The sequence below is a fragment of the Phytopseudomonas daroniae genome, from assembly GCF_004327285.1.
Lineage (GTDB): Bacteria > Pseudomonadota > Gammaproteobacteria > Pseudomonadales > Pseudomonadaceae > Aquipseudomonas > Aquipseudomonas daroniae.
Genome location: NZ_QJUI01000016.1, coordinates 1 through 114,145, shown reverse-complemented (window position 1 = coordinate 114,145; position 114,145 = coordinate 1). Strand labels below are relative to the sequence as shown.

107 protein-coding genes and 1 pseudogene (1 of these 108 cut by a window edge) are annotated in these 114,145 nt (G+C 63.9%); 59 read left to right on the top strand and 49 right to left on the bottom strand.

The window, feature by feature from the left end:
• Both DNK06_RS18440 and DNK06_RS18435 read right to left on the bottom strand, forming a co-directional pair.
• On the bottom strand, window positions 1–473 hold the beginning of the coding sequence (locus DNK06_RS18440; RefSeq protein ID WP_131181458.1) for an ABC transporter permease subunit. Its footprint begins 1,813 nt before the window's first position; only the first 473 of its 2,286 coding nucleotides appear in the window; it begins with the start codon at window positions 471–473; its stop codon lies beyond the left edge, outside the window.
• 169 nt (window positions 474–642) lie between these two features.
• Window positions 643–1,611 (bottom strand): PstS family phosphate ABC transporter substrate-binding protein, encoded by a 969-nt coding sequence (locus DNK06_RS18435; RefSeq protein WP_131177661.1) that lies wholly within the window; start codon window positions 1,609–1,611, stop codon window positions 643–645.
• 304 nt (window positions 1,612–1,915) lie between these two features.
• On the opposite strand from DNK06_RS18435, the gene DNK06_RS18430 reads away from it, so the two are divergent.
• On the top strand, window positions 1,916–2,317 hold the full coding sequence (locus DNK06_RS18430; RefSeq protein WP_131181457.1) for an acyl-CoA thioesterase: 402 nt from the start codon (window positions 1,916–1,918) through the stop codon (window positions 2,315–2,317).
• A gap of 67 nt (window positions 2,318–2,384) precedes the next feature.
• On the opposite strand, the gene DNK06_RS18425 is transcribed toward DNK06_RS18430, so the two are convergent.
• A complete protein-coding gene (locus tag DNK06_RS18425; RefSeq protein ID WP_131181456.1) occupies window positions 2,385–2,978 on the bottom strand; it encodes a DUF4124 domain-containing protein in 594 nt (197 codons plus the stop codon).
• A gap of 27 nt (window positions 2,979–3,005) precedes the next feature.
• A complete protein-coding gene (pyrE, locus tag DNK06_RS18420) occupies window positions 3,006–3,647 on the bottom strand; it encodes an orotate phosphoribosyltransferase (RefSeq protein WP_131181455.1) in 642 nt (213 codons plus the stop codon).
• A gap of 93 nt (window positions 3,648–3,740) precedes the next feature.
• Here pyrE and DNK06_RS18415 point away from each other — a divergent pair, with 93 nt between their 5' ends.
• Both DNK06_RS18415 and DNK06_RS18410 read left to right on the top strand, forming a co-directional pair.
• A complete protein-coding gene (locus DNK06_RS18415; RefSeq protein WP_131181454.1) occupies window positions 3,741–4,520 on the top strand; it encodes an exodeoxyribonuclease III in 780 nt (259 codons plus the stop codon).
• A 154-nt stretch (window positions 4,521–4,674) separates the two neighbouring features.
• Window positions 4,675–5,559 carry an EamA family transporter gene (locus DNK06_RS18410; RefSeq protein ID WP_131181453.1) on the top strand — a complete coding sequence of 295 codons (885 nt, stop codon included), beginning with the start codon at window positions 4,675–4,677 and terminating at the stop codon, window positions 5,557–5,559.
• A gap of 43 nt (window positions 5,560–5,602) precedes the next feature.
• Here DNK06_RS18410 and trmB read toward each other — a convergent pair whose 3' ends face one another.
• The 4 genes from trmB to DNK06_RS18390 all read right to left on the bottom strand — a co-directional run bounded on the left by trmB (window position 5,603) and on the right by DNK06_RS18390 (window position 7,984).
• Complete coding sequence (gene trmB, locus DNK06_RS18405) at window positions 5,603–6,274, bottom strand: tRNA (guanosine(46)-N7)-methyltransferase TrmB (protein ID WP_242674718.1); 672 nt, start codon at window positions 6,272–6,274, stop codon at window positions 5,603–5,605.
• Window positions 6,275–6,407: 133 nt separating this feature from the next.
• Entirely contained in the window at window positions 6,408–7,202 is a 795-nt protein-coding gene (locus tag DNK06_RS18400) for a thiazole synthase (protein ID WP_131181451.1), read from the bottom strand.
• Between the two features lie 45 nt (window positions 7,203–7,247).
• Window positions 7,248–7,448: a sulfur carrier protein ThiS gene (gene thiS, locus DNK06_RS18395; protein ID WP_131181450.1), complete on the bottom strand. Its 201-nt coding sequence runs from the start codon at window positions 7,446–7,448 to the stop codon at window positions 7,248–7,250.
• A gap of 164 nt (window positions 7,449–7,612) precedes the next feature.
• On the bottom strand, window positions 7,613–7,984 hold the full coding sequence (locus DNK06_RS18390) for a DUF423 domain-containing protein (protein ID WP_131181449.1): 372 nt from the start codon (window positions 7,982–7,984) through the stop codon (window positions 7,613–7,615).
• Window positions 7,985–8,137: 153 nt separating this feature from the next.
• On the opposite strand from DNK06_RS18390, the gene mtgA reads away from it, so the two are divergent.
• Window positions 8,138–8,860 (top strand): monofunctional biosynthetic peptidoglycan transglycosylase, encoded by a 723-nt coding sequence (gene mtgA, locus DNK06_RS18385; protein WP_131181448.1) that lies wholly within the window; start codon window positions 8,138–8,140, stop codon window positions 8,858–8,860.
• A gap of 393 nt (window positions 8,861–9,253) precedes the next feature.
• On the opposite strand, the gene rpoH is transcribed toward mtgA, so the two are convergent.
• The 4 genes from rpoH to ftsY all read right to left on the bottom strand — a co-directional run bounded on the left by rpoH (window position 9,254) and on the right by ftsY (window position 13,305).
• On the bottom strand, window positions 9,254–10,108 hold the full coding sequence (gene rpoH / locus DNK06_RS18380; protein WP_131181447.1) for an RNA polymerase sigma factor RpoH: 855 nt from the start codon (window positions 10,106–10,108) through the stop codon (window positions 9,254–9,256).
• Window positions 10,109–10,241: 133 nt separating this feature from the next.
• Window positions 10,242–11,258, bottom strand: a complete 1,017-nt coding sequence (gene ftsX, locus DNK06_RS18375) for a permease-like cell division protein FtsX (RefSeq protein WP_131181446.1) — start codon at window positions 11,256–11,258, stop codon at window positions 10,242–10,244.
• Complete coding sequence (gene ftsE / locus DNK06_RS18370; RefSeq protein ID WP_131181445.1) at window positions 11,255–11,926, bottom strand: cell division ATP-binding protein FtsE; 672 nt, start codon at window positions 11,924–11,926, stop codon at window positions 11,255–11,257. The genes ftsX and ftsE overlap by 4 nt, the downstream gene beginning before the upstream one ends.
• Window positions 11,926–13,305, bottom strand: coding sequence for a signal recognition particle-docking protein FtsY (ftsY, locus tag DNK06_RS18365; protein WP_131181444.1), 1,380 nt, complete (start codon window positions 13,303–13,305; stop codon window positions 11,926–11,928). The genes ftsE and ftsY overlap by 1 nt, the downstream gene beginning before the upstream one ends.
• Before the next feature lie 266 nt (window positions 13,306–13,571).
• On the opposite strand from ftsY, the gene DNK06_RS18360 reads away from it, so the two are divergent.
• From DNK06_RS18360 to ggt, 7 genes are all read left to right on the top strand, one after another.
• Window positions 13,572–14,927 (top strand): M16 family metallopeptidase, encoded by a 1,356-nt coding sequence (locus DNK06_RS18360; RefSeq protein ID WP_131181443.1) that lies wholly within the window; start codon window positions 13,572–13,574, stop codon window positions 14,925–14,927.
• The gene (locus tag DNK06_RS18355) at window positions 14,920–16,410 is read left to right on the top strand and encodes a M16 family metallopeptidase (protein ID WP_131181442.1); all 1,491 of its coding nucleotides are present in this window, start codon (window positions 14,920–14,922) and stop codon (window positions 16,408–16,410) included. Before DNK06_RS18360 ends, DNK06_RS18355 begins: the two co-directional genes overlap by 8 nt.
• Window positions 16,410–17,012: a 16S rRNA (guanine(966)-N(2))-methyltransferase RsmD gene (gene rsmD, locus DNK06_RS18350; protein ID WP_131181441.1), complete on the top strand. Its 603-nt coding sequence runs from the start codon at window positions 16,410–16,412 to the stop codon at window positions 17,010–17,012. The genes DNK06_RS18355 and rsmD overlap by 1 nt, the downstream gene beginning before the upstream one ends.
• A 93-nt stretch (window positions 17,013–17,105) precedes the next feature.
• Complete coding sequence (locus DNK06_RS18345) at window positions 17,106–18,107, top strand: hydrolase (protein WP_131181440.1); 1,002 nt, start codon at window positions 17,106–17,108, stop codon at window positions 18,105–18,107.
• 198 nt (window positions 18,108–18,305) lie between these two features.
• Window positions 18,306–18,788, top strand: coding sequence for a pantetheine-phosphate adenylyltransferase (coaD, locus tag DNK06_RS18340; RefSeq protein ID WP_131181439.1), 483 nt, complete (start codon window positions 18,306–18,308; stop codon window positions 18,786–18,788).
• Between the two features lie 205 nt (window positions 18,789–18,993).
• Window positions 18,994–19,245: a YfhL family 4Fe-4S dicluster ferredoxin gene (locus DNK06_RS18335; RefSeq protein ID WP_131181438.1), complete on the top strand. Its 252-nt coding sequence runs from the start codon at window positions 18,994–18,996 to the stop codon at window positions 19,243–19,245.
• Window positions 19,246–19,247: 2 nt separating this feature from the next.
• Entirely contained in the window at window positions 19,248–20,939 is a 1,692-nt protein-coding gene (gene ggt, locus DNK06_RS18330) for a gamma-glutamyltransferase (RefSeq protein WP_131181437.1), read from the top strand.
• Between the two features lie 24 nt (window positions 20,940–20,963).
• Here ggt and DNK06_RS18325 read toward each other — a convergent pair whose 3' ends face one another.
• The 4 genes from DNK06_RS18325 to DNK06_RS18310 all read right to left on the bottom strand — a co-directional run bounded on the left by DNK06_RS18325 (window position 20,964) and on the right by DNK06_RS18310 (window position 25,092).
• Window positions 20,964–22,781: a Na/Pi cotransporter family protein gene (locus DNK06_RS18325; protein WP_242674717.1), complete on the bottom strand. Its 1,818-nt coding sequence runs from the start codon at window positions 22,779–22,781 to the stop codon at window positions 20,964–20,966.
• 94 nt (window positions 22,782–22,875) lie between these two features.
• Window positions 22,876–23,217 carry a multidrug transporter gene (locus DNK06_RS18320; protein ID WP_131181435.1) on the bottom strand — a complete coding sequence of 114 codons (342 nt, stop codon included), beginning with the start codon at window positions 23,215–23,217 and terminating at the stop codon, window positions 22,876–22,878.
• A gap of 115 nt (window positions 23,218–23,332) precedes the next feature.
• Entirely contained in the window at window positions 23,333–24,145 is an 813-nt protein-coding gene (mutM, locus tag DNK06_RS18315; protein WP_131181434.1) for a bifunctional DNA-formamidopyrimidine glycosylase/DNA-(apurinic or apyrimidinic site) lyase, read from the bottom strand.
• A gap of 80 nt (window positions 24,146–24,225) precedes the next feature.
• A complete protein-coding gene (locus tag DNK06_RS18310; RefSeq protein ID WP_131181433.1) occupies window positions 24,226–25,092 on the bottom strand; it encodes an HDOD domain-containing protein in 867 nt (288 codons plus the stop codon).
• 149 nt (window positions 25,093–25,241) lie between these two features.
• Between DNK06_RS18310 and DNK06_RS18305 the strand changes: the two genes are divergently transcribed.
• On the top strand, window positions 25,242–25,781 hold the full coding sequence (locus DNK06_RS18305; protein ID WP_131181432.1) for a type 1 glutamine amidotransferase domain-containing protein: 540 nt from the start codon (window positions 25,242–25,244) through the stop codon (window positions 25,779–25,781).
• 603 nt (window positions 25,782–26,384) lie between these two features.
• Window positions 26,385–27,581: a class I SAM-dependent rRNA methyltransferase gene (locus DNK06_RS18300; RefSeq protein ID WP_131181431.1), complete on the top strand. Its 1,197-nt coding sequence runs from the start codon at window positions 26,385–26,387 to the stop codon at window positions 27,579–27,581.
• Between the two features lie 9 nt (window positions 27,582–27,590).
• On the opposite strand, the gene DNK06_RS18295 is transcribed toward DNK06_RS18300, so the two are convergent.
• Window positions 27,591–28,490: a LysR family transcriptional regulator gene (locus DNK06_RS18295; protein ID WP_131181430.1), complete on the bottom strand. Its 900-nt coding sequence runs from the start codon at window positions 28,488–28,490 to the stop codon at window positions 27,591–27,593.
• 119 nt (window positions 28,491–28,609) lie between these two features.
• Between DNK06_RS18295 and DNK06_RS18290 the strand changes: the two genes are divergently transcribed.
• From DNK06_RS18290 to gloA, 7 genes are all read left to right on the top strand, one after another.
• A complete protein-coding gene (locus DNK06_RS18290; protein ID WP_131181429.1) occupies window positions 28,610–29,932 on the top strand; it encodes a D-amino acid dehydrogenase in 1,323 nt (440 codons plus the stop codon).
• A gap of 16 nt (window positions 29,933–29,948) precedes the next feature.
• Window positions 29,949–30,305, top strand: coding sequence for a RidA family protein (locus tag DNK06_RS18285; protein WP_131181428.1), 357 nt, complete (start codon window positions 29,949–29,951; stop codon window positions 30,303–30,305).
• A gap of 105 nt (window positions 30,306–30,410) precedes the next feature.
• On the top strand, window positions 30,411–31,391 hold the full coding sequence (locus DNK06_RS18280) for a TAXI family TRAP transporter solute-binding subunit (RefSeq protein WP_131181427.1): 981 nt from the start codon (window positions 30,411–30,413) through the stop codon (window positions 31,389–31,391).
• Between the two features lie 293 nt (window positions 31,392–31,684).
• Window positions 31,685–34,255 (top strand): TRAP transporter permease, encoded by a 2,571-nt coding sequence (locus DNK06_RS18275; RefSeq protein WP_242674714.1) that lies wholly within the window; start codon window positions 31,685–31,687, stop codon window positions 34,253–34,255.
• Window positions 34,256–34,537: 282 nt separating this feature from the next.
• Window positions 34,538–36,376 (top strand): dihydroxy-acid dehydratase, encoded by a 1,839-nt coding sequence (ilvD, locus tag DNK06_RS18270; RefSeq protein WP_131181426.1) that lies wholly within the window; start codon window positions 34,538–34,540, stop codon window positions 36,374–36,376.
• A 272-nt stretch (window positions 36,377–36,648) separates the two neighbouring features.
• The gene (locus DNK06_RS18265) at window positions 36,649–37,107 is read left to right on the top strand and encodes a metallophosphoesterase family protein (RefSeq protein WP_131181425.1); all 459 of its coding nucleotides are present in this window, start codon (window positions 36,649–36,651) and stop codon (window positions 37,105–37,107) included.
• Window positions 37,108–37,394: 287 nt separating this feature from the next.
• Window positions 37,395–37,922 (top strand): lactoylglutathione lyase, encoded by a 528-nt coding sequence (gene gloA, locus DNK06_RS18260; protein WP_131181424.1) that lies wholly within the window; start codon window positions 37,395–37,397, stop codon window positions 37,920–37,922.
• 115 nt (window positions 37,923–38,037) lie between these two features.
• On the opposite strand, the gene DNK06_RS18255 is transcribed toward gloA, so the two are convergent.
• From DNK06_RS18255 to DNK06_RS18215, 9 genes are all read right to left on the bottom strand, one after another.
• On the bottom strand, window positions 38,038–38,931 hold the full coding sequence (locus DNK06_RS18255; RefSeq protein WP_131181423.1) for a LysR family transcriptional regulator: 894 nt from the start codon (window positions 38,929–38,931) through the stop codon (window positions 38,038–38,040).
• A gap of 1 nt (window position 38,932) precedes the next feature.
• Window positions 38,933–39,601, bottom strand: coding sequence for a DUF3592 domain-containing protein (locus DNK06_RS18250; protein ID WP_131181422.1), 669 nt, complete (start codon window positions 39,599–39,601; stop codon window positions 38,933–38,935).
• Between the two features lie 98 nt (window positions 39,602–39,699).
• A complete protein-coding gene (locus DNK06_RS18245) occupies window positions 39,700–40,308 on the bottom strand; it encodes a cupin domain-containing protein (RefSeq protein WP_131181421.1) in 609 nt (202 codons plus the stop codon).
• A 141-nt stretch (window positions 40,309–40,449) separates the two neighbouring features.
• Complete coding sequence (locus DNK06_RS18240; RefSeq protein WP_165493667.1) at window positions 40,450–41,160, bottom strand: DUF1989 domain-containing protein; 711 nt, start codon at window positions 41,158–41,160, stop codon at window positions 40,450–40,452.
• A gap of 27 nt (window positions 41,161–41,187) precedes the next feature.
• Complete coding sequence (locus DNK06_RS18235; RefSeq protein ID WP_131181420.1) at window positions 41,188–42,420, bottom strand: M20 family metallo-hydrolase; 1,233 nt, start codon at window positions 42,418–42,420, stop codon at window positions 41,188–41,190.
• The gene (locus DNK06_RS18230; protein ID WP_131181419.1) at window positions 42,417–43,223 is read right to left on the bottom strand and encodes an amino acid ABC transporter ATP-binding protein; all 807 of its coding nucleotides are present in this window, start codon (window positions 43,221–43,223) and stop codon (window positions 42,417–42,419) included. Before DNK06_RS18230 ends, DNK06_RS18235 begins: the two co-directional genes overlap by 4 nt.
• A gap of 4 nt (window positions 43,224–43,227) precedes the next feature.
• Window positions 43,228–43,863, bottom strand: a complete 636-nt coding sequence (locus DNK06_RS18225) for an amino acid ABC transporter permease (RefSeq protein ID WP_242674713.1) — start codon at window positions 43,861–43,863, stop codon at window positions 43,228–43,230.
• 11 nt (window positions 43,864–43,874) lie between these two features.
• On the bottom strand, window positions 43,875–44,531 hold the full coding sequence (locus DNK06_RS18220; protein ID WP_131181417.1) for an amino acid ABC transporter permease: 657 nt from the start codon (window positions 44,529–44,531) through the stop codon (window positions 43,875–43,877).
• Window positions 44,532–44,541: 10 nt separating this feature from the next.
• Window positions 44,542–45,387, bottom strand: a complete 846-nt coding sequence (locus DNK06_RS18215; protein ID WP_131181416.1) for a transporter substrate-binding domain-containing protein — start codon at window positions 45,385–45,387, stop codon at window positions 44,542–44,544.
• Between the two features lie 363 nt (window positions 45,388–45,750).
• Between DNK06_RS18215 and trpB the strand changes: the two genes are divergently transcribed.
• Together trpB and trpA are read left to right on the top strand one after the other, a co-directional pair.
• A complete protein-coding gene (gene trpB, locus DNK06_RS18210; protein WP_131181415.1) occupies window positions 45,751–46,962 on the top strand; it encodes a tryptophan synthase subunit beta in 1,212 nt (403 codons plus the stop codon).
• Entirely contained in the window at window positions 46,959–47,768 is an 810-nt protein-coding gene (trpA, locus tag DNK06_RS18205; protein ID WP_131181414.1) for a tryptophan synthase subunit alpha, read from the top strand. Before trpB ends, trpA begins: the two co-directional genes overlap by 4 nt.
• A 64-nt stretch (window positions 47,769–47,832) precedes the next feature.
• Here the strand turns inward: trpA and DNK06_RS18200 are convergent, their stop codons facing one another.
• Window positions 47,833–48,444, bottom strand: a complete 612-nt coding sequence (locus tag DNK06_RS18200) for an NAD(P)-dependent oxidoreductase (RefSeq protein ID WP_131181478.1) — start codon at window positions 48,442–48,444, stop codon at window positions 47,833–47,835.
• 218 nt (window positions 48,445–48,662) lie between these two features.
• Between DNK06_RS18200 and DNK06_RS18195 the strand changes: the two genes are divergently transcribed.
• Window positions 48,663–49,565 carry a LysR family transcriptional regulator gene (locus DNK06_RS18195; protein WP_131181413.1) on the top strand — a complete coding sequence of 301 codons (903 nt, stop codon included), beginning with the start codon at window positions 48,663–48,665 and terminating at the stop codon, window positions 49,563–49,565.
• Window positions 49,566–49,660: 95 nt separating this feature from the next.
• Window positions 49,661–51,139 (top strand): DASS family sodium-coupled anion symporter, encoded by a 1,479-nt coding sequence (locus tag DNK06_RS18190; RefSeq protein WP_131181412.1) that lies wholly within the window; start codon window positions 49,661–49,663, stop codon window positions 51,137–51,139.
• A 27-nt stretch (window positions 51,140–51,166) separates the two neighbouring features.
• Here DNK06_RS18190 and DNK06_RS18185 read toward each other — a convergent pair whose 3' ends face one another.
• The gene (locus DNK06_RS18185) at window positions 51,167–52,063 is read right to left on the bottom strand and encodes a LysR family transcriptional regulator (RefSeq protein WP_131181411.1); all 897 of its coding nucleotides are present in this window, start codon (window positions 52,061–52,063) and stop codon (window positions 51,167–51,169) included.
• A 74-nt stretch (window positions 52,064–52,137) separates the two neighbouring features.
• Here DNK06_RS18185 and DNK06_RS18180 point away from each other — a divergent pair, with 74 nt between their 5' ends.
• The 4 genes from DNK06_RS18180 (at window position 52,138) to DNK06_RS18165 (ending at window position 58,771) form a co-directional block, all read left to right on the top strand.
• Window positions 52,138–55,551 carry a molybdopterin-dependent oxidoreductase gene (locus DNK06_RS18180; protein ID WP_131181410.1) on the top strand — a complete coding sequence of 1,138 codons (3,414 nt, stop codon included), beginning with the start codon at window positions 52,138–52,140 and terminating at the stop codon, window positions 55,549–55,551.
• A gap of 159 nt (window positions 55,552–55,710) precedes the next feature.
• A complete protein-coding gene (locus DNK06_RS18175) occupies window positions 55,711–57,159 on the top strand; it encodes a short-chain fatty acid transporter (RefSeq protein WP_131181409.1) in 1,449 nt (482 codons plus the stop codon).
• Between the two features lie 76 nt (window positions 57,160–57,235).
• On the top strand, window positions 57,236–58,141 hold the full coding sequence (gene lhpI, locus DNK06_RS18170) for a bifunctional Delta(1)-pyrroline-2-carboxylate/Delta(1)-piperideine-2-carboxylate reductase (RefSeq protein WP_131181408.1): 906 nt from the start codon (window positions 57,236–57,238) through the stop codon (window positions 58,139–58,141).
• A gap of 132 nt (window positions 58,142–58,273) precedes the next feature.
• Window positions 58,274–58,771, top strand: a complete 498-nt coding sequence (locus DNK06_RS18165; protein WP_131181407.1) for an anti-virulence regulator CigR family protein — start codon at window positions 58,274–58,276, stop codon at window positions 58,769–58,771.
• Window positions 58,772–58,910: 139 nt separating this feature from the next.
• Here the strand turns inward: DNK06_RS18165 and pbpG are convergent, their stop codons facing one another.
• The 4 genes from pbpG to DNK06_RS18145 form a co-directional block, all read right to left on the bottom strand.
• Entirely contained in the window at window positions 58,911–59,816 is a 906-nt protein-coding gene (pbpG, locus tag DNK06_RS18160) for a D-alanyl-D-alanine endopeptidase (protein WP_131181406.1), read from the bottom strand.
• A gap of 173 nt (window positions 59,817–59,989) precedes the next feature.
• Window positions 59,990–60,853: a carboxylate/amino acid/amine transporter gene (locus DNK06_RS18155; protein WP_131181405.1), complete on the bottom strand. Its 864-nt coding sequence runs from the start codon at window positions 60,851–60,853 to the stop codon at window positions 59,990–59,992.
• A 64-nt stretch (window positions 60,854–60,917) separates the two neighbouring features.
• Window positions 60,918–61,280 carry a DOPA 4,5-dioxygenase family protein gene (locus tag DNK06_RS18150; RefSeq protein WP_131181404.1) on the bottom strand — a complete coding sequence of 121 codons (363 nt, stop codon included), beginning with the start codon at window positions 61,278–61,280 and terminating at the stop codon, window positions 60,918–60,920.
• Window positions 61,277–62,230 (bottom strand): choline sulfate utilization transcriptional regulator, encoded by a 954-nt coding sequence (locus DNK06_RS18145; protein WP_131181403.1) that lies wholly within the window; start codon window positions 62,228–62,230, stop codon window positions 61,277–61,279. The genes DNK06_RS18150 and DNK06_RS18145 overlap by 4 nt, the downstream gene beginning before the upstream one ends.
• Window positions 62,231–62,343: 113 nt before the next feature.
• On the opposite strand from DNK06_RS18145, the gene betC reads away from it, so the two are divergent.
• From betC to DNK06_RS18130, 3 genes are all read left to right on the top strand, one after another.
• Window positions 62,344–63,852, top strand: a complete 1,509-nt coding sequence (gene betC / locus DNK06_RS18140; protein ID WP_131181402.1) for a choline-sulfatase — start codon at window positions 62,344–62,346, stop codon at window positions 63,850–63,852.
• A gap of 100 nt (window positions 63,853–63,952) precedes the next feature.
• On the top strand, window positions 63,953–64,882 hold the full coding sequence (gene choX, locus DNK06_RS18135) for a choline ABC transporter substrate-binding protein (protein WP_423228068.1): 930 nt from the start codon (window positions 63,953–63,955) through the stop codon (window positions 64,880–64,882).
• Between the two features lie 235 nt (window positions 64,883–65,117).
• Complete coding sequence (locus DNK06_RS18130) at window positions 65,118–66,686, top strand: SulP family inorganic anion transporter (RefSeq protein WP_131181401.1); 1,569 nt, start codon at window positions 65,118–65,120, stop codon at window positions 66,684–66,686.
• Window positions 66,687–66,744: 58 nt separating this feature from the next.
• Here the strand turns inward: DNK06_RS18130 and DNK06_RS18125 are convergent, their stop codons facing one another.
• The gene (locus DNK06_RS18125) at window positions 66,745–67,995 is read right to left on the bottom strand and encodes an MFS transporter (protein WP_131181400.1); all 1,251 of its coding nucleotides are present in this window, start codon (window positions 67,993–67,995) and stop codon (window positions 66,745–66,747) included.
• A 217-nt stretch (window positions 67,996–68,212) separates the two neighbouring features.
• Here DNK06_RS18125 and DNK06_RS18120 point away from each other — a divergent pair, with 217 nt between their 5' ends.
• A complete protein-coding gene (locus DNK06_RS18120) occupies window positions 68,213–69,115 on the top strand; it encodes an alpha/beta hydrolase (protein WP_131181399.1) in 903 nt (300 codons plus the stop codon).
• Between the two features lie 101 nt (window positions 69,116–69,216).
• Here the strand turns inward: DNK06_RS18120 and DNK06_RS18115 are convergent, their stop codons facing one another.
• Window positions 69,217–69,363 carry a hypothetical protein gene (locus DNK06_RS18115; protein WP_207390001.1) on the bottom strand — a complete coding sequence of 49 codons (147 nt, stop codon included), beginning with the start codon at window positions 69,361–69,363 and terminating at the stop codon, window positions 69,217–69,219.
• A gap of 123 nt (window positions 69,364–69,486) precedes the next feature.
• Between DNK06_RS18115 and phnD the strand changes: the two genes are divergently transcribed.
• The 5 genes and pseudogenes from phnD to DNK06_RS18090 form a co-directional block, all read left to right on the top strand.
• Window positions 69,487–70,446: a phosphate/phosphite/phosphonate ABC transporter substrate-binding protein gene (gene phnD / locus DNK06_RS18110; RefSeq protein WP_131181398.1), complete on the top strand. Its 960-nt coding sequence runs from the start codon at window positions 69,487–69,489 to the stop codon at window positions 70,444–70,446.
• 32 nt (window positions 70,447–70,478) lie between these two features.
• Window positions 70,479–71,324 (top strand): phosphonate ABC transporter ATP-binding protein, encoded by an 846-nt coding sequence (gene phnC / locus DNK06_RS18105; protein ID WP_131181397.1) that lies wholly within the window; start codon window positions 70,479–70,481, stop codon window positions 71,322–71,324.
• The gene (gene phnE / locus DNK06_RS18100; protein WP_131181396.1) at window positions 71,324–72,154 is read left to right on the top strand and encodes a phosphonate ABC transporter, permease protein PhnE; all 831 of its coding nucleotides are present in this window, start codon (window positions 71,324–71,326) and stop codon (window positions 72,152–72,154) included. The genes phnC and phnE (DNK06_RS18100) overlap by 1 nt, the downstream gene beginning before the upstream one ends.
• An 11-nt stretch (window positions 72,155–72,165) precedes the next feature.
• Window positions 72,166–72,981, top strand: coding sequence for a phosphonate ABC transporter, permease protein PhnE (gene phnE, locus DNK06_RS18095; RefSeq protein ID WP_131181395.1), 816 nt, complete (start codon window positions 72,166–72,168; stop codon window positions 72,979–72,981).
• A 177-nt stretch (window positions 72,982–73,158) separates the two neighbouring features.
• Window positions 73,159–73,257: pseudogene (locus DNK06_RS18090) on the top strand (alpha/beta hydrolase); the annotation flags it as partial.
• Between the two features lie 291 nt (window positions 73,258–73,548).
• Here DNK06_RS18090 and DNK06_RS18085 read toward each other — a convergent pair.
• Entirely contained in the window at window positions 73,549–74,472 is a 924-nt protein-coding gene (locus tag DNK06_RS18085) for a LysR family transcriptional regulator (RefSeq protein ID WP_131181394.1), read from the bottom strand.
• A 93-nt stretch (window positions 74,473–74,565) separates the two neighbouring features.
• On the opposite strand from DNK06_RS18085, the gene DNK06_RS18080 reads away from it, so the two are divergent.
• Window positions 74,566–75,435, top strand: coding sequence for an aldo/keto reductase family oxidoreductase (locus DNK06_RS18080; RefSeq protein WP_131181393.1), 870 nt, complete (start codon window positions 74,566–74,568; stop codon window positions 75,433–75,435).
• Between the two features lie 99 nt (window positions 75,436–75,534).
• Here the strand turns inward: DNK06_RS18080 and DNK06_RS18075 are convergent, their stop codons facing one another.
• From DNK06_RS18075 to DNK06_RS18015, 13 genes are all read right to left on the bottom strand, one after another.
• Entirely contained in the window at window positions 75,535–76,158 is a 624-nt protein-coding gene (locus tag DNK06_RS18075; RefSeq protein ID WP_131181392.1) for an NIPSNAP family protein, read from the bottom strand.
• Complete coding sequence (locus DNK06_RS18070; protein WP_131181391.1) at window positions 76,140–77,369, bottom strand: alpha-hydroxy acid oxidase; 1,230 nt, start codon at window positions 77,367–77,369, stop codon at window positions 76,140–76,142. The genes DNK06_RS18075 and DNK06_RS18070 overlap by 19 nt, the downstream gene beginning before the upstream one ends.
• 97 nt (window positions 77,370–77,466) lie before the next feature.
• The gene (locus tag DNK06_RS18065; protein WP_242674712.1) at window positions 77,467–78,777 is read right to left on the bottom strand and encodes an MFS transporter; all 1,311 of its coding nucleotides are present in this window, start codon (window positions 78,775–78,777) and stop codon (window positions 77,467–77,469) included.
• Between the two features lie 122 nt (window positions 78,778–78,899).
• Window positions 78,900–80,147 carry an OprD family porin gene (locus DNK06_RS18060; RefSeq protein ID WP_131181390.1) on the bottom strand — a complete coding sequence of 416 codons (1,248 nt, stop codon included), beginning with the start codon at window positions 80,145–80,147 and terminating at the stop codon, window positions 78,900–78,902.
• Between the two features lie 193 nt (window positions 80,148–80,340).
• A complete protein-coding gene (locus tag DNK06_RS18055; RefSeq protein ID WP_131181389.1) occupies window positions 80,341–80,841 on the bottom strand; it encodes a flavin reductase in 501 nt (166 codons plus the stop codon).
• Window positions 80,842–80,853: 12 nt separating this feature from the next.
• Window positions 80,854–81,813 (bottom strand): PDR/VanB family oxidoreductase, encoded by a 960-nt coding sequence (locus DNK06_RS18050; protein ID WP_131181388.1) that lies wholly within the window; start codon window positions 81,811–81,813, stop codon window positions 80,854–80,856.
• Between the two features lie 77 nt (window positions 81,814–81,890).
• On the bottom strand, window positions 81,891–82,631 hold the full coding sequence (locus tag DNK06_RS18045) for an SDR family NAD(P)-dependent oxidoreductase (RefSeq protein WP_131181387.1): 741 nt from the start codon (window positions 82,629–82,631) through the stop codon (window positions 81,891–81,893).
• Between the two features lie 10 nt (window positions 82,632–82,641).
• On the bottom strand, window positions 82,642–83,118 hold the full coding sequence (locus DNK06_RS18040) for an aromatic-ring-hydroxylating dioxygenase subunit beta (protein ID WP_131181386.1): 477 nt from the start codon (window positions 83,116–83,118) through the stop codon (window positions 82,642–82,644).
• 26 nt (window positions 83,119–83,144) lie between these two features.
• Window positions 83,145–84,434: an aromatic ring-hydroxylating oxygenase subunit alpha gene (locus DNK06_RS18035; protein ID WP_423228067.1), complete on the bottom strand. Its 1,290-nt coding sequence runs from the start codon at window positions 84,432–84,434 to the stop codon at window positions 83,145–83,147.
• Between the two features lie 46 nt (window positions 84,435–84,480).
• A complete protein-coding gene (locus DNK06_RS18030) occupies window positions 84,481–85,026 on the bottom strand; it encodes a nuclear transport factor 2 family protein (protein ID WP_131181385.1) in 546 nt (181 codons plus the stop codon).
• Between the two features lie 5 nt (window positions 85,027–85,031).
• The gene (locus DNK06_RS18025; protein WP_131181384.1) at window positions 85,032–85,394 is read right to left on the bottom strand and encodes an IacB protein; all 363 of its coding nucleotides are present in this window, start codon (window positions 85,392–85,394) and stop codon (window positions 85,032–85,034) included.
• A 19-nt stretch (window positions 85,395–85,413) separates the two neighbouring features.
• Complete coding sequence (iacA, locus tag DNK06_RS18020) at window positions 85,414–86,586, bottom strand: indole-3-acetate monooxygenase (RefSeq protein ID WP_131181383.1); 1,173 nt, start codon at window positions 86,584–86,586, stop codon at window positions 85,414–85,416.
• A 14-nt stretch (window positions 86,587–86,600) separates the two neighbouring features.
• A complete protein-coding gene (locus DNK06_RS18015) occupies window positions 86,601–87,722 on the bottom strand; it encodes an amidase (RefSeq protein ID WP_131181382.1) in 1,122 nt (373 codons plus the stop codon).
• 680 nt (window positions 87,723–88,402) lie between these two features.
• Here DNK06_RS18015 and DNK06_RS18010 point away from each other — a divergent pair.
• The 12 genes from DNK06_RS18010 to DNK06_RS17955 all read left to right on the top strand — a co-directional run bounded on the left by DNK06_RS18010 (window position 88,403) and on the right by DNK06_RS17955 (window position 103,002).
• On the top strand, window positions 88,403–89,551 hold the full coding sequence (locus tag DNK06_RS18010; protein WP_131181381.1) for an ABC transporter substrate-binding protein: 1,149 nt from the start codon (window positions 88,403–88,405) through the stop codon (window positions 89,549–89,551).
• Between the two features lie 126 nt (window positions 89,552–89,677).
• Entirely contained in the window at window positions 89,678–90,715 is a 1,038-nt protein-coding gene (locus tag DNK06_RS18005) for a branched-chain amino acid ABC transporter permease (protein ID WP_131181380.1), read from the top strand.
• Complete coding sequence (locus tag DNK06_RS18000; protein ID WP_131181379.1) at window positions 90,712–92,514, top strand: branched-chain amino acid ABC transporter ATP-binding protein/permease; 1,803 nt, start codon at window positions 90,712–90,714, stop codon at window positions 92,512–92,514. Before DNK06_RS18005 ends, DNK06_RS18000 begins: the two co-directional genes overlap by 4 nt.
• A 5-nt stretch (window positions 92,515–92,519) precedes the next feature.
• On the top strand, window positions 92,520–93,281 hold the full coding sequence (locus tag DNK06_RS17995) for an ABC transporter ATP-binding protein (protein WP_131181378.1): 762 nt from the start codon (window positions 92,520–92,522) through the stop codon (window positions 93,279–93,281).
• Between the two features lie 11 nt (window positions 93,282–93,292).
• On the top strand, window positions 93,293–94,285 hold the full coding sequence (locus DNK06_RS17990) for a ketopantoate reductase family protein (protein ID WP_131181377.1): 993 nt from the start codon (window positions 93,293–93,295) through the stop codon (window positions 94,283–94,285).
• Between the two features lie 13 nt (window positions 94,286–94,298).
• Complete coding sequence (locus tag DNK06_RS17985) at window positions 94,299–95,066, top strand: class II aldolase/adducin family protein (protein ID WP_131181376.1); 768 nt, start codon at window positions 94,299–94,301, stop codon at window positions 95,064–95,066.
• Window positions 95,067–95,083: 17 nt separating this feature from the next.
• Window positions 95,084–96,643, top strand: coding sequence for a methyl-accepting chemotaxis protein (locus DNK06_RS17980; protein ID WP_131181375.1), 1,560 nt, complete (start codon window positions 95,084–95,086; stop codon window positions 96,641–96,643).
• A gap of 161 nt (window positions 96,644–96,804) precedes the next feature.
• Entirely contained in the window at window positions 96,805–98,505 is a 1,701-nt protein-coding gene (locus tag DNK06_RS17975; protein ID WP_131181374.1) for a GMC family oxidoreductase, read from the top strand.
• A gap of 74 nt (window positions 98,506–98,579) precedes the next feature.
• Entirely contained in the window at window positions 98,580–99,473 is an 894-nt protein-coding gene (locus DNK06_RS17970; RefSeq protein ID WP_131181373.1) for a SphA family protein, read from the top strand.
• A 31-nt stretch (window positions 99,474–99,504) separates the two neighbouring features.
• Window positions 99,505–100,992 (top strand): aldehyde dehydrogenase family protein, encoded by a 1,488-nt coding sequence (locus DNK06_RS17965; RefSeq protein WP_131181372.1) that lies wholly within the window; start codon window positions 99,505–99,507, stop codon window positions 100,990–100,992.
• A gap of 159 nt (window positions 100,993–101,151) precedes the next feature.
• Window positions 101,152–102,087 (top strand): transcriptional regulator FeaR, encoded by a 936-nt coding sequence (gene feaR, locus DNK06_RS17960; protein ID WP_131181371.1) that lies wholly within the window; start codon window positions 101,152–101,154, stop codon window positions 102,085–102,087.
• Window positions 102,088–102,096: 9 nt separating this feature from the next.
• The gene (locus DNK06_RS17955; protein ID WP_131181370.1) at window positions 102,097–103,002 is read left to right on the top strand and encodes a ketopantoate reductase family protein; all 906 of its coding nucleotides are present in this window, start codon (window positions 102,097–102,099) and stop codon (window positions 103,000–103,002) included.
• 6 nt (window positions 103,003–103,008) lie between these two features.
• On the opposite strand, the gene DNK06_RS17950 is transcribed toward DNK06_RS17955, so the two are convergent.
• Window positions 103,009–103,983 carry an AraC-like ligand-binding domain-containing protein gene (locus DNK06_RS17950; protein ID WP_131181369.1) on the bottom strand — a complete coding sequence of 325 codons (975 nt, stop codon included), beginning with the start codon at window positions 103,981–103,983 and terminating at the stop codon, window positions 103,009–103,011.
• 423 nt (window positions 103,984–104,406) lie between these two features.
• Here DNK06_RS17950 and DNK06_RS17945 point away from each other — a divergent pair, with 423 nt between their 5' ends.
• From DNK06_RS17945 to DNK06_RS17905, 9 genes are all read left to right on the top strand, one after another.
• On the top strand, window positions 104,407–105,390 hold the full coding sequence (locus DNK06_RS17945; protein WP_131181368.1) for an ABC transporter substrate-binding protein: 984 nt from the start codon (window positions 104,407–104,409) through the stop codon (window positions 105,388–105,390).
• 15 nt (window positions 105,391–105,405) lie between these two features.
• Complete coding sequence (locus DNK06_RS17940) at window positions 105,406–106,197, top strand: ABC transporter ATP-binding protein (protein ID WP_131181367.1); 792 nt, start codon at window positions 105,406–105,408, stop codon at window positions 106,195–106,197.
• The gene (locus DNK06_RS17935) at window positions 106,194–106,985 is read left to right on the top strand and encodes an ABC transporter permease (RefSeq protein WP_131181366.1); all 792 of its coding nucleotides are present in this window, start codon (window positions 106,194–106,196) and stop codon (window positions 106,983–106,985) included. Before DNK06_RS17940 ends, DNK06_RS17935 begins: the two co-directional genes overlap by 4 nt.
• Window positions 106,982–107,728 (top strand): ABC transporter permease, encoded by a 747-nt coding sequence (locus DNK06_RS17930; RefSeq protein ID WP_131181365.1) that lies wholly within the window; start codon window positions 106,982–106,984, stop codon window positions 107,726–107,728. The genes DNK06_RS17935 and DNK06_RS17930 overlap by 4 nt, the downstream gene beginning before the upstream one ends.
• A 97-nt stretch (window positions 107,729–107,825) precedes the next feature.
• On the top strand, window positions 107,826–108,932 hold the full coding sequence (locus tag DNK06_RS17925) for an NAD/NADP-dependent octopine/nopaline dehydrogenase family protein (protein WP_131181364.1): 1,107 nt from the start codon (window positions 107,826–107,828) through the stop codon (window positions 108,930–108,932).
• Window positions 108,929–109,918, top strand: coding sequence for a 3-hydroxybutyryl-CoA dehydrogenase (locus tag DNK06_RS17920; protein WP_131181363.1), 990 nt, complete (start codon window positions 108,929–108,931; stop codon window positions 109,916–109,918). Before DNK06_RS17925 ends, DNK06_RS17920 begins: the two co-directional genes overlap by 4 nt.
• 129 nt (window positions 109,919–110,047) lie before the next feature.
• Window positions 110,048–110,524: a MarR family winged helix-turn-helix transcriptional regulator gene (locus tag DNK06_RS17915; RefSeq protein WP_131181362.1), complete on the top strand. Its 477-nt coding sequence runs from the start codon at window positions 110,048–110,050 to the stop codon at window positions 110,522–110,524.
• A gap of 56 nt (window positions 110,525–110,580) precedes the next feature.
• On the top strand, window positions 110,581–112,782 hold the full coding sequence (uvrD, locus tag DNK06_RS17910) for a DNA helicase II (protein WP_131181361.1): 2,202 nt from the start codon (window positions 110,581–110,583) through the stop codon (window positions 112,780–112,782).
• 114 nt (window positions 112,783–112,896) lie between these two features.
• Window positions 112,897–113,994, top strand: coding sequence for a TRAP transporter substrate-binding protein (locus DNK06_RS17905; protein ID WP_131181360.1), 1,098 nt, complete (start codon window positions 112,897–112,899; stop codon window positions 113,992–113,994).
• Window positions 113,995–114,145: the final 151 nt, after the last annotated feature.

Genomic DNA, 114,145 nt, shown 5'->3' with positions numbered 1-114,145 from the left:
GCCTGGCCATTGGACAGACCGAGCGCGACGCGGTGGCTGCCTGGCTGATCCTCACCGACGGAGACCACCTCGCTGCCCGCAGGCAGGGGTAGCTCGATACTGGTCAGCGCCGCCATGCTCTGAGCATCGAAGAACTGAACCTGGCCATCGCGAGCCAAGCGCATACCGACCTGGTTCTGTTCTTCCAGGGCCAGCAGCAGGGGTGCGCCGGCATCGGCCAACCACGCGGGTTCTACAGCGTCGCGCTTCTCGATGTCGGCGCCCTGGAACATCGGCAGCACGACATAGGCGAGGTAGAAGAAGATCAGGGTGATGGCGCCAAGCACGGCCAAGCCACCAACCGACACGCACCAGCGTGCCAGGCGATCCTTGAAGGCGCGTATGCGGCGCTTGCGTTGCAGGGCCGGAGTGTTGAAGTCCAGCCCGAGGGAATTGGGAGAGGCGGTCATGGGTTCACTTGCCAAGTCATTCATAGTGGAGAGCGTCTCTGCGCGGCCATGAGCGCGCCGTATTTTTCGTCCGTTTCACTAGCCAGGCCAAATCTAGCCTGTTCGTGTGACAAAAAAGTTACAGCACGGTGACGTAGCGAAGCCCACCTCCCGGGGGAGAGGCGGACTGCGGGAGTTGCTTACTACGTGCGGCTTACAGCCCCAGTTCCGTGCGGGTCTTCTCGACTACCTTGGCAGGCAGCGGGATGTAGCCATCCTTGACCACGACGTCCTGGCCCTGCTTGGACAGGATCAGCTTGAGGAACTCCGCATCCAGCGGGCTCAGCGGCTTGTTGGGCGCCTTGTTCACGTAGATGTAGAAGAAGCGAGCCAGTGGGTACTTGCCGGACAGCGCGTTGTCCTCGTTGGCTTCCTCGACTTCGCCTTGCTTGTTCACCAGGGGAACGGCACGGACGCTGGCGGTACGGTAGCCAATGCCCGAGTAGCCGATGGCGTTGACGGTGCTGGAGATCGACTGCACCACGGAGGCCGAACCCGGCTGCTCGTTGACGTTGGACTTGAAGTCACCTTTGCACAGGGCTTCTTCCTTGAAGTAGCCGTAGGTGCCGGATACCGAGTTACGACCGAACAGCTGAACCGGCTTGGTAGCCCACTCGCCGGTCAGGCCGATGTCGCCCCAGGTTTTCAGGTCTTTGGCTTCGCCGCACAGACGGGTACTGGAGAAGATGGCATCGACCTGCTGCATGGTCAGTTGCTTGATCGGGTTGTCCTTGTGCACGAATACGGCCAGGGCGTCGATGGCGACCGGAACGGCGGTCGGCTTGTAGCCGTACTTCTGTTCGAAAGCCTGGATCTCGCTGTCCTTCATGGCACGCGACATCGGGCCGAGGTTGGCGGTGCCTTCGGTCAGTGCAGGTGGCGCGGTGGAAGAACCAGCGGCCTGGATCTGGATGTTCACGTTCGGGTAGGACTGCTTGTAGTTTTCAGCCCACAAGGTCATCAGGTTGGCCAGGGAATCGGAACCGACGCTGGACAGGTTGCCAGATACGCCCGAAGTCTTCTCATAGGTCGGCAGAGCCGGATCGACAGCGGCAACCGCATTGGCAGTGGCGACGCCAGCTGCAACAAATGTCATGGCCGCCATCAAACGCTTCAGTTTCATGCCTTGCTCCTAGCAGAGTGGTAATCATTGGAAGGCCGGCGTGCCGTGGTCGTAGCGCCCGATCTACCGCCTTCTCACGATTGGGTCGTGTTGGTTGGAACGGGGCTCAGTATCGTCAGCCGATGTGACCACTCTATGTAATCAATGTGACAGTTGGATGACGATGCAAATTGAGCATCGGCGGAGACGAATCCGGGTGCATGGGCGCTCGCAACGCGTTAAGGTCGCGGGGCGACCACCCAGTCGGTATACTTTCCCGGCCCATCTCCACAGGGCCAACCACCGCGCCGCGAGCCGTGAACAGATGAAAGACTTCGAACAGGAAGACCCGATACCTCAGGGCGATCTGGCACTGCAGATCACCGCACTGCCGCGCGAAACCAATGGTTTCGGCGACATCTACGGCGGTTGGCTGGTCTCGCAGATGGATCTGGCTGGCACCGCCATGGCGAGCAAGGTCGCCGCTGGCCGCGTCGCTACCGTGGCCATCGATCGCATGGCCTTCCTGGTTCCGGTCGCCGTTGGCGCGCAGTTGTCCTTCTATACCCAGGCACTGGAGATCGGCCGCAGCTCGATCCAGATGTTGGTAGAAGTGTGGAGTGACGACCCGTTGTCCAGCGAATGGCGCAAGGTCACCGAGGCAGTCTTTGTGTTCGTCGCCATCGACGGCAGTGGCCGTACCCGCTCGGTACCAGCACGCCGCTGAGAAAGTGGACGGACGCACGTAGCTGCCGCCCTTTCTCCACCATCAGCGCCGCATGGGTTTCAGGCTTTTAGCGATCTTGTCCGAGCAGCTCGCCCACCCGTGAACGATCCGCTGCAAAATTGCTTTCCGCCTGTTTGCGCGCTGCCTGGTGACGTTCGATTTCCTTCTGCAGGCGAACCTGCTCATTACGCTGGCTGGTGATCTGGCCAAGCAGTTGCTCGGGCACCTGACGCCCCGCGCGCTCCAGATCCGCGGCCTGCTTCTGCAGGTTGGCCTGCTGCAGTCGCGCCGACTGCAAGTTACCGGTGGCAACACCGATCAGTCCGTCCAGCTCAGCCAGCTTGCGCGCCTGCGCACGGTCGACGTCCTCGGAGCTGCTGTACAGGCGCAGCAACTGAACATCGGACTTCGCCCGCTCCCGGTCAGCCAGCAGCTTCTTCATTTCCTCAGGCGTCGGAGCCGGCGGCACCACGCGCACGACGCGGCCCTGCTCGTTGAGCACGTCATAGCCCTTGCCGATGAACTCGCTGGGCACGCCCTGACGGTTGATCACCGTAATGCCCTGGGCATTGGTGTAGCGATACATCTCGCTGGCGCCCGCCCAAAGCGGCAGCAGCAGACCAAGCCAGAGGGTGCGACGCATGATGGGCGATTTGGACATGGAACGCGCTCTCTCGGCTTGCCAGGGTCAGATGCCGTACTCGGCCCGATAGGCTTCCACAGCAGGCAAATAGTGCTTCAGTTCAGCATCATCGGCCAGATATTCCAGCACTTGCTGCAGAGACACAATGCTCACTACTGGAATACCGAAGTCGCGCTCCACCTCCTGGATCGCCGACAGCTCGCCACGGCCGCGCTCCTGACGATCCAGAGCGATCAGTACACCGGCAGCCTGGGCGTTCTGCGCCTGAATGATCTGCATCACTTCGCGGATCGCGGTGCCGGCGGTGATCACGTCATCGATGATCAGCACACGGCCACTCAGCGGTGCGCCGACCAGAGTGCCGCCTTCGCCATGATCCTTGGCTTCCTTGCGGTTGAAGCACCAGGGCAGGTCGAGATCATGATGCTCGGCCAGCGCCACGCCGGTGCTGGCAGCCAGCGGAATACCCTTGTAGGCCGGGCCGAACAGCACGTCGAACTCGATACCGCTGTCCACCACCGCCGCCGCGTAGAAGCGCCCGAGGCGAGCCAACGCCAAACCGCTGGCGAACAGGCCAGCGTTGAAGAAGTAAGGGCTGACGCGCCCCGACTTGAGGGTGAACTGGCCGAAGCGCAGAACGCCTCGTTCGATGGCAAAACGAATGAAATCGCGCTGATACGTTTGCATGAATGACCCTGAGGCGGCACTGGATGTGGCTTGGAATTACTAAATGACGTCTAGCTCAGGTATCATACACGCACGTGTTTTTGGGGGCCATTTATGCGGATCATCAGTGTGAACGTGAATGGTATTCATGCTGCAGTCGAGCGCGGTTTGCTCAGTTGGCTGCAAGCACAGAATGCCGACGTGATCTGCCTGCAGGATACCCGTGCCTCCGCCTTTGAGCTGGACGACCAAGCCCTCCAACTGGATGGCTATTTCCTCTATGCCTGCGATGCAGAAGTGCCAAGCCAAGGTGGCGTGGCGCTCTACTCGCGGTTGCAACCCAAGGCGGTAATCAGCGGACTCGGTTTTGAAACGGCCGATCGCTACGGGCGCTACCTGCAGGCGGATTTCGACAAAGTGAGCATCGCCACGCTGCTGCTGCCATCGGGCATGGGCGGTGACGAGAACCTGAATCAGAAATTCAAGTTCATGGACGATTTCTCCAAGTACCTGGACAAGCAGCGCCGCAAGCGCCGCGACTACATCTATTGCGGCTCGCTCTATGTCGCCCACCAGAAACTGGATGTGAAGAACTGGCGTGACTGCCAGCAATCGCCCGGCTTCATGGCGCCTGAACGCGCCTGGATGGACGAGATCACTGGTGCCATGGGTTATGTGGATGCCGTGCGCGAGGTCAACCGCGAGGCTGACCAGTTCAGTTGGTGGCCGGACAACGAACAGGCCCAGATGCTCAACCTGGGCTATCGCTTCGACTATCAGTTGCTCACCCCTGGCATGCGCCGCAGCGTACGCACCGCGCGCCTGCCGCGTCAGCCGCGTTTCTCCCAGCATGCGCCGCTGATCGTCGACTACGACTGGACGCTGACTGTCTGATCGAGATGTCGCCTACATGAAAACGCCCCGACCTGTTCGGGGCGATTTTATTTGTACCGTGCTGTATGGGAAAAAATGCCGCTAACTGTGGCGTGTCAGCCCCGGCCATCCGCGCTAGCCTGCGCGTCCGCATACCACCACACAAGGCCGCGCCATGACACCCAAGGACATTCTGCTGGCCGCCGTGGTGATCGTTGCCTGGGGCGTGAACTTCGTGGTGATCAAGGTCGGGCTGGAAGGCGTACCGCCGATGCTGCTCGGCGCCTTGCGTTTCATGCTGGCGGCCTTTCCCGCCATTCTCTTCGTGCGTCGCCCGGATATGCCGCTGCGCTGGCTGCTCGCCTATGGTCTGACCATCTCCCTGGGCCAGTTCGCCTTTCTCTTCTCGGCCATGTACGCCGGCATGCCCGCAGGCCTGGCGTCGCTGGTGCTGCAGGCGCAAGCGTTCTTCACCCTGGGCTTCGCCGCGCTGTTCATCGGCGAAACGGTACGCCGCAGCAGCCTGATCGGGCTTCTCGTGGCGGCTGCGGGGCTCTTGCTGATCGGCAGCGAAAGCGGGCGCAGCTTCACCCTGGCCGGCTTCGTTCTGACCCTATGTGCGGCGGCGATGTGGGGGCTCGGCAATATCGTCACCAAGCGCATCGGCAAGGTGAACCTGGTCAGCCTGGTGGTGTGGGGCAGCCTGATTCCGCCACTGCCGTTCCTGGCACTGTCGCTGATGCTCGAAGGGCCTGCGCAGATCGAAACAGCGCTGCGTACCATCTCCCTCAACTCACTACTGGCCATCGCCTACCTGGCGTTCATCGCCACCCTGCTCGGCTACGGCCTGTGGAGTCGCCTGCTGTCACGCTATCCGGCCAGCCAGGTGGCACCCTTCTCGCTGCTGGTGCCGGTAATCGGCCTCAGCTCGGCCTGGTTGCTACTGGATGAAGGCCTGAGCCTTGCGCAGTGGATAGGTGCAGCAGTGGTGATGCTCGGCTTGCTCATCAACGTATTCGGTGCGCGCCTGCTGCAGCAGTTGCGCGGGGCTGCTGCCTGACAGAGGGGCACTGTTGGGGCAACGATCCGCCTCACCCGCTCGATCAATCGATGCGCTCGAATTTCAGATCCCACACACCGTGTCCCAGACGCTCGCCACGGCGCTCGAACTTGGTCACCGGGCGTTCGGCCGGGCGCTCCACACAGCGGCCATCGGCCGCCTGGTTGCGATAGCCAGGGGCGACATTCATCACCTCCAGCATGTACTCGGCATAGGGCTCCCAGTCGGTGGCCATATGCAGCACGCCGCCGACCTTGAGCTTCTGACGTACCAGCTCGGCAAACGCCGGCTGGACGATACGGCGCTTGTGGTGACGCGCCTTGTGCCAGGGATCCGGGAAGAACAGCAGCACGCGGTCGAGGCTGGCATCGGCCACGCATTGGCGTAGCACTTCCAGAGCATCGCAGCTGTACACGCGAACGTTGCCAAGGTTTTGGGTCATCACCCCATTGAGCAGGGCACCTACACCCGGCTTGTGCACTTCCACGCCGATGAAATCCTGCTCCGGCGCAGCCGCCGCCATCTCCAGAGTGGAGTGCCCCATGCCGAAACCGATTTCAAAGGTACGCGGCGCCTGACGGCCGAATACCGCGTCGAAATCCTGGGCGCCACTGTCCAGTTCCAGACCGAACTTCGGCCAACCCTGGTCGAGGCCACGCTGCTGGCCGAAGGTCATGCGGCCGGCGCGCATCACGAAACTCTTGATGGTGCGCAGATGCCGAGGGGTTTCATCGGCGGTGGTTTGTTCGATATCGCTCATGGGGCACTCGGGGCACGCAATTAGGGAAAGGGAAAACCGCGAACGGGGACTGTTCGTCCCCGTTCGGCACCTGCGCTGCAGGTGAACCTCAGCGAATCAGGCCGTCGAGCGGGGATGATGCGCTGGCATAGAGCTTCTTCGGCATACGCCCGGCCAGGTAGGCCAAACGACCGGCCTCGATGGCGTATTTCATGGCCTGGGCCATCAGCACCGGGTGCTGGGCATGGGCGATGGCGCTGTTCATCAGCACTGCCTCGCAACCGAGCTCCATGGCGATGGTGGCATCGGATGCGGTGCCCACGCCGGCATCCACCAGCACGGGAACGGTCGCTTCCTCGAGGATGATGCGCAAGTTGTAAGGGTTGCAGATACCCAGCCCGGTACCGATCAGACCGGCCAGCGGCATCACCGCGATGCAGCCCATTTCCGCCAGTTGCCGGGCGATGATCGGGTCATCGCTGGTGTACACCATCACGTCGAATCCTTCCTTGACCAGCACTTCGGCAGCCTTGAGGGTTTCGATCACGTTGGGAAACAGGGTTTTCTGATCGGCCAGCACTTCCAGCTTGACCAGCTTGTGGCCATCCAGCAGTTCACGGGCCAGGCGGCAGGTTCGCACGGCCTCGACGGCGTCGTAGCAACCGGCGGTGTTCGGCAGGATGGTGTAGCGATCCGGCGAAATCACGTCGAGCAGGTTGGGCTCGCCCGGGTTCTGGCCGATGTTGGTACGCCGCACCGCCACGGTAATGATCTCCGCGCCCGAGGCCTCGATGGCTGCACGGGTTTCGTCGAGATCCTTGTATTTACCGGTACCGACCAGCAGGCGCGATTGATAGGTACGGCCGGCCAGGGTAAAGGGCTTGTCGCTGACAGCGTGGCTCATGGGGATTCCTCTGCACGGAAGGGTTGAATGGGCGCGGCGCAGGGCTCAACCGCCGCCGATGGCATGTACCACTTCGAGGCGATCGCCCTCGGCCAACGCGGTGCTGGTGTACTGGCTGCGCGGGACGATATCGAGGTTGCGCTCGACCGCGACACGGCGCCCCGCCAGCTCCAGGCGCTCGATCAGGTCGGCGACACTGGCGCCCTCGGGCAATTCGAGGGGTTCACCGTTCAACTGGATATGCATGGCGACACGTCACAACAGGAGAAAGGGCCGGCATTCTAGCCCGATCACAGACGATGACCAAGGCGCAGGCCGGCCATTCGTCTCAGAAGCTGTTCGCGATCCAGCGAGTTAGAGCCTGCATTTGACGCCGCAGGGCCGAGACGCAGCAGCCCGTGGATGGGTTCTCAGGCCATGCGCCAGGCCAGCAGACCCAGACAGGCCCAACCGGCCAGAAAGGCGAGCCCGCCGAACGGAGTGATGATACCGAGTTTGCTGACGCCGCTGAGGGTCAGCAGATAGAGGCTGCCGGAAAACAGCACGATACCAATGGCGAAGAAGCCACCCGCCAGGTTCACCAGACGGCCAGGAGCCACCAGTGCGAGGATGGCCACGCCAAGCAATGCCAGGGCATGGATCAACTGGTAATGGGTGCCGGTCTGGAACACCGTCAAGTACTCGGGGCTCAGTTTATGCTTCAGCCCATGGGCGGCGAAGGCACCCAGGGCAACACCGGAAAAGCCGGCGAAGGCCGACAACAGCAACCACAGACGAACCATAGCTTCCTCACCGATCTCACGAATGATGAGGCAGAGTTTACGCCCTCAACTATCCCGACGCGTGCTCCCGATTGCCGCAGCGGCGGGCAGCATTGTCCGCAAGGGCGCAGGGAGCCGTATAATGTTCGGCCAACCAATCCTGGCTCCCCGCGCATGCTCCGATCCATTCGCCGCCTCCTGCTGAAGCTGCTGCTCTGGTTCATCGCCGGCTCCTTCCTGCTGGTGCTCGCCTTGCGCTGGGTTCCGCCACCGGGCACGGCGTTGATGGTCGAGCGCAAGATCGAGTCGTGGATCGACGGCAAACCTATCGACCTGCAACGCAGCTGGCGATCCTGGGACGAGCTGCCCGACGACCTGAAGATCGCGGTCATCGCCAGCGAGGATCAGAAGTTCGCCCAGCACTGGGGCTTCGATGTCGACGCGATCAAGGCCGCGGTGTCGCACAACCAGCAGGGCGGCTCGGTGCGTGGAGCCAGCACCCTGAGTCAGCAGGTGGCGAAAAATCTGTTCCTCTGGTCTGGCCGTAGCTGGCTGCGCAAGGGCATCGAGGTGTGGTTCACCGGGCTGATCGAGCTGCTCTGGCCGAAACAGCGCATCCTTGAGGTTTACCTCAACAGTGCGGAATGGGCTGACGGTGTATTCGGCGCAGAAGCGGCGGCGCGGCACCACTTCAATATCGGCGCCCCCTATCTCTCGGCGCGCCAGGCCAGCCTGCTGGCAGCCGTGCTGCCCAACCCGCGACAACTCGATGCCGGCCGTCCCAGCGGCTACGTCAATCAGCGTGCCGACTGGATCCGCCGGCAGATGCGCCAGCTCGGCGGCAGCCACTACCTGAACCAGCTGCAAGCGCCACGCCCAGGCTGGTGGACCAGGTAAACAATTGTTCCTGGATATTTGCGTTCATGAATGGGCTGCTTAAAGGCGGTAGTGGCCGTAGGATGGATCGGGGCGCGCAGGTGAAACCCATCGGCAATTGATGGGTTTCACCCATCCTACGATCTGCTCAAAGGCGGAAACGGACGCTCACCCCGTAGGGTGGATGACGCTCTTTTCATCCACCATTGCGATCGCAGAGCGGTGGACGGATCGGGCCGCGTAGGCAAGCGTCGTCCACCCCACGAAAGGCCGCCTCCGCCTTATCGTCGCCATTATCACCAGCAGGCTGCATAGCCTAAGCTGCGCGTAGCGATGCTCCAGAACCGATTGCGCCCCCCACAAACGAAAACGCCCCGAGCGGAGTCGGGGCGTTTCGGGTGCGGCTGACTGGAATCAGGCGGCGATGGAGCCCTTGAGCTTGTTCATCGCGTTCTTCTCCAACTGGCGGATACGCTCCGCCGAGACGTTGTACTTGGCCGCCAGCTCGTGCAGCGTGGCTTTCTCCTCGGCCAGCCAGCGCTGCTGAAGGATATCGCGGCTGCGCTCGTCGAGCGCCTCGAGAGCCTCGTGCAGGTTGGCGCTGGACGTGTCGCTCCAGTCCTCGTCTTCCATCTGCCTGGCAGGATCGTAACGATGGTCTTCCAGGTACTGGGCCGGAGACTGGAAGGCGCTGTCGTCGTCGGCATCGGCGGCCGGATCGAAGGCCATGTCATGGCCGGTCAGGCGGCTTTCCATTTCGCGCACTTCACGCGGCTCGACGCCCAGGCTCTCGGCAACGGCATGCACTTCGTCGTTGTTCAGCCAGGCCAGACGCTTCTTCTGGCTGCGCAGATTGAAGAACAGCTTGCGCTGTGCCTTGGTGGTCGCGACCTTGACGATGCGCCAGTTGCGCAGAATGAACTCGTGAATTTCGGCACGAATCCAGTGCACGGCGAAAGAAACCAGGCGCACACCCATTTCCGGGTTGAAGCGCTTGACCGCCTTCATCAGGCCAACGTTACCTTCCTGGATCAGGTCAGCCTGGGCCAGGCCGTAGCCGGAATAACTGCGCGCGATATGCACGACGAAACGCAGGTGGGCCAGCACCATCTGGCGGGCGGCCTCGAGATCCTGGCTGTAGAAAAGATTACCGGCCAGTTCGCGCTCCTGCTCGGGCGTCAGCAGCGGAATGCTGTTGACAGCATGCACGTATGCTTCCAGGTTTGCGCCTGGAACCAGAGCATGAACAGGTTGCAAAGAAGTGGACATTCGAATCCTCCGATTCACGAAACGTACGCAGTGTAACACTGCGCAATATGACCGGAAGCCACCATCCTGGTTCCCCGGTCAATAGTCAATATCAACCAAATCAATATGTTGGGCGAAGCGTCAAAGTCGCACTTCAGCGCGGAGCAAGCTCCCTCAAATGCCGCGCCACCGCCAGCCACGCACCGATATACCCCAACAGCACCGCTCCCAGCAATAGGGAGAAGCCGTCTCCCGACGGCACACCGGCCAGCGCGAAATCACTGCCGTACAAACCGGACAGGCGCACCACGGCATCGTTCAACCAGTTCAGCCCGAAGGCCAGCACCAGCCAGGACAGCACACCAGCGCCCAGGCCATACAGCGCGCCCATATAGAGGAAGGGGCGGCGCACATAGCTGTCGGTGCCGCCGACCAGCTTGATCACTTCGATCTCGGTGCGACGATTCTCGATATGCAGGCGGATGGTATTACCGATCACCAGCAGCAGGGCCATGATCAGCAGTACGGTCAGACCGAAGACGAAGCGGTCGCCCAGCTTGAGAATCGCGCTCAGGCGCTCGACCCAGAGCAGATCCAGCTGCGCCTGCTGCACGCTGGGCAGCTCTGCCAGGCGCAGGCGCAGAGCCTCGAGGGTAGCCTTGTCGACCTCCTTGGGCGTCACCAGCACAGCGCCGGGCAACGGATTGTCCGGCAACTCCTTGAGTGCTTCGCCCAGTCCGGACTGCTGCTGAAATTCTTCCAGTGCCTTTTCGCGGCTGATCCATTCGGCTTCGGCCACGTCGTCCATGCCGGCGATCTGCTCACGCAGGGCCTGGCCCTGGCTGTCGCTGGCGTCGATGGTCAGGAATACCGAGATCTGCGCGGCACGCTGCCAGGAGCCACCGAGGCGCTCGACGTTACCGAGCAGCAGCGACAATCCCATGGGCAGACTCAGCGCCACGGCCATCACCAGGCAGGTGAAGAAGCTGCCGATCGGCTGCTTGCCAAGGCGGCGCAGGCTGTCGACCAGGCTGGCGCGGTGGCTTTCCAGCCAGGCGTGGGTCAGGGTACGGAAATCCGGCTCGTTGTTCGGGCCCTGGGGCTCGGCGTTCTTTGGCGCCGCGCCGACGCGCTGGGCCGGCTGCGGTGGTGGTACGCGGGAGGCGCTCATTCTGCCGCCTCCCCGTCGCCGATCAGGCGGCCGCGCTGCAGGGTAAGCATGCGGTGGCGCATGCGCGCGATCAGTGCCAGGTCGTGACTGGCGATCAGCACGCTGGTGCCGAGTTGGTTGATGTCTTCGAATACACCCATGATTTCCGCCGCCAGACGCGGGTCGAGGTTACCGGTGGGTTCGTCGGCCAATAGCAGGGCCGGACGATGGACGATGGCGCGGGCGATGCCGACACGCTGCTGCTGCCCGGTCGACAGATCGCCAGGGAACAGCTCGGCCTTGTCGCTCAGGGAAACCCGCTCCAGAGCCGAGCCAACGCGGCGACCGATGTCGCTCTTGGACAACCCGAGAATCTGCAGTGGCAGGGCCACGTTGTCGAACACGCTGCGGTCGAACAGCAGCTGGTGATTCTGGAACACCACGCCGATCTGCCGGCGCAGGAAGGGAATCTGCGCGCTGGTGATCTGCGACAGATCCTGGCCAGCCAGCAGCAGCTTGCCCGACGTGGGCCGCTCCATGGCCAGCAGCAAGCGCAATAGCGTGCTCTTGCCGGCACCGGAATGGCCAGTGACGAAGAGGAACTCGCCGCGGCGCACGCGGAAACTCAACTCATGCAACCCGACATGACCGTTGGGATAACGCTTGCCGACCTGCTCGAATCGGATCATCACTGCTCCCGTTGCTGGAAAAGCGCCTGAACGAAGGGTTCGGCCTCGAAGGTACGCAGATCGTCGATACCTTCGCCGACGCCGATGTAGCGGATCGGCAGGCCGAACTGCTTGGCCAGGGCGAAGATCACCCCACCCTTGGCCGTGCCATCCAGCTTGGTCAGGGCCAGACCGGTCAAGTTCACTGTCTGGTTGAATTGTTTGGCCTGGTTGATCGCGTTCTGCCCGGTGCCGGCATCCAGCACCAGCAGCACTTCGTGGGGCGCGCTGTCGTCGAGCTTGCCGATCACCCGGCGCACCTTCTTCAGCTCTTCCATCAGGTTGTCTTTGGTGTGCAGACGCCCGGCGGTGTCGGCGATCAGCACATCCATGCCGCGGGCCTTTGCAGCCTGCACGGCGTCGAAGATCACCGAGGCGGAATCCGCGCCGGTGTGCTGGGCGATCACCGCGATCTTGTTGCGCTCACCCCATACCTGCAATTGCTCAACCGCGGCGGCGCGGAAGGTATCACCGGCGGCGAGCATGACTTTCTTGCCCTCGCCCTGCAGCTTCTTGGCCAGTTTGCCGATGGTGGTGGTCTTGCCGGCGCCGTTCACGCCAACCACCAGGATCACGAAGGGCTGCTTGCCGGCATCGATCTGCAGCGGCTGCTCGACCGGACGCAGCAGCGCGGTGAGTTCTTCCTGCAGGGATTTGTACAGCGCTTCGCTGTCGGTCAACTGCTTGCGCGCGACCTTCTGAGTCAGGCTCTGGATAATCGCCGTGGTGGCCTCGACGCCAACGTCGGCGGTGAGCAGGCGGGTCTCGATCTCGTCGAGCAGATCATCGTCGATGACCTTCTTGCCAAGGAACAGGCTGGCCATGCCCTCGCCCAGACTGGCGCTGGTCTTCGACAGGCCCTGGCGCAGGCGGGAAAACCAGCCGCCCTTGTTGTCCGACGGTTTGTTCTGCTCGACGACCGGCGCGGGCACTTCGACGGGCGCTGCCACCACGGCAGCCGGGGTCGCCGGCACGGCGTGGTGTACGTCACTGCCCGCGGCCAATTCGACAGGATGCTCGAGGGCGGCGGCAGGCTGCTCGGCGACCGGCTCGTCCAGCGCCTCGGGGCCATGGCGGGTCGGCAGCGGATCGGTCGCGACCGGCTCAGGCTCGGCGGTAGCGGTCTGCTCGAGAGGCGCCGGCACCTCGACCGCAGCCGGCTCAGGTTCCTCGAGCGCTTCAGGCTGCGGCTCTGCCTGGGACACTGCGGGAGCAGGCTCTACAGGCTTCTTGTTGCGCAGCCAGCCGAACAGGCCGCGCTTCTCGGTGGCTTTCTCTGTGCCCTGCTCGACGCTGGCGTCGGGGGCCGGGGTCTTGTTGTCGTCTTTTGAACCAAACATGGAGGACGGCTATCTCAGAGGGGCGAACGCCATGGCCCTTGCACGGTGGGGCTGAGGGCGGTGCTTGACGGCAGGCGTGCAGGGGATTCGCACACCATCGCTGCACAGACGTGGTCGCCAGTAAAACGGATGCGTATCCTAGCACCTCCGCACAGGTCACGGCTAAGCCAAGCAGGCCGCCTGGCGTTGCGCGAGCACACTGCATGACCGCGGCCCACCCTACGCCGCAATCGCCACGCCCGCCGTGGCTCAACGAGGAGAGAGGTTTGTCCAGTTCACTTGCCCGCCATCTCGCCGGCCTGCTGCTAGCCTGCGCCTTGCCCCTGGCGGCCCAGGCCGCGGCACCACAACCGACCCATGAATTCACTCTCGACAATGGCCTCAAGGTCGTCGTCCGCGAAGACCACCGCGCCCCGGTGGTGGTCTCCCAGCTCTGGTACAAGGTCGGCTCGAGCTACGAGACCGCCGGCCAGACCGGCCTGTCCCACGCGCTGGAACACATGATGTTCAAGGGCAGCCGCAAGCTTGGCCCTGGCGAAGCCTCGCGCGTGCTGCGCGACCTCGGTGCCGAAGAGAACGCCTTCACCAGCGACGACTACACCGCCTATTACCAGGTGCTGGCCAGTGATCGCCTGGGCGTCGCCTTCGAACTGGAAGCGGATCGACTGGCCAGCCTGCGCCTGCCGGCCGACGAGTTCGCACGCGAGATCGAGGTGATCAAGGAAGAGCGTCGTCTGCGCACCGACGACAAGCCGTCGGGCCTGGCCTTCGAACGCTTCAAGGCCATGGCTTACCCAGCCAGCGGCTACAGCATCCCGACCATCGGCTGGATGGCCGACCTCGATCGCATGACCGTGGACGAACTGCGCCACTGGTACGAGACCTGGTACGTGCCCAACAACGCCACCCTGGTGGTGGTCGGCGATGTGACCCCGGAAGCGGTCAAGGCCCTGGCGCAGCGTTACTTCGGCGCGATTCCCAAGCGCGACGTACCAGCCGCCAAGATCCCGCTGGAGCTGCCGACGCCCGGCGAGCGACGCATCACCCTGCACCTCAAGACCCAGCTGCCGAGCCTGATGATGGGCTTCAACGTGCCCGGTCTGGCCACCGCCAAGGCGCCGCGCGAGGTGCATGCGTTGCGCCTGATCGCCGCTCTGCTCGACGGTGGCTACAGCGCGCGCCTGGCTACCCGCCTGGAACGTGGCGAGGAGTTGGTTTCCGGCGCCGGTGCCTGGTACAACGGCTACACCCGCGGCGACAGCCTGTTCATGGTGTCCGCCACGCCCAACGTGCAAACCGGCAAGACCCTGGAGCAGACCGAAGCGGGCATCTGGCGCGAGTTGCTGGATCTGCAGAAGAACCCGCCATCGGCCGAAGAACTGGCTCGCGTGCGTGCCCAGCTGATCGCCGAACTGGTCTACGACCGCGACTCGATCACCAGCCAGGCCACCGCTATCGGCCAGCTGGAAACCGTTGGCCTTTCCTGGCAGTTGATCGACCAGGAACTGGCCGAACTGGAAGCCGTGACCCCGGCCGATATCCAGAATGCCGCCAAGACCTACTTCACCCGCGATCGCCTCAGCGTCGCCCATGTACTGCCCGAGGAGAAGCGCGATGAGTAAGCGTAACGGCCCGCGCTACGCCCTGCTGGGGCTGTTCCTGATCGCCCTGTTGGTGGCCCTGAGCTTCACCGTGCAGCGCACCCCTGACGCCGCACCGGCCGCCGCCGATGCGCCGAAAACTGACGACACGCAGCTGCAATCTCTGGCCGAACTGGATGGCAAGACGCCCGTGCGGCGCAAGCTCGACATCCAGAGCTGGCAAACCGCCGAAGGCGCCAAGGTGCTGTTCGTCGAAGCCCGCGAACTGCCAATGTTCGACCTGCGCCTGACCTACGCCGCCGGCAGCAGCCAGGACGGCGACGTGCAGGGCCTGGCCATGCTGACCAATGCCATGCTCAACGAAGGCGTACCCGGCAAGGACGTCGGTGCCATCGCAGCCGGTTTCGAAAGCCTGGGCGCCGAGTTCAGTAATGGCGCCTACCGCGACATGGCCGTGACCAGCCTGCGCAGCCTCAGCGATGCAACGCAACGCGAACCGGCCCTGAAGCTGTTCGAGCAGGTGATCGGCCAGCCGACCTTCCCCGCCGACTCACTGGCGCGAATCAAGAACCAGGTACTCGCCGGTTTCGAATTCCAGAAGCAGAACCCGGGCAAGCTGGCCAGCCTCGAACTGTTCGAGCGCCTTTACGGCGATCATCCGTACGGTCATCCCAGCGAAGGCACCCCAAGCTCGGTTCCCGGTATCAGCCGCGAACAGTTGCAGGCCTTCCACGCTAAGGCCTATGCCGCTGGCAACGCGGTGATCGCCCTGGTCGGCGACCTGTCCCGCGAAGAAGCCGAGGCCATGGCCGCCGAGGTCTCCGCTGCGCTGCCCAAGGGCCCGGCGCTGGCGAAAACCATCGCTCCCGAAGTGCCGAAAGCCGGTCTGACCCATATCGACTTTCCATCCAACCAGACCCACCTGTTGATCGCCCAGCTCGGCATCGACCGTCGTGATCCGGATTACGCGGCGCTGTATCTGGGCAATCAGGTGTTCGGCGGTGGCGGCTTCGGCACCCGGCTGATGACCGAGGTTCGCGAAAAGCGCGGCCTGACCTACGGCGTCTACTCCGGCTTCAGTGCCATGCAGGCCCGCGGCCCGTTCATGATCAACCTGCAGACCCGCGCCGAACTCAGCGACGGCACCCTGCAACTGGTCAAGGATCTGCTGGGCGATTTCCTCGCCAACGGCCCGACTCAGGAAGAGCTGGACGCCGCCAAGCGTGAGATGGCCGGCAGCTTCCCGCTGTCCACCGCGAGCAACGCCGCCATCGTCGGCCAGCTCGGCGCCATCGGCTTCTACGACCTGCCGATGACCTACCTGGAAGACTTCCTGGCCCAGGTACAGGCGCTCAGCGTCGAGCAGGTAAAAACCGCCATGGCCAAGCATCTCGACCCCGAAGCGCTGGTGATCGTCACCGCAGGGCCGAAGGTCGAACAGAAAGAACTGCCGCCACCCACCGACAAACCAGCCGAACTGCCGATTGGCGTCCCGGAGCACTGATGGCCAGACGACCCGTTCCCGCCAAGTCTCCCGTCGCCCATGGCGGCGACGGGCAACTGCGCATCATCGCCGGCCAGTGGCGCAGCCGGCAATTCAGCTTTCCCATGGCCCATGGCCTGCGACCAACGCCCAATCGCGTGCGGGAAACTCTGTTCAACTGGCTGGCGCCCCATGTCGAAGCGGCCAAGGTGCTCGACCTGTTCGCCGGCAGCGGTGCCCTGTTTCTCGAAGCGCTGTCGCGAGGTGCCGGCAGCGCCCTGGCGCTGGATCTCAATCCGGCAGCGGTGAACAGCCTGCGCGGTCACCTGGCGACCCTGCGCTGCGACAACGGCCAGGTGCTGCAGAGCGATGCCCTCGCCTACCTGCAGAGCCAGTCCGCCATGCCATATGACCTGGTATTCCTCGATCCGCCCTTCAGCCAGGATCTGCTCCTGCCAGCTTGCGAGCTGCTCGAGCAACGTGGCTGGCTGGCTGCCGATGCCTGGGTGTATACCGAGAGCGAGCAGGCACCGTCGAGCCTGGGCATGCCCGGCAACTGGCGTCTGCATCGCGAACAGAAAGCCGGCCAGGTTCATTACGCGCTCTGGCAGCGCAGCGTGTAGCCTGGATTAGCCGCAGGCGTAATCCGGATTTCGCGGCCTCCACCCTGCCCCGGATTACGCTTCGCTAATCCAGGCTACGAACCGTGGTGCGACATGAGCACGAGCTTCAAACCGGCCTGGTGGTTGCCCGGCCCTCATCTGCAAACCTTGTGGGGCTCGCTGGGTCGACGAGCCCCCATCCTGCGGCGACAGCGCGAGCGCCTGTGGCTGGAAGACGGCGATTTTCTCGACCTCGACTGGCACGGGCCTCATGAGGCACATGCCCCGGTGGTGCTGGTACTGCACGGCCTGACCGGCTCATCCAGCTCGCACTACGTGCTCGGCCTGCAGCAACAGCTCGCCGCCCAGGGCTGGGCCAGCGTGGCGCTCAACTGGCGCGGCTGCTCGGGCGAGCCCAACCTGCTACCGCGCGGCTACCACTCCGGTGCCAGCGAAGACCTCGCCGAAACCGTCCGCCACCTGCGCGCCAAACGGCCCATGGCGCCGCTCCATGCGGTGGGCTATTCGCTGGGCGGCAACGTGCTGCTCAAGTACCTCGGCGAAAGCGGCGCCGAAAGCGGGCTGCAGAACGCCGCCGCGGTATCGGTACCGTTTCGCCTGGATCAGTGCGCGGATCGTCTCGGCGTCGGCTTTTCGCGGGTCTACCAGGCCCACTTCATGCGTGCCATGGTCGCCTACGTGAAAGACAAGCAGCGCCTGTTCGCCCACCAGGGCCAGGCAGACCGCCTGTCGATCCTGGAAAAACTCGGCCCCTTGGACGGCATGCGCACCTTCTGGGATTTCGACGGCCGCATCACCGCACCGCTGCACGGTTTCAGCGACGCCGGGGATTACTACCGCCGCTCCTCGAGCCGCTATTACCTGGGCCGTATCCAGACGCCTACCCTGCTGATCCAGTCCAGCGACGACCCGTTCGTGTATCCCCACAGCCTGCCCGAAGCCGATGAACTGGCGCCCTGCATCACCTTCGAGCTGCATGCCAGGGGCGGTCACGTCGGTTTCGTTGACGGCACGGCGCGCCAGCCCGGCTATTACCTGGAGCGGCGCATTCCCGGTTGGCTACTGGCCACCGAGCGAGGCACAGAGATTCCATGATGCGAACGCTGCGGACTCTGAGCGCCCTACGGCAAGGCGCTGCAGAAGCCGACCTACACACATTGTTCATCCGCGGATGAGCCTGCCAGCAGCGCGATTAACGCCCACATCCGCGCCTACCGGCGGGTCACCGACTTGGCCCACCCCGGCGTGCTGCGCTACCATCCGAATCCCCAACGCTCCCGCCAGGACGTCACGATGAATCGAGTGTTATACCCAGGCACCTTCGACCCCATTACCAAGGGGCACGGCGATCTGGTCGAGCGCGCCTCGCGCCTGTTCGACAGCGTCGTCATCGCGGTCGCTGCCAGCCCGAAGAAGAACCCGCTGTTCTCCCTCGAACAACGCGTGGAGCTGGCCCGGGAAGTCACCAAGCACCTGCCCAATGTCGAAGTGATCGGTTTCTCCACGCTGCTCGCCTCCTTCGCCAAGGAGCAGGGTGCCAACGTGCTGCTGCGCGGTCTGCGTGCGGTATCGGACTTCGAGTACGAGTTCCAGCTGGCCAACATGAACCGTCAACTGGCGCCGGATGTGGAGAGTCTGTTTCTCACTCCATCGGAGAAGTACTCCTTCATCTCCTCCACCCTGGTGCGGGAAATCGCCAACCTCGATGGTGATATCACCAAGTTCGTCCACCCCGTCGTGGCCGAGGCCCTGACCGAGCGTTTCAAGGCTCGCTGATTCCTGGGGTCTGTTGACGTTTCACGCACGGCCGCGTTGCAACGTCAACAGACCCCTGGTCAGCACGCGCTGCAATTTCCACATGCCGCGCACGGGCGTCGCTCCGTACGGCGCCCAAGCGTGCGCTGACGGCGACAATCCGGCACAATCGCGCATTCCTGTTTGAATGTGTCGCGGCCAGTGGCCCGGCAGGAGCTTGCCTTTCATGTCCCTGATCATCACCGACGACTGCATCAACTGCGACGTCTGCGAACCTGAGTGCCCGAACGCGGCGATCTCCCAGGGTGAGGAGATCTACGTGATCGACCCCAACCTGTGTACCGAATGCGTGGGCCACTACGACGAGCCTCAGTGCCAGCAGGTCTGCCCGGTGGACTGCATTCCCCTCGACGAAAACAACGTCGAGAGCAAGGAGCAGTTGATGCACAAGTACCAGATACTTACCGGCAAAGCCTGAGGATGCGCCGCTCTCCTCGCGGCCAGAACGCTATCTCGGCGCTGTTCAGCGCGCTGCTCCTGCTGTGCAGCCTCAGCCTGCAGGCCAGCGAACAGCCCGGTCGCAGTGCCATCGCCACAGCACACCCCGCCGCCACCGTAGCCGGGCGGGAAACCCTGGCACTGGGCGGTAACGCCTTCGACGCCGCCGTCGCCATCAGCGCGGCCCTCGCGGTGGTCGAGCCTTATGGCTCAGGGCTCGGCGGCGGCGGTCTCTTCCTGCTGCGCAACGCCGACGCCACCTACGGCTTTATCGACGCCCGCGAACGCGCGCCCGGCGCTGCCCATGCCGATCTCTATCGGCGCGATGGCCAGGTGCAGGCGGCGCTGTCCCGCGACGGCGCGCTCGCGGCAGCCATTCCGGGCCTGCCTGCCGCGCTGGTCGAGCTGGCCGGACAGCACGGCCGTCTGCCCTTGCGCGACAGCCTAGCACCGGCCATCCGCCTGGCGCGGGAAGGCTTTCCCGTAGACCGCGTGTACCGCGAGCGCGCCGAGATGCGCCTGGCGGCCATGCGTGACGACGCGGAAACCGCGCGGCTGTTTCTGGACGACGGCGCGGTTCCCAGGGAAGGCACGCTGCTGCGCCAGCCGGAACTGGCCGAAACCCTGCTGATGCTGGCGCGCGGAGGCCGTGACGGGTTCTATACCGGGCCTCTGGCCGAGCGACTGGTCGCGGGCGTGCGAGCTGCCGGCGGCATCTGGACGCTGCAGGATCTGGCCGACTATCGCGCCGTACGACGCCAGCCTCTGCGTGTGCCGTTGGCCGACGGCCGCGAGCTGATCAGCGCACCGCCGCCCTCCGCCGGCGGCCTGGCGCTGGCCCAGAGTCTGCTCGTCCTGCAGCACCTGCCCTGGCGTGAAACCGAGCCGGTGCAGCGCAGCCATCTGGTGGTGGAGACCCTGCGCCGGGTTTATCGCGATCGCGGACTGTTGGGCGACCCGGATTTCATCGATAACCCGACTGCCGCCCTGCTCGCCCCGGCGTATCTGCAGCGTCTGAGCGACAGCATCGATCCGCGGCGCGCTACGCCAAGCAGCGAACTGTCACCAGCCGGCACCTGGAAAGAAGGCGATCACACCACCCATTTCACCGTACTGGACGCCGATGGCAATGCGGTGAGCGCCACCCTGTCGATCAATCTGCCGTTCGGCGCCGCCTTCACCGTGCCAGGTACCGGCGTGTTGCTCAACGATGAAATGGACGACTTCGCCGCCGACCTGACCGGTGCCAACGCTTACGGACTGACCGGCAGCCACGCCAATGCCATCGCCGCCGGCAAGCGGCCGCTGTCGAGCATGAGCCCTACCTTTCTGGAAAGCGCCAGCGAGTTCACCAGCTTCGGTACGCCAGGCGGCAGCCGTATTCCGAGCATGGTGCTGCTGTCGATCCTGGAGTACCTCGACGGCCAGCCCATCGCTCGATGGCCGGCAGTGCCGCGCTATCACCACCAATACCTGCCGGATGTCATCGAGCACGAACCGGAGACCTTCAGCGCCGCGCAGATCGCCGACCTGCAGGCACGCGGCCATAGCCTGAAGGCCCTGGAGCGGGTGTACGGCAATCAGCAGGTACTGCTCTGGAACAAGGCCAGCGGCCAGGTGGAAGCGGCCAGCGACCCACGTGGCATCGGCAGCAGCGATGTGCAGTCACACTGATCGCAGGCGCCCCAAAGCCCTGCCTCAGCCGGTAACTATCAGCGACTCCTGATCACTGCCCAGACGCCGCAGCTCGCGCAACAAAGGCTGCTCCGCGCCGATCATCAGGGCGTTGCGCAGGCTCTGAATGATGCGGCTGGCGTAACCCAGATCATTCATCAGCGAGCTGGTCTGCAGGCCATCCAGTCGACCGCTGCGCACCTGGGCGAAGAGGCGCAGCCGGAAGTCGCCATCGAAACGCGCCGCCTTGCTATCGAGTGCCTCCAGATGGGCGCGCCAGGGCTCCTCGTCCAGCGTGGAGCGGGCCAGTTCATGCACCTCGTGCAACACAGCCAGCAGATGCCCACGCAGCTCCACATAGGCATCGCGGGCGGGCGACGGTGCAGCCTCGAGGTAGTGGCCGAGGTTCTTCTGCAGGTGCTTGGCATCCTTGACCGCATCCACAAGTTGCAGCGCCGCTACCTGACAGGCGACCCAGAACTGCTGGTGCTGCTCGTCCAGCGGCTGCTCCAGGCGGCCCATGAAACTCAGCAGGTCGCCATAGACGCCCTTGATATGCCGCTGGTACAGCGCCTCGGCATCGAAGTGCAAGCGCTCCGGCGGTGCCTGCAACAACGCCGGCTCGACGCGAGCCCTGGCCAACTGATCCACCGGCAGGTAAAGAGCGTGGCAGATCACCTCCAGGCTCAGGCGCCCGAGATGGCCGAGTTCCTGAACCACGGCGCCGGCCGCCGCATCGGCGGAGTCCAGGGCGCGCTCGTTCAGATAACGCGCCGTGGTGCGCTCCGGCCGCTGGGCGGGATCCAATTCGGTGATCAGTACCTTCGGCTCCTGGCGATCCGGCAACCAATGGGTCAGCCGCTGCGCCAACTGGCTCTGCCAGGGCCAGAACAGCGACACGCCCATGGCATTGAACAGGGTGTGGAACATGGCCAGCTGGATCAGCGGGTTATCGCCCAGGCCGACGAACCCGGCGATGACATGCACCAGCCAAGCCAGCGGGCCGAGCAGCACGAATGCCAGCACCCCGGTCAGTACATTGAACAGCACATGGGCCAGTGCCAGGCGCTGACCACTGCGGTTACCGCCGAGCGAACCGACGAACGCGGTGGTGACGCTGCTGCCGATATTCGAGCCGATGGCGATGGCCAGGCTCTGGTCCAGCTCCAGTTGGCCGCCAGCGAGCGCTGCCAGCGTCAGCATCAGGGTCGCGTGGCTGGACTGCAGCACCACGGTCACCAACAGGCCGATGGCCGCGAACAGCAGGCTGCCGAGGATGCCCTGCACCTGATAACCGGTCATGTCCAGGCCGTCGCCGAAACTGGCGAAACCGTCCTTGATCTGGTCGATACCGAGAAAGATGAACGCGATACCCAACACGATACGCCCAGCCGCCTTGCTGCGCGGGCCCAGAAAGCTCGCCAGCACGCCGAATACCAGCAACGGCAGAGCCAGCGGCGACAGGCTCAGGTTCTGCCCGGCCATGGCCAGCAACCAGATGCCGCTGGTGGCACCCAGGTTGGCACCGAACAGGATGGCGATGCCACCGGCCAATTGAATGAGCCCGGTGCTGATGAACGCGATGGTCAACAGCGACACCAGGGTGCTGGACTGCAACAGGAAAGTACCGCCCACACCGAACAGCAGGCTCCTGACCGGCGTTGAAGTGCTACGCCCGAGCAACTGCTCCAGTTTGCTTCCTGCAAGCTGCCGCAGGCCTTCTTCCAGGCACTGCATGCCGAACAGGAACAACGCCAGGCCGGCGCAGAGCTGCGTCCAGGGCGCGCTGAACCAGAAGGAAAGGCCCAGCCCCAGTGCCACCAACGGCAGGATGAACAGCATCGATCTATTGCCCAACGGCATCTCCTTTTGCCTGCGTCCAAACGAAAACGGCCCCTGACTCTGCAGAGTCAGGGGCCGTCTGGCAACTCAGCGTTTATTGGCGCTTGTTGTAACCATCGCCGGTGCAACCCAGGCAACGGACGAAAGCCGCCTTGCCAGGCTCGACTACCAGCGCACGACCGCTGGCACCGATGCCGCCGCCCATGGCCGAGAACGGCAGCGCAACCACGAAGGCTACGGCACCGATGGCGGTAGCGCCGATCAGCAGCGGGCGGGCGATCAGCAGGTCGCCGAGCATGGAGAAACCATCTGGAGCCTGAACGGTGTAGAGCGGGTCTCCACTGGCATTCTGCTGCGCCTCTTGCGCGTTGGCAGTCAGTGCCAGCGAGGCAGCAGTCAGCGCCAGAACAGCAGCGCAAGAGCGAAACAGTTTCATGGGGCGATCCTTCGAAGTATACGGACGATGCCGGTAACTATAACAGCGCACTGGCGATTGTCAGCGTGACGGCCGTCAATCGCCGAGCAACTGGTCGTTCTATCTGACTAAATGGCTAACGCTGGCATTTCGGGCAATAGACGCTCGCCCGTTGACCCAGCTTCACCTCGCGCAGCGTGCTGCCACAGACCTTGCAGAACTGGCCGCCGCGGCCATAGGCGAACAATTCCTGCTGGAAGTAGCCGGGCTGGCCATCCCCACCAACGAAATCGCGCAGGGTGGTGCCGCCGCGCTCGATGGCGTGAGCGAGCACGCGCTTGATCTCGTGGGCGAGACGTACATACCTCGCCCGCGACACCGTCCCGGCGGCGCGCCGCGGATCGATACCAGCAGCGAACAGCGCTTCGGTCGCATAGATATTGCCCACACCGACCACCACGGCGTTATCCATGATGAACGGTTTGACCGCCACGGCCTTGCCGCGAGACAGCTGATACAGCCGCTCGCCATCGAACAGATCGGTCAGCGGCTCCGGCCCCAGGCGCAACAGCAGTTCATGCTCCAGCGGATCAAGGCTCCACAGCAGCGCGCCAAAGCGCCGCGGATCGGTGTAGCGCAGCGCCAGCCCTGACTCCAGTTCGATGTCCACATGTTCGTGCTTGGCCGCTGCCAAGCCGGCCTCGACCAGGCGCAGGCTACCGGACATGCCCAGATGGCTGATCAAACTGCCGACCTCGGCCTTGATCAGCAGGTACTTGGCGCGGCGCTCCACCTTCTCGATACGCTGGCCGGACAGGCGTACATCGAGATCCTCAGGGATCGGCCAGCGCAGGCGCCGCTCACGGACGATCACCCGACTGACGCGCTGACCTTCGAGATAGGGCGCGATACCACGGCGGGTGGTTTCGACTTCTGGCAATTCGGGCATGGCGGCTACTTCGGCAGAATGGCAAGGCAGCACCCTAGGCGCTGCCTGGTTGTGACGTCAACTGTCGACGACGGGGCGGATCAGGCGGTGCCGAGGTCGCGGATGCTCTCGCGCAGGTTCTCGAAATCGTACCCGGAGAGGCCCACATAATCGAGGATCAGCGGCTCGATACTCTGCCATTCGTGATCTTCGCTCTGGTTGCCCAGTACCTGATAACTGCGGCAGATATGCTCGGCCATCTTGAGGATCGCCAGCAGGTTCTTCAGTTGCGCATCACGGCCGTTTTCATCGGCAAAGATGGCCAGGGCGTTGTGATGATTGGCAATGGCCTCGCACAGGTGCAGCGGCAGGTTCCACGATTTGGCGGTGAAGTAGCCGACCACCGCGTGGTTGGTGTTGAGCAGGCGGTTCTCGGTATCGACGATGCGCCGCTCGGCACTGGCGCTGGCGTAGGACTCTTCGAGCATCGTCATGTAATCGGGGAAGCGCTTGAGCATCAGCGGAATCCCACAGTTGTGGAACAGCCCCAGCGTGTAGGCCTCGTCCACGGACTCGTAGCCGATGCGTTTGGCCAGGGTCAGGCAGGTCATGGCGACGTCCTGGGCGGTGTCCCAGAAGCGGTTGAGAGTGACGATGGTGTCGTCAGTCATCTCGCCGCGGATCGACAGGGCGTTGACCATGTTGATCACCGAGCGGCTGCCCAGCAGGTTGACCGCGCGCTGGATCGAGCCGATACGATTGGCCAGGCCGAAGTATGGCGAATTGACGATTTTCAGCAACGCCCCGGAAAGCCCCGGATCCTGGCTGATCAGCCGGGCGATGGCCTTCAGGTCGGGATTGGGCATGACCTGCTCGAACTGCAGGTCGACCATGATCTGCGGCTGCGGCGGCACGCTGATGCCCTGCAGAAACGTCTGGATCTGCTCGGCGGAAAGTTCTTTGTCCATGAGAGGCGGCGAGTAGAAAAAGAGAGGGCACACAGTCTACCCCGAGCCCGATGAATTTTGCCCAACATCTGCACGCCATCGATTTGCCTGAACTTCCATCAGCAACGTGACCCGAAACCCTAAGTCACTACAACTCTGAGGTATTTCCCATGAGCAAGTCCCTGAAAGGCAAGCGTGTTGCCCTGCTGGTCACCGATGGCTTCGAACAGGTCGAACTGACCGGGCCGAAAAAGGCCCTGGAAGAGGCTGGCGCCAGCGCCGAGATCCTTTCCGCCAAGGCGGGCAAGGTCACCGGCTGGCACCACACCACCCCAGGCGAGCAATTCAAGGTCGACAAGACCTTCGACAGTGCCCACATGGAAGACTACGACGCCATCGTCCTGCCCGGGGGCGTGGTCAATTCGGACACCATCCGGCTCGACGAGATGGCACTGGAGCTGGTCAAGGACGCAGCACGCGCCAATAAAACCATCGCCGTGATCTGCCATGGCGCCTGGATTCTCGCCTCGGCCGACCTGGTCAAGGGCAAGACCATGACCAGTTGGCCGTCGCTGACCGACGACCTGAAGAACGCCGGAGCCACCTGGGTGGACAAGGAAGTGGTGGTCGACGGCAAGCTGATCAGCAGCCGCAACCCGGACGATATCCCGGCCTTCAACAAGAAACTGATCGAAGCATTGGCAGCCTGACCCATTTGGAAGCTGTTCACGATCTGCTGCGTGTCGCCTGCAGACGTATCATGTTCGACCGCAAGAAGGCGGAAGCGAACGGTCGTAGGATGGGTCGGGCCGCGCAGGTGAACCCCATCGGCAATTGATGGGTTGCACCCATCCTACAGGCTGCCGATGTGTCGGAGCGGCAAAGTGGCGTAAGCAAACGTAGGGTGGATGACGCTCTTTTCATCCACCATTGCGATCACAAGGTTGGTGGACGGATCGGGCCGCGCAGGTGAAGCGTCATCCACCGTTATGAAGCACGAATGTAACCTGGATTAGCCGAAGGCCGTGTTCCATGGTTCAACGCGGGTCACCGACCGGCCGCTTTCGCCTTGTAGCGTCCTGCCGGGCAATCCTTGATTCTGGCTCGCGAGATCGTGAAAGCCACGCAAGCATAAGGAAACCGGGCCGAGCACCCACTCCCGGCAAATCCGCGACGATGACTGGCCTGCAAGCGAAGCTACCGCAAGACCTGGATCCGCAAACGGACAAACGGCAAAAGGCTTTTTCGCCCACCGCCGCGCGCGTGCCAGGCAGCTCGTTTAGAATGCGCGTCTTTTCTCGACGGAGCCCATCATGTCCCTGCCCAGCCTGCGCCTGAAAGCCAACGCCGACCGACGCCTGCGCGCCGGCCATTTGTGGGTCTACAGCAACGAGATCGACGTCGCCGCCACGCCCCTCAACGCCTTCCAGGCGGGCGACCAGGCCATACTCGAAGCTGCCGGCGGCAAGCCGCTGGGTATCGTCGCCCTGAGCCCGAACAACCTGATCTGCGCTCGTCTGCTGTCCCGTGACGTCAAGCACGTGCTGGACAAATCGCTGCTGGTGCACCGCATCAATGTCGCCCTGAGCCTGCGCGAGCGCCTGTTCGACAAACCCTGCTACCGCCTGGTGTATGGCGACTCCGACCTGCTGCCGGGCCTGGTGGTCGACCGCTTCTTCGACATTCTGGTGGTGCAACTGGCGTCCGCGACCATGGAGCGCCACAAGGACGACGTGCTCGCCGCGCTGATCCAGGTGCTCAAACCCAGCGGCATTCTGCTCAAGAACGATTCCGCCGCGCGCGATGCCGAAGGCCTCGAGCGCTACGTGGATACCGCGTTCGGCGTGGTGCCGGAATGGGTCGCTCTGGAAGAGAACGGCGTGAAGTTCGAAGCGCCGGTGATCGCCGGCCAGAAGACCGGCTGGTTCTATGACCACCGTATGAACCGTGCGCGCCTGGCGCCCTACGTGCAGGGCAAGCGCGTGCTCGACCTGTTCAGTTACATCGGTGGCTGGGGCGTGCAGGCGGCGGCATTCGGTGCCAGCGAAGTGTTCTGCGTGGACGCTTCCGCCTTCGCTCTCGACGGCGTCGAGCGCAACGCCACGCTCAACGGCTTCGCCGAGAAGGTGACCTGTGTGGAAGGTGACGTGTTCGCCGCCCTGCGCGAACTCAAATCAGCCGAAGAACGCTTCGACGTGGTGATCGCCGACCCACCCGCCTTCATCAAGCGCAAGAAAGACATCAAGAACGGCGAAGCCGCCTACCGCCGCCTCAACGAAACCGCCATGCGCCTGCTCAACAAGGACGGCATCCTGGTCAGCGCCAGCTGCTCCATGCACCTGGAAGAGGACAACCTGCAGAACATCCTGCTGACCAGCGCCCGCCACCTGGATCGCAACATCCAGTTGCTCGAGCGCGGCGCCCAGGGCCCGGATCACCCGGTGCACCCGGCCATCGCCGAGACCCGCTACATCAAGAGCCTGACGGTTCGCCTCCTGCCCAACAGCTGAGTCCGCGCCTCAACCAGGCAGCATGATCCGCTGCGCCTGTTCGCCGAGCATCTGCAGCAGGCGCTGCATGGCGTCGCTGCCGCCCTCGTCGAGACGGGTCATGGCGTACAGGTTGACCGGCAGCACCGGCCGCAACGGCCGTACCTGCACGCCGGCGCCGCTGCCATAACCGGTCAGCGGGTCGACCACCGCCAAACCCATGCCCTCGGCTACCAGCGCCCGGGCCAGTTGCCAGGTCTGCGCGCGGGCGACGATGGTCGGCGCACTGCTGGCCTCGGACAGGTGCTGCTCCAACAGCCCCCCCAGCGCGTCGCGGGTATCCAGCGCCAGCAGCGGCTGGCCGCTGAGCGCTTCGATGGGCAGCGGCTCTCGCAGCGTCTCTGTCGGCCAGTAACCCGGTGGCGCGATCACCACCATGCGCGCCTGCGCCAGTACCTGCATACGCAGGCCGGGGTGCTTGGGGTTCTGCAGCGTCAGCGCCAGATCCGCCTCGTGCAGCAACAGGCTTTCCACCAGTTCGGGAGTGTGATGGGTGGCCAGCTCGCAGGGAGACTGCGGATAGAGCGCGCACCAGGCTGGAATAACCTTAGGTAATAGGCTTTGTGCCAGGCTCGGCGTGGCAACGATGCGCAGCGCCTGGACGCCATGCGCACGCAAATTGCCGGCCAGGCGCCTGACCCGCTGCAGCTCGTCGAATACCCGTGCCGTCGACTGCTCGAGAATCCGCGCTTCGGCGGTCACCAGCAACTGCCCGCGCACTCGGTTGAACAGGGCAAAGCCCAGTTGCGCCTCGGCATGCTGCAGCGCCTTGGTCGCCGCTGGCTGGGAAATGTTCAGCAGGTTGGCGGCGCCGGTAATCGAGCCGGTCTGCAGGATGGCCTGGAAAATCTCGATATGACGCAAACGCATGGCATCCCTCTGACGGCCAAAGCCCATAACCTTTGGTAATAGTCTATGGTCATTTATTCATTGGCTCCAGCTGCGCATCGGCCCGTACGTTAATGGCTTGCACAGGGTTCGAGGTAGCGATGTCAGAAAATCTCCGGGAGCGCACTCTCACGCCGCACAACGACGGCCCGCAGAGTGACCTCCAGGCATCCCAGGACAAAAAGCGGATCGCCGTGATCGGTGCCGGCGTGATCGGCATGAGTACCGCTTACGCTCTGGTGCGCGCCGGTCATTCGGTGGTGCTGGTGGACAAGCATTCGCAGCCGGGCCAGGAAACCAGCCTGGCCAATGGCGGCCAGCTCAGCTATCGCTACGTCTCGCCGCTGCCGGATGCCGGCGTGCCGCTCAAGGCGTTGCGCTGGATGCTGCAGGGCGCCGATGCGCCTCTGAAATTCCGCCCGCGCCTGGATCCGCGCCAATGGCGCTGGTGCCTGTCGTTCCTGGTGGCGTGCCGCAGCTCGGTGAACCGGGAAAACGGCGCTCATCTGCTACGCCTGGCGCTGTACAGCCAGCAGGTGCTGGGAGAATGGCGCAAGGCCGGGCTCGACGGTTTCGCCTGGCGGCGCAACGGCAAGCTGGTGATCTATCGCCAGGCGGACAGTTTCGTCCAGGCCGCGGCCAAAGTCAGGGAAGGTGACGAGCAGCGGGTCTTGTCGGTAGAGCAATGCGTGGCCCTGGAGCCCGCCTTGAGCGCCATCGCCACACAACTGGCCGGCGGCATTTTCAGTGCCTCGGACGAATCCGCCGACTGCCAGCTGTTCTGCCAGGCCATGGAGCAAGCAGCCCGGGCCAGCGGCCACTACCAGCGTATCGAGGATTGCGTGAGCGCCATACGCCACGGCCAGGGCCGCATTCAGGCGCTGCAACTGGCCAGTGGCGGAACACTGGAAGCGGACGATTTCGTCCTAGCCGCCGGCAATGCCAGCAGCATGCTCGCCGCCCCGCTGGGGATCGACCTGCAGCTCTATCCACTCAAGGGATACAGCCTGACCCTGGCACTGAATGACAGCAGCCGCTGCCCGGACGTCAGCGTCACCGACTTCGATCGCAAGATCGTCTACGCCCGCCTCGGCGATCAGTTGCGCGTGGCCGCCATGGTCGATATCGGCGCACCGGACGCGACTGTCGACCCGGCTCGCATCGCCGCCCTCAAGCAGCAATGCCAACAGACCTTTCCCGAGGCTGGCGACTACCAGCATGCCAGCGAATGGGCCGGCCTGCGCCCGTCTACCGCCCATGGCAAACCTATTCTTGGGGCCACTCACCTGGACAATTTCTGGCTCAACGTCGGCCACGGCAGCCTCGGCCTGACTCTGGCCGCCGCCAGTGCCCAGGTGCTCACCCAACTGATCGAACACCGCACCAGCCCCGTGGATCTCACCGGGCTGACCCTCACCCCCTGATCGAAGGATTACTGTCATGAGCATTCAACGTATCGCCAGCAACGCCCGCATGAGCGGCGCCGTCGTCCACGGCGGGCTGATTTTCCTTGCCGGTCAGGTGCCGACCGATCGCAGCCTGGACTGCTCCGGGCAGACCGCCGAGGTGCTCGCCAAGATCGATGCACTGCTGCAGCAGGCCGGTAGCGACAACAGCCATCTGCTCAGCGCACAGATCTGGTTGAAAGATATTGAAACGGATTTCACGAAAATGAACGCCGTATGGGAGGCCTGGTTGCCGCAAAATTGTGCCCCAGCGCGCGCAACCACGCAGGCACCGCTGGCATCGCCGGATGTGCTGGTTGAAATAATGGTCATCGCCGCAGTTCGTAGCTGATCCAGACAGGAAAGGCCATAACCGGTAACCGCCCTACCCGGCGGATCTCGGATCCTTGCTCCCCATCGGTGCCGAACAGCGGCCTCGTACAATAAGGAAAGCACCATGAAGATACGTTCCCTACCCTGCGCCCTCAGCGCTTTCGCGGCCGCCACGGTCTTGTCTTGCGCCAGCCTCTCCGTACAGGCTCAGGAGCGCTTCGTCACCATCGGCACGGGCGGCCAGACCGGCGTCTACTACGTGGCGGGCCAGTCGATCTGTCGCTTCATGAACCGCACCGGTGCTGAACAGGGCATCAAGTGCAACGCCCCCTCCACCGCCGCCAGCGTGTTCAACATCAACGCCCTGCGCAGCGGTGAATTCAACTTCGGCTTCACCCAGGCCGACCACCAGTTCAAGGCCTACAAAGGCCTGCCGCCGTTCGAGAAACAAGGCGCCATGGAAGACCTGCGCGCGGTGTTCTCCATGCAGACCGAAGTGCTGACCATCGTCGCCCGCGACAGCGCCAGGATCGCCAACTTCGACGACCTGGCCGGCAAGCGCGTGAACATCGGCGTACCGGGCTCCGGCAGCCGTGACACCTTCGAGGAGATCATGCAGGCCAAAGGCTGGAAGAACAGCTCCTTCGCCCTGGCCGCCGAACTCAAGCCCGCGGAAATGGCCTCGGCGCTGGCCGACAACAACCTCGACGCCATGACCTACGTGGTCGGCCACCCCAGCGGCGCGATCCAGGAAGGCCTGAGCGTGGTGGCGTCCAAACTGATTGCGGTCGATGGTCCGGACATCGACAAATTCCTCGAAGAGAAGACCTACTACATCAAAACCGAGATCCCGGCTGGCATCTACAAGGGCGTGGATCAGCCGATCCCCTCGATTGGCGGCAAGGCGCTGCTGACCACCTCGACCAAAACCAGCGCCGATACCGTGTACCTGCTGGTCAAGTCGGTGTTCGAGAACTTCGACCGCTTCAAGCGCCTGCACCCGGCCTTCGAGAACCTCACCGAAGAGGAAATGATCAGCACCGGCATGTCGGCACCGCTGCATGAAGGCGCGGAGCGCTATTACAAGGAACGCGGCTGGCTGTAAGAACCTGCTCACGATCTGCTGCGCGTCGGCCCTGCAGCGTTAAAAACAGGCTCGGTAGGCCGCTTGCGGCCAACGCACTTCAGTGCGGCCCCGAAGGGGCGAGCGAAGCGAGTACTGCTCATTTACAGCTGTCCTCGCCTGTTTTTTCGGGGGGCGCCTAGCCCTTGCATGGCTCTAGCTCGCTAAATCGTGAACACGTTCTACGCTCCGTCATACCTGCCTCGGAGTCACACTCGCTGCCGGTCATCGCCTGATGCCCGGCAGTTTTCGTCACGCAGCCTGGAATCGAGTCCATGAGCAATCCGCCAACCATGACTGCCGAGGAACTGGCAGCCCAGGAAACCGGCGCACGTAATCCCGCCGGCGCCATGGCCGGCCTGATCGCCGGTCTGGCCCTGGCCTGGTCGCTGTTCCAACTGTGGATCGCCTCGCCCCTGCCGTTCATCTTCGGCTTCGGCATCCTCAACGACACGGAAAGCCGCACCATCCACCTGGCGTTCGCCCTGGCTCTGGCCTTTCTCGCCTACCCGGCGTTCAAGCGCTCGCCGCGCCGCCATGTGCCCATCGTGGACATGCTGCTGGCACTGATGGTCTGCGCCTCGGTGCTGTACCTGTGCGTGTTCTACCGCGAACTGTCGTCACGCCCCGGCAACCCGACCAGCCTGGATCTGCTCACCGCCCTGATCGGCATACCGCTGTTGCTGGAGGCGACGCGCCGAACCCTGGGCGCGCCGCTGGCGATCATCGCCCTGGTGTTCATCGGCTACTCCCTGGCCGGCCCCTGGATTCCCGGCCTGCTGGCGCACCGCGGCGTCAGCCTCACCGGCCTGGCCAACCACCAGTGGCTGAGCACCGAAGGGGTGTTCGGCATCGCCCTGGGGGTCTCCACCAGCTTCGTCTTCCTTTTCGTGCTATTCGGCGCCCTGCTCGAACGTGCCGGCGCCGGGCACTATTTCATTCAGTTGGCCTTCTCCATGCTCGGCCACATGCGCGGCGGCCCGGCCAAGGCCTCGGTGGTCGGCTCGATGCTCACCGGCCTGGTCTCCGGCTCATCCATCGCCAACGTGGTCACCACCGGCACCTTCACCATCCCGATGATGAAGAAGGTCGGCTATCCGGGCACCAAGGCCGGCGCCATCGAAGTCGCCGCCTCGACCAACGGCCAGATGATGCCGCCGGTGATGGGCGCGGCCGCCTTCCTGATGGTCGAGTACGTCGGCATTCCCTATGTCGAAGTGCTCAAGCACGCCTTCCTGCCGGCGACCATTTCCTACATCACCCTGCTGTGGATCGTGCACCTGGAAGCGGTGAAGATGAACATGCAGGGCCTGCCGCGCCGCGACACCCGCCCGTTCATGCGCCGCCTGATCGGCTTCTGCTTCGGCGTCGCGCTGATCAGCGGCCTGTCGCTGGCGGTCTACTACGGCCTGGGCTGGCTGAAACCGCTGCTCGGCGATGCCGCGGTCTGGGTCATCGCCGCCATGACGGTGCTGGTCTACCTGGGCCTGCTGAAGATCTCCGCCAGCGTCGCCCCGCTGCCGGTGGAAGACCCCGACGCCGCCCTGACCGAGCTGCCGTCGCCACGCGCCGTGCTGCTCTCGGGCCTGCACTTCATCCTGCCGGTAGTGATCCTGGTCTGGTGCCTGATGATCGAGCGCCTGTCTCCGGGGTTGTCGGCGTTCTGGGGCGTGGTCACGCTGATCTGCATCCTGGTCAGCCAGCGCCCGCTGCTGAGCTGGATGCGTAAGGACAGCGAGCATGTCGACGGCACCTTCAAGGATGGCCTGCTCGACCTCTACCACGGCCTGATCAGCGGCGCGCGCAGCATGATCGGCATCGGTATCGCCACGGCCACCGCCGGTATCGTGGTCGGCGCCATTTCCCAGACCGGGGTCGGCCTGGTGCTGGCCGACCTGGTGGAAATACTGTCGATGGGCAGCCTGCTGCTGATGCTGATCCTCACCGGCCTGTTCTGCCTGATCCTCGGCCTGGGCCTGCCCACCACCGCCAACTACATCGTGGTGTCGTCGCTGATGGCGCCGGTGGTTATCGCCCTCGGCCAGCAGAATGGTCTGGTGGTGCCACTGATCGCCATCCACATGTTCGTCTTCTACTTCGGCCTGCTGGCCGACGCCACGCCGCCGGTGGGCCTGGCGTCCTTCGCCGCCGCGGCGATTGCCCGCGAGGATCCGATCAAGACCGGTGTGCAGGCGTTCATGTACGAGACGCGCAGTATCGTCTGGCCGTTCATGTTCATCTTCAACACCGACCTGCTGCTGATCGGCGTCACCCTCGGCCAGGGCATCCTCACCTTCATCACTGCGGCCATCGCCATGCTGATGTTCGCCTCGGCGACCCAGGGCTGGTTCCTGGCGAAGAACCGCTGGTACGAAGGCCTGCTCCTGCTGCTGGTGTCCTTCACCCTGTTCCGTCCGGAGTTCTGGCTCGACACCCTCAAGCCGCCGTTCCACAGCGAACCGCCGGCACGCTTCGCCGAAGCCGTGCAGGACGCCGAGCCCGGCGCCGAACTGCGCCTGCTGGTGCGCAGCGAGGATATCGACGGTAGCCAACGCGACCTGACCATCATTCTCGGCGTGCCCGAGGGCGAGCCGCAACAGCGCATGGAAAGCCTCGGCCTGGTGCTCTACGACGAGGACGACAAGGTGCTGATCGACAGCGTTGCCTTCAACAGCCCGGCGGCGTCCGCTGGCCTGCAATTCGACCAGGAAATACTCGAGCTGCAGGTTCCGGCGCAGCGGCCGCCCAAGCAGCTGATGTGGATCCCGGCGCTATTGCTGCTCGGCTTGGTCGCCTGGTTGCAGCACCGTCGCGCTCGCCGCCAGGCGCAGCCGATACTCGCCTAACCGGTACGCGGGCGGTGCCTAGGGTCTGTTGACGTTTCAGCACGACCGCGCCGGAGCCGCCCGCGCACCATCACCCTTTCCCCTGCGCCGCCGAGCGGCGTAGAATCGTGAACATTCCTCGCCAACCATCCTTCGGCGGGCTTGTGGGCCCCAGCCGCGCGCACGTCAACCCCGTTGCCTGCGCGGCTCCACCGAATCGACGGCCATCTGCTACTCGACCTCGGCCAGACGCTCCCACACAACGCACATAACCAGATACCTGATTAGCCGCAGGAAACCGCCATGCCTGACTATCGTTCGAAAACCTCCACCCACGGCCGCAACATGGCCGGCGCCCGCGCCCTGTGGCGCGCCACCGGGATGAAGGACGAAGACTTCAAGAAGCCGATCATCGCCATCGCCAACTCCTTCACCCAGTTCGTGCCCGGCCACGTGCACCTGAAGGATCTCGGCCAACTGGTGGCCCGCGAGATCGAGCGAGCCGGCGGCGTGGCCAAGGAATTCAACACCATCGCCGTGGACGACGGCATCGCCATGGGCCACGACGGCATGCTCTATTCGCTGCCGAGCCGCGAGATCATCGCCGACTCCGTCGAGTACATGGTCAACGCCCACTGCGCCGACGCCATCGTCTGCATCTCCAACTGCGACAAGATCACCCCCGGCATGCTGATGGCCGCCCTGCGCCTGAACGTTCCGGTGATCTTCGTTTCCGGCGGGCCGATGGAAGCCGGCAAGACCAAACTCGCCAGCCACGGCCTGGATCTGGTCGACGCCATGGTCATCGCCGCCGACAGTTCGGCCAGCGACGAGAAGGTCGCCGAATACGAGCGCAGCGCCTGCCCGACCTGCGGCAGTTGCTCCGGCATGTTCACCGCCAACTCGATGAACTGCCTGGTTGAAGCGCTGGGTCTGGCACTGCCGGGCAACGGTTCGACCCTGGCCACCCACAGCGACCGCGAACAGCTGTTCCTGCAGGCCGGGCGCACCATCGTCGAACTGTGCAAGCGCTACTATGGCGAGAACGACGACTCGGTACTGCCGCGCAACATCGCCAACTTCAAGGCCTTCGAGAACGCCATGACGCTGGACATCGCCATGGGCGGCTCGACCAACACCATCCTGCACCTGCTGGCCGCTGCCCAGGAAGCCGAGATCGATTTCGACCTGCGCGACATCGACCGTCTGTCCCGTCACGTGCCGCAACTGTGCAAGGTCGCGCCGAACATCCAGAAGTACCACATGGAAGACGTGCACCGTGCCGGTGGCATTTTCAGCATCCTCGGTTCGCTGGCACGTGGCGGCCTATTACACACCGACCTGCCGACCGTGCACAGCCGCAGCATGGAAGAAGCCATCGCCAAGTGGGACATCACCCAGACCGACGATGAAGCCGTGCACCACTTCTTCAAGGCCGGGCCGGCAGGCATCCCGACCCAGACCGCATTCAGCCAGTCGACCCGCTGGGAAACCCTGGACGACGACCGTGAGAACGGCTGTATCCGTAGTGTCGAACACGCCTACTCGAAAGAGGGTGGCCTGGCCGTGCTATACGGCAACATCGCCCTCGACGGCTGCGTGGTGAAAACCGCGGGCGTCGACGAGTCGATCCACGTGTTCGAAGGTAACGCCAAGATCTTCGAAAGCCAGGACAGCGCCGTACGCGGTATCCTCGCCGACGAAGTGAAGGCTGGCGATATCGTCATCATCCGTTACGAAGGCCCGAAAGGCGGCCCGGGCATGCAGGAAATGCTCTACCCGACCTCGTACCTCAAGTCCAAGGGCCTGGGCAAAGCCTGCGCGCTGCTCACCGACGGCCGCTTCTCCGGTGGCACCTCGGGCCTGTCCATCGGCCACGCCTCGCCGGAAGCCGCCGCCGGTGGTGCCATCGGCCTGGTGCGTGACGGCGACAAGGTGCTGATCGACATTCCCAACCGCTCGATCAACCTGCTGGTCAGCGATGAAGAGATCGCCCATCGCCGCCATGAGCAGGACAAGAAGGGCTGGAAGCCGGTGGAACAGCGTCCACGCAAAGTCACCACCGCCCTCAAGGCCTATGCCCTGCTCGCCACCAGCGCCGACAAGGGCGCAGTACGCAACAAGGCGCTACTGGACGGCTGAACCATGGAAGCCCGGCCAGTCAGGCCGTGTGAAAACGTAGCGAGCGAAGGTCAGGCAAGGCAAAAATTGGCGAAAAAGCGCAGTTTACGCGTTGTAAATGAGCATTTTGATTGGACTCGCACACGAGCCGGTTTTTAACGCAGCATGACCGAGCGCAGTAGTTTTCACACGGCCTGCAATGCCGGGCTTTTTCTTTGCTGCACTCTGAAGCACTGCTTCAGTGGAATGGATCGCCAGCGAGCTGGCTCCTACACGCATACGCAGGGGAAACCATGAAGATTGGACTGATCGCCGACACTCACGGTCTGCTGCGCCCCGAGGCGTTGGCTGCACTGCAGGGGGTCGATCATTTGATCCATGCGGGTGATATCGGTGGGCCGCAGATCCTGGCCGAACTCGAAGGTATTGCGCCGTTGTCGGTAGTGCGTGGCAACAACGATGACGACGCCTGGGCAGACACCATTCCCGAGCGGCTGATATTGCGTTTCGGCAAGACCAGCCTGTATGTACTCCACGATCTCAAGCAACTGGATATTGAGCCCAGGATGCAGGGCATCGACGTGGTGATCGCCGGCCACTCGCACAAGCCCCTGCATGAGGAGCGCGACGGCGTGCTTTATCTCAACCCTGGCAGCGCCGGCCCGCGGCGCTTCAAGCTGCCTATCAGCGTGGCCCTGCTGCATATCGACGGCAACGCGCTGCGGGCCGAGCTGATTACGCTGGATGTCTGATACAAGGCGAGAGCGGCCATTCGATTCGGTGGGCTAAAACCTACCCTACAGCCGTAGGATGGGTGAAACCCATCAATTGCCGATGGGTTACACCCATCCTACGACCTCCGAAATCGCAATGGTGGACAAAAAGAGCGTTAGCTACGCGCCCCGATCCACCCTACGCCAACTTACGCCTTACATCCGCCATGCCAATGACGCCCTGCCTTGAAAAACGCGCGTGTCGGGGCCATTTAAATAGGTACTTATTTTTCGACTCGCCCAATCACCGCCTGATGGAGAACCCCATGACCCTCGATGAACTCAACACCCTGCCGGGCGTAACCGGCAAGCCTGACGTCGCCACGGCGGATTTCGTCTACAACCACACCATGATCCGTGTGAAGGATCTGGAAAAGTCCCTGGACTTCTACACCCGCGTACTCGGCTTCACCCTGCTCGAGAAGAAGGATTTCCCCGATGCCGAATTCAGCCTGTACTTCCTGGCACTGATCGCTGACAAGTCGCAGATCCCCAGCGACCCGCAAGCCCGCCACCAATGGCGCAAATCCATTCCCGGCGTGCTGGAGCTGACCTACAACTACGGCACCGAGAAGGACCCGGAGTTTTCCTACCACAGCGGCAACAGCGATCCGCGCGGTTTCGGCCACCTGTGCGTTGCAGTGCCAGATATCAAGGCGGCCTGCCAGCGCTTCGAAGATCTGGGCGTGACTTTCCAGAAACGCCTGACCGACGGACGCATGAGCAATATCGCCTTTATCAAGGATCCGGACGGCTACTGGGTGGAAATCATCCAGTTCACCGAAGTGGACTGAGCCGCCAGCCGCTGAGCGAAGCATCGATCAGCCACGAACAGGCTGATCGTATTGTCACTCGTCCCTCTTCACCGAGGGGCAGTGACGATGCGGAACCCACGGCGAGACACACGGCTCAACTCGCTGCTTGCAACTCCGTTCTCAACCACTGGGCAAGCTGCTCGGCGCGCCGGCCGCTACGCCGCTCCGGCACCCAGAGCGCCAGGCGCGCCTCGGTTTCGACGAAGCCCCAGGGCGCGGCCAGCCGCCCTGCAGCGAGATCATCGGCCACCAGTTGCAGCGGAGCGATGGCAACGCCGAGGCCCGCCGAAGCAGCCTCGAGCAGGTAATAGAGGTGCTCGAAGCCCTGGCCTAAACGCATCTCTGCCGGCTCCAGCCCCATGGCTGCCGCCCATTGCGGCCAGGCCTGGGGGCGCGAGGTTGTGTGCAGCAGGGCTTCACGCAGCAAAGCGCCAGGCGCAGCCTCACTCAACTCGGCAAAACGAACATGCCGTGGGCTCACCACCGGGCCGATGGATTCACGCGCCAGCTCGAATACCTGCATGTCCGCTGGCCAGGGCGGCTCTGCGTATAACAAGGTGGCATCCACCTGAGGGCTGCGCGGATCCAGCTCGCCCTGGCTGGTGGATAGCTGCAACTGCAGCTCGGGCAAGGCCTGATTGAGCCGATCCAGCCGCGGGATGAACCAACGCGCCAACAGGCTGCCCGGGCAGCCGAGCACGAAGGGTGTGTCGACTTCCCGCTGACGGATCTCGCCACACACCTGACGCAGCCGGGTGAATGTCTCGCCGCTGACATCGCGCAGGCGCATGCCGGCCTCGGTCAGCCTGAGCCCACGCCCTTCCTTGACGAACAGTGCCACGCCAAGCTGCTCTTCCAGGGTACGGATCTGCCGGCTCACCGCGCCGTGAGTGACGTGCAGCTCGACTGCGGCACGGCTCACGCTGCCCAGCCGCGCCGCCGCTTCGAAGGCATGCAGGGCATTCAATGACGGCAGCTCCTGGGCCATATCAGTCCGCCAGCTCAGGCAGGAAGCGAGTGTCCATGCTGTAACGCTTGGGCCTGGCCGGGTCGATCATCACCGTAACCAGAGAATCGGTGATGTAGGGGCCCGGATCGAACCACAGGTTGGCGCTGCGAAACACATGCAGCTTGTTGGTCTGCGGGTTCAGCCACTGGGCGACGATACGGTAGGGGTTGCGACCATTGATGTTCAGCGACTCGTTGAGTTCGACATCCACCACTTCGGCCTGCACCGGCGTGCCAGTGGCCAGCAACTCGGCGGCGCGACGCTTGCCGAACAGCGGCGGCAGCACGAGAGCCAGGCCGATCAACAGGAATACGGAGCCAATGCCACCGACGATCAGACTACCCAGCCAGTTCTGACCGAAGCTGTCGATGCGCGCGCGGCCAGGGCTCTGCGGGTCGTAATACAGTGCAACCCGCTCACCAATATCGAAGGACGGCGGGTTGCTGCAGGTGCTGCTGTGGTACTCACCGAGGGTGCCGTCCAGTGTCATGAACGACACCGTCGGGCAGCCGCCTTCGAGATCCACGATCGAACCCTGGGTCAGCGTCATCTGCGATTCAGCGCTGATGCGAGCGATCTGAATGCCGATCGCAATCACCAGCAGGAGCGCCCCGATACCTGGGAATATCCACAACCATCCTGTTTTCATCCTGCCTCCGGCCTGTGCGTAAACGTCACATCAAGGGCGAGGATTATCCGGTATCGAACGGTACAGTCCAGCCGAATGAATCACATCCGCACGATCCTTCAGAACGTCACGGGCGTATTCACCCAGAGAATGCGTGCCTCGATGGAACCGCTGTTGCGATAGCCATGGGGCAGGTTGCTGGGGAAGTGAAAGGCATCCCCCGTCTTCAGGCTATAGCACTGCTCACCGATGGTCAGTTCGATGCTGCCCGCGAGCACGTAACCCATTTCTTCACCAGGGTGCTCGATCAGACCATCACTGGCCACACCCGGCGCCACGATATGGATATTGCCCTGCAGCAATCCACCCTTTTGCAAATGGGTGATGCGCTCCAGGCCGATGTCGCCGTCCTTGTTGCGTTTGACGAAGCGCTTCACCGGGCGCTCGCCGGCGCGCAGTACCGGTTCGTCGGATACCCACTCCTCCGACGTTAGCTCGGAAACGTTGCTGCCCAATGCACCGGCGAGACGGTGGAGCATGGCCAGCGACGGCGAAGCGGCATCGTTCTCCAGCTTGGAAATCAGACTTTCCGAACATCCAGCAACCGTGGCCACCTGCTTGAGAGTCAGGCCGGCGACCTTGCGGGCGTGGCGCAGACGCACTCCAAGGCTGGGCAAGCCATCGGTGTGATTGGCCTTGGGCGGCGGTGTATGGCTAGGTTTGAGCATGTGCTTCTCGATGAATGGATAACCCGTTTCGGTGGCCACGTGCAGCAGCGGGTTACCCCGCTGGCCGCACAGTATCGCCTAAGGTGCGCGGGGAATTAATCCCTGTCACCAACCAAACTAGCCCGTATACGTTCGAATACTTCAGGCAGTAACCGCGAAGTGCACTTCCACCGGATTCAAGTCGTTGATCGGCACGATGTCCTGCGGGCATGCCGACATCACCACCACGCAATCCATCACGGCCTGGATCTCCACGTAGTCGCCTGCCTTGGATACGGGTGGCAACCACTCGATGCTGTAGTCCGGGTTGACCGGGATGTTCATCCACAGGTTGAACGGCTGGGGGACTTCCCGGGCACGCAGCCCGATGGCCTGCAGGGCCAGACGCATGTTGTCGGCACAGCTGTCGTGGTACCCCTCGACGCCGAGGTTGCTGTAGCGATGGAGATCGCAGGCCGCGATCAGGGTGTCGTGCACACCTGGCGAGGTGTCGGTGAGCAGCTTGCCGATGGCCCGGCGACGATTGCTGAACAGCTCGTCACCCGGCTTGGGGATGACCCGGTCGATATGCGCACGCGCATGTTCCATGGAGAGGAATTCGCTCAGGTCTTCGGCATTGAACAGCCAGGTGTCGCAGACCTGGGTGCCATGGGTGTTGGTGATGCGGATCACTTCGCCGGCCTTGAGGCGCACCGCGCGGCCGCAGCGCGCCGGCACGGTGTAGATCTTGCCCAGTTCGGGCATGCCGTCGGCCGACAGTGGCTCGCGGAGGGTGGCATTGATACCCAGCGAAGCACCGTTGTCAGGCTGGCAGCAGGCGGGGTAATCGTGGGCGTGGTTCGAATGGTTCATGGTCGCTCCTAGTTGGGCAAGGACAGGTCAGGCTTGTTCGGCCAGTTGGACGAGGCTCCAGGCCAGCGCACGGGCGCCGGCTTCGAGCTGGGAAGGTTCGGTGTATTCGTTGGGGTTGTGGCTGATACCGTCGCGGCTGGGCACGAACAGCATGCCGGTCGGGCAATGCGTCGCCAGGTACATGGCATCGTGGAAGGCTCCGGAGCGCAGGCTCAGGGACGCTTCGCCGGTAGCGTCGGCAGCCTGCTGCAGCACCTCGACGACAGCTGCATCGAAGGCCACTGGCGGATGACTGAAGAGCATCTGCAGCTCGGCCTCCCCGGGCAGGCAGTCGGCCAGGGCCGCATCGAAGGCGTCCAGCACGGCACTGTCGGCATGCCGAAAGTCGATGCTGAAGGTCACCTCCCCGGCCACCGTATTGATCGAGTTGGGCAGCACCTGCCAGCGCCCAAAGGTCAGGCGTTTGTCGGCACCGGCCAGGCGCTCGGCCAGGGCATCGATGGCTGGCAGGCAGCCGGTGGCCAGCAACAGGGCATCCTGGCGCATGTCCATCGGCGTGGTGCCGGCATGGGCGGAGGCACCGCGGCAGCGCACCTGGTACCAGCGCACGCCCTGAATGCCGGACACCACGCCAAGCGGCACACCCGCGCGTTCCAGCACCGGTCCCTGTTCGATATGCAACTCGACGAAGGCGTGTGCAGTAATCTTCTCGCGCAGCGGTAGCCCGACGAAACGTCGGCCATGCTCGTCCAGCGCCTCGCCGACGCTGATGCCCGCGGCATCCAGGCTGTCTCGGTAGGCGGCCATGCGGGTCGGTTCGACGAAGGCGCTGGAGCCCATGGCGCCGGGGCTGAAACGACTGCCCTCCTCGTTCGTCCACACCACCAGCTCGATCGGCCGGCGCGTGCGCAGGCCCTGATCGTGCAGCGCCAGCAGGCATTCCAGACCGGCCATCACACCGTAACAGCCATCCAGATGACCACCGCTGGGCTGGGTATCGATGTGGCTGCCGGTCATCACCGGCGGCAGATCCTCCAGGCCGTCGCGGCGGATGAACAGGTTGGCGCAAGCATCCGTCCACACGCGGCAACCGATGCGCTGTGCCTCGCCGATCAGCCAGGCACGTGCATCGAAGTCCTCTGCAGAAAGCGCCTGGCGATTCATTCCGCCGGCCTGTAGCGCGCCGAACCCGGCCAGGGTATCGAGCAAGCCATGCAGTCGTTCGGCACGCACCGCCGCCATCACCCTCTCGGCATTCATTGGCACACCTCCTGGCGTGGCGTCAGGCTGCGGTTGAACCAGGGTTTGAGGAATTGTCGCAGACGGTCGGTGGCGGGCGCCTGGAACATCGCCGCCGGCGCACCGGTCTCGACGATCTGTCCGGCTTCCATGAACACCACCTGGCTGGATATCTGTGCGGCGAAACTCATCTCGTGGGTCACCATGACCATGGTCATGCCGTCGTTGGCCAGGCTGCGAATCACCTGCAGAACCTCCTCTACCAGCTCCGGATCGAGCGCCGAGGTCGGCTCGTCGAGCAGCATCAGACGTGGCTTCACCGCCAACGCCCGGGCGATGCCGACGCGCTGCTGCTGGCCACCGGACAGACGTGCCGGATAGGCGCCCATCTTGGCTGCCAGGCCGACCCGCTGCAGCGCGTTTTCGGCCAAGGTACGCGCCTCGGATTTGTTCATGCCCTTGCCCAGCAGTAGAGGTGCCATGACGTTCTCCAGCACCGTCATGTGCGGCCACAGGTTGAATTGCTGAAACACCATGGACAGCGGTCGACGTACCTCGGCGATGCTGGCGGCGCTGTCCTGGTCGCTCGGACGACGTCCGCTGCCGCTGTAGCCGAGCAGTTGGCCATCGATCCACACCTCGCCCTGGTCATAGGCTTCGAGGAAGTTCATGCAGCGCAGGGCGGTGGTCTTGCCGGAGCCGGAGGGGCCGATGAGCGAGACGATCTCGCCGGCTCGCACACTGAGGTCGAAGCCCTGCAGCACACGATTGGCGCCGTAGGACTTGCCCACGCCGCGCAGTTCAAGAAGGGGAAGATTGCTCATCGGGTCATCCTCGCAGGTAGCGCGTTGCGCGACGGCCGAGCGCGGCGGCGGCGAAACCGACCAGCAGCGTCAGCAGCCAGTACGAGAGCACCAGCAGCACGTAGGGCACGACATAGGAAAAGGTGTTGGACACGATCTGTCCGGCGGTCATGGTCAGCTCCGGCACGGTGATGATCGACGCCACCGCGCTTTCCTTGATGGTCAGGATCACCTGATTACCCAAGAGCGGCAGGGCGAATGCCAACGCCTGGGGCGCCTGGATGTGCCAGAAGGTCTGGATGCCGCTCAGGCCATGCACCCGCGCGGCCTCCAACTGGCCGTTCGGTACACTGGCCCAGGCCGAGCGCAGCAACTCGGCAAAATAGGCTGCGCTGTAGAGGCACAGGGCGAGAATGCTCGCCTCGATGGCATCCAGAGTCAGACCGAGCACGGGCAGACCGAAGTAGATCAGCAACAGTTGCGCGAGGAACGGTGTGCCACGCACCAGCCAGACATACAACCGATACAGGCCAATGATGCCGGGAACCGCCAGGCGCAGCGCGTTGAGGGCGAAGCCCAGTAGCAGACCCAGCGCCGCGCCGGAAAAACTGATACCCAGGGTGACCAGCAGTGCCTGGCCGAAATCGGCAAGGTAGTTCATCCAGTTCTCCATCAACTGCGCGCCTGCCAGCGCCGCTCCAGCTGACGCCCGAGCAGGGCCAGCAGACTGGTCAGTGCCAGATAGAACAGCGCGGCGACGAGATAGACCTCGAGCGGACGGTAAGTCTGCGAAACCAGCTGCTGGCTGACCCGCATCAGGTCGGTGATGGAGATCACCGAGACCACCGCCGACACCTTGATCACATCGATCAGCTCGGAAATCAGCGCCGGCAGGGTCAGACGCACCACTTGCGGCAACTGGATATGCAGCAACGTACGCCAAGGGCCAATGCTGAACACCGTGGCGGCCTCCAGTTGCCCGACCGGGATGGCGGCGAAACCGCTGCGCAGGATCTGCGACTGGTAGGCCGCGGTGTTCAGCGCCAATGCCAGACAGGCGGCGACCAGCGCCGGCACGTCCATCCCCAACCCGGCGGGCAAATAGAAGAGCAGCAGCAACTGCGCCAACATCGGCGTGCCACGGAAGAAACTCACGTAGACCCTGGCGAACGCCACGCAACCTCGGCTGCGGCTGCTGCCCAGCAGATAGATCAGCACGCCGAGAACGAAGCCCAGCAGCATGCCGGCCAGGCACAGCCACAGTGTGGTGAGCGCGCCGTCGAGCAGAGCAGGCCAGTAGAGTGCGAAGCGAGCACCGAAGTCATCCATGGTCAGCGACTCAGATGCTCGGCTCGGGCATGGCGTCGGCCGGCACATCCATGGTGAAGCCGAACCATTTTTCCTGCAGGGCCTTCATGGTGCCGTCACGGTTGGCGCGGGCGATACCGTCGCTGAACAGCTTGACCAGGCTGGCGCTGTCGTCATCCTTGCGACCGACCCAGCCGTAGTAGGTCTGCGGGCCGAGCATGTCGCCAAGGGTGGTGAACACACCTGGGCGCGACTTGATCAGTGGGCCGAGGTTGGACAGCGACTGGGCGACGCCGTCCAGACGCCCCAGGGCGAGGTCGGCGTAGGCTTCGTCGAAGCTGACGTACTGACGAATGGCCTTGAGTCCGGGCTGACCGTCCGCCTTGAGCTTTTCGTCATAAGCCTGCAAGACCTGTAACTGGCCGGAACCGCTCTGCGAGCCGACCACCTTGCCGTTGAGATCGCTCAGGCTACTGATCGAATCGTCATTGCCACGCTTGAGCAGCGCCACGGTGGACTCGGCGATCGGTACGGTGAAGGCGAATTGTTCGAAGCGCGCCTTGTTGACGGTGACCGAGGTCACCACGAAGTCGAACTTTCCGGTATCCAGGCCCGGTAGAATGCCCTGGAAAGGCAGATCCAGCTGCTTGACCTTGACGCCCGGCAGATCCGCCAGAACGTAATTCATCAGATCCACGCCATAGCCGACTATCTTGCCGTTCTCCACGGACTCGAACGGTGCGAAGCGCGCTTCGGTAGCGATGGTGATCTGTTTTTCCTGGGTGATCCGCTGCAGCAGATCACCGGCCTGAACCAGGGAACTGGCAAGCACTGTGGCCAAAGCGAGTGACAGGTTTTTCACGGCACGACGGTTCATGGCGAGGCCTCTTCTTGAAGCTATGGATATTTATTCAAGTAACTTGAATAAAATTACACAAGCATGATGTGTGCCAGCCATCCTGGGAGCCAGAACAGAACCATTCAGGGCAACGAGCCATGATTTCAGCGCACCTTTTGCGGGCAAACGCAGCACGTGCGTTCCGAGTTAGTGCGTCCGAAAGCGGATTGACAAGAAGGTCGAGAATCACCAATACGTGAGTTTTTCTCACGTATAAAATCAAACTACTCGCTTTTCTCGGTGCCCATGGAGGGTTAGTCTTCCTTCCATCACACCATTCACGGGCCACGCCCGTGATGTGCTTGCGGTGAGCCGCCGGCCTCGAACTCACAGGAGAACCCCATGACTTCATTACGCAATGGCCCAGACGCCACCGGCCTGTTCGGTGCGTTCGGCGGTCAGTACGTCGCCGAGACGCTGATGCCGCTGATCCACGACCTGGCTGCCGAGTACGAAAAGGCTAAAGAAGATCCCGAATTCGCCAAGGAGCTGGCCTATTTCCAGCGCGACTACGTCGGCCGCCCGAGCCCGCTGTACTTCGCCGAGCGCCTGACCGAGCATTGCGGCGGCGCGAAGATCTACCTCAAGCGCGAAGAGCTCAATCACACCGGCGCGCACAAGATCAACAACTGCATCGGCCAGATCCTCCTGGCCAAGCGCATGGGCAAGAAACGCATCATCGCCGAGACCGGCGCCGGCATGCATGGCGTGGCCACCGCCACCGTCGCCGCGCGCTTCGGCCTGCAGTGCGTGATCTACATGGGCACCACCGACATCGAGCGGCAGCAGGCCAACGTCTTCCGCATGCGCCTGCTCGGCGCCGAGGTGATCCCGGTCACCGCCGGCACCGGCACCCTCAAGGATGCGATGAACGAAGCCCTGCGCGACTGGGTGACCAACGTCGACAGCACCTTCTACATCATCGGCACCGTGGCCGGGCCGCACCCTTATCCGGCGATGGTGCGCGACTTCCAGGCCGTCATCGGCAAGGAAACCCGCGACCAGCTGCAAGCCCAGGAAGGCCGCCTGCCGGACAGCCTGGTCGCCTGCATCGGTGGCGGCTCCAACGCCATGGGCCTGTTCCACCCGTTCCTCGACGACGAGTCGGTACGGATCATCGGCGTCGAAGCCGCCGGCCACGGCATCGAGACCGGCCAGCACGCAGCCAGCCTCAACGGCGGCGTACCGGGCGTGCTGCACGGCAACCGCACCTTCCTGCTGCAGGACGACGACGGCCAGATCATCGACGCCCACTCGATTTCCGCCGGCCTCGACTACCCCGGCATCGGCCCGGAACACGCCTGGTTGTTCGACATCGGCCGCGTCGAGTACACCTCGATCACCGACAAGGAAGCGCTGGCCGCCTTCCACCAATGCTGCCGCCTGGAAGGCATCATCCCGGCCCTGGAAAGCGCCCATGCCCTGGCCGAAGTATTCAAGCGCGCCCCGACCCTGCCCAGGGATCACCTGATGGTGGTCAACCTCTCGGGCCGCGGCGACAAGGACATGCAGACCGTCATGCACCACTACGACGAACAGGAAGAACACCTATGAGCCGCCTGCAGACGCGCTTCGCCGAGCTGAAACAACAGAACCGCGCCGCCCTGGTGACCTTCGTCACCGCCGGCGACCCGAACTACGACGCTTCCCTGGCGATTCTCAAGGGCCTGCCGGCCGCCGGCGCCGACGTGATCGAGCTGGGCATGCCGTTCACCGACCCGATGGCCGACGGCCCGGCCATCCAGCTGGCCAACATCCGCGCCCTGGCGGCCAGGCAGAACCTGGCCAAGACCCTGCAGATGGTTCGCGAATTCCGCCAGCAGGAGCAGGCCACGCCGCTGGTGCTGATGGGTTACTTCAACCCGATCCACAAGTACGGCGTCGAGCGCTTCATCGCCGACGCCAAGGAGGCGGGCGTCGACGGCCTGATCGTGGTCGACCTGCCACCGGAACATAACGCCGACCTGTGCGACCCGGCCCAGGTCGCAGGCATCGACTTCATCCGCCTGACCACCCCGACCACCGACGACAAACGCCTGCCCACCGTACTCAATGGCAGCTCGGGTTTCGTCTACTATGTGTCCGTGGCGGGCGTCACCGGTGCCGGCTCGGCGACCCTGGAACACGTGCAGGAAGCCGTCACCCGCCTGCGTCGTCACACCGACCTGCCAATCAGCATCGGCTTCGGCATCCGCACTCCGGAACACGCGGCGACCATCGCCCGTCTGGCCGACGGCGTGGTGGTCGGCTCGGCGCTGATCGACCACATCGCCAAGGCCGACAACGACGAGCAGGCCATCGAAGGCGTGCTCAACCTGTGCAGCCAACTGGCCGAAGGCGTGCGCAGCGCGCGCCAGTAAACCCCGGCAATTCGCCACACAGGAACCGCTGCACCTGATAACAGGGCAGCGGTTTTTTATGGCTCTAATACCCCACGGTGAAGCGCTGACGCGAGTGTTGTGGCTGTTCCAGCTCATCGACCAGCGCGATGGCGAAGTCTTCCATGGAGATCGAGCTGTTGCCGTCTGCATCGACCAGCAGGCTGTCCTTGCCGATGCGGAAACTACCCGTGCGCTGGCCTGGTTCGAAGAGCGCCGACGGCGACAGGAACGTCCAGTCCAGTGCCTTCTCTTCACGCAGCACATTGAGGAAATCACGCCCGGCGCCCGCCTCGGCCTTGTAGGCTGCGGGGAATTGCGGGGTATCTATCAGCGCGACACCCGGCGCCACTTCCAGGCTACCGGCACCGCCGACCACAAGCAGACGCGGCACGCCCGCGGCCTTGACCGCCCCGACCAGGCTGGCGGCATCACTGCCCTCGAAACGCGTCGCGCTGATCACCGCATCATGCCCCTTGAGCAACGGTACCAGGCGCTCGACATCGGCCACATCGGCCCTGGCCAGGCTCAAGCCGTCCTGCGCAGGGACTTCACTGACATTACGAGCGATACCGGTGACCTGATGGCCACGCTGCAGCAGTTCATGACCAAGACGCGAACCGGCACGACCGCTGATACCAAGAATGACGATGTTCATGGGTTTCTCCGTTTTGACGATTGAGGAAGGCTGGCCTGCGGGCTCGTTGCCGGCCCAGGCCCATCCGGCAACGACCAGCAACAGTGTCGCGACGAACAGTTGAAAGGATCGGGTCATGTTCAGGCTCCGCGTAAGGCAAGAGGGCTCAGCTTACTCGCAGCAAAAGCAACGAAAAGCCGCATAATCAGACCTACTCAGTTGCATGAATCGAGCGAATCATGGACAGAATCACCGCAGCCCGCGTGTTCGTCGAAGTGGTGGATAGCGGCAGCCAGACCGCTGCCGCCGAACACCTGGATATCTCCCGAGCCATGGTCTCGCGCTACCTCGCCGCGCTGGAGGAATGGGTCGGTGCACGCCTGCTGCACCGCACCACGCGCAAGCTGAGCCTGACCCAGGTAGGCAGCGAGCTGCTGCCGCATTGCCGGGAAATGCTGCTCACGGCCGACCTCATGCGCAGTACGGGACTCAAGGCCAACGACGGGCCAAGCGGCAACCTGCGCATCACCACCAGCCAGTCCTTCGCGCAGACCTGGCTCAGTCCGATACTGGTCGAGTACCTGGCGCGCTATCCCAATACCTCGGTGGATGTGCTGGTCAGCAGCCAGGCGGTAAATCTCGTCGAAGAGCGTATCGACCTGGCCCTGCGCATCACCAATCAGCTGGAGCCCAACCAGGTCGCCCGCCATCTGGGAACCTGCCATTCGGTGGTCTGCGCGGCGCCAGGCTACCTGGATCGAGCCGGCACGCCGCAGCATCCGGACGAACTGAATACGCACAACTGCCTGACCTACAGCTACTTCGGGCGCAGCTTCTGGCAGTTCCAGGCGGCCGGGGAAACACTCGATGTGGCGGTCGCCGGCAACCTCAGCAGCAACGACACCGCAGTGCTTCTCGAGGCCGCAATGGTTGGCGGCGGTGTCTGCATGCAGCCGCTATATGCCGCCGCGCCGCTGATCGAAAGCGGCCGTCTGGTACGCCTGCTGCCGGACTGGCAACCCCAGGCACTGGGCATTCATGCCATCTATGCATCACGCCGACAGATGCTGCCGGCCCTGCGTACGCTGCTGGATTTTCTTGCCGAGCGGCTGGCTGCCGACCCGCTGTGGCAGGCACGCTGACGAGCGTGTGACCGGTCATAGGCTGATCTGCCTCAACATGTGCGACGGCATGACGCGTTAGGGTTTCCCCACCGTTCCTTGTGCAGGAAGCCGTCATGCCCACCCTGACCCGCTCCACCTCCGCCATCCGTGTGCCCTGGGGCCTGCTGCTGGCACTGCTCGCCTGCGTGGCGGTCATCCTCCTGCCCACCCAGGACGGCCTGCCGATCGCCGGGCAGCGCATGCTGGCGATCCTGGTCTTCGCGGTGATCGTATGGATCAGCGAATCGGTGAGCTACGAGGTCAGTGCGATCATGATCATGGCGCTGATGGCCTTCCTGCTCGGCAGTGCGCCGACCCTGGCCGATCCCGACCAGCTGATCGGCACCAAGGACGCCCTGGCCATGGGTCTGGCCGGCTTCGCCAATTCGGCCCTGGCGCTGGTGGCCTCGGCGCTGTTCATCGCCGCGGCCATGACCCACACCGGGCTGGACAAACGCATCGCCCTGCTGACCCTGTCCCGGGTCGGCGCCAGCACCCACCGGGTGCTGCTCGGCGCCATCGCGGTGACCATCCTGCTCAGTTTCATCGTGCCCAGCGCCACGGCGCGGGTGGCCTGCATGGTGCCGATCATGATGGGGGTGATCGCCGCCTTCGGCGTGGACAAGCGTTCGGCCTTTGCCGGCGGCATCATGATCCTGGTCGCCCAGGCCACCAGCATCTGGAACGTCGGCATCCAGACCTCGGCGGCGCAGAACCTGCTGACGGTGGGCTTCATGCAGCGCCTGCTCGGCGAATCGGTGAGCTGGACGGACTGGCTGATCGCCGGCGCGCCCTGGAGCCTGCTGATGTCGGCGATCCTCTACTGGGTGATCCTCAAGGTCATGCCGCCGGAAACGGATCGCATCGAAGGCGGCAAGGAGACGGTGCGCAAGGCGCTGGCCGAACTGGGCCCGATGAGCGGCAGCGAACGCCGCCTGATGGCCATCAGCCTGACCCTGCTGGCGTTCTGGGCCAGCGAAGGCAAGCTGCACAGTTTCGACACCGCCTCCACCACCATGGTCGGCCTGGCGCTGCTGATGCTGCCGGGCATCGGCGTGATGGGCTGGAAGGAAGCCCAGGCGCGCATCCCCTGGGGCACGGTGATCGTCTTCGGCGTCGGCATCAGCCTCGGCACCGCGGTGCTGGCCACCGGGGCCGGCACCTGGCTGGCCAGGCTGATGGTCACCCACCTGGGCATGGAGGGCATGTCGCCGTTCTGGGTATTCGCCGTGCTCGGCCTGTTCCTGATCCTCATCCACCTCGGCTTCGCCAGCGCCACGGCGCTGACCTCGGCCATGCTGCCGATCATCATCGCCCTGCTGATGCAGCTCGGCGGCGACATCAATCCCCTGGGCATCAGCATGCTGCTGGGCTTCGTCATGAGCTTCGGCTTCCTGCTGCCTATCAACGCGCCACAGAACATGGTGTGCATCGCCACCGAAACCTTCACCTCCAAGCAGTTTCTGCGCACCGGCATCTGGCTGACCCTGGGCGGCTACCTGCTGATGCTGGTGTTCGCGGCGACCTGGTGGCGCTGGCTGGGCTGGATCTGAGGGGCGCCCGGGCTGGCGCTGAAACACCTAGTGAATGGCGTCACGCAGGAAGGCGGTCAGTGCCTGCCAGGTATCCTGCGCAGCATGCCTGGCGCTCCACACCAGGCCCACATCCATGGAGGGCACTTCATCGCTGAGCGGGCGCCGGGCGATGCGCTGCCCCTCCAGTGACCAGGGGCGGTAAACCAGGTCGGAAAGAATGGTGATGCCCTGCCCCGCGGCGACCAGGCTGCGTACCGCCTCGATCGAGCGGCTCTGCAGGCAGACCTGCGGTTTCAGCCCGTAGCTGCTCCAGTAGCGCTCCACCGTGGTCAGGTGTTCATCCATGTCCAGCAGCAGGTATTGCTGCGTGGCGACCTCGGCGAGGGATACGCGCTCCTGCTGGATCAGCGGATGCTCCGGGCTGGCCCAGAACTGGCGGGTGGAACGCAGCAGGATCTCACTGTGCAGGTCGGGGTGGCCGGACAGGTTGCTGGCGAGCACCAGGGCGAAATCCAGGCGCCCCGCCAGCAGCGCTTCTTCTATCTGCTGACGTTCCTGCTCGACGCAGATCACTTGCAGGCGCGGGAATTTGCGCCTCAGGGCGGGCAGCAATCGCGGCATCAGGTAGGCGCTGACGGTCTCGGTCAGGCCGATCAGCACCCGCCCCTGTACCTCGAGCGGCACGGTGCGTACGTCGTCCACGGCCTCTTCGAGCGTATGGATGACGCGCTGCGCATTACGCAGGAAGCGCAAGCCCTCCGTGGTCAGGCGCACCCCACCCGCCTGGCGGGTGAACAGGGGTATGCCCAACCCCTTTTCCAGCCCCTGCAGTGAGGCAGTCATGGCCGATTGCGATACATGACAGCGCAGTGCGGCGCGGGACACCTGGCCGGTTTCGGCCAGCGCCACGAAATGCTGTAACTGCCGGAACGTAGGCTGCATCGATTTTCCCGATAATGCTATTTCCAAAATTTGAATTGGGAATATCGCATTCAAGTGCCTTAGATTCCAGCTCCATGTCCTTTGGTACTGCATGGGTTTCTTCCTTGGCGCTCAAACCGGGTTACTGCACGCTCTGCCGCTCCCGCTGCGGCACACTCAACCTGGTCGAGAACGATCGGCTGATCGCCGTGCAGCCCAATCCCGAGCACCCCACCGGGGCGTCCATGTGCCTCAAGGGCAAGGCGGCGCCCGAGCTGGTGGACAGCGCCGAACGCTTGCTGCACCCCATGCGCAGGACGCGCCCCAAAGGCGATGCCGATCCCGGTTGGGTACGTATTTCCTGGGACGAGGCGCTGGACGAGATCGCCGAGCGCATGGCCACCATCAAAGCACGACGCGGTGCCGAGGCCTTCGCCTTCAGCGTGACCACGCCCAGCGGCACGCCGCTGAGCGACAGTATCGACTGGATCGAGCGGCTGATCCGCCGCTATGGCAGCCCCAACACCAGCTATGCCACCGAGATCTGCAACTGGCACAAGGATGTGGCCCACGCCTTCACCTTCGGCTGCGGCATTCCCACGCCGGACTATCGACACGCCGGCCTGATCCTGCTGTGGGGCCACAACCCGACCAATACCTGGCTCGCCCAGGCTCAGGCGATTGCCGACGGCCGAGGCAATGGCGCCAGGCTGCTGGTGATCGATCCTCGTGAAACGGCCCTGGCCCGTGAAGCGGATGTCTGGCTGCGGGTCAAGCCGGGCGCCGATGCAGCGCTGGCCATGGGCCTGGCGAATCTGTTGATCGAATCCGGGCGCTTCGATCTGGGCTTCATCGAGCGCTGGTCGAACGCCGCCTTGCTGGTACGTGAAGACAATGGCCGCTTCCTGCGCGCCTGCGACCTGGATGCTTCGGCGGACGACGCGTTGGTCGCCTGGGATGAAGCGGCTGGCCGCCCCAGGGCAATGCCTCAGGTGACGGAGGATGCACCCGGCGTTCGCGTCGCCCTGCGAGGCCACTTCACCGTCATGACCGAGGTCGGCGCAGTCGCCTGCCGGCCGGCGTTCGACCTGTACCGCGAAGCCTGCGCAGCGTTCACGCCAGGCCTGACCGCCGAGCTGACCTGGATCGACGAAGACGACTTGCGGCGTGCCGCCGACCTGATCGCAGAGGCCAGTAGCGTGGCCTACCATGCCTGGTCAGGTGTCGGGCAGCAGCGTAACGCCAGCCAGACGGAACGGGCCATCGCCTGCCTGTACGCGCTGACCGGCAGCTTCGACGCCCCTGGCGGCAATCGCCAGTTGGGCAAGGCCGCAGCGCGCGTGGTCAATGGCCTGGATCTGATCGACCCGGTGCAGCAGGCCAAGGCACTGGGACTTGCCCAGCGACCGCTGGGCCCGCCGGCGCAGGGCTGGATCATGGCGCGCGACCTGTATCGGGCGATCCTCGAGGGCATACCCTATCGGATCGAAGGGCTGCTGGCCTTCGGCAGCAACCCGCTGAGCTCCCAGGCCGACGCGGCCTTGGGCACCCAGGCGCTGCAGGCACTGGAGTTCTATGCCCACTGCGATCTGTTCATCAATCCCACTGCCCGCTACGCAGACATTCTGCTGCCGGTGAACACACCCTGGGAGCGAGAGGGTCTGCGTATCGGTTTCGAAATCTCCGAAGAGGCGCAGGAACATGTGCAGTTGCGCCAGCAGATGGTGCCCTCGCGGGGTGAAGCCCGATCCGACAACGATATCGTCTTCGCCCTGGCCAACCGTCTGGGCATGGCCGCCGACTTCTTTGGCGGCACGCTGGAGCAAGGCTGGAATGCGATGCTCGAGCCGCTGGGGCTCAGCGTCGGCCAGCTGCGCGAGAACCCCGAGGGTCTGCGCGTGCCGCTGCGGCACGAGTCGTTCAAATACCGCCGGGACGGCTTCGCCACGCCAACCGGGAGGGTGGAACTCTACTCCGAGCGTTTGCTGGAACATGGCTACCCACCGCTGCCGCTGGCGACGCCGCCAGCGGCTGAAGATCCACGCTTCCCCTTGCTGCTCAGTTCGGCGAAAAACGGCTACTTCTGCCACAGCCAGCATCGCAACCTGACCAGCCTGCGCCGCAAGGCCCTCGCGCCGACCTTGACGATTGCCACGGCGCTGGCCCGGGAAAAAGGCATTGCCGAGGATGACTGGGTACGGGTCGCCACCGCCAGCGGCAGCGCACGCTTCCAGGCGCGAATCGACGACCGCCTGCATCCACGCGTGGTGATCGGCGAGTTCGGCTGGTGGCAGCGCAACCAGGCGCTGGGGCTCGATGAAACGCCGCTGCTCGGCGATGGCAACACGCATTACAACGGCCTGGCCACGGCCGAGCATGCCGACCCGCTGAGCGGTTCGGTGCCGCTGCGCGACCTGCTGTGCAACCTGCGTCGGGAAGCCCCGCCGCAAGTGCTGCCGGCACGCTGGAACGGCATGCGCGACTTCGTCGTCGCCGAGCGGCACGCCGAGGCCGAGGGCGTGACCAGCGTCCTGCTGCGCCCGGTCGACGGCGGCCTGCTACCGGATTACCGCCCTGGGCAGCACATCACCCTGCGCATTCACACCACAGCCCACGGCGAGCAAACCCGCGCCTATTCGCTGACCGGCCCGGCGGTCGACCCGCAAAGGCGCCTGTATCGCATAGCCGTACGCCATGCCCGGGGGCAGCATGCCGATGGCCTGCCCTGGTCAGGCAAGGTGTCGTCGCACATCAATCTGGCACTGGCCGTTGGTGATCGTGTGGAGGTGCAGGCACCCAGCGGTACCTTCCTGATCCCCGCCAAGTCGGATCGGCCGCTGGTGTTCTATGCCGGCGGGATCGGTATCACGCCTTTCATCAGCGCCCTGGAAAGCGCCGCCGAGCTGGGCTTCGGTGGCGATATCCTGCTGCTGTACGGCAATCGCAATGGCCCGGGGCATGCTTTCAGGCATCGTCTGCAGGCTCTTGCCCAACGCCTGCCGGGCTTGCGCGTGGTCGACGCGTACAGCTCGCCGCTCGCTGCAGAGCGCACGGGAATCGACTATCAGGTGCTCGGCAACGTCACCCGCTGCATGGTGCCGGATGCGTTCTTCGCCAGGCGCGCCCTGCATTACCTGTGCGGCCCGCAGATCATGATGGACACCATCATCGGCGAGCTGGAAGCCGCCGGTGTGCCGAGATTCGACATATTCAATGAAGTGTTCCGCTCGCCGGCCGTGCTGCCGAGCGGCAACAGCCGTTTTGCCGTGACGTTCGCCCGAAGTGGGCAAACCCATGAATGGAATAACGAGGCCGGACCATTACTGACATTTGCCGAACGGCTGGGAATCCAGTTGCCGAGCGGATGCAGGGTCGGCCAATGCGAGAGCTGCGTGGTTCGCGTGCTGGAGGGCGAAGTCGTCCACCTGCACGGCAAGGATCCGGAAGATGCTCGCGTCTGCCTGAGCTGTCAGGCGATACCTGCCACAACTCTGACGCTGGATGCCTAGAGGGTCGGGGCCTCGCACGAGGTCACCGAGCACCTGACACCGGCGTTATCGACAAGAAGGTTCATGTAGCCGGCACGCCCTGGTGCGCACCGCTTGCAGAACCAATGAAGCGTGCCCTGCATGGCGCATGGGCATCGCCTAAAAACTGAGGGGTAGGTCATGAGCGTGGATATCACAACAAGCGCACCAGCGGCGGATGATTCCGGGCGCCTGGAAAAGATTGCCGTCAGCGTCAGCAACTGGTCGGAGAAATGGTTTCCCGATGCCTATGTATTCGCGGCATTGGCAGTGATCGTCGTGGCTCTCGGGGCCTGGGCCATGGGGGCTCCGGCCGCGCAAGTGGCGCAGGGTTTCGGTGATGGCTTCTGGAGCCTGATTCCCTTCACCATGCAGATGGCCGTGGTGGCCATTTCCGGCTATATCGTCGCCGTCTCGCCGCCAGCGTCCAAGTTGATCGACGCCCTGGGGCGGATGCCGAAAACCGCGCGGGGCGCGGTGGTCATGATCGCCACGGTGAGCCTGGTATCGACACTCTTCAACTGGGCCATCAGCCTGATCTTCAGCGGCCTGCTGGCCCGCGCCGTGGCCCGTCGCACGGATCTGCGCGTGGACTACCGGGCCATGGGCGCCGCGGCCTACATCGGCATGGGGGCCATCTGGGCGCTGGGCATCAGCTCGGCACCGGCACAACTGATGGCCAACCCGGCGAGCCTGCCCAGCGGCCTGCTGGAAATCACCGGCGTGCTGCCGTTCACGGAAACCATCTTTCTCTGGCAGTCGATCGTCATGACCCTGGCCTTGCTGCTGATCTCGATCCTGGTCTGCTATTACTCGGCGCCCACCGGTGAGCGCATCAAGACCGCTGAGGATCTCGGCGTGGATCTGCACGACTCGGATATCCAGGTGGAAAAACCGAACCGACCGGGAGAATGGCTGGAGCATTCGCCACTGATAACCCTGGCCATCGTGGCCATCAGCGGCGTGTGGCTGTTCGGCGAGTTCACCGGCAAGGATCCCTTGCTGGCCATCTCCAGCCTCAATACTTACAACTTTCTGTTCCTCACCCTCGGCATGCTCTTGTGCTGGCGGCCGATCCGTTTCATCAAGGCGTTCTACAAGGCCGTGCCTTCGGTGGGCGGCGTGCTGATCCAGTTCCCGCTCTATGGCGGCATCGCCTTCATGATGACCAAGGTGGCCAACGACCAGGGCGAAACGCTTTCGCACCTGCTGGCATCCGGTTTCGTCGCAGTGGCCACGCAGGAGAGCTTCTCGGTGGTCATGGGCATCTATTCCGCGGTGCTGGGCTTCTTCATCCCCTCCGGGGGCGGCAAATGGCTGATCGAGGCGCCGTACGTGATGCAGGCGGCGAACGATCTGCAGGTTCATCTGGGCTGGGCTGTGCAGGTCTACAACGCCGCCGAAGCGCTGCCGAACCTGATCAACCCGTTCTGGATGCTGCCACTGCTGGGCGTACTCGGCCTCAAGGCGCGCGACATCGTCGGCTTCACCTTCACCCAGCTGCTGGTGCACGCCCCGCTGGTGCTGTTCCTGCTCTGGGTCTTCGCCGGCACCCTGACCTACGTTCCCCCCGTGATGCCGGGCTCCTGACGGCCGCGCCCCGTACAGACGAGCTGTACGGGGCATGAACTCACGCATCCTTTCACCGACATCAGGCTTTACGGATATGCACATCTATACCGCGCAGCAAACCGCTGAACTCCTGCCATTCGACGCGCTGGTCGCCGCCCTGCGAACGGCCGCGAGCGAGTATGCCGACGGCCTGATCACCAGCCCCGAGCGCATGGTCGTCCCCCTCGGCACAGACGGCGTCATGCTCAGCATGCCGGCAGTCGCTGCCGATATCGCCATCCACAAGCTGGTCAACGTGCAACCTGGCAACACGGCGCGGGGCTTGCCCACCATCCATGGCCAGGTCGCTGCCTTCGACAGCGCGACCGGGCACCCCCTGTTCACCCTGGACGGGCCGGTCGTGACGGGCCGGCGCACCGCCGCGGTTTCGCTGCTGGGTATCGAGACCTTGCTGCCGACGGCGCCGAAGTCGATTCTCATCATCGGCACCGGCACCCAGGCCGTGCATCACGTGCAGGCGTTACAGGCGCTGTATCCCTTGGCAAGCATCTGGATCCGCTCCAGGAGCGAAGCCAAGGCGCAGGCATTCTGCGCCCGGTACGGCGGGGCCCAGGCCAACCTTGCGGTTTGTCCGGCGCAGGCGATTCCCGAAGCGGTCGACGTGGTCATAACCGTAACCACCAGCCGCACGCCAGTCTATGACGAGGCGGCGCTGGCCGGGCGCCTGGTGGTGGCTGTCGGTGCCTTCACGCCCGATCTGGTCGAGATCGGCGGGAAAACCATCGGCCAGAGCCAGCTGTTCGCCGACGATCTGGCTGGTGCCAGGCATGAAGCGGGAGATTTGATCCAGGCCGGCGTCGACTGGGATGAGGTGCGCCCCCTGGTCGCCGCGTTGCCATCATGGCCACGAACGGATCGGCCGATCCTGCTCAAGACGGTAGGCTGTGCCGCCTGGGATCTGGCCGCTTGCCGTACCGCGCGCAGGATGATGGCCAGCTGAGAAGCCGCAGCGCCCAAGGTAAATGTTTCTTTACAAAGGAGCATTCGCCCGCCGTTGCAGCCTAAGCTTGCGTACCCGGCCGCCTGAACCAACCGGCCGGGGCCTCTTCATCCGCACCGCAAGGATCACACCATGCCAGTCAGAACCTCCTCGATCATCACCCTCGGCCTGCTTGCGACACTCACTGCCGGGATGCTGCAGGCGGCGCCGCAGGGTGCCAGGCAGGATCAGCCCGGCGGCAATTCGCAGCAGCACGTCGGCGGCAACCAGATCCAGGCGCCCGGTGGTGCCGGCAACGGTCAGCGTCAGGCAGGCGGCGGCCAGTCAACGCCTGGCAAGCAACAGGCGCAGCAGAATCGTGGCCAGCCGCCGCAGGATTTCAGTTCGGTGCACCAGGCGTTCCACGAGCGGCGCGAGCAGATCGGCCGTGGGCCGGCGCTGCCGCCCGATGTGCGCATCGTCAAAGGCCAGCCCCTGCCCAAAGGCTACGGCAAGCGCCTGGACAGCCGCGCGCTGCAGGGCCTGCCCCATTACGAAGGCTACGAGTGGCGGCGCGTGGGCAGCGACATGGTGCTGGTGGCGCTTACCACCGGCATCGTCTACACCATTCTCAGCGGCGTGCTGAACTGAGCCATGGCGCGGCGGGCGCCCTCGTCCGCCACCTCGCCAGCAGGGTCGCCCCGATCCTGCGACCGACCAACGCCTGCATTTGACGCGGCGCACCGGGCAGCGCAACGATGCGCTGCCGTCAGGTGCTCGAATCTTACCCCTACTGGGCGGCCTGCAGCTGGCGTTGCGAAGCACGCTGCTGTTTGTAGGCGAGAGCGGCGGGCGCGACCGGTGTGACCTTGCCGGTTTCCACCCACTTGCGCAGGCGGCTGGCGTCGGCCATGTGGGTGTACTTGCCGAAGGCGTCGAGCACCACGAAGGCCACGGGCTTGCCGGCCATGGTGGTGCGCATCACCAGGCAGTGCCCGGCGCGGTTGGTGAAGCCGGTCTTGGTCAGCTGCACATCCCAGTCGGCCTTGCGGGTCAGGCCGTTGGTATTGCGGAAACCCAGGGTGTAGTTGGGTTTGTGGAAAGCCACGGTCTTTTCCGGCGTCGCGCTGAGCTCACCGATCAGCGGATATTTGCTCGTCGCCTTGAGCAGCTTCACCAGGTCGTTGGCGCTGGAGACGTTGTGCTCGGATAGACCGGTAGGTTCGACATAGCGGGTCTGGGTCATACCGAGGGCGCGAGCCTTGGCGTTCATCGCCGCGACGAAAGCAGTGACGCCACCCGGATAATGATGGGCAAGGCTGGAGGCAGCGCGGTTCTCGGACGACATCAGGGTCAGCAGCAGCATCTCGCGGCGGCTGATCTCGCTGCCCAGTCGCACGCGCGAATACACGCCACGCATGTCGTGCACGTCCTGGATGATCACCGGCAGTTGCTCGGTCAGCGGCAGCTTGGCGTCGAGGGTGACCATCGCGGTCATCAGCTTGGTCACCGAAGCGATCGGCACCACCATGTCGGAATTACTGGAATACAGCACCTTGTTGGTGCTCAGGTCGACCAGCAGAGCACTACCGGAGGCGAGTTCCTGCTTGGCGGGGGCGGCAGCTTTGGCGGCCAGAGGCGAGACGATGAACAGGCAGGCCAGAGCGACGCTGGCGAAGGGGCGACGAATATTCACGATGGCATTCACTAAGCAAGAGATGGCTGAAAAGGCGCTCCATGCCGGTGGAAGAACGTCATCCGTGGCCCTACTCAAAATAAATAGGGTTTGGAAAACAGCTGATTGCGTATGCAATTGAAGGTGCGATGTTAGCACCCGTCAAGGCGGGTTCCCATTCTCCGATAAATGGATCAACCGGCGATAGATCGCCGACGCCCCAGGCGATTCAGCCACAGCGAGGCGAGAATGATCGCGCCACCCAGCGCCAGCCGGGGAATATCGGCGTCGCGATTCCAGATCAGCAGGTTCACCAGCAAGCCGGCAGGCACGTGTAGCTCGTTGAGCACCGCCAGGGTGCCGGCATCCACCTTGACGCTGCCCTTGACCCACCAGAACAGCCCCAGCGCCGTGGCGAACAGACCCATCCACAAGAGGATGCCCCATTGCAGCGCGGTTTGCGGCAGCTTGTCCGGGTTGCCGAAGAGCAGGAACGACGGCAACACCAGCAGCATGGCACCCAGGAAGAAGTGGCCGAAAAAGCGATGCAGCGGCTGCTCGGTCGGGTAGCGCAGCAGCAACTGGCGGCATAGCACCTGGCCGGCCGCGAAAGTGAGATTGGCCAGTTGCAGCAGCAGGAAGCCGATCAGGTATTCACCTTCCAGACGCTCGAAGCGGATCACCACGCCGCCGCCCACCGCGACCAGTGCGGCGACCAGCGACCAGGGGCTGAAGCGGCGCGCCAGGGCGTCATCGAGCAGGGTTACGTAGATCGGCGTGAGCACGGTGAACAGCAGCACCTCCGGCACCGTCAACACCTGGAAACTGCGGTACAGACACAGGTAGGTGACCCCGAACTGCAGCGCCCCAGCCAACCAGAAGCCAGCCAGTAAACGCCGCGGTAGCCCACGCCAGAGGGTGAACGGCAGGAACACCAGTGCCGCCACAGCCACCCGCGCCAGCACGGCAAAATCGCTGTCGACCCGGCCCGCCAGGTATTCGCCGATCAGGCTGAAGGAAAACGCCCAGAGGACGGTAACAGCGAGCAGGTAGGGCATGGCACGGGCTCTCGAAAAATCAGGCGCGGATCATACCGTGCCAGAACCCCTGCGTCAGAGGTGCTCAAAGCTCAAAGGTCAGCGGCCCACCTTCCGACAGACCCGATAGATCCAGCGGCCGTACCGCGCCCATCCACAGGGCGCGGTCGCGGTGGTCGATCAGGTCATTGCCGGTGATCGGGTGGATAAAGACCACCAGCTCGCCGCGATTGAGCATCAACCAGGGGATCAACTCGCCGAACAGCTCGACGCCAAACGCCAGTTGGCAGCTCCAGTCCGGGTGCGGGCCCACGGGCTTCTGGTGCATGCGCCCCATCTTCACTGCAAAGCGTGCCGCAGCGGATTCGCACAGCCTGCGCGCCTGCTCCAGGCTGCTGGCATCGAAATACACATGGGCGTGGTAGCCGCGGATGCGGATATCGGTCATATGGCGATTCCCCGTGGATTGATCGCACCCTGCAGAGGCGGCAGCGTCTCGCGCAACAGTTCGTCACGCAACCAGTCGACGAAGTTCTGCACCAGCCGTACCCGCCGTTTGCGTTCGGGCAGCACCACGTAATAGCCGAATTCGGAGGTTGCGGTGCGGCCGTCGATACGGCGGAGCAGACCCTGGGCCAGCAGCTCGTCGACCAGATGGCGCCAGCCGATGGCCACGCCCTGGCCAGCGATGGCGGCCTGGATAAGCAAAGTGTAGTTGTCGAAGCGCAGGCTGCCGGGGATGGGCGTTTCGGCGATGCCCAGGGCGCGAAACAGACCATTCCAGTCGAACCAGCGCGAGCGGTTTTCCGGGCGCAAGTGCAACAACGGCAGGCGCGCCAGTAGTTCATTGGCGGAGGCGCTCTGGCCGTTGAGCAAATGCGGGCTGCACACTGGAAACGCTTCCTCCTCGAACAGCAGGTGCACCTGGCCATTCTTCAGGCGCCCGTCGCCAAAGGAGATGGCGACATCGATCTCCGCCGGCAGGCTGGCCATATCACGCTCGCTGGTGACCAGGCTGACATCGACCTCCGGATACAACTGATGGAAACGCTGCAGCCGTGGCATCAGCCAATAGGCGGCGAAGGCGAAATCGGTGGCGACCTGCAGCACCTCGTGCTGCTGCCGCCCGACCACCGCCTCCAGGCCGGCATCCAGGACTGCCAGGCCCTCCTGAACCGGGCCCAGCAGCGTTTCGCCGGCTTCGGTCAGCACGATTCCACGGTAAACGCGGTCGAACAGGCGGGTCGCCAACCGTTCTTCCAGGCGCTTGATCTGCTGACTGATGGCCGGCTGGCTGCTACCGAGCTCAGCCGCTGCGGCGGTAAAGCTCAAGTGGCGCGCTGCAGACTCGAACACCCGCAACACGTCCAGGGAGATTCCTTCGAGCGCCTTAAGCATAAGCTGTGCTTATCCTAGTCATGTACCTCATCCGGGTTTACCCAGGCCTGGCGAGGCTGGATGATCAAAATAGCACTCTCGCATAAAACAACCATATGGAACACACAACCGCCATGAAACGCCCGAACATCCTTTTCATCATGGCCGACCAGATGGCCGCGCCGCTTTTGCCACTGCACGATCCGGCCTCGCCGATCAAGGTGCCGAACCTGCAGCGCCTGGCCGCCGAGGGCGTGTTGTTCGATTCCGCCTACTGCAACAGCCCGCTGTGCGCGCCCTCGCGCTTCACCCTGGTCAGCGGCCAGTTGCCCAGCCAGATCGGCGCCTACGACAATGCCGCCGACTTCCCCGCCGACGTGCCGACCTACGCTCACTACCTGCGCCGTCTCGGTTACCGCACGGCGCTGTCCGGCAAAATGCATTTCTGCGGCCCGGATCAGTTGCACGGCTACGAGGAACGTCTGACCAGCGACATCTATCCCGCCGACTACGGCTGGGCCGTGAACTGGGACGAGCCCGAGGTGCGCGCCAGTTGGTACCACAACATGTCCTCGGTGCTGCAGGCCGGCCCTTGCGTGCGCACCAACCAGCTCGACTTCGACGAAGAGGTGGTGTTCAAGGCCCAGCAGTACCTCTACGACCACGTGCGCGTGACGCCGGATCAGCCGTTCTGCCTGACCGTGTCGATGACCCATCCGCACGACCCGTACACCATTCCCGAGGAATACTGGGATCGCTACAGCGATGACGATATCCCCCTGCCCCGCCAGGTGATCGACCAGGCCGAGCAGGATCCCCACTCCCAGCGCCTGCTCAAGGTCATCGACCTGTGGGACAAGCCGCTGCCCGAGCACAAGATCCGCGACGCGCGCCGCGCCTACTTCGGCGCCTGCAGCTACATCGACGACAACATCGGCAAGCTGCTCAAGACCCTCAAGGACTGCAAGCTGGCCGACGACACCATCATCGTGTTCTCCGGCGATCACGGCGACATGCTTGGCGAACGCGGCCTCTGGTACAAGATGCACTGGTTCGAGATGGCCGCCCGGGTACCGCTGCTGATCCACGCACCGGCGCGTTTCGCGGCGCACCGGGTCAGCCAGTCGGTGTCCACCGTCGACCTCTTGCCGACCCTGGTGGAGCTGGCCGGCGGCCAGGTGGAAACCGGCCTGGCACTCGACGGCCGCTCGCTGTTGCCGCACCTGCAGGGCAGCGGCGGACACGACGAAGTGCTCGGCGAGTACATGGCCGAAGGCACCACCAGCCCGCTGATGATGATTCGCCGCGGCGAGTGGAAATTCATCTACTCCGAAGAGGATCCGCTGCTGCTGTTCAACGTGGCGAGCGACCCGCAGGAACGCGAGAACCTGGCCGAGTCGCCGGATCATCGCGAGCAGGTCGCGTCCTTCCTCGCCCAGGCACGCGGCCGTTGGGACATTGCCGCGATCCACCGCGCCACCCTGGCCAGCCAGCGTCGCCGCCGCCTGGTCGCCGAAGCCCTCGGCAAAGGTGCGCTGAAGAGCTGGGATCACCAGCCGATGGTCGACGCCAGCGAGCAATACATGCGCAACCACATCGACCTCGACGATCTGGAGCGCCGCGCCCGCTTCCCCCAACCGTGACGCAGCGTGCCGGGTGACCCAGCGGAAAACCGCGGGAACCCGGCACGCTCGCCTGCGTCGCATAGCCTGCCAAACTAAAAATCGACATAAGGAAATAGGCATGAAGACATTCAAGACGGCCGTCACCGGCAGCCTGCTCATGGCCGCCACCCTCGCCTCCCAGGCCCACGCCGAAGACGCCAGTTGCGCCACGGTGAAACTCGGTGATCCAGGCTGGAGCGACATTGCCGTGACCAACGGCATCGCCAGCCTGGTACTCGAAGGCCTGGGCTACAAGGTGCAGACCCAGACCCTCGGCGTGCCGATCATTTTCGCCGGCCTGCAAAAGGGCCAGGTCGATGTGTTCCTCGGCAACTGGATGCCCGCGCAGCAGGCCAACTACGACAAGTTCGTCGCCAACGGCAAGGTGGACAAGGTCGCCGAAAACCTCAGCGGCACCGAGTACACCCTGGCTGTGCCGACCTATGCCTATGACGCCGGGGTGAAGACCTTCGCCGACCTGGAAAAACACGCCGACAAGTTCGGCCGCAAGATCTACGGCATCGCTTCCGGCGCGCCGGCCAACGAGTCGATCAAGGAAATCATCGCCGCCAACGAATTCGGCCTGAAGGATTGGACGCTGATCGAATCCAGTGAGCAGGCCATGCTGGTACAGGTCGGCCGTGCGGTGCGGCGCGACGAGTTCGTCGCCTTCCTCGGCTGGACACCGCACCCGATGAACGTGCAGTACGACATGAAGTACCTCAAGGGTGGCGAGAAGTACTTTGGCGAGAGCGGCAGCGTCAACACCCTGGCCCGCAAGGACTATGCGGCGCAATGCCCGAACGTTGGCAAACTGCTGAGCAACCTGACGTTCACCCAGGACATGGAGAACGCCATCATGGACAAGGTACTGAGCAAGCAGGCGAGCAACGACCAGGCCGTGAAGGATTGGCTCAAGGCCAATCCCGAGGTGATCGACGGCTGGCTGCAGGGTGTCACTACCCGCGATGGCGGCGACGCGGTTGCGGCGGTGAAGGCCAAGCTGTAGGGCAGTTAAGTGGCGGAAGCGGACAATCGCAGGTCGTAGGATGGGTGCAACCCATCGGCAATTGATGGGTTTCACCCATCCTACGGCTGTAGGGTGGGCTTTAGCCCACCAGATCGAATGGCCGCTATCGCCTTTCCAAAGCCATACACGCGATGCGCTCGAGCACTCCGGGAAATCATGACGAAAGCCTCTGTTACTCTGCTTGCCACCTAATCATCCGCCCCCGAGCGACCGCATGCGCTTACCCAGCCGCTACAGCCTGTTCCCATTCCTGCTCTGGTGGCCGAGTATCACCCGGCGTACCCTGGGTACGGATCTGCTGGTCGGGCTGAGCGGCGCCATTCTGGCCTTGCCGCAATCGATCGCCTACGCGCTGATCGCCGGGCTGCCCGCCGAGTACGGGCTGTATGCGGCCATCGTGCCGGTGATCATCGCCTGCCTGTGGGGCTCGTCGTGGCACCTGATCGCCGGGCCGACGGCGGCCATCTCCATCGTCCTGTTCACCAGCGTCAGCCCCATGGCCAGGCCAGGTAGCGACGAGTTCGTCGCGCTGGTGCTGGTGCTGACCTTTCTCGCCGGGCTGTTCCAGTGGCTGCTGGGGCTGCTGCGCTTCGGTAATCTGGTCAACTTCGTCTCACCCTCGGTGGTGCTCGGCTTCACCCTGGGCGCCGCTCTGGTGATCGCCCTCGGCCAGTTGCCCAACCTGCTGGGCCTGGAGGTCGACAGCCAGCGTACCGCCGTCGCGACCCTGCTCGCCCTCGTCGAGCACCTCGGGCAAGCCGACTGGCATGCGCTGCTCGTGGCGCTGTTCACCCTGACGGTGAGCCTGTTGTGTCGGCGCTTGTGGCCGCGCTTGCCGGCGCTGCTCATCGGCGTGGTCGCTGGCAGCCTGCTGGTCGCCGCCCTGCCGGGGTTCTTCGCCAGCATCGCCCTGGTCAACGCCTTCGAGGGCAAGCTGCCGCCGCTCACCACGCTGCACTTCGAGGTCAACAGCCTGCTGCAACTGCTGCCCGCCGCCATCGCCTGCGGCATGCTCGGCCTGGTCACCAGCCTGTCCATCGCCCGCTCCCTGGCGAGCAAATCCCAGCAGGTGCTGGACGCCAACCAGGAGGTACGCGCCCAGGGCCTGTCCAACCTGATCGGCCCCTGGTTCTCCGGTTCGCTGTCGGCCGGCTCCTTCACCCGTTCGGCGTTGAACCTGCAGGGCGGCGCCACCTCACCACTGGCCGGTGTGTTCTCCGCCGTACTGGTGGCGGCGTTCGCGCTGTTCTGTGCAGCGCTGATCGCCCATATCGCCCTGCCAAGCATGGCCGCGGCCATCCTGCTGATCTGCTGGGGGCTGGTGGATGTAGCCGGGGTACGGGCATTGCTGCGGGTCAGCCGCGCGGAGTTCGTGGTGATGCTGCTGACCCTGCTGGCCACCCTGCTGCTGGAGCTGCAGACGGCGATCTACGCCGGCGTGCTGGCCTCGCTGTTCTTCTACCTCAAGCGCACCTCACAGCCGCGCTTCAAATACACCCGCGACGGCGACGACGAACTGCTGCGCCTGGAAGGCTCGATCTTCTTCGGCGCCTGCCACTACGTGCAGCAAGTGTTGCAGCTCAGCCGTGGCGAGCGGGTGGTGGTCGATGCCCGGCACATCAACTTCATCGATTACGCCGGCGTGGAAATGCTCCACCAGGAAGCACGTCGCCTGCACACCCAGAACCGCCAACTGGTTCTGCGCCACGCCCGCCCCCACGTGATCGACGAAATCCACAAACTCGAAGGTGCCGCCACCTGCCCCGTGCAGTTCGAGGATTGAGCCAACCATTTCCCGGGTATCGCTGCGCTCAACACCGGGCTACGGAAAGCGTGCGTCTCTAGCGCCAGCCGTGGCGGCGAAAATAGCGCCACACCAACAACAGCGCCGCCAGTCCCAGGATGCCTGCGCAGATGAACAGGCCGCCATAGCCCAACGCCTTGGCCAGCACGCCGCTGGCCGCGCCGACGAAGCCGCCGAGGAGGATCTGCGTGGAGGCCTGCAGGGTGAAATCCGCGCCCTCGTGACCGCTGCGGCACTGGCGCATCATCGCGGCGAACAGTGCCACGGTGGACAGACCATCCGCCGCCTGCTCGAACAGCGTCAACGCGTACACCAGAGACGCATCACCGCCGCGGCTCACCAGCAGCGCCAATGCGGCAAGACTCAGCGCCTGCAGTACACCGAAGATCAGCAGCGCGCGCAGCACACCCAGGCGCGCATAAAGCAGACCACCAAGCAACGCACCACCAATCCCGACCAGACTGCTGATCAACGTCAGTTGCCCCAGCTCGGCGTTGCTCCAGCCCTGATCCACCAGCATCGGTTTGATCATCGGCGAACCCAGGGCATCACCCAGCTTGAACGTCAGCACTACCGCCAGCCACAAGCCCATGCCCGGCAGCGCCAGCAGCCCGCGGTAATGGCGCAGCAACAGGCCAGGGCCCACCGGCTCGGTAGAGGCGGCCTGAGGTGGCAAGTGGCGCGTCTCGGCAAAGCGCCAGATCGGCAACAGCGTCAGCGCCAGCAACAGAGTCAGCCAGAGCAAAGACAGGTTCCAGCCAAAGCGGTCGATCACCAGCAGCAGGCCACTGCCGCTGACGATCATCCCCACCTTGTAGCCACCCACCTGCAGACTGTTGCCAAGCCCGCGCCAGCGCTCCGGCAACAGGCGTACGGTCAGGCCATCGGTGGCGATATCCTGAGTCGCGGCGGCCAGGTTGACCAACACCAGCAGACCAAGCAGAAGCGGTAGATGGGCACCGAACAAGGCATCGGGCGAGAGCATCGCCAGCGCCAGGAGAATCAGCAGCACGCCGCTCTGCAAGGGTAGAATCCAGCCACGGTGATGGCCCAGGCGCCGCGACGACAAACGATCCACCCAGGGCGCCCACAGCACCTTGAGCAACCAGGGCAACGCCAGCAACTTGAGCAGGCCGATCAGCGCCAGATCCACACCGTGCTGACGCATCAGCACCGGCAATGCATGGGCGATCAACCCCGACGGCAGGCCCTGGGCACAATACAGCGACGCCAGCAGCACCAGAGTGGCACCCGCAGGGCGGCGCAAATCGGAAGGCGTGGACGACATGGGTGAATCCGCAGGAGATGAACGGCGCAGCATAGCGCAGGCTTGAAAGCGGCAGCAGGCATGTCATGATCCGGTAACAACTCGATACCCGAAACCCGCGACCTAGACGAACGCCAGCGCTCCGTTCCGGTCTACTCGCCTATCACCCTTTCGCGCCCCTCTGCTGCCTTCAGCGAAGCAGACAGTGGCGTCGCGTTTTCGAGCAGTGCGGAGTTCCATGGCCACATCACTTATCCACACCCTGCGCCGCCGCTGGTTCAGCCTGAGCCTGCTGCTGTGCCTGGCCGTCGGCCTGCCGGTCGGTTGCGCCAAACTTGAAGAAAAGGAACGCGAACTGGTGTTCCGCATCGAGCCCGGCACCGCCAGCTGGTTCAGCGGCCTGCCCGTCGGCGTGGAGGAAATGACCCTCAGCGCACCAACGTTCGGCGATACCCAGAACATCCACGCCTGGTGGTGGCCAGCACGCAAGGCAGACGCACCGACGCTGCTGTACCTGCACGGCTCGCGCTGGAACCTGACCGGCCAGTTGTTTCGCATCGAACAACTGCATGCCATGGGCTTCTCGGTACTGGCCATCGACTACCGAGGCTTCGGCGAAAGCCTCGGCGAGCTGCCCTCCGAGCGCACCATTTACGAAGACGCCGAGATCGCCTGGCAGCGCCTCACCGAACTGCAACCGGATCCAGCCAAGCGTTTCGTCTACGGCCATTCCCTGGGCGGCGCCGTGGCGGTCAACCTGACCGAATCCCTGGGTCGCAACCGCCACACACCGCCGCTGGCCGGGCTGATCATCGAGTCGACCTTCACCAACCTGGCCGACGCCGCCACCGAAGTGGCCGCCGAATACACATCGCTGCCGGTGCGCTGGCTGCTGTCGCAGAAATTCGATTCACTGAGCAAGATCGGTGATATCAAGGTGCCGGTGCTGATCGCCCATGGCACCGGCGACCGCTATGTCCCAGCCCGTTTCAGCGAAAGCCTCTACCAGGCCGCCAGTGAGCCCAAGCGCCTGCTGCTGATCAACGGCGGCAACCACAACAACAGCATGCGCACCGGCAGCGGCGAGTACCAAGAGGCGATCCGCACGCTGTTCGCGCCGAAGGCCGTGAGCCGCGGGTAGCCAGTTTCTGAACTGGTGAGGCCCGCTACCCGTTTGCGCCACATACAAAAACGCCCGACATGCAGAATGTCGGGCGTTTTTGTTTCGGCAACAGACGTCGCTTACATACCGGCCGCTTTCAATAGCGGGTTACCGTTCGAACCAGCACCGCCATTGATCTTGTAAACATCCAGCAGCTTACCGACCTTGCTCCACTCGAAGACGGTCGACTCATTCTTGTTCGGTGCGCCAGGCAGCGCGCTGATCAAGCTGTAATCGTACTTCCAGATTTCCTTGCCGCTCAGCCCAGGCTTCGCTGCGCTGAAGTAAAACAGTCACAAAGTCGCATTATGGTGGCCGGAGTCGTCTTCCAGCCTGTAAGGGTACAAGCCATGCTGCGTTCCGTTACCTGCTCCCGCCTGCTCTACGCTCTGCTCTTACCGGTGTTGGGCACTGCTCATGCTGCCGATCTGTCCTCTCGCTACACCGACACCAACGGCGATATGGTCGCCGATGCGCCGACGGATGAAGGCAAGTGGATTGATCCCGCCACACTGATCTTCGCGTACACACCCGTGGAAGACCCAGCCGTGTATGCCAAGGTGTGGGACGGTTTTTTGCAGCACATGGAAAAGGTGACAGGCAAGAAGGTTAAGTTCTTCCCGGTTCAATCCAACGCCGCCCAGCTCGAGGCCATGCGCGCCGGCCGGCTGCACATTGCCGGCTTCAACACCGGCTCAGTCCCGCTGGCAGTCAACTGCGCCGGCTTCGTGCCCTTCACCATGATGGCTGACAAGCAGGGCAACTACGGCTACCAGATGGAAATCATCACCCATACCGGCAGCGGTATCGATGACGTACCAGGCTTGCGCGGCCACACCCTGGCATTCACCTCGCCCACCTCGAACTCCGGGTTCAAGGCGCCTTCGGCGCTGCTCAAATCCGAGTTCAATCTCGAGGCGGACAAGGACTTCAAAACGGCCTTCTCCGGCAAGCACGACAACTCGATCATGGGCGTGGTGAACCGCGATTACGACGCCGCCGCCATCGCCAACTCGGTGCTCGCACAGATGCAGGCCCGTGGCATGGTCAAGCCTGAGCAGTACAAGGTGCTGTACACCTCGCAGACCTTCCCCACCACCGGCTATGGCTACGTCTACAACCTCAAGCCAGAACTGGCCGCCAAGATTCAGGAAGGTTTCAAGACGTTCGAATGGGAAGGCTCGGATCTGCAGGCGGAATTCAAGAGCTCCGATGGTGAGCAGTTCATCCCGATCACCTTTAAACAGCACTGGGAAGTGGTGCGCAAGATCGACCAAGCCATGGACGTGAGTTACCAGTGCGACAAGTGATCAGCGCTGGCGAAAACAAGGAAGTGCCAGGCATGCCCCTTCTCGAGATCAATGGCTTGGGCAAACGCTACGCCAGTGGCGACCAGGCGCTCGCGGATGTGCGTCTGGTGTTGCCCAAGGGCCAGGTCATGGCACTGATCGGCCCATCCGGCGCGGGCAAGAGCACGCTGATTCGCTGCATCAACCGCCTGGTGGAACCGACCGAAGGCGAGGTGCTTCTCAGTGGTCTGTCGTTGACCAAACTGCGCTCCGGCGCGCTACGCAAAGCGCGTCGGCGGATGGGCATGATTTTCCAGGATCATGCCCTGGTCGATCGGCTGACCGTCATGGAGAACGTGCTGTCGGGAAGGCTGGGCTATGTGGGCTTTTGGCGCAGCGTCTGGCGCCGCTATCCCCAGGCCGATGTGCAGGAAGCCTTCCGCTTGCTCGACCGGGTCGGCTTGGCCCAGGCGCTCGACAAACGTGCCGATGCATTATCCGGTGGCCAGCGACAACGGGTCGGCATCGCTCGCGCCCTGCTGCAGAACCCCGACTTGATGCTGATCGACGAGCCCACCGCCAGCCTCGACCCGAAGACCTCACGGCAGATCATGCGGCTGATCCGTGAGCTATGCGACGAGCGTGGCCTAACGGCGATCATCAATATCCATGATGTCGATCTGGCTCGCCGCTTTTCGGACAGAATCGTCGGACTGCATGCCGGACGCATCGTCTTCGACGGCTCGCCTGACGCACTCGATGCCCCCACCCTGACCCGCATCTACGGTGAGGAAGACTGGGAATCCAATACTGAAAAAGCGGCTCAGGAAGATGAACCGGCAGCCGAAACGCGCGAACTTCATAAGGCTCGCTCGGGCTGGGCAGAGGTCGTCAGCTGATGGCCGTTGACGTATCTGCAAACGACCGTCTGGCCCGAGCACGTGCCGGACATTGGCAGCCACCCTCGCTGTTGCCAGGTATGGGCCAGCGCTACCTGGTCGTCGGTGGCCTGCTGCTTTATCTCGTGCTCGCTGGCACCAGCATCAACCTGGACTGGAATCGCATTGCCGAAGGCTGGTCGCGCGGGCTGGCCTTTGCGTCCGGGTTCGCTCACCCGGACTTCACCAGCCGTGGCGGCGATATTCTCGAAGGCCTGCTGGAAAGCCTGGCCATGACATTGGTTGCCACGGTGCTGGGTATCGCCCTGTCTATTCCGGTCGGCCTCGGCGCCGCACGCAACCTGTCGCCGCTGCCGGTCTACCTGTTCTGCAGGGGGCTGATCATGGTTTCGCGCACCTTTCAGGAAGTGATCATCGCCATCCTGTTTGTCGTGATGTTTGGCTTCGGCCCGCTGGCTGGCGTCGCCACGCTCGCCTTCGCCACCATTGGTTTCATCGCCAAACTACTGGCTGAAGCGATCGAAGACATCAATGCGCGCCCATTAGAGGCCATTCGTGCAACGGGCGGCAGCTGGTTACAGGTCATGAATCATGCCGTGCAGCCACAGATCATGCCTCGGCTGATCGGTCTCTCGCTGTACCGCCTCGACATCAACTTCCGCGAGTCGGCCATCATCGGCATCGTTGGCGCTGGCGGTATCGGGGCGACGCTCGGTACCGCCATGGATCGCTACGAATACAACACGGCTGCGGCCGTGCTGCTGATCATCATCGCCATCGTACTCGCCACAGAGTATTTCTCCGGGCACGTACGTCGCTGGCTCCAGTAAGGCTTTTTGTCATGCCCGTGATCCATGCCGCAACGGCACAGCCGCAATGGCGACGTCGCACCACCGCTCAACAGTGGAGCTACTGGCTTGCCTGGTTCGCCGGCGCACTGCTGTTTGTCTGGTGCGCTCGCTTCATCTCCGAAAACACCCTGTGGGAGTTCGTCCAGGATGCCGGTAGCCAGGGCGCCTCCCTGCTGGCGCGCATGGTGCCGCCGCGCTGGGACTACACACCTGCCCTGCTGCAGCCCCTCTGGGACACGCTCAACATCGCCACACTGGGCACCGCGCTCGGCGTACTGATGGCCTTTCCGCTGGCCTTTCTCGCCGCACGCAACACCACACCTTCACCGATCATCCGCAGCGCCGCGTTGCTGATCATCGTCTCGTCACGGTCGATCAACTCGCTGATCTGGGCGATGCTGTTAGTGGCGATGCTCGGCCCCGGCGTACTCGCCGGGATCATCGCCATCGCCCTGCGTTCGGTCGGGTTCGTCGGCAAGCTGCTCTACGAAGCGATCGAGGAAATCAGCACCTCACCAGTAGAGGCCATTGGTGCAACCGGCGCGGGGCGTTTGCAGGTGCTGCAATTCGGCGTAGTCCCGCAGATCATGCCGGCCTTTGTAGGCACCTCGCTCTATCGCTGGGACATCAACATCCGGGAGTCGACAGTGCTGGGCTTGGTGGGCGCGGGCGGCATCGGGCTGCAGCTCGACGCCGCCATCAATAACCTCGCCTGGGATCGGGTGAGCATCATCTTCATCCTGATCTTCGCCACCGTAATTTTTTCTGAATGGGCCTCGGCCCGGCTGCGTCAGAGGCTGACATAAGCCTAAATACCCGGTAGGTATTTGCGCATGACAGCGCCTGCACTTTCTTCTTGCCGCGTTTTTGCAATGCCTCGTGAAAAACTTTGGCGTTCGGGTCGTAGCCTGCTGACAAGGCAGGCATGTAGAACGTGCTACACAGATAGGTATTGTCAGCCTTACTCAGGCATCCAGGCTTGTTCACGCTGGAACCTGACCGTCCAGTTGTTTCGCATCGAACAACTGCATGCCATGGGCTTCTCGGTACTGGCCATCGACTACCGCGGTTTTGGCGAAAGCCTCTACCAGACCGCCAGCTAACCCAAACGCCTGCTGCTGATCAACGGCGAGTACCAAGAGGCGATTCGCACACTGTTTACGCCGAAGGCTGTAGATCAGGGATAAAGGGTTCGCACCACGGCCTGAGCGTAGCGCGATTTAGCCTGTCGATTGCGCTGGATGGCATGCTGGAGCTCGGCATCACAAGACGCGGCATATTCTCCCCTGCGTGAAACATGATCCTGGCCTGCGGTGTGTGCCTGCTTGTCGCGGCCCCTTTTAATCTTTCACCCAGGCATTGTCGTACAGAATCTAAGCTATGGGAGCAAACACGCCAGGACTCTCGAGCTTCACGTAATCGACGAATGCCCGCAACGGCGCGGGCAACAGTCGGCGCCCTGGGTAATACAGGAAGGGGCCGGAGAAACTCACCCACCAGGACTCCAGCACGGGAGTCAGGCGACCGTCATCGAAGTAAGGCTGCAGCCAATCCTCGAATAGAAACACGATGCCACTGCCAGCGATCGCCATGTCCACCGCAAGATCCGTCGCACCGCCGATAGACACTTCCAATGAACCGGTCGGGTCGATCTGTATCTGCTGGCCGTGATGCTCGAATTCCCAGGTTGCGACTGCGCCACTGCTGAAGCGGCCACGTATGCAGTCATGTTCGAGCAGGTCATGCGGATGCGCGGGGTTCCCGTTTCGGGCGAGATAGGCTGGCGATGCCGCGGCCGCGTAACGCTGCACGCGCGGGCCGATAGGCACGGCGATCATGTCCTGCTCCAGCCGCTCTTCGTAACGGATACCCGCGTCGCAACCACTGGCGAGCACATCGACGAAGCTGTCGTCGGCGATCACCTGTACCTGGATGTGCGGATACGCCTGCAGAAAACCGGGAAGCAGTCTCGGCAGGACGAGACGCGCGGCCACGACCGGCACGTTCAGCTTCAAGGTGCCGGCGGGCAGGTCGCGAAAGCCGTTGACCACATCCAACGCCTCGTTCACCTCAGCCAGTGCCGGCGATACGCGCTCGAGCAACTGTCGCCCCACATCGGTCAGCACAACACTACGAGTATTGCGATGCAACAGCCTGACACCCAATTGCGTCTCGAGCCGCCGTACGGCATCGCTCAGACGAGACGCACTCGCGCCACTTCGCCGGGCACCATGGCGGAAACCGCCTGCGTTCGCCACCGCGAGAAAGGCACGCAAGTCATTCAGGTCGATATCCATTGTCCGCCACTCCGCACAGCCCGTGCAGACTATAGCGGATTGTCGTGCATGGGCTACGGGCCTAACGTGACCCTCCCATCACGGAGAAACCCCATGAACACGACCAACCCCGACACCTTCATGCTGGGCGATCGTCCGGTCAACCGCATCGGTTACGGCGCCATGCAACTGGCCGGCCCCGGCGTATTCGGCCCACCGCAAAGTCGGGAAGGCGCCCTCGCCGTCCTGCGCGCCGCCATCGACGCCGGCGTGAACCACATCGACACGTCCGACTTCTATGGCCCGCATGTCACCAACCAGTTGATCCGCGAAGCGCTGCATCCCTACCCCGATAACCTGACCATCGTCACCAAGGTAAGCGCCAGACGCGGTTCGAACGGGGAATGGCTGCCCGCTCTCTCTCCCGCCGAGCTCACTGCCGCTGTCCACGACAATCTGCGCCATCTCGGCCTCGAGCAGCTGGACGTGGTGAACCTGCGCAGCATGCACGGCCTGCACGAACCAGCAGAGGGCTCGATCGAGGAAGCCATCACCACGCTGGCCGAACTCCGCGAGAAAGGACTGATCCGCCAGATCGGCGTGAGCAACGTGACCGCCGCCCAGATCGCCGAAGCGCGCCGCATCGTTCCTATCGTCTGCGTGCAGAACTTCTACAATGTCGTGCATCGCCACGACGACGCCCTGATCGACAGCCTCGCAGCCGAGGGTATCGCCTACGTGCCCTTCTTCCCGCTAGGCGGTTTCAGCCCGTTGCAATCGAGCGTGCTCGAAGAGGTCGCGACGGCATTGAACGCCACGCCCATGCAGGTCGCCATCGCCTGGCTGCTGCAACGCTCGCCGAACATCCTGCTGATTCCGGGCACCTCGAAGGTTACGCACTTGCAGCAGAACCTGGCGGCGGCGACCGTGAAACTGCCGGCCGATGCCGCATCACGCCTGGATGGGCTGACGGAAAAGGGCTGATCGATCCAGATCTCGAACGGTGGGAAAAGGGAAACAGATTCATTGTTTGACTGCACCTGCAGCCGAAAAATAAATCTGTCCCTTTCTCTCTCAGTCAGCTCAATGCAGCGGCGAAAAGCGCGCCGGCAGGTACGCGGTGGAATGCATGGTTCTGAGCTGCGGCCCCGAGTTTTCCGGTGGCCAGACGCCGTCGGCCACCGCCCGGGTGCGCACGTCGAGGCGTTGTTCCAGGCTGGCGTAGGGCCAGATGTGCAGGTAGCGCGGCAGCGCCCCCGAGGTGGCGTAGAAGGCCGCGTACACCGATGAATAGTTCGCGCCGGTACGCGGCCCCACGGCCTTCTTCCAGCCATCCAGGGTCGGCTGCAGGCCGGACGGGATCAGGCGGTACTCGCGCAACTCGTAGAAGGGCCCGTGGGCACCGGGCGCCAGCGGTTCGAGGAAGGGGAACAGGCTGTAGTCGTCGACCTGCATGTCGAGCAGCAATTCGCCGATACCGAAGGCGTCGGCAGCCAGCAGATAGCGCTCACGCTCGGCCTGACGCAACTGTTCGCTGGCAAAGCCGCGCAGCAGGGCGATGCGGTTCTGCGGGCCGATCTCCGAGAGCCAGCAGCCCATCAGCTGCACCCCCGCCAGGCTGTCGGCCAGGGCCGTCTCGATGCGCGCCAGCGCGGCGGCGGGGGTGCGCACGCGCACGGTGAAGGTGATCAGTTCGTACAAGCGCATGTGCTACTCCAGTCGCTCAGCCGCGCAGTGGCGGGCCGCATGTTGAAGGTCAGCCACTCGGCCGACAGCTCGTCGATGTCCGGGCAGCCCATCAGGTTGAGCGTGCGCCGCAGTTCCTCGGCCAGCAGGTCGAGGGCCCGCCCGGCCCCGGCTTCGCCGGCCACCGCCACGCCATACAGGCTGGCCCGCCCGAGCAGCACGGCATCGGCGCCCAGGGCCAGGGCCTTGACGATGTCGCTGCCGCGGCGGATGCCGCCATCGAGCAGCAACGCCAGGCGACCGCGCGCCAGCGGCGCGATCAGGCGCAGGGCATCGAGGCTACTCACCGCCCCGTCGAGTTGGCGACCGCCATGATTGCTGATCACCAAACCGTCCAGCCCCAGGGCGATGGCTCGTTCGGCATCGGCTGGATGCAGCACGCCCTTGAGCAGAAATTGCCCGGTCCACTGGTCACGTAAACGGGCCAGAGCGTCCCAGTCGAGCAGGCTGTCCATCTGCTCGCCGATGAATTGCATCGAGCCCAGGGCGGTACGCTCGCCCTCGGGCAGGTAAGGGTCGAGGTTGCCCATCGACGGCAGGCCATGGGGCCACATCACCTGGCGCAACCAGCGTGGGTGACGCAGAACTTCCAGTTTGTTGGCCAGGCTGAGCTGGCGCGGCCGCACGAAGTTGCGCCTGTCCCACTCGCGATTGCCCAGCACCATGGCATCGCTGGTGAGCAGCAGGGTGCTGACACCGGCACGCTGGGCACGGGCCAGCAGATCGGCCTGGATCGCCGCGTCGCGCATGGCGTAGAGCTGGAACCACAGGTCGACGCCCGGCACCTGGCGGACGATCTGTTCCAGCGCCGCATTGGCCACCGTGCTCAGGCAGAACGGCACGCCACGGGCGGTGGCGGCGCGCGCCAGATGGATATCGGCATCGCGGTGCAGCATGCCGTTGTAGCCGGTGGGGCCGATCAGCAGTGGCAGCGCGGCAGGCTTGCCGAACAGCGCACGGTCTGTTTTCGCTGCATGGCAAGGCACCAGCGCGCGTTGCTGCAAACCGACCTCGGCATAGGCCTGGCGGTTGCGCTGCAGGGTCAGTTCATCCTCGGCGCCACCGGCCAGGTATTCCCAGGCGAAATGGGGCAGACGCCGACGCGCCAGTTGCGCCAGCTCGGCAATGCTGTGGATGCGGCGCAGATCGCTGCCGCGGTAGTAACGACGCATATCTCGATCCTCGGCGACACCCGGGGTGCCGCCCCAATAGAAAAAGCCCGGGGGAGCGGCCCGGGCGAAGGAGCAGGAAACTCCATAAACAAGCGCGCTAGGCGGTTGCCTCCTGCGCGGCATAAGGGCGGTTGCGGCTGATGCTCAGCAGGGTCAGGGTGGTCACCGCACTGAAGAACACCAGCATCAGCGCCACCGGCCAGGCATCGCGGTACACGGCGAACAGCGCGGTGGCGGCCAGGGGCGCCAGGCCGCCGGCGAAGATCGAAGCGATCTCATGCCCCATGGCCAGACCGGTGTAGCGCACATGGGTGGGGAACAGTTCGCCCATCAGCGCCGGCTGGGTGCCGATCATCGCCGCGTGGCTGAACGGCAGGCCGAGCAGCAGGGCCAGATAGACCAGCGACGGCTGGTGCGTGTCCATCAGCCAGAAGAACGGGAAGGCGAACAGCGCCAGGCTCACCGAGCCGATGGCGTATACCGCGCGCCGGCCGATGCGATCCGACAGCCAGCCCCAGAACAGGATGCTGAAGGCCTCCGCGGTCATCGCCAGCATGACCCCGACCAGCACCACCTGGGTCGACAGGCCGGTGAACTTGGCATAGGCCATGGAGAAGGACAGGAAGATGTAGGCGCCACCGTTCTCCGCCACGCGCAGGCCCATGGCCTGCAGCACGGCCCGGGGATGTTCGCGCAGCACCTGCAACGCCGGCGGGTGGGCGGCGGGGGCGGCCTGCGCCACGCTGTTCTCGAACGCGCGGCTCTCCGGCAGGCGCCGGCGGATATAGATGCCGACGCCGAAGATGAGGATGCTGAGCAGGAACGGCAGGCGCCAGCCCCAGCTCATGAAGTCGTCCTCGGGCAACATCTGCACCAGGTAGAACGCCGCGGCGGAGAGCACGAAACCGCCGGACACGCCCAGTTGGCTCCAGGCCGCGTAGAAGCCGACGCGCCTGGCCGGGGCGTTCTCGCTGAGCATCAGCACGCCACCACCCCACTCACCACCCGAGGCGATGCCCTGGACGATGCGCAGGATCACCAGGCTGATCGGCGCCAGGTAGCCGACCTGTTCGAAGGTCGGCAGCAGGCCCATGAGGAAGGTGGCCACGCCCATCATCGACAGGGTGATCACCAGGGCGTTCTTGCGCCCATGGCGATCGCCGATATGGCCGAACACCATGCCGCCCAGCGGGCGCGCGACGAAGCCCACGGCGAAACCGGCGAAGGCGCCCAGGGTGCCGATCACCGGGTCGGTGCCGGCGGGAAAGAACAGCGGCCCGAACACCAGGGCGGCGGCCGTGCCGTAGAGAAAGAAGTCGTACCACTCCAGGGCGTTGCCGAGTACCGAGGCGACGACGATACGGCGCATGGGCGTGCCAGCCTGGGCGGTGCGTGCGGGACGGTTCATGCTGCGCTCCTGAACGCGGTGGGCGGCCTGGCCGGCCGCTCACGCGAGGGACAATCCAATGGCCGGCGGCGAACCGCGCGGCCGGCAGGCGGAAAGGACGCCCTAGGCGCCCTTGGCCGGGCTTACCAGAAGTTCCAGGTGTAGGTGGTGGCGAAGCGGTACTCGTCGTAGTCGCTGCCGTACTTCTGCTTGGTGTTGATGTTGCGCAGGTCGAAGCCGAGCCCCTTGAGCGGGCCGTCCTGCAGCACGTAGGTGAGGTAGATGTTGCGTTCGCTTTCCTCGTTGTCGGACAGGCCGGCGCCGCGATCCCAGTGGGTGCCCTTGGTGTAGCGGGTATACAGCTTCAGGCCCGGTACGCCCCAGCCGGCGAAGTCGTAGCCGTAACGCACCGACCAGGAACGCTCGCCCGGACGCACGAAGGCCAGGGACGACCAGTTCACCAGGTACGGGTTGGGGATGTAGCCGTTCATGGTCGGGAACACGCTGTCGCCGAGCATGCGCTGGTAGCTGGCGCCGAACATGTGGTTGCCCTTGAGCAGGGTGAACAGCGCGCCGTAGGAACGGTTGTCCACTTCACCGGCGAGGGCGTCGCCATCCTCGTTGTTGTTGAAGTAGCGCAGGTCGGTCTTAAGCTTGTAGCCAGCGCCCAGGTCGGCCATGTGCGCCAGGCCGAAGTAGTGCTGTTGGTAGATATCGTGCAGCACGCCGTAGAAGTAGCTGGCCTGCAGGTTCTTGGTGACGTCGTAGGTGGCGCCACCGAAATCCAGGCCATCGCTGTCCAGGTCATCGGTCGAGCCCCACTTGTAGAGCTTCTCGTGGTCGCTCGACTCGCGGGTGACCGCGGACCAGAAGCGTCCGCCGGTGAGGGTCAGGCCCTCCAGCTCCTTGGATTCGACCACCGCGCCCTGGTAGATGGTATCCAGCTGGCGGCTGGCGTCGTTGTAGGCGATCGGCAATTGCGGACGGTGGTCGCCGACCTTCAGTTCGGTCTTCGAGTAGCGCATCTTGAAGGTGGCGCCAGCACGGCCATAGTCATCCGCCAGTTTCTGCTCGGCCACGCTGTAGGGTAGCGATCCGTCATTGCCCGAGCCGTCCAGACGCACGGCGTACTGCGCGTTGGCATCCACACCGAAGGCCAGCGGCGTGTCGGTATAACCCGAGGTGAATTGCAGATCGAAGCCCTGCGACCAGCTGTGCACCGAGGAAACCGGCGCATCGTCATGGGTGAAATTGCGGTGCAGGTAGAAGTTGCGCATGTCCAGTTTCAGGTGACTGTCTTCCACCAGATCGGCCTGGGCCAACCAGGGCGAGAACAATCCGAGCACGCAGGGAACTTGCAACACGCGGACAATCGACTTATCGCGGAACATAGGGATGTTTCCTTTGTTTTAATGCACCGAAGTGCAGTGGGAGCAGATTAATGGCGCAAACATCGAACATTGGCAGTCAATCTGGGTCGTTGTTGTTATCAACCACTTTTAATAAACAAAAGTCGAAACCTGGCCGTCTCTTCCACTGCGGAAGATGGGCCATTTAATTATTCTTATCGAACCGCTTGATTCGTCAGCAGGCGGCCTTGGAGGCCTCGCAGAGCCTGTGATAGGCGCGATTGAAGTACACCAGCCCCTCTTCGCTGGCACCCTGTTTGATCGTCAATACTTCGCAATAGAAGATACTGTGCGAACCCACTTCGTGAACCTGGTCAATACGGCAATCGAAGTTGACCAGGGCCTCGTCCATGACCGGAGAACCACTTTCCAGGGTACTCCAGGGCGTGGTGGAGAAGCGCTCTTGCATACTCAGGTTTCTATTCGCGAACGTACCGGATACATCCTGGTGAGTACCAGCCAGTACATTCACGCACAGCACCCTGTTGGCCTTGAAGTGGGCATTGGAAAATGACGAACGATTCATGCACACCAGCAGGGTGGGCGGCGAGTCGGTGACACTGCACACCGCCGAGGCGGTGAAGCCGAAACGTCCTGCCGGGCCGTCGGTGGTGATCACCGACACGGCGCCACCGAGTCGGGCCATGGCGTTGCGGAAGCCGCTTACATCGACCATTGTTCTGCCTCCTCAGATATCCAGAACCAGCTTTTTCGATTTGGCGCGAGAGCAGCAGACCAGGATCTGGTCGTTGGCCGCTTTCTCGTCGTCGGTGAGGTACACGTCGCGATGATCCGGCTCGCCTTCGAGCACGTCGCACAGGCAGGTGCCGCAGATGCCCTGCTCGCAGGAAATCTCGATCTTGATGCCGACGCCTGCCAGCGCCTCGAGGATGCTCTGCCCTTCGCCGACCTGCACCGTCTTGCCGCTGCGCGCGGCGACCACTTCGAAACTCTCGCCGCTGCTGTCCACGTCCACCTGGAAATACTCGCGGTGGATATGGTCATCGGCATAACCGTGCTTCAGCGCCTCGCCGATCACCCAGTCCATGAACCCGGACGGGCCGCAGGTGTAGAGGTGCACGCCGGCCTCGGCCTGGCCGAGCACGCTGTCCATGTCGAGTTTCTGCTCGGGCGCTTCATCGTCGAAATGGGTGTGCACGCGCTCGGCGAAATCGGCGCTGCGCAACTCGTCGAGAAAAGCACTGCGGCTGCGCGAGCGGCCGCAGTAGTGCAGCTCGAAATCCTCGCCCCTGGCATGCAGCGCATAGGCCATGGCGATCATCGGGGTGATGCCGATGCCGCCACCGATCAGGATCGAGCGACGCGCCTCGCTGGCCAGCGGAAACAGGTTGCGCGGCGCGCTGATCTGCACTTCGGCGCCTTCCAGCAGGGTGTCGTGCACGCTCGTCGAGCCGCCGCGCGAGGCGGGATCCCTGAGCACGCCAAGGCGGTACACGGCGTTGTCCGCCGGGTCGCTGCACAGCGAGTACTGGCGCACCAGGCCAGGGGCGATATGGATATCCACATGGGCGCCGGCCTCGAAGACCGGCAGCCTGGCACCACCAACCGGAATCAGGTCGAGGACGACGACACCGTCACCCTGCAACTGGCGCTTGTGCACCTGCACCTTCAAGAGTTGTTCATTCATCTCGGGCTCACCCGTATTGCACGTCAAGGTCAGAACGCGGCCGTTGATTCGGCCGTCGCATCATGTGTAAAGCGCTGCTAGCGCATGAACAGGCCGCCGTTCACGTCCCAGGTCGCCCCGGTGGTGAAATAGGCTTCCGGCCGCGCCAGTTGCACGATCAGGTCGCCGAGAAAATCCGCATCGCCCAGGCGCCCCACCGGAATGTTGGCGAGCATTCCCGCCATACGCTGCGGCGGTACCACCGCATGCACCATGGGCGAGTCGATCGGCCCTGGCGCGATGGCGTTGACCGTCACGCCATTGGCGGCCAGCTCCTTGGCGAAGATCTTGGTCAGGGTGACGATGGCGCCCTTCGACGCGGCGTAGTGCGCGCCGGTAGCGGTACCGCCGTTCTGGCCGGCCAGCGAGGCCATGTTGACGATGCGCCCGTAGCCGGCCGCCGCCATGTGCGTGCCGAATACCTGGCAGCCGACGAAGATGCTGCGGGTGTTGAGGCTCATGACGCGGTCGAACTCTTCCGGGCTGATCTGCATGACCGGTGTGGTCATGGTCATCGCCGCGTTGTTGACCAGCACCTGCAAGGCGCCGAAGCGCGTCAGGGTGGCGGCCAGCGCCGCCTCGAAATCGGCCTTGCTGGCGACGTCGAGCTTGAGCGCCAGCACCCGCTCGCCACTGGCATCCAGCGCCTCGGCAGCGGCCTGGGCACGCGCCAGTGAGAGGTCGGTGATGACCACCGCATAGCCGGCGGCGAACAGCCGGCCGGCGATGGCGTAACCCAGCCCCTGAGCGGCGCCGGTGACCAGTGCGATCTGCTTCATGGCCGGGCCCTCAGAGGATGTAGCCGATGCCCGCGAGGGTATCGTCGGAATTGATCAGGCGGATCAGCTTGCGCTGGATCGTGAAGCTGTCACCGCTGCGCACCAGGTCATAGGTGAGATCGGCGCTGTAGTGCTTGAGCACGTCCTTGCGGAAGTCGCGCAGGTGCTGCGAGCAACGAACCTGCACCCGGTCACCTTCTTCGCCGAGGATGCGAAAGTTGGATGCGGCACGCACCGTGCGCGGCTGCGGGCTGGTGGATATCGACTCGCCCCCGATCAATCGCTGCACACGCAACTGGCGCATGTGGGCGTCGTCGTAGGCGTAGTTGAGGCTGTTCTCGAAATCTTCTTCCGTGGGGTCGATAGGGATGATGTAGGTACCCTTCTCGGCCCACAGCGCCAGCCAGGCGTCGTATTCGTTGTGATCGAGCATGTCGCCTTCCTGCCAGATGAAGGCGGTGACTTCTTGAAGCAGTTGCAGATTCATTTCGCGTTCTCCGTCGATCCGGTCGGTCAGGCCGACATCATCTTTTTCCACTGCTGGTAGGCAGCGCGCATACCGGTCTCGGCGGACACGTCGCTGACCAGCCCGTCCTCGCTCGGCTTCTCGCCGGGCAGGCCGCGGTTGAGCATGATCCACAGGTCTTCGCCGGCACTGGCGCCCTTCTGCACGCGCTCCCAGGCCTCGGAATCGTCCGGCGTGCCGAAGCCCATCGGGCCCTGGAAGTGTTCGTGCAGGCGCAGGCGGTAGCGGTTGGCCACGGCCGGGCCACCGTCCATGGTGATCACCGCGTGGTGGATTTCCGTCTCGTTGACCGAGATCGGTTGCAACACGCGGAAGAACGCCATGGAGCAGGCAACATTGGGGAACAGATTGAGGTTGAAGCCCGAACCACCGACCGCGCGGACGATGCGCCGCACCTGCTGTTCCTCGATACCTTCATCGCGCAGTTCCTGGGCCAGGGTTTCGAAGCGCGCCGGAATCGGCAGGTCGAGGTTGGCTTCGAGGTCGATCAGGTCGGGGATCATGACCATTACGCTATGGCCGTTGCCGAGGTCTTCGACGTAGCCGGAGCCGTCGACGAAGTCGAGCATGTCCATGGTCTGCTGATCCACCGAGTGCAGGAACGACTTGTGCACCAGCGGGAAGTGATAGGCGTCGGTGGTGTTTTCCAGCTGGATCTTCCAGTTGCCGGGGAAGCGGAAACGGTGCTCGCCGGGCACCTTGATGCCGTAGCCAGCGCCCTGTTTCATGAACAGATCCATCCACTTCTTCGCCGGGCCGAGGAAGTCCACCAGCGGTTCGATGTCGTCCTTGAAGGTGGCGAAGATCATCCCCGCGTAGCTTTCCGTACGCAGGCTGACCAGCGGCAATTCGCTCTTGTCCAGGCAATCGCCGTAGCTGTCCGGGTGCGGAATGCCACGCAGCGAACCGTCCAGCGCATAGCCCCAGCCGTGATAGGGGCAGACGAAACTGTTGGTCTTGCCCTTCTTGTGCTCGCAGACGGTGGCGCCACGATGGCGGCAACGGTTGAGCAGCACGTGCACTTGCTTCTTGCGATCGCGTACGGCGATCACCGGCTGCTTGCCGATGTAGGTGCTCTTGTAGCTGCCGGCGTCGGGGATTTCGCTCTCGTGGGCGACCCATACCCAGGTGCTGTAGAAGATCTTTTCCATCTCCGCGTCGAACAGCTTGGCGTCGGTATACAGCGAGGTATGTACGCGGTCGGCCTGCACCAGTTCGGCGGGATCGCATTCGAGACTGTCGTTATCGAGGGAACGGGCTTCGATCAGGTTATTCACGGTTGGCTCCTCGTCGGCTTGTCTGGCCGACTTCAAAAGTCTTGGGTCATTGCGCGGGCTTTTCAGCTGCGGGCCGGTCTGGAACGGGTAAGGCCGCTTCGCTGTTCCAGGTATCCACCGGACGGCTGAACAGGTTCTCGGTCTGGAAATGCGCCATGCGCCACTGCCCGTCCTCCTCGGCGAAACGCACGGTCAGCCGCGCCGCATTGAGGTGCGAGGCGCCGCTGGCGAAGGTCGAGGTCTGCAACATCACCCAACTGCCCAATGCGCCGCCTGCGTCGAGCTCGATCAGCTCGCTGGTGAGGAAGTGCACGTTGAGAGCGAAGTGCGCCGGGGTCTTCATGTAGGTGGCGAACATCGCACCGATCGCTTCGCGACCGCGGTAGCCGCCGAAGCTGTTGGCGTACTTGGCGCCCTTGCCTTCCCAGACCGCATCGGTGGTGAACAGGCCGGCCAGTTCGTCCAGCGGCGTGCTGGCATCGAGGGCATCGCACAGCACCACGTAACGGTTCATGCAGGCGCGTATGGCGTGCTCGGCCTCGAAGCGCTTGAGGCGTGCTTCGAGATTGGCGATTCGGGCTTCGTTCGACATGATGATCACGCGCGCTGGATGATCAGTTCGCGGCCGGTACGGGCCTCGACCTTGGCGTAGCGCCACAGCTTGTAGGTGCCTTCACCCACCGGCGTGGTGCGGAACAGGTTGCAGGCGGCGTGCACGGTCTCGATATCCGGAACGTCGGCCAGCAGGTAGGTGGTCCAGGGATAGCCCGTGCTTGGTCCGACCATGCTCTGGTCGTCGTCCATGTTGCCGAACACCTTCACGCCTGGCAGATCGTGGATGCCGTTCCACATGGCGCTGAACGCGCCCCAGACTTCCAGTTGCTCCTCGCGCGGCGCGTCGAAGAAGTTCTGGTTGATGCCCATGCAGAACAGCACGCGCAGTGGTTTTTTCTCGCTCATGATTGGCTCCGGAAACGGGTCAGAGGTAGCCCGGCAAGGGCTGCTTGCCGAAGAAGATGGCGCCGGCATTCTGGTAGGTGACGTCGCCCATGAAGGCGTGCTGAGTCACCACCTGGGCGTCGTTCACGCAGCGCGCCAGCGGACTGCTGTTGTAGATGCCGGTCATGCCCGAGAGCATCTGCGCGGTACGTGCCACATCGGCGGCAACGCGGGTGGCGTGCGTCGAGGACAGGCGCAGCAGGTTGGTCTGTTCGGCGGACACCGGGTTGCCGGCCAGCACCGACTGCCAGGCGTCGTCGATGGAATCGAAGAAGAATGCCCGGGCTGCCCGCAGCGCCGCCTCGGCCTTGGCGATCTCGACCTGAGCCAGTGGCCGTTCGGCTACCGCCGGCGCGCCGGTTACCGAGATGCGCCCGGCCGCCATGTCGCGCAGTTCGTCCAGGGCAGCACGGGCCACACCGAGACCGACCACGGAAAGCACCTGAGTGGCGAAGGACAGCGACGGGTAACGGAAGAACGGTTCGTCGAGATTGGCTGCACCACCGCGCACGAAAGTCCACTCCTCGGGTACCACCACATCCTCGACCACCAGATCATGGCTACCGGTGCCGAGCAGGCCGACGGTGTCCCAGGTCTGTTCGATACGCGCCTTGCTCTGCGGCATAACGGCCAGGCGTGGCAGATCCAGTTTGTCGCCGTTCTTCGGCGCAATGCCGACCCCCACCAGCGAGGCACCCATGCAGCCGCTGGAATACTTCCAGCGACCATTGACCTTGAAGCCACCGGGCACTGATTCGGCCGGCTGCGGCGGGAAGATGCCGCCGGCGAAGACCACGTCGGGGCCATTGGCATAGACCTGCCTGATGGTGTCCAGCGGCAGCGAGGCCAGGTACACCGGGCTCATGCCGAAACTGGCGACCCAGCCGGCGGAACCATCGGCCTTGGAGATCTCCTCGACCATGGCGCAGAACTCGCCCGGCGAGCGCTCGTCGCCGCCGAAACGCCGGGGCACCAGGGCGCGGTATACGCCCAGGGACTTGAAGGCATCGATCACGTCCTCGGCGATATGGCCGAGGCGGTCGAACTCGCCGCTGCGCGCACGCTGCTTGATGGCGACGAGCAGGTCGGCAAAGGCCTGGTTGTCGGTGATGGCGGCAGGCGACCCGTTGCCGGCCAGGTTGAGCGAAGTCATGACAGGCTCCACGATCAGAGAAGGTTGGAATCGAGACGCCGCAACAGTTCGCCGGCGACTGCCAGAAGCAGTTCGTCGGCGCCCTTGGCGGCGATCAGTTGCAGGCCGACCGGCAGAGCGGATTCCCCTGCGAAGGGAATGCTCAGCGCCGGGTGGCCGGAAAGATTGAACGGCCGCACGAAGGCCGTCATGCCCAGCACCGCGCGGGTGTCCGCCGCCTCTTCGAGACGCAGCGGGTAGTCGGGCATGGTCGGCAAGGCCAGAACCGGGAAGCGCTTGAGCGCTGCATCCACCTCGGCGGTAAAGTTGGCGCGCACCTGTTCGGCGGCGGCCAGCGCCGCATCGCTGGTCTGCCCGGCGGCCCGCAGGCGGCCGGCGACATCCGCAGCGACCAGGCCGGTATCGAGCAGATGCCCGCAGGCATTCCAGGTCTCGCGGTTGATCACCACCATGCCGGCGTCATAGGCGGCCTGCATGCTATTCAGGTGCACTTTGCCGAGAGCCAGGCCGCTGGCGTCGAGCACCGCGTCGATAGCGCGCTGCACCTCGGCCGATGCCTCGACCGAGACCATGCCGATGCTGATGTCAGCGACATCGGGCAGAGGCTCGAGCGTGGGATCGATGATCCGCATCGCCTCGATCAGCATGGACAGGCTGCCTGCGAACGGGCCGACGCAGTCCAGGCTGGTCTGCGCGGGCATTACGCCACGGCGATCGATGCGGCCGAACGTAGGCTTGAAGCCGAACACGCCACAGCAGCAGGCCGGAATACGCACGGAGCCGCCGGTATCGGTGCCCAGGGAAAAATCACAGAGTCCGGCGGCCACAGCCGCCGCCGAGCCACTGGAGGAGCCGCCGGGAATGCGTCCGGGATAACGCGAGTTCTCGGCAGTGCCTGCGTAATGGTTAATACCCGTGGTGCCGTAGGCCAGCTCGTGCAGAACGGTCTTGCCGATGATCTGGCAGTCGCCGGCCAGCAGCGCATCGACCACCATGGCGTGCTGTCGAGCTGGCTCGGCATCCTGCAGCGCCCGACTGGAGGCGCGGGTCGGGTAGCCGGCGATATCGATGGTGTCCTTCACCATCACCGTCAGACCGGTGCCTCCTACCTTCATCTGTTCGATCACCATCGTCATGCCATCTACCTTCTCGAACGTTGCTGGCGTGGCGAGCACAAGGCCGCCGATTCGCTAAATCTAAAATCGCCATAATTACGTGAATTGTCAATTGAATTATCCGAAAAATATCAACGTTCAAATTGGTGCACTTTTCACGCAAAAAGCACCAGCATTGTGCAGATTGGTAACGACCTGGAAAAACTCGTAAAGTCCTCATGAACTCTATTTAAATCCTTTTAAATCAATATATTAAACGTTAAAAATATGCTTAAACAGAGACAATCCGAGTGTTACCGAAGGCATGGAGACAGATTGAAGATCGGATTTATTTGTTGAATAACATCATTGAAAAATAGATTTTTCAGCATGAAAAACGGTGATTTTTTATGTTCGTTTTAGCAATTAAAAACACCAAAAAAATCACCTTAACGTATTGTTTTTGCTGGCGATGGCGAATGTCATCGCCGCACTGAGATCGCGTTTTTTCCGCCGCAAAAGCGAGCGGGCGAAGCGGGCGCGCTCCTGGTGCAGGCCAGGTTCTGGCATGCAACCTGCAATTTCGCCTGCAGCGCACCGACCGCTGTTCGGCGGTGGTGCTTCGCCGGTGCTTGCCACCGTGCGCACTACGAGAAGGCGATGCCAGTACCTCCCGGTACGGCTGTTCAGCCCGTTTTTAGCCCTGCACCCTGGAGTACGACATGCTGTTCAAGAGAGCTGTGTCCACCCTGATGTTGAGTGCGCTTTGCGCGTCGATGGCGGCTCAGGCCGAAGTAAAGGTCGGTGTGATCACCTCCTCGACCGGGCCCATCGCCCTGGTCGGGATTCCACAGAAGAACAGTGTTGCGCTCATGCCTACTCAGGCTGGTGGCGAGACCATCCGCTACATCTCGCTGGATGACGCCAGTGATCCCACCGCCTCGGTGAAAGCCTTCAAGAAGCTGCTGGACGAGGAGAACGTCGACGCCATCATCGGCCCGAGCGGCTCGCCGAACGCCATGGGCGTGATCCAGTTCGCCGCCGAGTCGGGTACGCCGATGCTCGCGCCGGTAGGTACTGCGGCCGTGGTGCTGCCGATGAACGAGCAGAAGAAGTGGGTGTTCAAGACCACCCAGAACGATGAGTTGATCGCCCAGGCGCTGACCGAGCATATGGTCAAGAACGGCGTGAAGACCCTCGGCCTGGTCGGCACTGCCGACCCCTACGGCGAGAACTGGGGCAAGGTGATGAGCGAGCTGGCCGCGAACAACGGCATCAGGATCGTTGCCAACGAGCGCTTCCAGCGTCAGGACACTTCGATGACCGGGCAGAGCCTGAAGATCATCGCCCAGCACCCCGACGCGGTGCTGGTGGCGGCACCGGGCAGCTCCGCAGTCATGCCGCAGACCACGCTGTTCGACCAGGGCTACAAGGGCCAGGTGTACCAGACCCATGGCGCCGCCCTGCCGGCGTTCCTGCAACTGGGCGGACGCAAGGTCGAGGGCACCATCCTCGCCGCCAGCCTGATACTGGTGATCGACGAAGTGCCGGACGATCATCCGTCCAAGGCTGTGGCGCGCAAATACATCGATGACTACACCCAGCTCAATGGCCGCGAACCGGCGACCTTCGGCGCCAATGTCTATGACGCCGGCCTGCTGCTGGAGCAGGCTATTCCCACCGCGTTGCAGCAGGGCAAACCGGGTACCGCCGAGTTCCGTTCGGCGCTGCGTGATGCGCTGGAACAGACCCACGAGCTGGCCGCGACCCAGGGCGTCTACAACATGAGCGCCGAAGATCACAGTGGCTTCGATGAACGCGGCCGCGAGCTGATCACCGTCAAGGACGGTAAATGGGTGCTGCTCAAATAAACCAGCTGTCGCTCCCCAGCCGGTGCCAGGCACCGGCCGCACGCTAGACGCCAGCCGGCCCCGGATCTCTCGTTCCGGGATCTGCTGCGCGCGTTACGAATCCTGTATTCGAAGGATGTAGCCCCCATGAATTTCCAGATAGCCATGCTGCTCGGCCAGGATGGCGTGACCAACGGTGCGATCTACGCCCTGCTGGCCCTTTCCATTCTGCTGGTGTTTACCGTGACGCGAATCCTGCTGATTCCGCAGGGTGAATACGTCACTTACGGCGCCCTGACCATGGCCGCCCTGCAGGCCGGCCAGCCGACCTCGCTGGTCTGGCTGCTGCTCGGCCTGACACTGATCGATTGCACCCTCGACCTGATTGGTGCGGCGCGTGCCAGCCATGGCTTTCGTCTCCCCCGCTGGGTGCCGGTGAAACTGGCCTATGCCGTGGCGATGGTACTGCTGATTCAGAACCTGTCGCTGGCCGAGCTGCCCATGGCGATTCAGGCCATGCTGACCCTGGCCCTCGTCGTCCCCCTTGGGCCACAGATCTACCGACTGTTTTTCCAGCCCGTGGCCGACGCCCATCCGCTGGTGCTGCTGATCGTCTCCATCGCCGTGCACGTAGCGATGGTCGGCGTCGGCCTGCTGCTGTTCGGCCCGGAGGGTGCGCGCACCCAACCGTTCTCCGAGGCCGGCCTGGAGCTCGGCCCGGTCACCCTGAACAGCCAGACGCTGTGGGTCATCGTGGTATCGCTGATCCTGATCACCAGCCTGTTCCTGTTCTTCGAGCGAAGCATCTACGGCAAGGCGCTGCGCGCCACCGCGGTGAATCGCATGGGCGCGCGACTGATGGGCATCTCGCCGACCCTGGCGGGCAAGGCCACCTTCGCCATGGCGACCTTCATCGGCGCGCTGTCGGGCATCCTCATCGCGCCCATCACCACCCTGTACTTCGACTCGGGTTTCGTCATCAGCCTCAAGGGCTTCGTCGGCGCCATCATCGGCGGTCTGGTCAGCTATCCGGTGGCCGCCCTCGGCGCCCTGGTGGTCGGCCTGATCGAGGCGTTCTCGATGTTCTGGGCCAGCACTTATAAAGAGATCATCGTGTTCACCCTGATCATCCCCTTCCTGCTCTGGCGCTCGCTCACCAGCCGTCACGTGGAGGAGGAGGAATGAAGCTGCGCGCCCTGCTGATCGCCTTCGTCCTGCTGCTCGGTATCGCGCCCCTGGCGTTGCCGACCTTCCAGGTCACCCTGCTCAACTACATCGGCCTGTACACCCTGGTGGTGCTGGGCCTGGTGCTGCTCACCGGCGTCGGTGGCATGACCAGCTTCGGCCAGGCCGCCTTCGTCGGCCTCGGCGCCTACACCAGCGCCTACCTGACCGCCACCGAGCAATTGCCCGCCTGGCTCGCCTGGGCCGGGGGCTCACCCTGGTTGGCCCTGCTCATCGGTATCGCCCTCACCGCCACGGTGGCGCTGCTGCTCGGCGCGCTGACGCTGAAGCTGTCCGGGCATTACCTACCACTGGGCACCATCGCCTGGGGCATCTCGCTGTACTACCTGTTCGGTACCCTCGACGGCCTCGGCGGGCACACCGGCATGAGCGGCCTGCCACCGGTGTCGCTGTTCGGCCTGGTGCTGGATAAGGGCTGGAAGATGTTCTACCTGATCTGGGTGATCCTGCTGCTGGCCATGCTGCTGGTGCAGAACCTGCTCAACTCCCGCGAGGGCCGGGCGATCCGCGCGCTCAAGGGCGGCCAGGTGATGGCCGAGTCGATGGGCGTCAACACCTTCCGCGCGAAGATGGTGATCTTCGTCATCTCGGCGCTGCTGGCCGCCCTTTCCGGCTGGCTCTACGCACACAACCAGCGCTTCGTGAACCCGACGCCGTTCGGCCTGCACATGGGTATCGAATACCTGTTCATGGCGCTCATCGGCGGTGTCGGTAGCGTCTGGGGCGCGCTGCTCGGCGCCGGTATCCTGACCCTGCTCAAGCAGTGGCTGCAGGACTGGCTGCCAATGCTGCTGGGCAGCCAGGGCAACTATGAAACCATCGTCTTCGGCCTGCTCATCATATTGCTGATGCAGCGCGCGCCGGGCGGCCTGTGGCCGCTGCTGACACGCCTGATGCCGGCCCGCTGGCGTCACGGCAACGGCGCGCCGAGAGCCGACGAGCAGGCGTCTACGCTGCCGCGTCGTGACCTGCCACAAGCGGGCGAAGCGATCCTCGAAGCCCGCGACGTCAGCAAACGCTTCGGTGGTCTGGTGGCCAACGACCGCATGAACCTGACGGTGCACGCCGGCGAGATCCTCGCCCTGATCGGCCCCAACGGCGCCGGCAAGAGCACCCTGTTCAATCAGATTTCCGGGGTCGACATTCCTACCGAAGGCGATGTGCTGTTCATGGGCCAACGCATCAACGGCATCCCGTCACGGCGCATCGCTCGCCTGGGCATGAGCCGCACCTTCCAGCACGTGAAACTGCTGCAGAGCATGAGCGTGCTGGAGAACGTCGCCATCGGTGCCCACCTGCGCGGCGACAAGGGCATCGTGCCGTCGCTGTTGCACACCGAGCGCGCCGAGGAAGCGGATCTGCTGCGCGAGGCCCGGCGTCAGCTGGAGCGCGTCGGTCTCGGCGATTACCTCTACGAAGAAGCCGGCAGCCTGGCCCTCGGCCAGCAGCGCATCCTCGAGATCGCCCGCGCCCTGTGCGCCGACCCCTGCCTGCTGCTGCTCGACGAGCCGGCCGCCGGGCTGCGCCACAAGGAAAAACAGGCCCTCTGCGACCTGCTGCGCAAGCTGCGCGGCGAAGGCATGGCGATCCTGCTGGTGGAGCACGACATGGACTTCGTCATGGGCCTGGTCGATCGCGTGGTGGTGATGGAATTCGGTCAGAAGATCGCCGAAGGCCTGCCGGACGACGTGCAGAAGAATCCTGCGGTACTCGAAGCCTACCTGGGCGGAGCGGAGTGATGAATATGAGCAATAAACCCGCAAACACCCTGCTCGAAGTGAAAGACCTGTGCGTGGCCTACGGCAAGGTCGAGGCCCTGAGCAACGCCAGCCTGAGTGTCGGCGCAGGGCAGATCGTCACCGTGATCGGCCCCAACGGCGCCGGCAAGACCACCCTGCTCTCGGCGATCATGGGCGTGCTCGGCTCCAAGGGCCAGGTACGTTTCGACGGTACCCTGGAAACCGTGCCGGAGGTCGAAGTACTGGTCGGCCGCGGCCTCGGCCTGGTGCCGGAAAAGCGCGAGCTGTTCAACAGCATGAGCGTGGAAGACAACCTGCAGCTCGGCGCCTTCCAGCGCGTACGCCAGGGCGAACGCGACTGGCGCAGAACCCTGGCCGAGGTGTACAGCCTGTTCCCGCGTCTGCACGAGCGGCGCCAGCAACTGGCGGCGACCCTCTCCGGCGGCGAGCGGCAGATGCTCGCCGTGGGTCGCGCGCTGATGGCCAAGCCCAAGCTGCTGATGCTCGACGAACCGAGCCTGGGCCTGGCGCCGCTGATCACCCGAGAAATCTTCCGCATCATCGCCGACCTGCGGCGCCAGGGTGTGTCCATCTTGCTGGTGGAGCAGAACGCAAGGGCAGCGTTGCGGGTTGCCGACTACGCCTACGTGCTGGAAACCGGGCAGATCGCCATGCAGGGCCCGGCGGCGGAACTGGCCGACGACCCACGGGTGATCGAGGCCTACCTCGGCCTGGCCAGCAAACACCAGGAAATGCTCGCGACCTGAGGAAGAAAGCCATGACCCGCTCGAACCCTCCACGCCTGTGCATCGTCGGTGCCGGCGCCATTGGTTGCACCCTGGCGGCACGCCTGGCAGCCAGCGGCCAGCCGGTCAGCCTGCTCGCGCGCGGCCAGACACTTGTCGCGCTGCGCGACAACGGCGTACGCCTGACCGATCTGGATGGCGAACATCATGCCCCGGTAAACGCCAGCGACGATTGCGAGGCACTCGGCGAGCAGGATCTGCTATTCGTCTGCACCAAGGCCCCGGCACTCGTCGGCCTGCTGCCCAGCCTCGCGCCATTGATCGGCCCCGACACCGTCGTGGTACCGGTGGTCAATGGCGTGCCCTGGTGGTACTTCCACGGCGTCGAGGGGCGCTTCGCCGAGCGCCAGGTGCAGGCAGTCGATCCCGGCGGCGTGCTGAGCCGCGCGCTTGATCTGGATCGGGTACTGGGTTGCGTGGTCTTCATCACCGCAGAAACCGAATCGCCCGGCGTGGCACGTTCGAACAACCCGCACCTGATGATTCTCGGCGAACCGAACGAGCAGATGAGCGAACGCCTGGAACGGGTACGTGCACTGATCGCCCGCAGCGGTATCGAAGCCCGAGCCACCGAGCGTATTCGCGACCAGCTGTGGACCAAGATCATCGCCAACCTCAGCTCCAACCCGCTGTCGGTGGTCACCGGCGCGACGCTGGAAGAGCTGTACGGCAAGACCGAACTGAAAAACGTGGTCGCCAAGATCCTCCAGGAAACCCTGCTCACCGCTGCGGCCTATGGCGCACGCATCAACTTCGACCCGCAGACCTTCATGGAACTGGGCGCCGGCATGGGCCCGGTGCGCACCTCCATGCTGCAGGATTTCGAACAGGGTCGGCCACTGGAGCTGGCCGCCATTGGCGATGCGGTGATCGAACTGGCCGGCTACCAGGGGCTTGCCATGCCCACCACCCAGGACATCCTCACCCTGGCGCGCTTTCGCGGCGCCCAGATCCATGCACACTGAACGAGACATTGCCATGAATGCCATGACCGACCTCAGCAAGCCCACTCACTGCAGCGACGAAGAGTGGGCACTGCGCATCAAGCTCGCCCACTGCTACCACCTGGTCGATTACTTCGGCTGGACCGAGACCATCTTCAACCACATTTCCGCACGCCTGCCCGGGGCGGCTCACCATTATCTGGTCAACCCGTTCGGCCTGAACTACACCGAAGTCACTCCGGCCAACCTGCTCAAGGTCGACCTGCACGGCAACAAACTCGACGAGTCACCCTACGACGGCAACCCCGCCGGTTTCGCCCTGCACAGCGCGGTACACGGCGCACGCGACGATATCCAGTGCATCCTCCACACCCACACGGTACCGGTCTCGGCCGTGGTGCAGAAAAAGCGCGGCTTCACCCATGACGATTTCTACGGTGCGCAGCTTTACGGCCGCATCGGTTACCACACCTTCGAGGGCATCACCCTGTTCGATGACGAGAAGACACGGATGATCGCCAGCCTCGGCGACAAGCACATCCTGGTGCTGCGCAACCATGGCATCGCCGTTGGCGAGAGCAGCATCGAGAAAGCCTTCTTCCTGCTCTGGACGGTGCAGCGTGCTGCCGAGAACCAGTGTGCCGCCGGCGCCCTGGGCGGCGAAGACAACCCGCTCGAAGAGGGCGTCGCCGAGAAGTGCGCCAACCTCACCGCCATGCTGATCCGCGAGAGTGGCTTCGCCACCAAGTTCTACGACGCCATGGTGCGCAAGATGCGCGCCGAGCGCGTACTGCCCTGGTAACCACAAGGAGTCGTGCCATGAATGCCGCCATCCGTCCCGCCGCCAAGACCTTCGACGAACCGCCGATTTCGCGGCTCGACCCGCAGGGCATGCTGCTCAGCTGCAATGCGGCCTACCTGCGTATGTGCGGCCTGCGCGAGGACGAACTGGTCGGCAAACCGCATGAGCAGATCAACGATCCGCGCATGCCTGCCATCGTCCTCGACAGCATGTGGCGGGCGCTGCGCGCCGGGGTGCCCTGGACTGGGCCAGTGATGGGCCGGCACCGGCAGGGCGAGCGTTACTGGCACAAGCTTTACGTGGTACCGCTGTTCGATGACGGCAAACTGTCCGCCCTGGGCACCGTCTACCAGCCGATCAGCGTTGAGGAAATACAGGCGGCCGAAGCGCTCTACGCTCGCCTCGGCCGTGGCCAGTCGCCCTGGACACCAGGCCAGCGCATCGTCTCGCTGCTGGCCACTCATGGCCTGCAGCTGGGCCTCAGCCTGCTGGTGCTCGGCGCCACTCTCACCACACGCCTGCCACTAACGGCGGGGCTGCTGACCCTGCTCGCCCTGCTGCTGGCCGGGCTGCAACCGGCTCTTCGCCAGCGCCGGCTGACCCGCAATATCCTTGGCCTGTACCGGGAAATCTACAGCGAGCCGCTACTGGCGCCGCTGCACAGCCGCCACGCCGACAGCAGCGCCCTGCTGGTCATGGCCCTGAACAGCCAGCGCGCGCGGATGACCACGGTGATGTCACGCATCTGCATCAACAGCGAGGTTCTGCGCCAGCAGGCACATACCTCGGCCGAAGTAGTGGAGAACGCCGCCGAACAACTGGACAGGCAGGTTCGCGAGACCGAACAGACCGCTGCGGCGATCAATCAGATGAGCGCCACCATCCAGGAGCTTTCACGCAACCTGCAGAGCACCGCCCAGGCTGCGCAGAACGCCGACCAACTGGCCCGCGACGGCGAGCGTCTGTCCGACGACAGCCAGGGTTCCACCCAGACCATGCGCACCTCGGTAGAAGAAATCGGTAGCGCCGTCGGTAGCCTGGCCGAGGCCATCGAATCCATCGGCGGCATTGCCAGCGTGATCCAGAGCATCGCCGAACAGACCAACCTGCTGGCACTCAACGCCGCCATCGAAGCGGCCCGCGCCGGCGAGTCGGGACGTGGCTTCGCGGTGGTCGCCGACGAAGTACGCAGCCTCGCCTCACGCACCCGCGAATCGACCCATGAAATCCAGCGTTCCATCGAAAGCCTGCGCAATGGCAGCAGCAACGCCCTGGCGACAGCGCAACGGGGCGAACAGGCCGCGCTACGCGCCAGCGCCGATGTGCAGCAGGCGCGTCAGGCACTGTCACGCATCTGCGAAGAAGTCGGCCAGATCAGCGGGATGAGCCTGCAGATGGCCGCCGCCATCGAGCAACAGGGCCAGGTCGCCGAGCAGATCAACCAGCAGATCACCGAGATCGCCGGCTTCACCGAGCGCACCAGCCAGCAGGCCGGACGCACCACCGAGATCAGCCAGGCGCTGCACCAACTCGCCGAGTCGCAACTGGGTCTGGCCCAGCGCTTTCTCAAGGGATAGGGTCTGGCCAGAAGATAGTGGATAGCCCCCAACCTGGGCGGATCCGAAAACCTGGCAACCACATACAACAACCTGTCCACCACGATCAATTTCCTGCCGCCGATAGAGGCTTGAATGGGGCCTCACAACGATCCCTTCGGGACATCAGCGAGGTCGCTCCAATGCCCACCCAGGAATATGACTATATCGTGATCGGTGCAGGCTCGGCAGGCTGCGTAGTCGCCGCCCGGCTGATCCAGCAGAACGCCGGCAGCGTGCTACTGCTCGAAGCAGGCAGCAAGGACAGCAGTCCCTTCCACACCATGCCCGCAACAGTTGTGCAGGTTTTCCAGCAGAAGTCCTGGCCATACATGACCGTGCCGCAGAAGCACTGCAACGACCGCGAGATGATCATCGCCCAGGGCAAGGTGCTCGGTGGCGGCAGTTCGGTGAACGGGATGATCTACATCCGTGGCCAGCACGAGGATTATGACGATTGGGTGAGAGATTGGAACTGCCCCGGCTGGGGCTATCGTGATGTGTTGCCCTACTTCAGGAAGGCCGAAGCCAACGAGAGCCTGAGTGGCGAATACCACGGCCAGGAGGGCCCGCTGCCGGTCAGCGAGAACCGCTATCGCCACCCGATGACCATGGCCTTCGTCCGTGCTGGCCAGGAGATGGGCCTGCCCTACGTCAACGACTTCAACGGTGCCTCCCAGGAGGGCGTTGGTTTCTACCAGACCACCACACGCAACGGCGCCCGCGCCAGCACGTCGCGCACCTACCTGAAATCGGTGCGCGACAATAGCAAGCTGACCGTGGTCACCGACGCCCTGGCGCACAAGGTAATCGTCGAGAACGGCCGCGCCATCGGGGTGAAATTCAGTGAGAAGGATGGCGCACCGATCACCGCCCGCGCACGCAAGGAAGTGATCCTCAGCGCTGGCGCCTTCGGCAGCCCGAAGATTCTCATGCTCTCCGGCATCGGCCCTAAGGAACACCTCTCTGACCTCGGCATCGAGACCCTGGTCGACCTGCCGGTGGGGAAGAACTTCCACGATCATCTGCACCTGTCGCTCAACGCCACCACCCACGAACAGAACAGCATCCTCGGCGAAGACAAGGGTCTGCGCAGCATCAAGCACATGGCCCAGTGGCTGGCCTTCCGCAGCGGCCTGCTGACCAGCAACATTCTCGAAGGTGGCGGTTTCGTCGACAGCCAGGACGTCGGCCGGCCGGACATCCAGTTCATGTTTCTGCCCGTGATGGACAATTTCGACAATACCCCCGGCGAAGTGCCGCCCGCCGCCGAGCATGGCCTCACGGTAAAAGTCGGCCACCTGCGGCCCAAGGCTCGCGGCGAGGTGCGTCTGCGCAGCAGCGATCCGGCCGACATGCTGCTGATCGACCCCAACTACCTGGGCGACCCGGAAGACCTCGAAGGTCAGATCCGCGCCGTGCAGACCGGCCTCAAGCTCATGCAGCAACCGGCCCTGAAGAACCTGATCAAGAAGATCACCGCCCCGGAAGACATCGACTGGCAAGACACCGCCGGCATCGAGACCTTCGTGCGCAAGGCGATCAAGACCGTCTACCACCCTGGCGGCACCTGCCGCCTCGGCAGCGATCCGGCGACCTCGGTGACCGACCTGCAACTGCGTGTGCATGGCGTACCCAACCTGCGGGTCATCGACCTATCGGTGTGCCCGCAGATCGCCAGCGGCAACACCAACGCGCCGGCGATCATGCTGGGCGAACGAGGTGCCGATTTCATCCTTGGCAACGTACCGCTGGCGCTGAACGCCCCACACGAAAAGATGTTGAATCTCGATGCTCTGATCGGCACGCCCCAGGCATCGCTCGCCGCACCCGACCGCTCCTGACTGACCTTCAAGGCCCATGGCGGATCCATCGCGTCATGGATCCGCACACCCAGAATTCGGCTCGAGGATCACCCATGCGTTTCTCCCAACAGCGTTATTTGATCGGCGTAACCACCCTTGTCCTGCTCGCTCTCGGACAGAGCGCCCTGGCCACCGAAGGCGGCGGTGGCGCCTACGCCAACGGCAGCGAAGGCTTCATGACCGGCGCCCTGCCGCCACCGGGCAGCTACCTGGTCAGCTACAACACCTATTACAGCGCCGACCGGTTCGCCAGCTCGAACCCGGCGTTCGACGACTTCAAGGTCAGCACCGCCGCCACCATCCTGCGCGCCATCCATGTCACCGATAAACGGATTCTCGGCGGCAACTGGGCGATGCACGCCTTCCTGGTCGCCGCCGACGTGGACGTCGACCTGGGCGCCGGTGGGCGTCAGCACCGCGCCGGCATCGGCGACTTCATCTTCAGTCCGCTGGCCGTCGGCTGGCACGCCGGCAACTGGCACTGGCTCGCAGCCGTCGACGTGTACCTGCCCACCGGCCGCTACGACAAGGACGCACTGGCCAACATCGGCCGCAACTACGTCACCCTCGAACCGCTGTTCGCCTTCACCTACCGCAACCCGCAAGGCTACGAGTTCTCGATGAAGACCATGTTCGACCACAACTACGAGAACACCGACACCCGTTACCGCTCCGGCAACGAACTGCACGCCGACTTCGTCGCCGCCAAGCACTTCGGCAACTGGGGCGTGGGCATCGGCGGCTACAGCTACAGGCAGCTCAGCGGCGACAGCGGCGCCGGCGCGGTGCTCGGCGACTTCAAGGGCCGCGCCACGGCGCTGGGCCCGCAGTTCACCTACACCACGGCCAGCGGCCTGAACGTCCAGGGCCGCTACCAGCACGAGTTCGACGTGCGCAACCGCCCGGAAGGCGGCAAGTTCTGGCTCAACGTCGCCATTCCTCTCTGATTCGTTTTTCAACTGCCAAGGAGTCTTCCCAATGAGCGACATTCAACTGCTGCCCCAAGTGCAGGCGTTCCTGCAGCGCGAGCACGGCCACTTCATCGACGGCGCTTACCGCGCCAGCGCTTGCGCCGGGCGCATCCCGGTCGTCAATCCGGCCACTGGTGAGGCCATCGCCCAGGTCGCGACGGCGGATGCCGCCGACGTCGAGGCTGCCGTCAGCGCGGCGCGCCAGGCCTTCACGGGAAGCTGGGCGGCGACCTCGCCCTACCAGCGCGGGGTGATCCTCAACCGCCTGGCCGACCTCATCGAAGCCAACGGCGAGGAACTGGCCCAGCTGGAAACCCTGTGCTCGGGCAAATCGATCCACCTGTCGCGGCTGTTCGAAGTCGGCCAGAGCGCGGTGTTCCTGCGCTACTACGCCGGCTGGGCGACCAAGATCAACGGCGAAACCATGAGCCCGTCCTTCCCCTCGCTGGCCGGCGAACAGTACACCGCCTTCACCTGCCGCGAGCCGGTCGGCGTGGTGGCCGGTATCGTGCCGTGGAATTTCTCGGTGATGATCGGCGTATGGAAGATCGCCGCGGCGCTGGTCACCGGCTGCACCCTGGTGCTCAAACCCAGCGAATTCACCCCGCTGACCCTGCTGCGCCTGGCCGAGCTGGCGGTCGAGGCCGGGGTGCCGGCGGGCGTGTTCAACGTGCTCAACGGCAGCGGCGAGGTCGGCGCGCAACTGATCGACCACCCCCAGGTGGCCAAGGTGTCGTTCACCGGCTCGGTGCCGACCGGCCTGAAAGTCGGCCAGGCAGCTATGGCCGCCAACCTGACCCGGGTAACCCTGGAGCTGGGCGGCAAGAATGCGGCGGCGCTGCTACCGGACGTCGACCTCGACGCCGCCATCGCCGGGCTGATTCAGACCGGCTACGTGCACCAGGGCCAGGTCTGCGCCGCGCCGGAACGGCTCTACGTGCCGCGCTCGCGCCTCGACGAAACCCTGGAGAAATTCAGCGCCGCGCTGCAAGGCATGAGCATCGGTTCGCCACTCGACGAAAGCGTGCAGTTCGGCCCGCTGGCCAACCGGCCGCAGTTCGACAAGGTCGTGCAGTTCTTCGAGCTGGCCCGCCGTGAAAGCCGCATCGTCTGCGGCGGCAACGTCCTGGCCCGCCCCGGCTACTTCGTCGAACCGACCCTGGTGCTCGCCAACAGCGCCCAGGATCGCCTGCTCCATGAGGAGACCTTCGGTCCGCTGCTGTGCGTGCTGCCCTACGACGAGGTCGAGCAATTGCCGGGCCTGATCAACGACTCGCCCTTCGGCCTCAGCGCCAGCATATGGACCAACGACCTGTCCAGGGCGCTGCGCCTGATTCCACAGATCGAGGCCGGCACGGTATACGTCAACATGCACACCTTCCTCGACCCGTCGGTGCCCTTCGGCGGTATCAAGGCCTCGGGCAGCGGCCGGGAATTCGGCAGTGCCTTCATCGACGACTACACCGAACTCAAATCGGTGATGATCCGTTACTGAATCGCCTTTCGGGTCGGCTTGCCGGCCCTGTTCGAAAACTCACCACTCCCGGTTCGGTTTCTGGCGCGAGAAATGCTTGAAGTTTCCCGTGATTAGTCATGTGTGCAAAATCCGCCCACTTGCGCACCAAAACTACTAGAAAGCCCTTCGAGGTGCCTCGTGAGCGTACAAAACCTCCACGATTTCGACCACTGGAATCATGCAGTACATGCCGTGTGTGGCCGCTTCATCACTCAGCGCGGCAATCATGCGAACAGTTTCATAGGCGATATCCAGCACCATCGACTGGGTGACCTGAACCTGGCGGATATCCAGGTCAACGCTCCGTCGATTCGCCGTGAACGCGGCAGCGCAAGCCGTGGTGATGACGGCTTCTATTTTCTCGTCCTGCAGCGTGAAGGCAGCATGGCGATCAACCGCAGCGCTCGAACATTCACTCTGCACCCTGGCGACATGGCGCTGCTCGACTCGGCCGAGGCGTTCGAGATGCAGCCGCAAGGTCTGATCGCACAACTATCGATCCACCTTTGTCGCGACGCAGTGGATCGCCTGCTACCCGCGCACGCTTGCCGTTTCGGCAAGCTCGAACAGACCGGCCTGAGCGGGCGCCTGCTGCACGGTATGTTGCAGCAGATCAGCGAGGGAGAGATGAACCTGGGTGCCGGCCAGTCCCATGGTGCCGCCCTGCAGGACGCCCTGATCAGCCTGCTGCAACCCTCTTTGCATATCGACGACATTCCGGATACCGGTCGCCCATTGCGCCGCCTCGCCGAGCGCCTGATCAATGAGGCACTGCAAGCGCCGCCGACGCCAGCCGAACTGGCCACACAACTGAACGTTTCTGTTCGCCAGCTATATCGCCAGTTCGAACTCGACGGCGACAGTATCGGCCGCTATATCCAGCGCCAACGCCTGCACTGCAGCGCCCGCGATCTCACCCAGGCCGGCGATAAAGCCCTGCCGATCACCACTATCGCCTACAAGTGGGGCTTTACCGATTCGGCGCACTTCTCCCGGGTATTCAAACGCCACTTCGGCATGCCGCCCAAGGACTACCGCGCGCAGAGCCAGAAAACGGCTGACGGCCAGCGGTAAGGATCTTCCATGAACATCGCCATCATCGGCGCCGGCGCCATGGGCTGCCTGTTCGCCGCGCGCCTGGTACTTGGCGGCGCTCGGGTCAATCTGGTGGAGGTCGATGCGGTCAGCATCACGGCGATCACTGAGCACGGCCTGCATCTGCATCTCGGGGAACGGCAGCACCAGATCAGGCTGCCCATTGCGCTGGCCGAACATACACAGGGGCCGTTCGACCTGCTGATGGTCTTCACCAAGGGCATGCATACCCGTACGGCGATCACCTCGGTGCGTCATCTGATCGGCCCGAACAGTTGGGTGCTGACCCTGCAGAATGGCCTGGGCAATGCCGAGCGCATCATCGAGACGGTAGCGGCGGAGCGCGTGCTGATCGGCATGACCGATGTGCCGGCAGATCTCACTGCACCAGGCGTAGTGCACGCTGTCGATACCGGCAAAGTGCGCTTGTGGCGCTACCACGGGGACGACTGCGCCGAGCTGTCGGCCGTCAACCAACTGCTGAGCCGGGCCGGTTTCGACTGTGCAACGGATCCCGCGGTGCAGTCGGCGATCTGGGAGAAGGTGGCCTTCAACGCCGCCCTCAACGCCTTGTGCGTACTGGTCGGGCAGCCGGTCGGTGTCATCGGGGCCAGCGCGGACGGCCGCTGGCTGGCCGAACAGGTGATAGACGAAAGCCAGCACATCGCCATGGCCGAGGGCATCGCCTTCGACAGCGAGCGGGTACGGGCACGCATGCGCCAGGTGTATGTCGAGCAGGCTGCACACCGCCCTTCGATGCTGCAGGATCGCCAGGCCGGCAGGCCCAGCGAAATCGAATCCATCAATGGCGCATTACTGCGGCACGCACGCCGCCACCAGTTGCGCACGCCGATTCTGGAAACGCTCTATCGGCTGGTACGCCTGGGTGAATGAGCACAGTCAGGCTGCGCCCCGGCGCAGGGTCTGCGAGGGCAGACAACCGTAGCGCTTGCGGTACAACACGGCGAAGTGACCAAAGCTGCCGATACCATGGCGCAGCAGGATATCGGTGACGCTGTCACAGCTGCCAGCCTGCTGCAGCGCCGCATGTACCCGCGCCAGACGCCGGTTCCTCAGGTAGTCGCTAGGGCTCTGGCCGAGAAACTGGGCGAAGCCGTTCTGCAGGGTGCGCACCGAGACACCACCGACTTCGGCCAGTTGCACCAGCGGCAGGGGCTGTTCCAGATGCGCTTCGATGTAGTCGCGGACACGCCGCACGTGGGATGGCAATGGCCTGCGACGCTCATCGTGCAGCTCGGCATGGTAGTTGTGCGGCAGTTGCGTCAGCAGCACCGAGACCAGGTAATCCGACAACGCGGTGCCGAATACCGCCGGCTGCGTATCGGGCTCGCCGTGCTGGCAAAGACCACAGATGTAGTCGAGGGTCTGACTGATCACCAACAACCCCGGGTGGTCGGGCTCGACACTGATATCGAACACCAGCGGCCGACTCATCGGTCGATCCAGCAGATGTTGCAACTGCCGCTCCATGGCTTCGCGGGCCACCCGCAGGATCAGGCTGCGGCAATCACGGTCGGTGCGGATGTAGCTGTGCTGTGACGGGGAAGAGACAGTCAGGCTGCCACGCTGCAGCACGGCGCTGTGCTGGCCGAGGCGGATCAGACCACCCCCTTCCAGGGTGATACGCACGAGGTAGAAGCGCTCGATGTCACCGGCATCGATCTCGACGCTGGCGCCGTAATGCAGGTCGAACAACGCCGCATCGCCAAAGAACACGCCGTACAACTCTGAGTTCAGCGACTCCCCTGCGGGCATGTTCATGTGGTGCGGCCACAGACAGCGGCTGACCGCGTCCTTGACCTCCTTGAAGCCGCCGGAACTCATGAGTTTGTGATGTCGCAAGTGATCGAACATGTTTCGTACACCCACGTAAGCAGATTCGATGACCGACCGCAGCCAGAGCATCGGCTTACGATCAACAATTCACGTGAATCAGAAAGCAATATCCATACCGCAGATGGCCTTCCAGCAGTCGACTCGGTGACCACCATTAGCCTTGGGGCCAGGGCTCGCATGGCCTGACTGCCAACTCGCCTGCCTCACTTGAGCGCACCAAAACAGGCAGCACCTCGACCTATAAGTACCGCAATGCGTCACCAGGGGTGACAGCCTCGCTTCCCCGCCATTGAGTTGCGCCTGGCGAATCCCCGTTGCGTGTTTCGATCAGCACCAGCCAGACCCTCTACCTAGAATCGGGCCAAACACATACGCCGGCTACGCATGATCGTAGCGGCCTGACGCCCCACCGTCCTGATCGATGGCACCGGAGATGACAGCATGAAGACGTTCACTCGCTCTCTACAGTTACTCGCCTGCGCGGCCGTGCTGGGTTTTGGCAACCCGGCAAGCGCCAAGGATTTGCCGACCATCCGTGTCGGCTGGTCGATTCCCGCCGAAGAAATGAAGTATTGGATGATGCGTCGCACCGATGCCTTTCCCGAGCTGGGCAAGTCGTACCGTATCGAATGGACGCAATTCCAGGGCACCGCGCCGATGGTGCAGGCGATGCTCGCCGGCGCACTCGACTGTTCATCCCAGGCCCCGCTTTCGCTCGGCCAGGGTGCATTGTCCAGTGGCCTGCAGGCCTATGCGATTGCTCAGCACGTGGCCGAGGCGCCGGGTTCGTTTTCGCTGTACTGGGCCGTGCAGGAAGACTCTCCGATCAACAGCATCGCCGATCTCAAGGGCAAGACGGTCGGCGTCAACGTTTATGGATCCGGCTCCTACGGCCAGATGGCCATGCTGCTCAAGCACAACGGGCTGGATCCGGCCAAGGACATCAAACTGGTGGAAACCGGCTTCCCCGGCTCCGAAGCCGCCCTGCGTGCCGGCCGTATCGATGCCGCGGTGATGAATCAGCCCTTCGCGGTGAGGGCCGAAGCCAAGGGCGGCGTACGCAAGCTGTTCGCCCTTGCGGATCTGATGCCCAACACCGTGCATCTGCTCGAGGTGTGCCGCAAGGACTTCGTCGATGCCAATCCCGAACTGGCCAAGCACTACATGACGGATCTGCAGAAAGCCATGAGCCTGCTGCAGGCCGACCGACCGCAAACCCTGGCGGTGGTGTCCGAAGTGACCCGCGCGCCCACCGACCTGCTCGATCAGTACCTGCTCAAGGAGAACGACTTCGCTCGCGATCCGCAGGCGCAACCGGATTTTGCCGGCATGCAGAAGATGTTCGACCAATACCTGGAAATCGGTCTGCTGAAAGCGCCACTGCAGGCTGAACAGTTTCGTCCCACCGTACTGCTGCAGCCCTGAAGAGAGAGTGAAGGCATGACCGGCCAGAGCATGATCAGCATCAGCAAGCTGTGCAAATCCTTCTACACCGCCGACCGCCACACCCATATGGCGCTCGACGATATCAACCTGGAGATCCGTGAAGGCGAGTTCGTCTCCATACTCGGCCCCTCCGGCTGCGGCAAGTCGACCCTGCTGTACATGCTCGGCGGCTTCGTCGCACAGAGCTCCGGCAAGCTGGTAGCGCAGGGCAGAACCATCAGCGGGCCGGGGCCGGATCGTGGCCCGGTGTTCCAGGAATTCGCCCTGTTTCCCTGGAAAACCGTGATCGGCAACGTCATGTATGGCTTGCGCGAACAGGGTGTCGGTCGGCGTGAAGCCCGCGAGCGGGCGATGGCCCTGCTGATCAAGGTCAACCTGGCGGATTACGCCGACTTCTATCCCAAGGAGCTTTCCGGTGGCATGCGCCAGCGCGTGGCCATCGCCCGCACCCTGGCCTACGACCCGGCGATCCTGCTGATGGACGAACCCTTCGGTGCACTGGATGCACACACCCGTACGGTGCTGCAGAACGAGTTGCTGGATATCTGGGAGCGCGACCGCAAGACGGTGATGTTCGTTACCCACGGCGTCGATGAAGCGGTGTTCCTCTCGGATCGCGTAGTGGTGATGACCCGTTCCCCCGGACGCATCAAGGAAATCGTCGACATCGATCTGCCGCGGCCACGGGTGCGCAGCGAACTGTTGGTCAACCGTCGCTACCAGGACTACATCGTCTATCTCGAGCAGTTGATCGAAGACGTTCACCTGGAGGCCCGCAGCGTATGAGGGCCGGTCATTACCAGCTGTTCGGCAAGCTCGGCCCGCTGCTGGTGGTGCTGACATTGCTGCTGATGTGGGAAATGACGGCGCGCTGGATGCAGCTCGACGGTTTTCCCACCGCAGGAGAAGCCTTGCGCCAGTTACCGGTGATCCTCACTGACGGCCAGGCCCTGAGCGGTATCGGCGACTCGTTGCGGCGCATGGCCTGCGGCATCGCCCTGGCCTTGGCGTTCGCCGTGCCCGTGGGCCTGTGCATGGGCCGCAGCGAAACCCTGGCGCGCCTGCTCAATCCCTTGCTCAGCGTGATCTACCCGATTCCCAAGGCGGCGCTGATGCCGATGGTGATGCTCTGGTTCGGCATCGGCGACCTGTCGAAGATCCTGGTGATCTTCCTCGGCGTCAGCCTGCCGCTGCTGTTCCACAGCTACCACGGTGCCCGCGGCATGGACGAGAAACTGCTCTGGTCGGCAGCGGCCATGGGCATGGGCGCCCCGACGCGGCTGTTCAAGGTGGTGCTGCCGGCAGCCCTGCCCGATGTCCTGCTGGGTTGCCGCGTCGGTCTGTCCATGGCGCTGATCGTGATGATCAGTTCGGAAATGATCGCCCGCCAGTCCGGCGCCGGCGACCTGCTGTTCAACGCCATGGACATGGCGCTGTACCCCGACGTGTACGCCATGATCCTGATCCTCGCCACCCTGGGTTTCCTCCTCGACTGGCTGTTCGAGCGCCTGCGCCGACGCCTGACCCACTGGGCCGAAAGCCGCCAGGACAGCCACAGTGGAGCCGCCTCATGAGACGCCTCGCCAATTCGTTACTGCCCCTGTTTCCCCTGCTGCTGTTGGCGCTGGTCTGGGAAGCGAGCACCCGCCTCGGCTGGGTGGCGGCCAACCTGCTGCCCGCGCCCAGCGCCGTGCTGCTGCGCCTGGCGCAGTTGCTGCCGCAGGCGGAATTCCTCTTCCACCTGCAGCAGACCCTGATCCGCCTGCTCGGCGGCTTCGCCATCGCCCTGCTGTTCGGCGTGGGCATCGGCCTGCTGGCCAGCCGGGTGGCCGGCGGCCTGCTGGAAACTGTGATCCGCGTGCTCGCGCCGATCCCCAAGATCGCCTTCTACCCGGCCTTCGTACTGATCTTCGGCTACGACCACGCCTCGAAGATCGCCCTGGTGGTGGCGGATGCGATCTTCCCCATTCTGCTGGCGACCTTCCACGGCGCCCGCGCGGTGGAACCCAAGCTGCTGTGGTCGGCCCGGGCGGCAGGCACCGGCCGCACCGCCAGCCTGTACCGGGTGGTGCTGCCGGCGACCCTGCCGGCGATCCTCACCGGCTGCCGGATCAGCCTGCTGATCGCCTGCGTGACGGTATTCCTGGCCGAGATGATCTCGTCCACCGACGGCCTCGGCCATCTGCTCAGCCTGGCCGCCCGCTCGTTCCAGATGGTCGACATGTTCGTGCCGCTGGTACTGATCTCGCTGATCGGGCTGCTGCTCAACGTCACGCTGCAATACACACGCAAGTACCTGCTTCGGGGCCAGCCCTGAAGCGCCATCGCCAACCGTCAACGGCAACAGGCCGCCACCCGCTTCCGCCGCCTGCGCAGCGGACGGGCGACGGCTGCCGGCAAACAGGAGTCGCAATATGAAAATCAGTGTGCTGGGTGGAGGGCATGGCTGCTACGCAGCCGCCGTCGAACTGAGCGAAGCCGGGCATCAGGTGAATTTCTGGCGGCGCGACAGCGCGGCCTTCGCGGCGATCCGCGCCCAGGGCGGCATCCAGGTGCGGGATTTCCGTGGCACCCGCCTGCTGCCGCTGGGCGATGGCGACAGCGGCCTGCAACTGGTCGACGACCTGGGCGCCACCGTGGATGGCGCCGAACTGATCGTCATCCCGCTGCCGTCGACCACCCACGCCGATCTGGCCCGGGAACTGGCGCCACTGCTGCAGGATGGCCAGGTGGTGTTCCTGCCACCAGGTACCTTCGGCAGCTACCTGTTCGCCAAAGCCATGGCCGACGCCGGCAATTCCGCCGAGGTGGCCTTCGCCGAAACCGGCACCCTGCCCTACCTGGCCCGCAAGCACGGCCCCGCGGAGCTGGTGATCAGCTGCTATGCCACCCGCCTGCCCACCGGGGTATTCCCGGCGCGCCTGAGCGAACAGGCCTTCACCGTACTGTGCGCCGCCTACCCGAGCGTCGAGCCGATCGAAGACGGCCTGTCCGGCGCACTGATGAATGCCGGGCCGATCATCCACCCGCCGCTGATCATGATGAACGCCGGCCCCCTGGAACACTTCGAGCGCTGGGACATCCACAACGAAGGCACGCAACCGTCGATTCGCCGGGTCACCAACGGCCTGGATGCCGAGCGCATGGCCGTACGCGAAGCCCTGGGCTACGGCGCGCCACACTTCCCACTGGCCGATCATTACACCAGCGACGGCGACGAATGGATGTACGGGCGTGGCGCCCACGGCAAACTCACCGACAGCGGCGACTGGCGCGAAGACATCGACCTGCAGCGCCACCGCTACATGCTGGAAGACACTCGCCTGGGCCTGTCGCTGCTGGTTTCCGTGGGTCGCTGGGCCGGCGTGCCGACGCCGATCGCCGCCGGGCTGCTGGCCATCGCCTCCGCCGTAGCCGAACGCGACCTCTACGCCGAAGGCCGTACCCTGGAAAATCTCGGCCTGTCGCAACTGTCCCGCGAGCAGATGCAGCACCTGCTGCGTGAAGGAGTGTTGCCATGAAAACGGTACATATCATTGGTGCCGGACGCATGGGCCAGGGTATGGCGCTGGCCTTCATCCAGGGCGGTCTGCCAGTGGTGCTGATCGACGTGAAGCAGCGCAGCTCGGAAGACGGCATCGCCTATGCCAGCCAGGTACGCGAAGCGGTCAGCCGCGAACTGCAGGCCAAGGTCGAGCTCGGTCGCCTCACCGACACGCAGATGCAGATCGCCCTGGCACGCCTCAGTGTGTTGCCACGCGAGGGCTGCGAAGCCTCGCTGACCGAGGCGCGCTACCTGTTCGAGGGCGTACCGGAAGTGCTCGACATGAAACGCGAGCTGTTCGCCTGGCTCGGCGGCTGCATCCCGGCCGATGCGCGAGTGGCCTCCACCACCTCGACCTTCCTGGTCAGTGAGCTGGCAACCTTCATCAGCGAACCCCAGCGCTTCATCAATGCCCACTGGCTGAACCCGGCGGATCTCATACCGCTGGTGGAAGTCAGCCGCAGCGAGATCACCGATCAAGCCGTGGTCAACGACATGGTCGAGTTGCTGGAGAGTATCGGCAAGGTGCCCGTGGTCTGCTCCGCCTCACCCGGCTACATCATTCCGCGCATCCAGGCGCAGGCGATGAACGAGGCCGCGCGCATGGTCGAGGAAGGCGTGGCCAGCGCCGAGGATATCGACAAGGCCATCCGCGTCGGCTTCGGCCTGCGCTTCGCCGTGCTCGGCCTGTTGGAATTCATCGACTGGGGCGGCGGCGACATCCTGTTCTATGCCTCGAAGTACCTGTCCGGCCAGCTTGGCGAACGCTTCGAGTGTGCCGATATCGTGCATGAAAACATGGCCAACGGCCGTAACGGCCTGCGCGATGGCCAGGGTTTCTACGACTATGCCGGCCAGGACATCGGTGCCTACAAGGCGCAGCGCATGCGGGAATTCTTTCGCCTGCTGGATGCAACGGGACTTACGGCTCGCTTCGACCAGGCACTGGAAATAAAAGGTTGAGCAAGTGCGCGGGCAGGTACGCGCGCCAGCCGCGCGTCAGCATGCCGGCGCCGCCGAGCTTCTTGGCGGGTGCTGGAATTAGTAGAAATGTCTATGATTGCCCGTCGACTTTCACAAAGCAGCCCCTCCATGTCCATCCCCAAGAAACGCCGCAGCCGCTACAACCCCGCCAGCGAAGATTTTCACAAGGAAGAGTTCCCCTTCTACTGGTTGGCGCGCGTGCACGGGCGCTACTCCATGGCCATGGAGAAGCTGCTCAAGCGGATCGACCTGGACATCCCGCGCTGGCGGGTGCTGAACATCCTCTTCGAGAACGACAACTCGAGCATCTCGGAGATTTCCGAACACGCCGTGGCCAAGCTTTCCACCATCACCAAGATCGTCTACCGAATGAAGGACGACGGCCTGGTCGATACCAGCCAGAGCGCCCAGGACGGCCGCGTCACCCAGGTCAGCCTCACCGAGGCCGGGCGCCAGGCGTTCTTCGACATGCACGAACTCACCGACGAATTGTTCCACAAGAGCTTCCAGGGGCTGAGCGAAGCCCAGCTGCGCAAGCTCAACCAGGTGCTGGCGAGCATTTTCGCCAACCTGCCGGAACACTGATCGACCAGGGTCTCTTGCCGTTTGCCCTACCCGCGCCGGCCCCCTAGAATGCCGCGATGCAAAATGACCTCGATCAGCGTCTCACATCCCTCAATCCAGCCCAGCACCATGCGGTCACCACACCGCCTGGGCATCAGTTGGTGCTGGCCGGTGCCGGTTCCGGCAAGACTCGCGTGCTGGTGCACCGCATCGCGTTCCTGATCCAGCGGCTGGGCGTCTCGCCACACAGCATTCTGTCGGTGACCTTCACCAACAAGGCCGCCGCCGAGATGCGCCATCGCATCGAAGAAGTGCTTGGGCAGAGCCCGGCAGGCATGTGGGTGGGTACCTTCCACGGCCTGGCGCACCGCCTGCTGCGTGCGCACTGGCGCGAAGCCGGCCTGGCGGAGAACTTCCAGATTCTCGACTCCGACGACCAGCAGCGCCTGGTCAAACGGGTGATTCGCGAGCTGGGCCTGGATGAGCAGCGCTGGCCGGCCAAGCAGGCGCAGTGGTTCATCAATGGCCAGAAGGATGAGGGCATTCGCCCGCAGGGGATTCAGGCCAGCGGTGATCTGTTCCTGGCGACCATGCGTGGCATCTACGAAGCCTACGAGGCGGCCTGTGCCCGCGCCGGGGTCATCGATTTCGCCGAGCTGCTGTTGCGCGCCCTCGATCTGTGGCGCAACAACGCGGGTCTGCTGGAACATTACCAGCGCCGCTTCCGGCATATTCTGGTGGACGAATTCCAGGACACCAACGCCGTGCAGTACGCCTGGCTGCGCATTCTCGCCATGGGCGGCGAAAGCCTCATGGTGGTGGGCGACGACGACCAGTCGATCTATGGCTGGCGTGGCGCGAAGATCGAGAACATCCAGCAGTTCGACAGCGATTTCGCCGGGGCCGAGATCATCCGCCTGGAGCAGAACTACCGCTCCACGGCGAACATCCTCAATGCCGCCAACGCCCTGATCGCCAATAACCAGGGGCGCCTGGGCAAGGAATTGCGTACCGATGTCGGCGACGGCGAGCTGATCAGCCTGTACGCCGCCTTCAACGAACACGACGAAGCCCGCTACGTGGTCGAAACCATCGAGGACGCCCTACGCAAGGACGGCCTCAAGCGCAGCGAGATCGCCATCCTCTACCGCTCCAACGCCCAGTCGCGGGTACTGGAAGAAGCGCTGCTGCGCGAGAAGATTCCCTACCGCATCTACGGCGGCCAGCGCTTCTTCGAACGCGCCGAAATCAAGAACGCCATGGCCTACCTGCGTCTGATCCACCAGCGCGGCAACGATGCGGCCCTGGAGCGGGTCATCAACGTACCGGCCCGCGGCATTGGCGAGAAGACGGTGGAAACCCTGCGCCAGTTCGCCCGCGCCAACGAGCTGTCGATGTGGGCCGCGCTTCACGAGGCGGTGGGTACCAAGGTCGTCAGTGGGCGCGCCGCCAGTGCCCTGAATGCCTTCGTCGAACTGGTCGATACCCTGGCCTTGAAGGTCGAAGGCATGCAGTTGCACAGCATGGCGCAACTGGTCATCGAACAGTCCGGCCTGCTTGCCTACCACCGCGACGAAAAGGGCGAGAAGGCCCAGGCCCGCGTGGAAAACCTCGAGGAGCTGGTCTCCGCCGCACGTGCCTTCGACTCCTACGAGGGTGAGGACGGCGATGAAGAGCAGACGCCGCTGGCCGCCTTCCTCGGCCACGCCTCGCTGGAAGCCGGCGACACCCAGGCCGCCGAGAACGAAGACAGCATCCAGTTGATGACCCTGCACAGCGCCAAGGGCCTGGAGTTCCCGCGGGTGTTCCTGGTCGGCATGGAAGAAGGCCTGTTCCCCCACAAGATGAGCCTGGAAGAGCCCGGCCGCCTGGAAGAGGAACGCCGTCTGGCTTACGTCGGCATTACCCGGGCCATGCACAACCTGGTGATCAGTTACGCGGAAACCCGCCGCCTGTACGGCAACGAGACCTACAACAAGGTGTCGCGTTTCGTGCGCGAAGTACCCCCGCAACTGCTTCAGGAAGTGCGCCTGTCGAACAGCGTCAGTCGCCCATACGGCAGCGGTAATCGCAGCATGAGCGGCAGCAGCCTGTTCGCCGGCAGCGCCGTACCGGACACCCCGTTCAACCTTGGCCAGCGCGTGCAGCATTCACTGTTCGGCGAAGGCACCATCCTCAATTTCGAGGGCTCCGGGCCGCAGGCACGGGTGCAGGTGAACTTCGAGAACGAAGGCAGCAAGTGGTTGATGCTGGCCTATGCCAAGCTGGAAGCGTTGTAAGGGCCGGCGCCAAGCCGGCTGTGCAGTAAAACAAGGAATGCTGGCCGTGACGGCCGGCGCCCGATAATAAAAGCAACCTGGGCACGCTGCTCAACATCCCCAAGGGAGATCACCATGAACCGCCGTAACCTGTTCGGCGCCGCTGTGGCGCTGCTCGCTGCCATCGGCCTGGCCGGCTGCAAGGAAGACACACCTGCTGCCCAGCAAGGCGCCACCGCCGCAAACGCTGAAACCTTCCACTGGAAGATGGTCACCTCCTGGCCGAAGAACTACCCGGGCCTGGGCACCGCCGCCGAGCGCCTGGCCGAACGCATCAACGCCATGAGCGCCGGGCGCCTGACCGTCAGGGTCTATGCCGCCGGTGAGTTGGTTCCGGCTCTGGAAGTGTTCGATGCGGTGTCCCGCGGCACTGCCGAAATGGGCCACGGCACGCCTTACTACTGGAAAGGCAAGGTACCGGCCGCACAGTTCTTCTCTTCGGTGCCGTTCGGCCTGTCGACCCTGGAAATGAACGCCTGGCTGAGCAAGGGCGGCGGTCAGGCCCTGTGGGACGAGACCTACGCGCCGCACGGTGTGAAACCGCTGTCGGCGGGTAACACCACCATGCAGATGGGCGGCTGGTACAACAAGGAAATCAACTCGCTGGCCGACATCAAAGGCCTGAAGATCCGCATGCCTGGCCTGGGTGGTGAAGTCTGGAGCAAGCTTGGCGCCATCACCGTCAACCTGCCTGGCGGCGAGATCTTCACCGCCCTGCAAACCCACGTGATCGACGCCACCGACTGGGTCAGCCCGTACAACGACCTGGCCTTCGGCCTGCACAAAGCCGCCAAGTACTACTACTTCCCGGGCTGGCAGGAACCACAGGCAGTGGTCGAGTCCATGGTCAACCAGAAGGCCTTCGACAGCCTGCCTGCCGACCTGCAGGCCATCGTCGTCGAAGCTGCCCGCGCCGCGACCCTGGACATGATGGACGACTACGTTTTCCACAACGCCAAGTCCCTGGCTCAGCTGAAGGAACAGGGCGTGCCGATCAAGCGCTTCCCCGACGAAGTGCTGGATGCCATGAAGCGCGAATCTCAAGTGGTACTCGAAGAACTGGCGGGCCAGAACGACCTGAACGGCCGCATCTGGCGTTCGATGAAGACCTTCCAGGACGAAGTCACGCCGATGAGCGCGGTGACCGAGCAGGAACTGTACAACTGGCGTTGATCAGCCAGCCGAAAAACGGCGCCAGAACAGAGCGTGTGAAAACCCGCTGATGTAGGTATTGGCACCCGGCAAACGCCCTGACATCGTTCGGGGCGTTTTCTTTTGTGCGATTCAGAAGGTCACCACCGGACTTTTCAGGCGAGCAGCTCGA

Coding starts and splice junctions, on each gene's coding strand:
- DNK06_RS18435 (WP_131177661.1), bottom strand. CDS start 1,611: ATGAAACTGAAGCGTTTGATGGCGGCCATGACATTTGTTGCAGCTGGC.
- DNK06_RS18430 (WP_131181457.1), top strand. CDS start 1,916: ATGAAAGACTTCGAACAGGAAGACCCGATACCTCAGGGCGATCTGGCA.
- DNK06_RS18425 (WP_131181456.1), bottom strand. CDS start 2,978: ATGTCCAAATCGCCCATCATGCGTCGCACCCTCTGGCTTGGTCTGCTG.
- pyrE (WP_131181455.1), bottom strand. CDS start 3,647: ATGCAAACGTATCAGCGCGATTTCATTCGTTTTGCCATCGAACGAGGC.
- DNK06_RS18415 (WP_131181454.1), top strand. CDS start 3,741: ATGCGGATCATCAGTGTGAACGTGAATGGTATTCATGCTGCAGTCGAG.
- DNK06_RS18410 (WP_131181453.1), top strand. CDS start 4,675: ATGACACCCAAGGACATTCTGCTGGCCGCCGTGGTGATCGTTGCCTGG.
- DNK06_RS18400 (WP_131181451.1), bottom strand. CDS start 7,202: ATGAGCCACGCTGTCAGCGACAAGCCCTTTACCCTGGCCGGCCGTACC.
- thiS (WP_131181450.1), bottom strand. CDS start 7,448: ATGCATATCCAGTTGAACGGTGAACCCCTCGAATTGCCCGAGGGCGCC.
- DNK06_RS18390 (WP_131181449.1), bottom strand. CDS start 7,984: ATGGTTCGTCTGTGGTTGCTGTTGTCGGCCTTCGCCGGCTTTTCCGGT.
- mtgA (WP_131181448.1), top strand. CDS start 8,138: ATGCTCCGATCCATTCGCCGCCTCCTGCTGAAGCTGCTGCTCTGGTTC.
- rpoH (WP_131181447.1), bottom strand. CDS start 10,108: ATGTCCACTTCTTTGCAACCTGTTCATGCTCTGGTTCCAGGCGCAAAC.
- ftsX (WP_131181446.1), bottom strand. CDS start 11,258: ATGAGCGCCTCCCGCGTACCACCACCGCAGCCGGCCCAGCGCGTCGGC.
- ftsE (WP_131181445.1), bottom strand. CDS start 11,926: ATGATCCGATTCGAGCAGGTCGGCAAGCGTTATCCCAACGGTCATGTC.
- ftsY (WP_131181444.1), bottom strand. CDS start 13,305: ATGTTTGGTTCAAAAGACGACAACAAGACCCCGGCCCCCGACGCCAGC.
- DNK06_RS18355 (WP_131181442.1), top strand. CDS start 14,920: ATGAGTAAGCGTAACGGCCCGCGCTACGCCCTGCTGGGGCTGTTCCTG.
- rsmD (WP_131181441.1), top strand. CDS start 16,410: ATGGCCAGACGACCCGTTCCCGCCAAGTCTCCCGTCGCCCATGGCGGC.
- DNK06_RS18345 (WP_131181440.1), top strand. CDS start 17,106: ATGAGCACGAGCTTCAAACCGGCCTGGTGGTTGCCCGGCCCTCATCTG.
- coaD (WP_131181439.1), top strand. CDS start 18,306: ATGAATCGAGTGTTATACCCAGGCACCTTCGACCCCATTACCAAGGGG.
- DNK06_RS18335 (WP_131181438.1), top strand. CDS start 18,994: ATGTCCCTGATCATCACCGACGACTGCATCAACTGCGACGTCTGCGAA.
- ggt (WP_131181437.1), top strand. CDS start 19,248: ATGCGCCGCTCTCCTCGCGGCCAGAACGCTATCTCGGCGCTGTTCAGC.
- DNK06_RS18325 (WP_242674717.1), bottom strand. CDS start 22,781: ATGCTGTTCATCCTGCCGTTGGTGGCACTGGGGCTGGGCCTTTCCTTC.
- DNK06_RS18320 (WP_131181435.1), bottom strand. CDS start 23,217: ATGAAACTGTTTCGCTCTTGCGCTGCTGTTCTGGCGCTGACTGCTGCC.
- mutM (WP_131181434.1), bottom strand. CDS start 24,145: ATGCCCGAATTGCCAGAAGTCGAAACCACCCGCCGTGGTATCGCGCCC.
- DNK06_RS18310 (WP_131181433.1), bottom strand. CDS start 25,092: ATGGACAAAGAACTTTCCGCCGAGCAGATCCAGACGTTTCTGCAGGGC.
- DNK06_RS18305 (WP_131181432.1), top strand. CDS start 25,242: ATGAGCAAGTCCCTGAAAGGCAAGCGTGTTGCCCTGCTGGTCACCGAT.
- DNK06_RS18300 (WP_131181431.1), top strand. CDS start 26,385: ATGTCCCTGCCCAGCCTGCGCCTGAAAGCCAACGCCGACCGACGCCTG.
- DNK06_RS18295 (WP_131181430.1), bottom strand. CDS start 28,490: ATGCGTTTGCGTCATATCGAGATTTTCCAGGCCATCCTGCAGACCGGC.
- DNK06_RS18290 (WP_131181429.1), top strand. CDS start 28,610: ATGTCAGAAAATCTCCGGGAGCGCACTCTCACGCCGCACAACGACGGC.
- DNK06_RS18285 (WP_131181428.1), top strand. CDS start 29,949: ATGAGCATTCAACGTATCGCCAGCAACGCCCGCATGAGCGGCGCCGTC.
- DNK06_RS18280 (WP_131181427.1), top strand. CDS start 30,411: ATGAAGATACGTTCCCTACCCTGCGCCCTCAGCGCTTTCGCGGCCGCC.
- DNK06_RS18275 (WP_242674714.1), top strand. CDS start 31,685: ATGAGCAATCCGCCAACCATGACTGCCGAGGAACTGGCAGCCCAGGAA.
- ilvD (WP_131181426.1), top strand. CDS start 34,538: ATGCCTGACTATCGTTCGAAAACCTCCACCCACGGCCGCAACATGGCC.
- DNK06_RS18265 (WP_131181425.1), top strand. CDS start 36,649: ATGAAGATTGGACTGATCGCCGACACTCACGGTCTGCTGCGCCCCGAG.
- gloA (WP_131181424.1), top strand. CDS start 37,395: ATGACCCTCGATGAACTCAACACCCTGCCGGGCGTAACCGGCAAGCCT.
- DNK06_RS18255 (WP_131181423.1), bottom strand. CDS start 38,931: ATGGCCCAGGAGCTGCCGTCATTGAATGCCCTGCATGCCTTCGAAGCG.
- DNK06_RS18250 (WP_131181422.1), bottom strand. CDS start 39,601: ATGAAAACAGGATGGTTGTGGATATTCCCAGGTATCGGGGCGCTCCTG.
- DNK06_RS18245 (WP_131181421.1), bottom strand. CDS start 40,308: ATGCTCAAACCTAGCCATACACCGCCGCCCAAGGCCAATCACACCGAT.
- DNK06_RS18240 (WP_165493667.1), bottom strand. CDS start 41,160: ATGAACCATTCGAACCACGCCCACGATTACCCCGCCTGCTGCCAGCCT.
- DNK06_RS18235 (WP_131181420.1), bottom strand. CDS start 42,420: ATGAATGCCGAGAGGGTGATGGCGGCGGTGCGTGCCGAACGACTGCAT.
- DNK06_RS18230 (WP_131181419.1), bottom strand. CDS start 43,223: ATGAGCAATCTTCCCCTTCTTGAACTGCGCGGCGTGGGCAAGTCCTAC.
- DNK06_RS18225 (WP_242674713.1), bottom strand. CDS start 43,863: ATGAACTACCTTGCCGATTTCGGCCAGGCACTGCTGGTCACCCTGGGT.
- DNK06_RS18220 (WP_131181417.1), bottom strand. CDS start 44,531: ATGGATGACTTCGGTGCTCGCTTCGCACTCTACTGGCCTGCTCTGCTC.
- DNK06_RS18215 (WP_131181416.1), bottom strand. CDS start 45,387: ATGAACCGTCGTGCCGTGAAAAACCTGTCACTCGCTTTGGCCACAGTG.
- trpB (WP_131181415.1), top strand. CDS start 45,751: ATGACTTCATTACGCAATGGCCCAGACGCCACCGGCCTGTTCGGTGCG.
- trpA (WP_131181414.1), top strand. CDS start 46,959: ATGAGCCGCCTGCAGACGCGCTTCGCCGAGCTGAAACAACAGAACCGC.
- DNK06_RS18200 (WP_131181478.1), bottom strand. CDS start 48,444: ATGAACATCGTCATTCTTGGTATCAGCGGTCGTGCCGGTTCGCGTCTT.
- DNK06_RS18195 (WP_131181413.1), top strand. CDS start 48,663: ATGGACAGAATCACCGCAGCCCGCGTGTTCGTCGAAGTGGTGGATAGC.
- DNK06_RS18190 (WP_131181412.1), top strand. CDS start 49,661: ATGCCCACCCTGACCCGCTCCACCTCCGCCATCCGTGTGCCCTGGGGC.
- DNK06_RS18185 (WP_131181411.1), bottom strand. CDS start 52,063: ATGCAGCCTACGTTCCGGCAGTTACAGCATTTCGTGGCGCTGGCCGAA.
- DNK06_RS18180 (WP_131181410.1), top strand. CDS start 52,138: ATGTCCTTTGGTACTGCATGGGTTTCTTCCTTGGCGCTCAAACCGGGT.
- DNK06_RS18175 (WP_131181409.1), top strand. CDS start 55,711: ATGAGCGTGGATATCACAACAAGCGCACCAGCGGCGGATGATTCCGGG.
- lhpI (WP_131181408.1), top strand. CDS start 57,236: ATGCACATCTATACCGCGCAGCAAACCGCTGAACTCCTGCCATTCGAC.
- DNK06_RS18165 (WP_131181407.1), top strand. CDS start 58,274: ATGCCAGTCAGAACCTCCTCGATCATCACCCTCGGCCTGCTTGCGACA.
- DNK06_RS18155 (WP_131181405.1), bottom strand. CDS start 60,853: ATGCCCTACCTGCTCGCTGTTACCGTCCTCTGGGCGTTTTCCTTCAGC.
- DNK06_RS18150 (WP_131181404.1), bottom strand. CDS start 61,280: ATGACCGATATCCGCATCCGCGGCTACCACGCCCATGTGTATTTCGAT.
- DNK06_RS18145 (WP_131181403.1), bottom strand. CDS start 62,230: ATGCTTAAGGCGCTCGAAGGAATCTCCCTGGACGTGTTGCGGGTGTTC.
- betC (WP_131181402.1), top strand. CDS start 62,344: ATGAAACGCCCGAACATCCTTTTCATCATGGCCGACCAGATGGCCGCG.
- choX (WP_423228068.1), top strand. CDS start 63,953: ATGAAGACATTCAAGACGGCCGTCACCGGCAGCCTGCTCATGGCCGCC.
- DNK06_RS18130 (WP_131181401.1), top strand. CDS start 65,118: ATGCGCTTACCCAGCCGCTACAGCCTGTTCCCATTCCTGCTCTGGTGG.
- DNK06_RS18125 (WP_131181400.1), bottom strand. CDS start 67,995: ATGTCGTCCACGCCTTCCGATTTGCGCCGCCCTGCGGGTGCCACTCTG.
- DNK06_RS18120 (WP_131181399.1), top strand. CDS start 68,213: ATGGCCACATCACTTATCCACACCCTGCGCCGCCGCTGGTTCAGCCTG.
- phnD (WP_131181398.1), top strand. CDS start 69,487: ATGCTGCGTTCCGTTACCTGCTCCCGCCTGCTCTACGCTCTGCTCTTA.
- phnC (WP_131181397.1), top strand. CDS start 70,479: ATGCCCCTTCTCGAGATCAATGGCTTGGGCAAACGCTACGCCAGTGGC.
- phnE (WP_131181396.1), top strand. CDS start 71,324: ATGGCCGTTGACGTATCTGCAAACGACCGTCTGGCCCGAGCACGTGCC.
- phnE (WP_131181395.1), top strand. CDS start 72,166: ATGCCCGTGATCCATGCCGCAACGGCACAGCCGCAATGGCGACGTCGC.
- DNK06_RS18085 (WP_131181394.1), bottom strand. CDS start 74,472: ATGGATATCGACCTGAATGACTTGCGTGCCTTTCTCGCGGTGGCGAAC.
- DNK06_RS18080 (WP_131181393.1), top strand. CDS start 74,566: ATGAACACGACCAACCCCGACACCTTCATGCTGGGCGATCGTCCGGTC.
- DNK06_RS18075 (WP_131181392.1), bottom strand. CDS start 76,158: ATGCGCTTGTACGAACTGATCACCTTCACCGTGCGCGTGCGCACCCCC.
- DNK06_RS18070 (WP_131181391.1), bottom strand. CDS start 77,369: ATGCGTCGTTACTACCGCGGCAGCGATCTGCGCCGCATCCACAGCATT.
- DNK06_RS18065 (WP_242674712.1), bottom strand. CDS start 78,777: ATGAACCGTCCCGCACGCACCGCCCAGGCTGGCACGCCCATGCGCCGT.
- DNK06_RS18060 (WP_131181390.1), bottom strand. CDS start 80,147: ATGTTCCGCGATAAGTCGATTGTCCGCGTGTTGCAAGTTCCCTGCGTG.
- DNK06_RS18055 (WP_131181389.1), bottom strand. CDS start 80,841: ATGGTCGATGTAAGCGGCTTCCGCAACGCCATGGCCCGACTCGGTGGC.
- DNK06_RS18050 (WP_131181388.1), bottom strand. CDS start 81,813: ATGAATGAACAACTCTTGAAGGTGCAGGTGCACAAGCGCCAGTTGCAG.
- DNK06_RS18045 (WP_131181387.1), bottom strand. CDS start 82,631: ATGAAGCAGATCGCACTGGTCACCGGCGCCGCTCAGGGGCTGGGTTAC.
- DNK06_RS18040 (WP_131181386.1), bottom strand. CDS start 83,118: ATGAATCTGCAACTGCTTCAAGAAGTCACCGCCTTCATCTGGCAGGAA.
- DNK06_RS18030 (WP_131181385.1), bottom strand. CDS start 85,026: ATGTCGAACGAAGCCCGAATCGCCAATCTCGAAGCACGCCTCAAGCGC.
- DNK06_RS18025 (WP_131181384.1), bottom strand. CDS start 85,394: ATGAGCGAGAAAAAACCACTGCGCGTGCTGTTCTGCATGGGCATCAAC.
- iacA (WP_131181383.1), bottom strand. CDS start 86,586: ATGACTTCGCTCAACCTGGCCGGCAACGGGTCGCCTGCCGCCATCACC.
- DNK06_RS18015 (WP_131181382.1), bottom strand. CDS start 87,722: ATGACGATGGTGATCGAACAGATGAAGGTAGGAGGCACCGGTCTGACG.
- DNK06_RS18010 (WP_131181381.1), top strand. CDS start 88,403: ATGCTGTTCAAGAGAGCTGTGTCCACCCTGATGTTGAGTGCGCTTTGC.
- DNK06_RS18005 (WP_131181380.1), top strand. CDS start 89,678: ATGAATTTCCAGATAGCCATGCTGCTCGGCCAGGATGGCGTGACCAAC.
- DNK06_RS18000 (WP_131181379.1), top strand. CDS start 90,712: ATGAAGCTGCGCGCCCTGCTGATCGCCTTCGTCCTGCTGCTCGGTATC.
- DNK06_RS17995 (WP_131181378.1), top strand. CDS start 92,520: ATGAGCAATAAACCCGCAAACACCCTGCTCGAAGTGAAAGACCTGTGC.
- DNK06_RS17990 (WP_131181377.1), top strand. CDS start 93,293: ATGACCCGCTCGAACCCTCCACGCCTGTGCATCGTCGGTGCCGGCGCC.
- DNK06_RS17985 (WP_131181376.1), top strand. CDS start 94,299: ATGAATGCCATGACCGACCTCAGCAAGCCCACTCACTGCAGCGACGAA.
- DNK06_RS17980 (WP_131181375.1), top strand. CDS start 95,084: ATGAATGCCGCCATCCGTCCCGCCGCCAAGACCTTCGACGAACCGCCG.
- DNK06_RS17975 (WP_131181374.1), top strand. CDS start 96,805: ATGCCCACCCAGGAATATGACTATATCGTGATCGGTGCAGGCTCGGCA.
- DNK06_RS17970 (WP_131181373.1), top strand. CDS start 98,580: ATGCGTTTCTCCCAACAGCGTTATTTGATCGGCGTAACCACCCTTGTC.
- DNK06_RS17965 (WP_131181372.1), top strand. CDS start 99,505: ATGAGCGACATTCAACTGCTGCCCCAAGTGCAGGCGTTCCTGCAGCGC.
- DNK06_RS17955 (WP_131181370.1), top strand. CDS start 102,097: ATGAACATCGCCATCATCGGCGCCGGCGCCATGGGCTGCCTGTTCGCC.
- DNK06_RS17950 (WP_131181369.1), bottom strand. CDS start 103,983: ATGTTCGATCACTTGCGACATCACAAACTCATGAGTTCCGGCGGCTTC.
- DNK06_RS17945 (WP_131181368.1), top strand. CDS start 104,407: ATGAAGACGTTCACTCGCTCTCTACAGTTACTCGCCTGCGCGGCCGTG.
- DNK06_RS17940 (WP_131181367.1), top strand. CDS start 105,406: ATGACCGGCCAGAGCATGATCAGCATCAGCAAGCTGTGCAAATCCTTC.
- DNK06_RS17935 (WP_131181366.1), top strand. CDS start 106,194: ATGAGGGCCGGTCATTACCAGCTGTTCGGCAAGCTCGGCCCGCTGCTG.
- DNK06_RS17930 (WP_131181365.1), top strand. CDS start 106,982: ATGAGACGCCTCGCCAATTCGTTACTGCCCCTGTTTCCCCTGCTGCTG.
- DNK06_RS17925 (WP_131181364.1), top strand. CDS start 107,826: ATGAAAATCAGTGTGCTGGGTGGAGGGCATGGCTGCTACGCAGCCGCC.
- DNK06_RS17920 (WP_131181363.1), top strand. CDS start 108,929: ATGAAAACGGTACATATCATTGGTGCCGGACGCATGGGCCAGGGTATG.
- DNK06_RS17915 (WP_131181362.1), top strand. CDS start 110,048: ATGTCCATCCCCAAGAAACGCCGCAGCCGCTACAACCCCGCCAGCGAA.
- uvrD (WP_131181361.1), top strand. CDS start 110,581: ATGCAAAATGACCTCGATCAGCGTCTCACATCCCTCAATCCAGCCCAG.
- DNK06_RS17905 (WP_131181360.1), top strand. CDS start 112,897: ATGAACCGCCGTAACCTGTTCGGCGCCGCTGTGGCGCTGCTCGCTGCC.